This window comes from Austwickia chelonae NBRC 105200 (assembly GCF_000298175.1).
Classification (GTDB): domain Bacteria; phylum Actinomycetota; class Actinomycetes; order Actinomycetales; family Dermatophilaceae; genus Austwickia; species Austwickia chelonae.
Genome location: NZ_BAGZ01000017.1, coordinates 1 through 115,343, shown reverse-complemented (window position 1 = coordinate 115,343; position 115,343 = coordinate 1). Strand labels below are relative to the sequence as shown.

The 115,343-nt window shown below is 66.7% G+C and carries 106 protein-coding genes, 1 pseudogene and 1 riboswitch (1 of these 108 running past the window's edge); of the genes and pseudogenes, 71 read left to right on the top strand and 36 right to left on the bottom strand.

The genetic code is table 11. The annotated features are described in order from the left end of the window. The 7 genes from AUCHE_RS12340 to AUCHE_RS12310 all read left to right on the top strand — a co-directional run. Positions 1-2,155 carry the 3' portion of a Na+/H+ antiporter subunit A gene (locus tag AUCHE_RS12340; protein ID WP_006503654.1) on the top strand. Its footprint begins 740 nt before the window's first position, so 2,155 of the gene's 2,895 nt are visible here — the last part of the coding sequence; its start codon lies off the left edge, out of view; the stop codon is at positions 2,153-2,155. Next, the gene (locus AUCHE_RS12335) at positions 2,152-2,643 is read left to right on the top strand and encodes a Na(+)/H(+) antiporter subunit C (RefSeq protein WP_006503653.1); all 492 of its coding nucleotides are present in this window, start codon (positions 2,152-2,154) and stop codon (positions 2,641-2,643) included. The genes AUCHE_RS12340 and AUCHE_RS12335 overlap by 4 nt, the downstream gene beginning before the upstream one ends. Further along, entirely contained in the window at positions 2,640-4,229 is a 1,590-nt protein-coding gene (locus AUCHE_RS12330; protein WP_006503652.1) for a Na+/H+ antiporter subunit D, read from the top strand. The genes AUCHE_RS12335 and AUCHE_RS12330 overlap by 4 nt, the downstream gene beginning before the upstream one ends. Continuing rightward, positions 4,226-4,840, top strand: coding sequence for a Na+/H+ antiporter subunit E (locus tag AUCHE_RS12325; protein ID WP_006503651.1), 615 nt, complete (start codon positions 4,226-4,228; stop codon positions 4,838-4,840). Before AUCHE_RS12330 ends, AUCHE_RS12325 begins: the two co-directional genes overlap by 4 nt. Next, a complete protein-coding gene (locus tag AUCHE_RS12320) occupies positions 4,837-5,160 on the top strand; it encodes a monovalent cation/H+ antiporter complex subunit F (RefSeq protein ID WP_006503650.1) in 324 nt (107 codons plus the stop codon). The genes AUCHE_RS12325 and AUCHE_RS12320 overlap by 4 nt, the downstream gene beginning before the upstream one ends. Further along, positions 5,160-5,492, top strand: coding sequence for a monovalent cation/H(+) antiporter subunit G (gene mnhG, locus AUCHE_RS12315; protein WP_006503649.1), 333 nt, complete (start codon positions 5,160-5,162; stop codon positions 5,490-5,492). The genes AUCHE_RS12320 and mnhG overlap by 1 nt, the downstream gene beginning before the upstream one ends. A gap of 75 nt (positions 5,493-5,567) precedes the next feature. After that, complete coding sequence (locus AUCHE_RS12310) at positions 5,568-6,653, top strand: ParB/Srx family N-terminal domain-containing protein (RefSeq protein WP_006503648.1); 1,086 nt, start codon at positions 5,568-5,570, stop codon at positions 6,651-6,653. A 358-nt stretch (positions 6,654-7,011) separates the two neighbouring features. On the opposite strand, the gene AUCHE_RS12305 is transcribed toward AUCHE_RS12310, so the two are convergent. The 6 genes from AUCHE_RS12305 to AUCHE_RS12280 all read right to left on the bottom strand — a co-directional run bounded on the left by AUCHE_RS12305 (position 7,012) and on the right by AUCHE_RS12280 (position 11,724). Beyond that, the gene (locus AUCHE_RS12305; protein WP_245706769.1) at positions 7,012-7,761 is read right to left on the bottom strand and encodes an alpha/beta fold hydrolase; all 750 of its coding nucleotides are present in this window, start codon (positions 7,759-7,761) and stop codon (positions 7,012-7,014) included. Positions 7,762-7,817: 56 nt separating this feature from the next. Beyond that, positions 7,818-8,894 (bottom strand): ParB/Srx family N-terminal domain-containing protein, encoded by a 1,077-nt coding sequence (locus tag AUCHE_RS12300; RefSeq protein ID WP_006503646.1) that lies wholly within the window; start codon positions 8,892-8,894, stop codon positions 7,818-7,820. Between the two features lie 146 nt (positions 8,895-9,040). After that, positions 9,041-9,298 carry a hypothetical protein gene (locus AUCHE_RS12295; protein WP_006503645.1) on the bottom strand — a complete coding sequence of 86 codons (258 nt, stop codon included), beginning with the start codon at positions 9,296-9,298 and terminating at the stop codon, positions 9,041-9,043. A gap of 22 nt (positions 9,299-9,320) precedes the next feature. Beyond that, on the bottom strand, positions 9,321-10,310 hold the full coding sequence (locus tag AUCHE_RS12290) for a 5-oxoprolinase subunit C family protein (RefSeq protein ID WP_006503644.1): 990 nt from the start codon (positions 10,308-10,310) through the stop codon (positions 9,321-9,323). Beyond that, a complete protein-coding gene (locus AUCHE_RS12285) occupies positions 10,307-10,972 on the bottom strand; it encodes a 5-oxoprolinase subunit B family protein (protein WP_006503643.1) in 666 nt (221 codons plus the stop codon). Before AUCHE_RS12285 ends, AUCHE_RS12290 begins: the two co-directional genes overlap by 4 nt. Beyond that, positions 10,972-11,724 carry a LamB/YcsF family protein gene (locus AUCHE_RS12280; protein ID WP_246785323.1) on the bottom strand — a complete coding sequence of 251 codons (753 nt, stop codon included), beginning with the start codon at positions 11,722-11,724 and terminating at the stop codon, positions 10,972-10,974. Before AUCHE_RS12280 ends, AUCHE_RS12285 begins: the two co-directional genes overlap by 1 nt. 140 nt (positions 11,725-11,864) lie before the next feature. Between AUCHE_RS12280 and AUCHE_RS12275 the strand changes: the two genes are divergently transcribed. Genes AUCHE_RS12275 through AUCHE_RS12265 form a run of 3 tightly spaced genes read left to right on the top strand, consistent with a single transcriptional unit; the run spans position 11,865 to position 14,654 of the window. Next, positions 11,865-12,608: a DUF969 domain-containing protein gene (locus tag AUCHE_RS12275; protein ID WP_006503641.1), complete on the top strand. Its 744-nt coding sequence runs from the start codon at positions 11,865-11,867 to the stop codon at positions 12,606-12,608. Next, entirely contained in the window at positions 12,605-13,573 is a 969-nt protein-coding gene (locus AUCHE_RS12270) for a DUF979 domain-containing protein (protein WP_006503640.1), read from the top strand. Before AUCHE_RS12275 ends, AUCHE_RS12270 begins: the two co-directional genes overlap by 4 nt. Before the next feature lie 52 nt (positions 13,574-13,625). Then, positions 13,626-14,654, top strand: a complete 1,029-nt coding sequence (locus tag AUCHE_RS12265; protein ID WP_006503639.1) for a DUF2891 family protein — start codon at positions 13,626-13,628, stop codon at positions 14,652-14,654. Here AUCHE_RS12265 and AUCHE_RS12260 read toward each other — a convergent pair. Then, the gene (locus AUCHE_RS12260) at positions 14,590-15,666 is read right to left on the bottom strand and encodes a cation transporter (RefSeq protein WP_006503638.1); all 1,077 of its coding nucleotides are present in this window, start codon (positions 15,664-15,666) and stop codon (positions 14,590-14,592) included. The two genes, AUCHE_RS12265 and AUCHE_RS12260, sit on opposite strands and share 65 nt — an antisense overlap. After that, the gene (locus AUCHE_RS12255; RefSeq protein WP_074788408.1) at positions 15,663-16,175 is read right to left on the bottom strand and encodes a transporter substrate-binding domain-containing protein; all 513 of its coding nucleotides are present in this window, start codon (positions 16,173-16,175) and stop codon (positions 15,663-15,665) included. The genes AUCHE_RS12260 and AUCHE_RS12255 overlap by 4 nt, the downstream gene beginning before the upstream one ends. A 148-nt stretch (positions 16,176-16,323) precedes the next feature. Between AUCHE_RS12255 and AUCHE_RS12250 the strand changes: the two genes are divergently transcribed. Together AUCHE_RS12250 and AUCHE_RS12245 are read left to right on the top strand one after the other, a co-directional pair. Continuing rightward, complete coding sequence (locus AUCHE_RS12250) at positions 16,324-17,691, top strand: GntP family permease (RefSeq protein ID WP_006503636.1); 1,368 nt, start codon at positions 16,324-16,326, stop codon at positions 17,689-17,691. 147 nt (positions 17,692-17,838) lie between these two features. Further along, the gene (locus tag AUCHE_RS12245; protein WP_040322430.1) at positions 17,839-19,329 is read left to right on the top strand and encodes a DUF1846 domain-containing protein; all 1,491 of its coding nucleotides are present in this window, start codon (positions 17,839-17,841) and stop codon (positions 19,327-19,329) included. A gap of 91 nt (positions 19,330-19,420) precedes the next feature. Here AUCHE_RS12245 and AUCHE_RS12240 read toward each other — a convergent pair whose 3' ends face one another. After that, a complete protein-coding gene (locus AUCHE_RS12240; protein ID WP_006503634.1) occupies positions 19,421-20,245 on the bottom strand; it encodes a hypothetical protein in 825 nt (274 codons plus the stop codon). Between the two features lie 383 nt (positions 20,246-20,628). On the opposite strand from AUCHE_RS12240, the gene AUCHE_RS12235 reads away from it, so the two are divergent. Both AUCHE_RS12235 and pta read left to right on the top strand, forming a co-directional pair. After that, positions 20,629-21,837, top strand: a complete 1,209-nt coding sequence (locus AUCHE_RS12235; RefSeq protein ID WP_006503633.1) for an acetate/propionate family kinase — start codon at positions 20,629-20,631, stop codon at positions 21,835-21,837. A 1-nt stretch (position 21,838) separates the two neighbouring features. Beyond that, positions 21,839-23,905, top strand: a complete 2,067-nt coding sequence (pta, locus tag AUCHE_RS12230; RefSeq protein ID WP_006503632.1) for a phosphate acetyltransferase — start codon at positions 21,839-21,841, stop codon at positions 23,903-23,905. 65 nt (positions 23,906-23,970) lie between these two features. Here the strand turns inward: pta and AUCHE_RS17115 are convergent, their stop codons facing one another. Beyond that, positions 23,971-24,129, bottom strand: a complete 159-nt coding sequence (locus tag AUCHE_RS17115) for a hypothetical protein (protein ID WP_006503631.1) — start codon at positions 24,127-24,129, stop codon at positions 23,971-23,973. Between the two features lie 257 nt (positions 24,130-24,386). Here AUCHE_RS17115 and AUCHE_RS15865 point away from each other — a divergent pair, with 257 nt between their 5' ends. The 4 genes from AUCHE_RS15865 to AUCHE_RS12210 all read left to right on the top strand — a co-directional run bounded on the left by AUCHE_RS15865 (position 24,387) and on the right by AUCHE_RS12210 (position 28,710). Then, complete coding sequence (locus AUCHE_RS15865) at positions 24,387-25,250, top strand: glycosyltransferase family 2 protein (protein ID WP_006503630.1); 864 nt, start codon at positions 24,387-24,389, stop codon at positions 25,248-25,250. Positions 25,251-25,520: 270 nt separating this feature from the next. Next, complete coding sequence (locus tag AUCHE_RS12220; protein ID WP_006503629.1) at positions 25,521-26,435, top strand: carbohydrate ABC transporter permease; 915 nt, start codon at positions 25,521-25,523, stop codon at positions 26,433-26,435. After that, positions 26,432-27,301, top strand: coding sequence for a carbohydrate ABC transporter permease (locus tag AUCHE_RS12215; RefSeq protein ID WP_006503628.1), 870 nt, complete (start codon positions 26,432-26,434; stop codon positions 27,299-27,301). Before AUCHE_RS12220 ends, AUCHE_RS12215 begins: the two co-directional genes overlap by 4 nt. Positions 27,302-27,339: 38 nt before the next feature. Further along, positions 27,340-28,710, top strand: coding sequence for an ABC transporter substrate-binding protein (locus AUCHE_RS12210; RefSeq protein ID WP_006503627.1), 1,371 nt, complete (start codon positions 27,340-27,342; stop codon positions 28,708-28,710). 41 nt (positions 28,711-28,751) lie between these two features. Here the strand turns inward: AUCHE_RS12210 and AUCHE_RS12205 are convergent, their stop codons facing one another. Next, positions 28,752-29,741, bottom strand: a complete 990-nt coding sequence (locus tag AUCHE_RS12205) for a M56 family metallopeptidase (protein ID WP_006503626.1) — start codon at positions 29,739-29,741, stop codon at positions 28,752-28,754. Further along, positions 29,738-30,148 (bottom strand): BlaI/MecI/CopY family transcriptional regulator, encoded by a 411-nt coding sequence (locus tag AUCHE_RS12200; protein WP_245706768.1) that lies wholly within the window; start codon positions 30,146-30,148, stop codon positions 29,738-29,740. Before AUCHE_RS12200 ends, AUCHE_RS12205 begins: the two co-directional genes overlap by 4 nt. A gap of 110 nt (positions 30,149-30,258) precedes the next feature. On the opposite strand from AUCHE_RS12200, the gene AUCHE_RS12195 reads away from it, so the two are divergent. Continuing rightward, on the top strand, positions 30,259-31,014 hold the full coding sequence (locus tag AUCHE_RS12195; RefSeq protein ID WP_006503624.1) for a DsbA family protein: 756 nt from the start codon (positions 30,259-30,261) through the stop codon (positions 31,012-31,014). A 3-nt stretch (positions 31,015-31,017) separates the two neighbouring features. Beyond that, positions 31,018-31,833 carry a cytochrome c biogenesis CcdA family protein gene (locus tag AUCHE_RS12190; RefSeq protein WP_006503623.1) on the top strand — a complete coding sequence of 272 codons (816 nt, stop codon included), beginning with the start codon at positions 31,018-31,020 and terminating at the stop codon, positions 31,831-31,833. Between the two features lie 83 nt (positions 31,834-31,916). On the opposite strand, the gene AUCHE_RS17975 is transcribed toward AUCHE_RS12190, so the two are convergent. Together AUCHE_RS17975 and AUCHE_RS12180 are read right to left on the bottom strand one after the other, a co-directional pair. Continuing rightward, positions 31,917-33,011 carry a ribonucleotide-diphosphate reductase subunit beta gene (locus AUCHE_RS17975; protein ID WP_052024912.1) on the bottom strand — a complete coding sequence of 365 codons (1,095 nt, stop codon included), beginning with the start codon at positions 33,009-33,011 and terminating at the stop codon, positions 31,917-31,919. Beyond that, positions 32,993-35,536, bottom strand: a complete 2,544-nt coding sequence (locus tag AUCHE_RS12180; protein WP_006503621.1) for a ribonucleoside-diphosphate reductase subunit alpha — start codon at positions 35,534-35,536, stop codon at positions 32,993-32,995. The genes AUCHE_RS17975 and AUCHE_RS12180 overlap by 19 nt, the downstream gene beginning before the upstream one ends. Positions 35,537-35,648: 112 nt before the next feature. Continuing rightward, positions 35,649-35,859: riboswitch (cobalamin riboswitch) on the bottom strand. A gap of 124 nt (positions 35,860-35,983) precedes the next feature. Between AUCHE_RS12180 and AUCHE_RS12175 the strand changes: the two genes are divergently transcribed. From AUCHE_RS12175 to AUCHE_RS12150, 6 genes are all read left to right on the top strand, one after another. Next, complete coding sequence (locus tag AUCHE_RS12175; protein ID WP_006503620.1) at positions 35,984-36,406, top strand: ArsR/SmtB family transcription factor; 423 nt, start codon at positions 35,984-35,986, stop codon at positions 36,404-36,406. Continuing rightward, a complete protein-coding gene (locus AUCHE_RS12170) occupies positions 36,403-37,326 on the top strand; it encodes a cation diffusion facilitator family transporter (RefSeq protein ID WP_006503619.1) in 924 nt (307 codons plus the stop codon). Before AUCHE_RS12175 ends, AUCHE_RS12170 begins: the two co-directional genes overlap by 4 nt. A gap of 868 nt (positions 37,327-38,194) precedes the next feature. Next, positions 38,195-39,460 carry a lipase family protein gene (locus AUCHE_RS12165; protein WP_006503618.1) on the top strand — a complete coding sequence of 422 codons (1,266 nt, stop codon included), beginning with the start codon at positions 38,195-38,197 and terminating at the stop codon, positions 39,458-39,460. Positions 39,461-39,843: 383 nt separating this feature from the next. Beyond that, complete coding sequence (locus AUCHE_RS12160; protein ID WP_006503617.1) at positions 39,844-41,115, top strand: lipase family protein; 1,272 nt, start codon at positions 39,844-39,846, stop codon at positions 41,113-41,115. Positions 41,116-41,835: 720 nt separating this feature from the next. Further along, on the top strand, positions 41,836-42,228 hold the full coding sequence (locus AUCHE_RS12155; protein ID WP_006503616.1) for a YccF domain-containing protein: 393 nt from the start codon (positions 41,836-41,838) through the stop codon (positions 42,226-42,228). A gap of 422 nt (positions 42,229-42,650) precedes the next feature. Beyond that, complete coding sequence (locus AUCHE_RS12150; protein ID WP_006503615.1) at positions 42,651-44,057, top strand: NupC/NupG family nucleoside CNT transporter; 1,407 nt, start codon at positions 42,651-42,653, stop codon at positions 44,055-44,057. Positions 44,058-44,161: 104 nt separating this feature from the next. On the opposite strand, the gene AUCHE_RS12145 is transcribed toward AUCHE_RS12150, so the two are convergent. Next, positions 44,162-44,590 (bottom strand): glutaredoxin domain-containing protein, encoded by a 429-nt coding sequence (locus AUCHE_RS12145; protein ID WP_006503614.1) that lies wholly within the window; start codon positions 44,588-44,590, stop codon positions 44,162-44,164. A gap of 196 nt (positions 44,591-44,786) precedes the next feature. On the opposite strand from AUCHE_RS12145, the gene AUCHE_RS12140 reads away from it, so the two are divergent. Both AUCHE_RS12140 and AUCHE_RS12135 read left to right on the top strand, forming a co-directional pair. Then, positions 44,787-45,500 (top strand): GntR family transcriptional regulator, encoded by a 714-nt coding sequence (locus AUCHE_RS12140; RefSeq protein WP_006503613.1) that lies wholly within the window; start codon positions 44,787-44,789, stop codon positions 45,498-45,500. Positions 45,501-45,560: 60 nt separating this feature from the next. After that, positions 45,561-46,682 (top strand): 1-aminocyclopropane-1-carboxylate deaminase, encoded by a 1,122-nt coding sequence (locus AUCHE_RS12135; protein ID WP_006503612.1) that lies wholly within the window; start codon positions 45,561-45,563, stop codon positions 46,680-46,682. Here AUCHE_RS12135 and AUCHE_RS12130 read toward each other — a convergent pair. After that, a complete protein-coding gene (locus AUCHE_RS12130) occupies positions 46,599-47,726 on the bottom strand; it encodes a hypothetical protein (protein WP_006503611.1) in 1,128 nt (375 codons plus the stop codon). The two genes, AUCHE_RS12135 and AUCHE_RS12130, sit on opposite strands and share 84 nt — an antisense overlap. Before the next feature lie 310 nt (positions 47,727-48,036). On the opposite strand from AUCHE_RS12130, the gene AUCHE_RS12125 reads away from it, so the two are divergent. The 13 genes from AUCHE_RS12125 (at position 48,037) to AUCHE_RS12075 (ending at position 57,174) form a co-directional block, all read left to right on the top strand. Then, positions 48,037-48,426 carry a VOC family protein gene (locus tag AUCHE_RS12125; protein WP_006503610.1) on the top strand — a complete coding sequence of 130 codons (390 nt, stop codon included), beginning with the start codon at positions 48,037-48,039 and terminating at the stop codon, positions 48,424-48,426. 384 nt (positions 48,427-48,810) lie between these two features. After that, positions 48,811-48,969, top strand: a complete 159-nt coding sequence (locus AUCHE_RS16755) for a hypothetical protein (RefSeq protein WP_006503609.1) — start codon at positions 48,811-48,813, stop codon at positions 48,967-48,969. A 60-nt stretch (positions 48,970-49,029) separates the two neighbouring features. Continuing rightward, positions 49,030-49,221, top strand: coding sequence for a hypothetical protein (locus AUCHE_RS12120; RefSeq protein ID WP_006503608.1), 192 nt, complete (start codon positions 49,030-49,032; stop codon positions 49,219-49,221). A gap of 98 nt (positions 49,222-49,319) precedes the next feature. Beyond that, on the top strand, positions 49,320-49,877 hold the full coding sequence (locus AUCHE_RS12115; protein ID WP_006503607.1) for a hypothetical protein: 558 nt from the start codon (positions 49,320-49,322) through the stop codon (positions 49,875-49,877). Beyond that, positions 49,874-50,026, top strand: a complete 153-nt coding sequence (locus AUCHE_RS16750; RefSeq protein WP_006503606.1) for a hypothetical protein — start codon at positions 49,874-49,876, stop codon at positions 50,024-50,026. The genes AUCHE_RS12115 and AUCHE_RS16750 overlap by 4 nt, the downstream gene beginning before the upstream one ends. Positions 50,027-50,128: 102 nt before the next feature. Next, a complete protein-coding gene (locus tag AUCHE_RS15860; RefSeq protein ID WP_006503605.1) occupies positions 50,129-51,052 on the top strand; it encodes a PrsW family intramembrane metalloprotease in 924 nt (307 codons plus the stop codon). An 83-nt stretch (positions 51,053-51,135) separates the two neighbouring features. Then, positions 51,136-51,681: a hypothetical protein gene (locus AUCHE_RS12105; protein ID WP_006503604.1), complete on the top strand. Its 546-nt coding sequence runs from the start codon at positions 51,136-51,138 to the stop codon at positions 51,679-51,681. Next, complete coding sequence (locus AUCHE_RS12100; protein WP_006503603.1) at positions 51,678-52,859, top strand: PrsW family intramembrane metalloprotease; 1,182 nt, start codon at positions 51,678-51,680, stop codon at positions 52,857-52,859. The genes AUCHE_RS12105 and AUCHE_RS12100 overlap by 4 nt, the downstream gene beginning before the upstream one ends. 49 nt (positions 52,860-52,908) lie before the next feature. Further along, positions 52,909-54,105 (top strand): PrsW family intramembrane metalloprotease, encoded by a 1,197-nt coding sequence (locus AUCHE_RS12095; protein ID WP_006503602.1) that lies wholly within the window; start codon positions 52,909-52,911, stop codon positions 54,103-54,105. Between the two features lie 53 nt (positions 54,106-54,158). Next, a complete protein-coding gene (locus AUCHE_RS12090) occupies positions 54,159-54,557 on the top strand; it encodes a hypothetical protein (protein WP_006503601.1) in 399 nt (132 codons plus the stop codon). A gap of 273 nt (positions 54,558-54,830) precedes the next feature. Beyond that, entirely contained in the window at positions 54,831-55,385 is a 555-nt protein-coding gene (locus AUCHE_RS12085) for a hypothetical protein (RefSeq protein WP_006503600.1), read from the top strand. A gap of 62 nt (positions 55,386-55,447) precedes the next feature. Continuing rightward, positions 55,448-56,002: a hypothetical protein gene (locus AUCHE_RS17005; RefSeq protein WP_006503599.1), complete on the top strand. Its 555-nt coding sequence runs from the start codon at positions 55,448-55,450 to the stop codon at positions 56,000-56,002. Next, entirely contained in the window at positions 55,999-57,174 is a 1,176-nt protein-coding gene (locus AUCHE_RS12075) for a PrsW family intramembrane metalloprotease (RefSeq protein ID WP_006503598.1), read from the top strand. The genes AUCHE_RS17005 and AUCHE_RS12075 overlap by 4 nt, the downstream gene beginning before the upstream one ends. 142 nt (positions 57,175-57,316) lie before the next feature. On the opposite strand, the gene AUCHE_RS12070 is transcribed toward AUCHE_RS12075, so the two are convergent. The 3 genes from AUCHE_RS12070 to AUCHE_RS12060 all read right to left on the bottom strand — a co-directional run bounded on the left by AUCHE_RS12070 (position 57,317) and on the right by AUCHE_RS12060 (position 61,027). After that, positions 57,317-58,648: an aromatic amino acid transport family protein gene (locus AUCHE_RS12070; protein ID WP_006503597.1), complete on the bottom strand. Its 1,332-nt coding sequence runs from the start codon at positions 58,646-58,648 to the stop codon at positions 57,317-57,319. A gap of 366 nt (positions 58,649-59,014) precedes the next feature. Continuing rightward, on the bottom strand, positions 59,015-59,272 hold the full coding sequence (locus tag AUCHE_RS12065; protein WP_245706767.1) for a hypothetical protein: 258 nt from the start codon (positions 59,270-59,272) through the stop codon (positions 59,015-59,017). Positions 59,273-59,278: 6 nt separating this feature from the next. Continuing rightward, the gene (locus AUCHE_RS12060; RefSeq protein WP_006503595.1) at positions 59,279-61,027 is read right to left on the bottom strand and encodes a sodium:solute symporter family protein; all 1,749 of its coding nucleotides are present in this window, start codon (positions 61,025-61,027) and stop codon (positions 59,279-59,281) included. Positions 61,028-61,268: 241 nt separating this feature from the next. Between AUCHE_RS12060 and hydA the strand changes: the two genes are divergently transcribed. Then, complete coding sequence (gene hydA / locus AUCHE_RS12055; RefSeq protein WP_006503594.1) at positions 61,269-62,675, top strand: dihydropyrimidinase; 1,407 nt, start codon at positions 61,269-61,271, stop codon at positions 62,673-62,675. Here hydA and AUCHE_RS12050 read toward each other — a convergent pair. Continuing rightward, a complete protein-coding gene (locus AUCHE_RS12050) occupies positions 62,646-63,785 on the bottom strand; it encodes a DUF418 domain-containing protein (RefSeq protein WP_006503593.1) in 1,140 nt (379 codons plus the stop codon). The two genes, hydA and AUCHE_RS12050, sit on opposite strands and share 30 nt — an antisense overlap. Positions 63,786-63,904: 119 nt before the next feature. Between AUCHE_RS12050 and AUCHE_RS12045 the strand changes: the two genes are divergently transcribed. The 3 genes from AUCHE_RS12045 to metA all read left to right on the top strand — a co-directional run bounded on the left by AUCHE_RS12045 (position 63,905) and on the right by metA (position 67,392). Then, positions 63,905-65,068, top strand: a complete 1,164-nt coding sequence (locus AUCHE_RS12045; RefSeq protein ID WP_006503592.1) for a methyltransferase domain-containing protein — start codon at positions 63,905-63,907, stop codon at positions 65,066-65,068. A 372-nt stretch (positions 65,069-65,440) separates the two neighbouring features. Beyond that, complete coding sequence (locus AUCHE_RS12040) at positions 65,441-66,247, top strand: hypothetical protein (RefSeq protein ID WP_006503591.1); 807 nt, start codon at positions 65,441-65,443, stop codon at positions 66,245-66,247. A gap of 194 nt (positions 66,248-66,441) precedes the next feature. Next, complete coding sequence (metA, locus tag AUCHE_RS12035) at positions 66,442-67,392, top strand: homoserine O-acetyltransferase MetA (RefSeq protein WP_006503590.1); 951 nt, start codon at positions 66,442-66,444, stop codon at positions 67,390-67,392. Positions 67,393-67,416: 24 nt separating this feature from the next. Here metA and AUCHE_RS12030 read toward each other — a convergent pair whose 3' ends face one another. Further along, complete coding sequence (locus AUCHE_RS12030; protein ID WP_006503589.1) at positions 67,417-68,541, bottom strand: CobW family GTP-binding protein; 1,125 nt, start codon at positions 68,539-68,541, stop codon at positions 67,417-67,419. A 122-nt stretch (positions 68,542-68,663) separates the two neighbouring features. On the opposite strand from AUCHE_RS12030, the gene AUCHE_RS12025 reads away from it, so the two are divergent. The 4 genes from AUCHE_RS12025 (at position 68,664) to AUCHE_RS12010 (ending at position 74,272) form a co-directional block, all read left to right on the top strand. Further along, the gene (locus AUCHE_RS12025) at positions 68,664-69,653 is read left to right on the top strand and encodes an alpha/beta hydrolase (protein WP_006503588.1); all 990 of its coding nucleotides are present in this window, start codon (positions 68,664-68,666) and stop codon (positions 69,651-69,653) included. 69 nt (positions 69,654-69,722) lie between these two features. After that, complete coding sequence (locus AUCHE_RS12020; RefSeq protein ID WP_052024910.1) at positions 69,723-71,048, top strand: NAD(P)/FAD-dependent oxidoreductase; 1,326 nt, start codon at positions 69,723-69,725, stop codon at positions 71,046-71,048. Further along, complete coding sequence (locus AUCHE_RS12015) at positions 71,045-72,730, top strand: aspartate:alanine exchanger family transporter (protein WP_245706766.1); 1,686 nt, start codon at positions 71,045-71,047, stop codon at positions 72,728-72,730. Before AUCHE_RS12020 ends, AUCHE_RS12015 begins: the two co-directional genes overlap by 4 nt. 138 nt (positions 72,731-72,868) lie before the next feature. Next, on the top strand, positions 72,869-74,272 hold the full coding sequence (locus AUCHE_RS12010; RefSeq protein ID WP_006503585.1) for an NAD-dependent malic enzyme: 1,404 nt from the start codon (positions 72,869-72,871) through the stop codon (positions 74,270-74,272). 68 nt (positions 74,273-74,340) lie between these two features. Here the strand turns inward: AUCHE_RS12010 and AUCHE_RS15855 are convergent, their stop codons facing one another. The 6 genes from AUCHE_RS15855 to AUCHE_RS11980 form a co-directional block, all read right to left on the bottom strand. Then, a complete protein-coding gene (locus tag AUCHE_RS15855) occupies positions 74,341-75,840 on the bottom strand; it encodes a S8 family peptidase (protein WP_006503584.1) in 1,500 nt (499 codons plus the stop codon). Between the two features lie 276 nt (positions 75,841-76,116). Next, on the bottom strand, positions 76,117-76,800 hold the full coding sequence (locus AUCHE_RS12000) for a response regulator transcription factor (RefSeq protein WP_006503583.1): 684 nt from the start codon (positions 76,798-76,800) through the stop codon (positions 76,117-76,119). Further along, a complete protein-coding gene (locus tag AUCHE_RS11995) occupies positions 76,797-77,933 on the bottom strand; it encodes a sensor histidine kinase (protein WP_006503582.1) in 1,137 nt (378 codons plus the stop codon). The genes AUCHE_RS12000 and AUCHE_RS11995 overlap by 4 nt, the downstream gene beginning before the upstream one ends. Positions 77,934-78,013: 80 nt before the next feature. Then, positions 78,014-78,787, bottom strand: a complete 774-nt coding sequence (locus tag AUCHE_RS11990) for an ABC-2 family transporter permease (RefSeq protein ID WP_006503581.1) — start codon at positions 78,785-78,787, stop codon at positions 78,014-78,016. Then, positions 78,784-79,527 carry an ABC transporter permease gene (locus AUCHE_RS11985; RefSeq protein WP_006503580.1) on the bottom strand — a complete coding sequence of 248 codons (744 nt, stop codon included), beginning with the start codon at positions 79,525-79,527 and terminating at the stop codon, positions 78,784-78,786. The genes AUCHE_RS11990 and AUCHE_RS11985 overlap by 4 nt, the downstream gene beginning before the upstream one ends. Further along, complete coding sequence (locus AUCHE_RS11980) at positions 79,524-80,384, bottom strand: ABC transporter ATP-binding protein (protein WP_217994387.1); 861 nt, start codon at positions 80,382-80,384, stop codon at positions 79,524-79,526. Before AUCHE_RS11980 ends, AUCHE_RS11985 begins: the two co-directional genes overlap by 4 nt. 677 nt (positions 80,385-81,061) lie before the next feature. On the opposite strand from AUCHE_RS11980, the pseudogene AUCHE_RS16325 reads away from it, so the two are divergent. Next, positions 81,062-81,223 (top strand): annotated as a pseudogene (locus tag AUCHE_RS16325) (DivIVA domain-containing protein); the annotation flags it as partial. A gap of 456 nt (positions 81,224-81,679) precedes the next feature. On the opposite strand, the gene AUCHE_RS11975 reads toward AUCHE_RS16325, so the two are convergent. The 3 genes from AUCHE_RS11975 to AUCHE_RS11970 all read right to left on the bottom strand — a co-directional run bounded on the left by AUCHE_RS11975 (position 81,680) and on the right by AUCHE_RS11970 (position 84,009). Continuing rightward, positions 81,680-82,087, bottom strand: coding sequence for a hypothetical protein (locus AUCHE_RS11975; RefSeq protein WP_006503577.1), 408 nt, complete (start codon positions 82,085-82,087; stop codon positions 81,680-81,682). Between the two features lie 45 nt (positions 82,088-82,132). After that, positions 82,133-82,507, bottom strand: coding sequence for a hypothetical protein (locus tag AUCHE_RS16745; protein ID WP_006503576.1), 375 nt, complete (start codon positions 82,505-82,507; stop codon positions 82,133-82,135). 449 nt (positions 82,508-82,956) lie between these two features. Next, on the bottom strand, positions 82,957-84,009 hold the full coding sequence (locus tag AUCHE_RS11970; protein ID WP_006503575.1) for a class I SAM-dependent methyltransferase: 1,053 nt from the start codon (positions 84,007-84,009) through the stop codon (positions 82,957-82,959). Positions 84,010-84,411: 402 nt separating this feature from the next. On the opposite strand from AUCHE_RS11970, the gene AUCHE_RS15850 reads away from it, so the two are divergent. The 9 genes from AUCHE_RS15850 (at position 84,412) to AUCHE_RS11925 (ending at position 93,866) form a co-directional block, all read left to right on the top strand. Continuing rightward, on the top strand, positions 84,412-85,737 hold the full coding sequence (locus tag AUCHE_RS15850; RefSeq protein ID WP_052024908.1) for a sensor histidine kinase: 1,326 nt from the start codon (positions 84,412-84,414) through the stop codon (positions 85,735-85,737). Beyond that, complete coding sequence (locus tag AUCHE_RS11960) at positions 85,734-86,435, top strand: response regulator (RefSeq protein ID WP_006503573.1); 702 nt, start codon at positions 85,734-85,736, stop codon at positions 86,433-86,435. The genes AUCHE_RS15850 and AUCHE_RS11960 overlap by 4 nt, the downstream gene beginning before the upstream one ends. Before the next feature lie 254 nt (positions 86,436-86,689). Then, the gene (gene nrfH, locus AUCHE_RS11955; RefSeq protein WP_006503572.1) at positions 86,690-87,181 is read left to right on the top strand and encodes a cytochrome c nitrite reductase small subunit; all 492 of its coding nucleotides are present in this window, start codon (positions 86,690-86,692) and stop codon (positions 87,179-87,181) included. Between the two features lie 9 nt (positions 87,182-87,190). Then, on the top strand, positions 87,191-88,648 hold the full coding sequence (locus AUCHE_RS11950; RefSeq protein WP_006503571.1) for an ammonia-forming cytochrome c nitrite reductase subunit c552: 1,458 nt from the start codon (positions 87,191-87,193) through the stop codon (positions 88,646-88,648). A gap of 285 nt (positions 88,649-88,933) precedes the next feature. Continuing rightward, on the top strand, positions 88,934-89,983 hold the full coding sequence (locus tag AUCHE_RS11945; RefSeq protein ID WP_006503570.1) for a tetratricopeptide repeat protein: 1,050 nt from the start codon (positions 88,934-88,936) through the stop codon (positions 89,981-89,983). Between the two features lie 41 nt (positions 89,984-90,024). Then, entirely contained in the window at positions 90,025-90,729 is a 705-nt protein-coding gene (locus AUCHE_RS11940; protein ID WP_006503569.1) for a cytochrome c biogenesis CcdA family protein, read from the top strand. A gap of 13 nt (positions 90,730-90,742) precedes the next feature. Then, positions 90,743-92,254, top strand: a complete 1,512-nt coding sequence (locus AUCHE_RS11935; protein ID WP_006503568.1) for a cytochrome c biogenesis protein ResB — start codon at positions 90,743-90,745, stop codon at positions 92,252-92,254. A 66-nt stretch (positions 92,255-92,320) separates the two neighbouring features. Continuing rightward, positions 92,321-93,211, top strand: coding sequence for a c-type cytochrome biogenesis protein CcsB (ccsB, locus tag AUCHE_RS11930; protein WP_006503567.1), 891 nt, complete (start codon positions 92,321-92,323; stop codon positions 93,209-93,211). Beyond that, positions 93,204-93,866 carry a TlpA family protein disulfide reductase gene (locus AUCHE_RS11925; RefSeq protein ID WP_006503566.1) on the top strand — a complete coding sequence of 221 codons (663 nt, stop codon included), beginning with the start codon at positions 93,204-93,206 and terminating at the stop codon, positions 93,864-93,866. Before ccsB ends, AUCHE_RS11925 begins: the two co-directional genes overlap by 8 nt. Positions 93,867-94,066: 200 nt before the next feature. Here the strand turns inward: AUCHE_RS11925 and AUCHE_RS11920 are convergent, their stop codons facing one another. Continuing rightward, positions 94,067-94,489, bottom strand: a complete 423-nt coding sequence (locus tag AUCHE_RS11920; protein WP_006503565.1) for a hypothetical protein — start codon at positions 94,487-94,489, stop codon at positions 94,067-94,069. A gap of 115 nt (positions 94,490-94,604) precedes the next feature. On the opposite strand from AUCHE_RS11920, the gene AUCHE_RS11915 reads away from it, so the two are divergent. Beyond that, the gene (locus AUCHE_RS11915) at positions 94,605-95,507 is read left to right on the top strand and encodes a YwqG family protein (protein WP_006503564.1); all 903 of its coding nucleotides are present in this window, start codon (positions 94,605-94,607) and stop codon (positions 95,505-95,507) included. Between the two features lie 95 nt (positions 95,508-95,602). Here the strand turns inward: AUCHE_RS11915 and AUCHE_RS11910 are convergent, their stop codons facing one another. After that, positions 95,603-97,234, bottom strand: a complete 1,632-nt coding sequence (locus tag AUCHE_RS11910; RefSeq protein WP_006503563.1) for an APC family permease — start codon at positions 97,232-97,234, stop codon at positions 95,603-95,605. Between the two features lie 418 nt (positions 97,235-97,652). Next, on the bottom strand, positions 97,653-98,927 hold the full coding sequence (locus AUCHE_RS11905; protein ID WP_006503562.1) for a polysaccharide deacetylase family protein: 1,275 nt from the start codon (positions 98,925-98,927) through the stop codon (positions 97,653-97,655). A gap of 247 nt (positions 98,928-99,174) precedes the next feature. On the opposite strand from AUCHE_RS11905, the gene AUCHE_RS11900 reads away from it, so the two are divergent. Next, complete coding sequence (locus tag AUCHE_RS11900) at positions 99,175-99,771, top strand: hypothetical protein (RefSeq protein ID WP_162137258.1); 597 nt, start codon at positions 99,175-99,177, stop codon at positions 99,769-99,771. Positions 99,772-99,858: 87 nt separating this feature from the next. Continuing rightward, positions 99,859-101,025 carry a nucleotide sugar dehydrogenase gene (locus AUCHE_RS11895; protein ID WP_006503560.1) on the top strand — a complete coding sequence of 389 codons (1,167 nt, stop codon included), beginning with the start codon at positions 99,859-99,861 and terminating at the stop codon, positions 101,023-101,025. On the opposite strand, the gene AUCHE_RS11890 is transcribed toward AUCHE_RS11895, so the two are convergent. Beyond that, a complete protein-coding gene (locus AUCHE_RS11890) occupies positions 100,995-101,813 on the bottom strand; it encodes a helix-turn-helix transcriptional regulator (RefSeq protein WP_162137257.1) in 819 nt (272 codons plus the stop codon). The two genes, AUCHE_RS11895 and AUCHE_RS11890, sit on opposite strands and share 31 nt — an antisense overlap. Positions 101,814-101,850: 37 nt before the next feature. On the opposite strand from AUCHE_RS11890, the gene AUCHE_RS11885 reads away from it, so the two are divergent. From AUCHE_RS11885 to AUCHE_RS11875, 3 genes are read left to right on the top strand one after another with little or no spacing between them, the layout of a single operon-like run. Continuing rightward, positions 101,851-102,144 (top strand): DUF2249 domain-containing protein, encoded by a 294-nt coding sequence (locus AUCHE_RS11885; protein WP_006503558.1) that lies wholly within the window; start codon positions 101,851-101,853, stop codon positions 102,142-102,144. Between the two features lie 25 nt (positions 102,145-102,169). Further along, complete coding sequence (locus AUCHE_RS11880; protein ID WP_006503557.1) at positions 102,170-103,330, top strand: hypothetical protein; 1,161 nt, start codon at positions 102,170-102,172, stop codon at positions 103,328-103,330. Beyond that, positions 103,327-106,050 (top strand): multicopper oxidase domain-containing protein, encoded by a 2,724-nt coding sequence (locus tag AUCHE_RS11875; protein WP_006503556.1) that lies wholly within the window; start codon positions 103,327-103,329, stop codon positions 106,048-106,050. The genes AUCHE_RS11880 and AUCHE_RS11875 overlap by 4 nt, the downstream gene beginning before the upstream one ends. Before the next feature lie 107 nt (positions 106,051-106,157). Here the strand turns inward: AUCHE_RS11875 and AUCHE_RS11870 are convergent, their stop codons facing one another. Next, a complete protein-coding gene (locus tag AUCHE_RS11870) occupies positions 106,158-108,131 on the bottom strand; it encodes a S9 family peptidase (protein ID WP_006503555.1) in 1,974 nt (657 codons plus the stop codon). A gap of 169 nt (positions 108,132-108,300) precedes the next feature. Between AUCHE_RS11870 and AUCHE_RS11865 the strand changes: the two genes are divergently transcribed. The 4 genes from AUCHE_RS11865 (at position 108,301) to rpiB (ending at position 112,370) form a co-directional block, all read left to right on the top strand. After that, on the top strand, positions 108,301-109,776 hold the full coding sequence (locus AUCHE_RS11865; protein ID WP_006503554.1) for a protein adenylyltransferase SelO: 1,476 nt from the start codon (positions 108,301-108,303) through the stop codon (positions 109,774-109,776). Positions 109,777-109,871: 95 nt separating this feature from the next. Continuing rightward, positions 109,872-110,231, top strand: coding sequence for an ArsC/Spx/MgsR family protein (locus AUCHE_RS11860; RefSeq protein ID WP_006503553.1), 360 nt, complete (start codon positions 109,872-109,874; stop codon positions 110,229-110,231). Between the two features lie 166 nt (positions 110,232-110,397). After that, positions 110,398-111,798, top strand: coding sequence for a class II fumarate hydratase (gene fumC / locus AUCHE_RS11855; RefSeq protein WP_006503552.1), 1,401 nt, complete (start codon positions 110,398-110,400; stop codon positions 111,796-111,798). 140 nt (positions 111,799-111,938) lie between these two features. After that, on the top strand, positions 111,939-112,370 hold the full coding sequence (gene rpiB, locus AUCHE_RS11850) for a ribose 5-phosphate isomerase B (protein ID WP_006503551.1): 432 nt from the start codon (positions 111,939-111,941) through the stop codon (positions 112,368-112,370). A gap of 101 nt (positions 112,371-112,471) precedes the next feature. On the opposite strand, the gene AUCHE_RS11845 is transcribed toward rpiB, so the two are convergent. Further along, on the bottom strand, positions 112,472-112,843 hold the full coding sequence (locus AUCHE_RS11845) for an ArsR/SmtB family transcription factor (RefSeq protein WP_006503550.1): 372 nt from the start codon (positions 112,841-112,843) through the stop codon (positions 112,472-112,474). Positions 112,844-112,943: 100 nt separating this feature from the next. Between AUCHE_RS11845 and arsD the strand changes: the two genes are divergently transcribed. Continuing rightward, positions 112,944-113,384, top strand: coding sequence for an arsenite efflux transporter metallochaperone ArsD (gene arsD / locus AUCHE_RS11840; RefSeq protein WP_006503549.1), 441 nt, complete (start codon positions 112,944-112,946; stop codon positions 113,382-113,384). A 21-nt stretch (positions 113,385-113,405) separates the two neighbouring features. After that, positions 113,406-115,208 carry an arsenical pump-driving ATPase gene (gene arsA / locus AUCHE_RS11835; RefSeq protein ID WP_006503548.1) on the top strand — a complete coding sequence of 601 codons (1,803 nt, stop codon included), beginning with the start codon at positions 113,406-113,408 and terminating at the stop codon, positions 115,206-115,208. The last annotated feature ends 135 nt before the right edge of the window (positions 115,209-115,343 follow it).

The window sequence follows — 115,343 nt, the reverse complement described above, 5'->3', positions numbered from 1 at the left end:
AGCCGGCATCTACCTCGTCGCCCGTTTCGCCCCCTCCTTCGCCGACGTCCCCGGGTGGACGCCCGTCGTCCTCGTCCTCGGCGGAGGAACGATGCTGCTCGGTGCCGTTCAGGCTCTCCGCCAGGACGATCTCAAGCTGCTCCTCGCCTACGGCACGGTCAGCCAGCTCGGTTTCCTCGTCGTGCTCACCGGCAGCGGCACCGTCGATGCGGCACTGGCCGGGACGACGATGTTGCTGGCCCACGCCCTGTTCAAAGCCTCCCTCTTCCTCACCGTCGGCGCCATCGACCACGCCACCGGAACCCGCGACCTGCGTAAACTCTCCGGTCTGCGGAGAGATGTACCGGTCCTGGCCGTCGCCGGGACGCTCTCCGCGGCCTCCATGGCCGGGCTGCCCCCGATGTTCGGTTTCGTCGGGAAGGAAGCCGCCTACACCGCCTACACCACCGGGGCCGCCCCGTACTCGCCCTGGGTGCTGGGTGTCCTCGTCCTGGGCTCGGCCCTGACCCTCGCCTACAGCCTGCGGTTCGTCCGCGGGGCCTTCCGCACCGACGACCAGGTGCCTCCCCTGCAGGTCCACGCCCCCGGAGTGGTCCTCCAGGGAGTGCCGCTCCTCCTGGCCCTCGCCTCCCTGGCCCTGGGCCCGCTCTCGACCCACCTGGAAGAACCGCTCCTCGGCTATGCCGCCACCGTCGGAAAGAGCGCAGGTCAGGCCCATCTGGGTCTGTGGCACGGCGTCAACCTGGCCCTGGTGCTCTCCGTCGCCACCTGGGCGTTGGGTTTCGCCGTCGACGCGGCCCGTCACCGGTTGGCCTCGCTGTGGGGGGAACACACCCCGGTCCCGCTGTCCGAACGGGCCTACCGGGCGACCATGCGGTTGCTCGACCGGGTGTCCCTCGAAGTCACCGGTGCCTTGCAACGGGGATCGCTGCCGCTCTCCCTGGCCCTGATGTTCCTGGTCTTCCTGGTCTTCCCCGGCGGTTCGCTCCTCGTCGGCGGCCACGACTGGGCGTCCCTGCCCGTCCGGGCCTACGACATGCCCGCCCAGGTCGCCGTCGCCGCCGTGACCGCCGCCGTCGCCGTGGCCGCCGTACGATCCCGCCGACGTCTCCGGGCCGTCATCCTCGTCGGAGCCACCGGCTACGGCTGCGCCTACCTCTTCCTCCTGCACGGCGCCCCCGACCTCGCCCTGACCCAGGTGCTCGTCGAAACCGTGTCCATCCTCGTGTTCATCCTCGTGCTGCGGCGGCTCTCCGGACGGTTCAACGACGACGCGAACACCTCCGAACGGGTTCTCCGCGGCGCCCTCGGCATCGGCGTCGGCACCGTGACCGCGCTCTTCGCCCTGGTGATGCCCGGGATGCGCCAGGCCGCGCCCGCCTCCGAAGGGATGGACTCCTGGTCGGTGGACTTCGGCGGCGGCCACAACATCGTCAACGTCATCCTCGTCGACGCCCGCGCCTGGGACACCATGGGCGAACTCTCCGTCGTGCTGGCCGCCGCCACCGGAGTCGCCAGCCTCGTCTTCCTGCAGGAGGACAACGTCGAAGGCGCCCGACGCAAACTCGGCGAGATCCGTGCCCGCCGTCGAACCACCCACGGCACGGCCGGCGCCCAGGCCCGGTGGCTCGCCGAAGGACAAGCGCTCCTGCCCGAACGGCGTTCGGTCATCCTGGAAGTCGTCGCCCGGCTCATCTTCCACGTCGTCATCGTGTGGTCCATCTACCTGCTGCTGTCCGGCCACGACTCCCCCGGCGGCGGTTTCGCAGCCGGCCTCGTCGCCGGGCTGGCCATCGCCGTCCGCTATCTCGCCGGTGGCCGGGACGAGATGCGCGCCGCCGCGCCCGTCATGCCGGGCCTCCTACTCGGCACCGGCCTGTTCCTCTCCGCCGGGAACGGCCTGGCTTCGATGCTGGCCGGCGGAGACGTCCTGCAGACCTGGCACGCCTACGTACGCATCCCCCTGATGGGCGAACTCCACCTGGTCAGCTCGGTGGTCTTCGACATCGGGGTCTACCTCGTCGTCATCGGTCTCCTCCTGGACATCCTGCGCAGCCTGGGAGGCGCCCTCGACCAGCAGATCGAGGACGAACCCGGCCGTTCCCTCGACGACTCCCCCGCCCACAGCGACCACGGCACGACAGGGCCCCGATGACCGCCAACCTGACCCTCGCCGTCCTCACCGGAGTCCTCGTCGGCTGCGGGGTCTCCCTCGTCATGGCCCGCGGCATCGTCCGCTCCTTCCTCGGGATCCTCCTCATGGGCAATGGCGTCAACCTGCTCTTCCTGATCGCCAGCGGGCGCGCCGGACGGGCACCCATCGTCGGCACCACCGGACCGGAGAAGATGAGCGACCCGCTGCCCCAGGCCATGGTGCTCACCGCCATCGTCATCACCCTGGCCCTCACCGGTTTCGTCCTCGCCCTCGCCCACCGCTCCTGGCAGTTGGCGCGCAGCGACGTCATCGTCGACGACACCGAAGACGCCCGGATCCACGCCAAAGCAGCGGAGAACGACATGTCCGACAGCGAATTCGCCGCCGACGAGGAAACCGACCCCGCCGAGGACCCCGACCCGGGAGGGCATCGGCGCCGCGGCGTCGCCACCAGGCCCGAACCACCCCGAGAGGAAGGGCCACGGTGACCGTCTCCCCCGACTCTCTGCTGGTCCCGCTGCCGGTCGTCCTCCCGCTCGTCGGCGCCGGACTGACCCTGGTCTCCTGGCGCCGTGACGTCTGGCAGCGGGCCATCAGCCTCGTCGTCCTCGCCGCCGTACTCATCACCTCGGTCGCCCTCGTGCTGCTCGCCGACCGGGGCGGGCCGCTCGTCGTCGAAGCCGGCGGCTGGCCCGCCCCCATGGGCATCGTGCTGGTCGTCGACCGGCTCTCCTCGCTGATGCTCGTGGTATCCACCACCGTGACCCTGGGCGTCACCCTCTACTCCATCGGACAGGGCCGCTCGGCCGACGACGAACGCGACGGCGAAGCCCCCATGCCGATCTTCTACCCGACGTTGATGGTGCTGCTCGCCGGCGTGTCCACCACCTTCGTCAGCGGCGACCTCTTCCACATCTACGTCGGCTTCGAGATGCTGCTCGTCGCCAGTTTCGTCCTGCTCACCCTCGGTGGATCCGCCGACCGGGTCCGGGCCGGCGTCAACTACGTCTTCGTCAGTCTGCTGTCCTCGATGTTCTTCCTCGCCGCCATCGCCCTCATCTACGCGGCGACCGGCACCGTCAACCTCGCACACCTGTCCGGACGGCTCGACGACCTGCCCTCGGGCACCCAGCTCAGCCTCCAGGTCTTCCTCCTCCTGGGCTTCGCGGTGAAAGCAGCCGTCTTCCCCATGTCGGGGTGGCTCCCCGACTCCTATCCGACCGCTCCGGCCCCGGTGACCGCCGTCTTCGCCGGGCTGCTCACCAAGGTCGGGGTCTACGCGATCATCCGCACACAGACCCTGCTCTTCCCCGCCGGGCGTTTCGACACGGTGCTGCTGTGGGCGGCGATCCTGACGATGCTTTTCGGCATCCTGGGGGCGATCGCCCAGGACGACATCAAACGGCTGCTGTCGTTCACCCTCGTCAGCCACATCGGTTACCTGCTCTTCGGGATCGCCGTGGGCAACAGTGTCGGCCTGTCCGGGGCGATCTTCTACGTCGCCCACCACATCCTCGTCCAGACGACCCTCTTCCTCGTCGCCGGGCTCGTCGAATGGCGCACCGGCACCACGTCGTTGAGCGAACTCGGCGGGCTCGCCCGGACCGCGCCCGCCATCGCCGTCCTCTTCTTCCTGCCCGCGCTCAACCTCGCCGGGATCCCCCCGTTCTCGGGCTTCCTCGGAAAGATCGGGCTCATGCAGGGCGGAGTCCAGGCCGGCACCCCGCTGACGTACGCCCTGGTCGCGACTTCCGCGGTCACCAGCCTGCTCACCCTGTACGCGATCGCCCGGGTCTGGGCGTTGGCCTTCTGGCGACGCCCGGTCACCGAACTCTCCGACGGCCCCGGCGCCGCCCTCGCCGGAAAGGACCCGATGCCGCAGCGAAAACCCGCGGGGAACACCCACCGGGCGGTGCCCCGGGAGATGATCGCCCCGACGACGATGCTCGTCACCCTCGGCATCGGCATCACCTTCATCGCCGGGCCGCTCTACGGGATCACCGACCGTTCCGCGCACGAACTGCAGGAACGCACCCCCTACGTGCAGGCGGTCTTCCCCGGCGGTGTCCGATGAGAAACGCCCTGCGTCGACGGGTCCAACTCGGCCCGCTGTTCCTGCTCGCCCTGGTCTGGGTGCTGTTGTGGGGCCGGTTGACCTGGGCCACCGCGATCGGAGGGCTCCTGGTCGGACTGGTCGTCGTCCTGGCCTTCCCCCTCCCTCCGCTGTCATTGGGTCTGCGGTTCCGTCCCTGGCCGTTCCTCGTGCTCTTCCTGCGGTTCAACGTCGATCTCGTCGTCGCCAGTCTCCAGGTGGCCTGGGCCGCGGTGAACCCGTGGACCCGACCGGACGGGAGGACGGTGCGGGTGCCGCTGCGCTGCGACGACGACCTCTTCGTCGTGATCACCGCGGAGATGACCGCCCTCGTCCCGGGCACCATCGTGATCGACGCCCTTCCGGAACGGCGGGAGCTGCTGCTGCACGTCTTCCACGCCCGCGACGAGGCCGACCTGGACAAGGTGCGGGCCCGGGTACTCGCCCAGGAGGACAGGGTGTTGCGCGCGCTCGCCGCCGATCATCGGGATATCAGGGCCCGTCCGGTGCCTGGTTCCGCTGCCGGTGGGGTGTCCTCGCCGTCGGTGGAGCCGGTGAAGGGGCCGGCCGGTTCGACTCAGGAGGAGATGTGATCGAGACCGTCGTGATCTGGGTCATCGGGGCGATGTTGGTGTCGGCCGCTGTGTTGGCGGTGGTCCGTATCGTGCGGGGGCCGACGGTGATCGACCGGGCCGTGGCCAACGAGGTCCTGGTGGCGATCATGGTGTGCGCGTTGGGGGTCGAGGCGGCCACCACGCGGCATGACACGACTTTGCCGATTCTGATCTCGTTGTCGTTGACCGGTTTTCTCGCGTCGGTGTCGATCGCCCGGTTCGTGGGGCGGGATCGTGATCGTCGTCCGGCCGGGTCGCCGGATTCCGGGGACGAGTCCGGCCCGGGGGTGGTCCGGTGATGTGGTCGGCGGTGGCTGATGCGGCGGGTCTGGTGTGTCTGTTCGTCGGGGCGGCTCTGTGTCTGGCTTCGGCGGTCGGTCTGCTCCGGTTGGATGATCTGTACTCGCGGATGCATGCGGCGACGAAACCGCAGGTTCTGGGGGTTTTGTTGGTGCTCATGGGGATCGGGTTGCGACTGCGTGATCCGTTCGATCTGGGGATGCTCTTCCTGGTGGGGGTTTTCCAGCTGTTCACGATTCCGGCGGCTGCGCAGATGTTGGCGCGGGCTCATCACCGCACGCAGGGCGATGACGTCGGCCGGGCGGGGCTGCCCCAGGCGCGTGGGGAGTGAACTTCCGGGGTCTTCCCGTCGTTCAGCACAGGGCACCGATTCGCGTGGATGTGCCTGTGTTCGAAGGAGAGACGGATGGTCGAACGGAGTCGCAGGTCACGAGGTGCGGTCATCGGTGCTGTCGGTGTGTTCGCTGTGGCCGCCACGGCGACCGCCGTCGTCCTCAATCTGCCGGACGGTTCTGCCGGTGGTTCCTCCGGCGGTTCTGCGGTGTACGCCGACGAGATGGCCGCGCACTGTCGTCAGGCCGACGGCGGGGGTGCGTCCGGGCCGGCGTGTGCCCGGGCCGGGGCGATCGTCGATGTCCGGCTCGCGGATCTGCGGCCGACGCAGCCTGCACTCGGTCATGATGCCGTGTTGTACCGCTTGGGGCGGTACGACCTCGGGAAGGACAAGGTCAACAAGAAGTACGTCGACTGGTGTCAGGCCTCGGGGTTGTCCGGCGCCGTGTCCGCCTCGTCGTCCGCGTCGTTGACCGACCCGAAGAGTTTCACCTGTGAGTTGCGGCCGGGTGAGGAGACCGACGACAGCCGCCGGAAGATGAAGACGGTGGTGATCGGGCCGCAGGGGCGGCCGTATCTGGTCGACGGGCATCACACGATCTCGGCTTTCCGGGAGCTGCCGGACGGTGGGCCCGATCTGAAGGTGCGCTTGCGGGTCGTGGGCAATCTGAGCGGGGTGAGCGAGCAGGACTTCTGGGAGCGGATGCGTTCCCGGAAGTGGGCCTGGTTGACGGATCAGGAGGGGAGGGCGATCGCTCCTGCGCAGCTGCCGGCCGGGCTCTCCTTGGCCGAGTTGAAGGACGACGCCTATCGCAGTCTGGTCTATTTCACCCGTGATGTCGGGTACACCACCAAGGAGGTTCCCTTCCAGGAGTTCTACTGGGGTGCCTGGTTGCGGTCGTCGGGGACGGTCGATCCGCGGCAGTTGACGACGAGGGATCCGGCGACCTATCTGGAGGCGGTGCGGGCTGCGGCCCAGGCCCAGGTGTCCTTGTCGAAGAAGGATGTGGTGCACGACGGGATGACGGCGAAGCAGCTGGGCCGCAGGTCGTCGCTCGGTGAGAAGGCTTTGGACAAGTTGGGTCGCCCGCTCGACGATCCCAAGCCGGGGAAGGTCGCGTATCTGTTCGCCGGGCGTGGCCTGCAGGCGAAACGGTGACCTCTCCTCGCGGTGGCTCGGACGTCTTCCCGTGACATCCGAGCCGCCCCGGGGCCCGTCGGCGGCTGCTCCCCTGGTGCGCGCCGTTCCGGGCCGTCGGTGACCGTCCCCCGGTCTTCTCGTGCCTGTTCCCCGTCCCCTTTCCCCGTCCCCTGTGCATCCCCCGATGCACCCCCGTACCCCGGTCGTACGTCCCCGCCCCCGGTAGGTCCCCGTCCTGCTGACAGGGCCCGCCCCCGCGGTCCCCGGTACGGCGCCTTCCGCTCCCCAGCGGCCCCTGGCCTGCCGTACACCTCTCCCATCGGCGCTCCGATCCCGGGCCGTACCTGCCTCCGGTCAGCACTCGGTCAAGAAATGGTCAAGCGTTCGACGGAGGGTTCTGCGACGGATCTTCCGGCGCCGTGGCGGCGGCCACCGCCTCGCGGAACACCTCGGCGACCTGGGCGCGGTGGGTCACCGGCGCCAGATGGGAGGCCCGGGGGATCACCCGTGTCCGACCGTCCCGGCAGGCCCGCGCATAGGCGGCGAGGTCGATCCGTAATTGGTCGTACTGCCCGGCGACCAGGTAGACCGGGCAGGTCACCGGGGCCAGTTGGTCGGCGCGGGCCTCGGCGACCACGCCCGCCCAGGCCGCCGGGGTCGCCGCATATCCGGTGGCATCGGGGACGTCCTGGGCCTGCGCGCCGAGGCGCCGCATCACCGCATTGGCCACGGTCGCCATCCGGTCTGCGCCGATCAGGGGCAGGAGCCGGGCGAAACCGGTGTACAGGTACACCAGCCGGGGGTGTTTCGACGGGTCGGCGCAGGCGCCGACGAGCACCAGGGCGGCCAACCGGTCGGGGTGGCGGTGGGCGTAGGTCGTGGCGACATAGCCGCCCAGGCTGTGTCCGGCCAGGACGATCGGGCGGTCGGGCCCGGCCGTGCGCACCGCGTCATCGACCACGTCCAGGGCCGCTGCCGAATCCCATGGGTCGCCGGCTCGGGAACCGTGCCCTGGGAGGTCGATCGGGAGGAGTTCCGCGTCGGGGACGAGGGTGTCGTAGCCGCGCCACTGCCGGGCGTCGAAACGGGTGCCGTGGACGAGGATCAGCAGGGGACGGTCGGTCACGCAGGTCACCGTATCCGGCTCGGGCGTCTTCCCGGGGGCGGGGCCGGCGGCCGGGTTCATCGGGTAGCGGCGACCTTGCGTCCTTCGGGGATATAGGCGAGCTTGCCCGGAGATTCGTGGGTCAGGGGTCGGCCCAGCCTGGCCAGTGTCTGTTCGCCGAGTTTGGTGCGACGTCCCAGGTGTCCTGCGGTCAGGCCGTTGTGTACGACGGTCTGGCGGGGCAGGGAGATCTGTGCTTTTCCGGCGTTCTGGACTGCTTTGAGGTAGCTGGCCGGGTCGTCGCTGCGCCATCCGGTCAGGTCGACCTTGCCCGATTCACGGATCCAGGTCGCCCAGTGGTGTTCTTGGAAGAGCATCTTCCTGGGCCGGTGTCCGATGCCGCGGGTGAAGAAGGCCAGGCTGAGGTAGCGGTCGTCGCCGAAGCTCTTCAGGGACAGGTCTCCGGGGAGCCTGGCCGGGTCGATGTTCTTGCCGTCGGCGTCGCGCAGCCATACCCATTTCTCGGTGCGCATCCGTTCCCAGAAGCTGTCCTCGACCAGGCCGCCGAGGTTCGCGACGACCCGGACCCGGACCTTCATGTCCGGTCCGCCGTCGGGCATGGCGTGGAAAGCGGCGAGCGTGTGGTGTCCGCCGGTCAGGTAGGGGCGCCCGCCGCGACCGATGACGACGGTCCTCATCTGGGAGCGGCTTTCCTCGTTCTCCTCCCCGGGGCGCAGTTCGCAGGTGAAGGTGGTGGGGTCGGAGAGTTTCGCGTCCGGTCCGGCAGCGACGACGTCGAGGAGCCCTGAGGATCGACACCAGTCGACGAAACGGCGGTTGATCTGGTCTTTCCCGGAGGTGTATCGCCCCAGCCGGTAGTGGACGGCGTCGTGTCCGAGAGCGGGCTGGGTGGGGCGCAGGTCGCCGAGTCGGACGTCGATGATCTGTCCTTCGCGGGCGCACATGTGCGATGGCGCTCCGCCTTGTCGAGCACCGAGCTTGCACTGGGCCAGTCGCTGCCCCGAAGCCAGTGGTGATCGTCCGGTCGCCAGTTCGGTGGTGGCGACCACGAAGACCGACACCGCCCCCACCACTACGGCGACAGCGCTGGTCACGACGGCGGTACGGCGGGGGTGCCGGACCGGATGGGGCATGCGGTTCTCCTTCGGGGCGCCGATACGCCGGTGCGTACCTCTTCGGCGCCAGCTGAACGACCGACATCCTCGGTGAGTTCGCTGCCGGAACCAGGTGTGTCCAGGTTGTTTCCTGGCATGTCACCTACCCGAGGGTAGGTGATTTGTCAGGGAGCTGAGCGTTCGATCGCCTGTTTGGCTTCGAGCAGTGAGGAGCCGGTGCGTTGCCGGTGGTGTTTGATCGCTTCGATCTTTTTGCCCTGGGCGACCAGCATCCGTTCTTCGGCATCGACCTGGTAGATCGAGACGACGGCGGGTGGCTCTATCCGCAGCTCGGCACACAGTCGTGCGATGACCTCCTGCTGCAACTGCACCTGGCGTTCGAGTCGTTCGATCCTCGCCCGGTTCCCCGCGCCCCCGATCATGGTTTTCTCCTTCTACCCGGGTTCAGGACGACCGTGTCGAGGCTACCCTGCCGTCCGCCCGGGTCCCCTGCAGGACAAGCACATCGGTCGGATATCCGACGGGACGCACTGCGATCTGCACCTGGTCGCCCGGTCGCAGCTGCGCCACCAGGTCGGTCGATGCCGGGTCGAGTACTGCGACCACCGGGTAGCCGCCGGTGGTGGGGTGATCGGCGAGGAAGAGCACCGGCTGCCCGGACGGGGGGATCTGTACGCTCCCTCGGACGACAGGTTCGCTCTGCAACTCGCCGTCGACAGCCCGCTCGAGCCGAGGTCCGGTGCACCGCACACCGACCCGGTCGCTGTCGGGGCCGACCGTCCACCAGGTCTCGGTGAGGATCGTCCGGGCCGGTCCGGTGAACCAGTCGGCACGGGGCCCCCAGGTCGCGGTGAGGACCGGTTCCCGGTGCGCGACCCCGGTCTCCTCGTCCTCCGCCGAGGTGGACGAACCGTCCGTCGGCGCGGCCGGTCCCACGGCGAGCTCCCAGAGCGCACTGTCGACCACGCTGACGGCGTGACTGCCGACAGCGACGAGATCACCGGCGGCCAGAGGTGCGGGACCCAATCCGGCGATCGTGTCCGACGACCTGCTCCCCAAAGTCAGCGGCAGGTCGACCCCTCCGAGCACCGCCACATAGGAACGCAGCCCGCAGGTCGGACGGCCCAATTCGATCTGTTCGCCGGCCGCGGCCCGCACCGGCGCCGAGAACGGGACCGGGCGGCCCCCGACACTCACCGGAAGCGGCGCCCCGGTGACCACGAACACCGTGGACGAGACGGCCTCGACGACGAGCCCGCCGGCCAGGACCTCCAGGGTCGCTGCCGCCTCGGGGTTGCCCACCAACCGATTGGCCAGGCGGTGCGCTCCCCGGTCGGCGGCCCCGGACGGTCCGACTCCCAGTGCGGCCAGGCCGGGACGCCCCAGGTCCTCGACGAGGGTCCGCAGACCCGTCCGGACGATCCGCAGGGTCATCGCAGGTCTTCCGCTGTTCCCGCGGAGTTGTCGTTCGCCCGCTGCCGGGGCTGCCCGGTGATGTCGGCGAAGGTCACCCGGGTGCCGGGAGTGAGCAGCGCCGGCGACGGCCGTCCGACGTCCCACAGGAGGGCCGCGGTCCGACCGATCAGCTGCCAACCGCCGGGGCTGGACGTCGGATAACAGCCCGTGTACCCCCCGGCCAGGGCCACCGACCCGGCGGGGACCCTGGTCCGCGGCGAAGGACGCCGGGGCACCGACCAGCTCTCGTCGTCGCAGGTCATATAGGCGAAACCGGGCGCGAAACCGCAGAAGGCCACCGTCCAGGTCGCGGAGACGTGCCGGGCCACCAGGGCTTCCACGCTCAGCCCCAGGTGGTCGGCGACACCGGTCAGATCCTCGCCGTCGTAGACCGTTTCGATCCGCACCTGCCGGTCCGTCCGGTTCTCGACCTGCTCGGGGGCGACCCGGTCGAGGGCGCGGACGACCTCCGGCATGGACACCGTCCCGTCGGATCGCAGCAGGAGGGTGCGTGCCGCCGGGACGATCTCGGCGATACCGTCGACCGGGTGCGCCCGCAGGCCGGCCAAATAGGCGAGGGTCTCGGAGCCGTCGGCGAATTCGAGGAGGAGTGCGTCGACCCCGCTGGGCAGGACGCGCATCAGGCGGCGCTTCCGGTGAAGGACGCCACCTGGACGCCGGCGTTGTCGAGAGCGGCCCGGACAGCGCGAGCCATGTCGACGGCGCCGGGGCTGTCGCCGTGCACGCACAGGGAGTCCGGGCGCAGGGGGACGGGGGTGCCGTCGATCGCGTCGACGACGCCGTCGGTGACCAGGCGGACCGTCCGCGCGGCGACGACCACGGGATCGTGCAGGACGGCGCCGGGATCCTTCCGGGGTACCAGGGTTCCCTCAGGGGTGTAGGCCCGGTCGCAGAAGGCTTCTACCGCAGTGGGCAGTCCCGCCCGTTCGGCGAGTTCCGAGGCGAGCGAGCCGGGCAGTCCCAGGAGGGTGAGGACGCTCCCGGTGTCGGCGAGACCGCACAGCGCCTCGACGACGGCCCGGGCCTGGCCGGGATGGTGTCCGATCGTGTTGTAGAGCGCGCCGTGCGGTTTGCAGTAGGTGACGGTGGCGCCTTCGGTGGCGGCGACGGCCTGGAGCGCCCCGATCTGGTAGCGGACCTCGGCGGCCAGCTCGGCGGGGTCGACGTCGACGAAGCGACGTCCGAAGCCGGCGAGGTCGCGGTAGGAGACGTGGGCGCCGACGGCGAGGCCGTGTTCGACGGCCAGCCGGACGGTGCGGGTCATCACGAGGGGGTCGCCGGCGTGGAAGCCACAGGCGATGTTCACGCTGGAGAGCACTGGCGCCAGCTCGGCGTCATCACCCAGATCCCACCGCGAAAACGACTCTCCCACATCAGCATTGATGTCAACCCGCATGGGCCCATCCAATCACTGCGGGGAGCGGGGGAAATTTCCGGGCCGCCCTACACGACGACTCGAGCTGCTCTACGGTGGCGGGCGACCCTTCTTCCCTCTCACCTCAGGAGACCACCATGTGGGTCCTGCTCGCCGTCGCCGTCGTGGTCGTCGGTTTCGCCTTGCGGATCAACAGTCTTCTGGTGGTCACGGTGGCCGGTGTCGTCGCCGGCCTTCTCGGCCGGTTGAGTCCGATGCAGATCCTCGACACCTTCGGCCAGGGATTCGCCAGCAGCCGCAGTGTCACCGTCTTCGTGGTCACCCTGCCGGTCATCGGCCTGATCGAGCGTTACGGCCTGCAGTTCCAGGCCCGTGCGCTGATCGGTCAGCTGACGAAACTGTCCGTGGGCCGCCTGCTGATGTTGTACATGCTGATCCGGCAGATCACAGCAGCGATGGGCCTGGTCAGCATCGGTGGGCCCGCGCAGAGCGTGCGCCCACTGCTGTACCCGATGGCCGAGGGCGCCGCCGAACGAGAACATCCCCGGGTGACCGAACGGATGCGCGAGAAGATCAAGGCCTTCTCGGCGAGTTCCGACACGGTCGGCCTGTTCTTCGGGGAGGACATCTTCATCGCCATCGGGTCGCTGCTGCTGATCACCGGTTTCGTCGACTCGACCTACGGCTTGACTCTCGAACCGATCGATCTGGCCCGGTGGGCGGTTCCCACCGGGATCGCGGCTTTCCTGATCCACGGCGGCCGGCTGTTGTGGCTCGACCGGACGTTACGTCGGATGTCCAGCGAGGGCGACGACCCTCCAGTGGTGCCCGCCACGGCTGCCGCGACCGCCCCGACCACCACGTCGGAGGCCACCCGATGATCCAGGTCGAATGGTTGTACTGGCTGGTCGGGGCGTTCTTCGTCGTCCTGGGCGGGCAGGCGGCGAGGGACCGCAGCGTCCCGCGGCGTCATCTTTCCGGGCTCTTCTGGATCCTGTTGGGGGTGGGTTTCTGGTACTCGACCTTCGTGGTGGCCAAGTCCGCTCCGGCGTGGGTGCTCGGGCTGATCGTGCTGACGATGGCGGTGCTCGCCGGAATGGGGCTGCCGCACAAGGGCACCGACAATTCCACCACCGACGAGGAACGTCAGGTCTTCGCGCGCAGGTTCGGCAACAAGCTCTTCGTCCCGGCGTTGACGATCCCGTTCGTCACCGCGATCTTCGCGACCGGGCTGGTCGACCTGGAGGTCGACGGCAGGCTGCTCCTGGAGAAGGGGTCGGCCACCATCATCGGGTTGGCCGTCGCGAGCTTGATCGCCCTGGCCGTGGCCGTGGTGCTCTTGCGCCCGAAGTCGCCTGCGGTGCCCTTGCAGGAGGGACGACGCCTGTTGGGACATATCGGCTGGACGGCGGTTCTCCCCCAGATGTTGGCGACCTTGGGCGTGCTCTTCCAGGTCTCCGGGGTCGGCAAGGCGGTCGGTGAGGTCGCCGGGGGCGTCCTCCCCAAGGGGTCGGTGCTGGCGGCGGTGGCGCTCTACTGCGTGGGTATGGCCGCGTTCACGATGGTGATGGGCAATGCGTTCGCTGCTTTTCCGGTGATGACGGCGGCCATCGGGTGGCCGCTGCTGGTGCAGCATTACGGGGGTGAGCCGACGGTGATCTTCGCGGTGGGCATGCTCGCCGGTTTCTGCGGAACACTCGCGACCCCGATGGCCGCCAATTTCAACCTCGTCCCGGCCGCCCTGCTGGAGATGAAGGATCAGTACGGTCCGATCAAGGCTCAGCTGCCCACGGCCGTCGCCCTGTTGGCCTGCAATGTCGGGATCATCACCGTGTTCGCTTTCTGACCCCCGCCTGCCGACACGTCCTGCCGTGTCCTCCTGGAAGGATGTCCCGCCCATGACGACCGATCTTCTCCGTGCCCAGGCTGCCGCGTGGGCGTCCATCGCCTGTGACGTCCTGGACACCCCTTTCCCCTATGCGGCCGCACATATGGCCCGGGATCGCCAGGATTGCGATGTGACCCCGTGGCGGGTGCACCCGGCTTTCCACGGTTCGTTGGACTGGCACAGTTCTGCGCACATGCAGTGGTCCCTGGTGACCTTGTTGTCGGTCGCGCCGGAATGTCTCGACGAGCGGCTCACCGACCGGGTGGTCAGCCTGCTGGACGGCCGGTTGACCGGTCCGGGGTTGGCCGCGGAGGCGGATTATCTGCTCGACCGGCCCAGCTTTGAACGTCCTTACGGGTGGGCGTGGGCGGCGATGCTCTGCGAGGCCCTGAGCCGTTGTCCCCGTCCGGAGGCTGCGGGGTGGTCGGCTGCGGCGCAGCCGCTGGCCGCGGCGGTGTCCAGGCTGGTTCCGGCGTGGCTCGACCGGCAGGTCTTCCCGGTGCGGCACGGGGTGCACAGCAATACGGCTTTCGCGCTGTCCTTGTTGCATCGGGCGTACACCGGGCTGGGCGAGGAGGACACGGCGGCCGTGGTGGCCCGGGGTATCCGCCGCTGGTACGGCGTGGACGACGAGCTCGACACCCGTTTCGAACCGAGCGGGCAGGATTTCCTCTCCCCGGCGTTGTCCGAGGCGGAGTGTCTGATGCGGGTGCTGCCCGAGGCGCAACGCCCTGACCGGTTGGCCCGTCTGCTGCCGGGACTGGGGGCCGGGCGGCACAGCCACCTGTGGGAGGTGCCCCCGGTGGTGGACGGCACCGACGGGCATCTGGCCCATCTGTACGGGTTGGCCTTGTCCCGCGCCTGGCAGTTACGGGTGCTGTCGTCCTGGCTGCCCGGGGAGGAGTCCGGCAGGGTCCGCGAGGGGGCCCGCCGTCAGGTGGAGGCGGTGTTGCCGGTCATCACCGGGGGGCATTTCATGGCGACCCACTGGTTGGTGTCCTTCGCCCTGTTGGGCGAAGTGGCCGACGACCGCGGGTGAGCGTGCGTCGGCCTCCCTTCGGGGGCTCCTCCCGGGGGTCGGGCAGGTCGTCGAGGGAGGCGACCGGCATGACGACGACGTCGTCGAGTTTCCAGTCCAGCTCCCGGATCGCGGCGGCGGCGTCCTCCACGTCACGGACCTGCACTTCGGGGTGGCGGGGTACGACGAACGATTCGACGTGGAGCACGTGGCCCATGTCGCGGATCCGGCTGCGGGAGTCGGCCACCCAGCCGAGGCCGCGGAGGGCCGGGTCGATCCGGTCGACCAGGGGGTGGGTGTCCGTCGAGTCGTAGGTCCGGGCTCGGCCGTCCATGAGATTGCGAGCGGCGTACCGCAGGTTCGACGTGCCGTCCTTGATCACGGACAGGGCGATGGCGCTGGCCACGAGGGCGTCGGCCCACCACCAGCCGATGCCGATGCCGATGATGCCGGCCATGGAACCGGCGGCGGTCATCCAGTCAGCTTTCTGCATGTCGGCGTCGGCGTGGAGGATCCGGTCGTGGAGTTCTTCAGACAGGGGCATCTTGAGATGGCCGAGGACGACCGGGCCGACCATGGTGTAGGTCAGGGCGGCGATCATCACCCAGCCGGCCCAGATCGTGTGGTCGAACAGCCGGAGGGTGCCGATGGAGGGATGTTCGGCGGCGAGCAGCCCGGTCAGTGAGTCCCCCAGCAGCAGCACGCCGACGAGGAGGAGGGCCACGGATGCGGCGAGATGCCCGCTGGCGACGGCGCGATGCCGTCCGTAGGGATATTCCGGTGAGGGTGGTCTGCGGGCCTGGCGTCCGGCGATGAGGAAGGCCAGGGGTGGGACGAAACCCAGGAGGTCTTCGATCCAGGCGGCTTTCATCGCCTGGGAGGAACCCATGGCCAGGTAGACCACGACGACGCAGGTCGCCATGTAGACGAGGGTGACCCATTCCAGTCGGGTCGCTGTGCGCAGGGCGTTCTCCTGCAGGGGCGGCAGGACGGTGACACCGAACCGGGTCCGGCTGTCCTCCGGGCGGTTCACCGGTTCTCCTGGACGGCCTGGTCGAGCCATCGTTCGAGGTCGGACAGGAGGGCGTTCTCTCCGGCGGGGACGGCCATGACATATCGGCGGGTCGTCCCGTCGGGGGTCTGTTCCTGCTGGTAGGCGCGGGTCATGCCGATTTCGGTGGCCCATGGGCTGGTCGTGTCGAGTCCGGCGGCGACGAGGTCGATCCGTCCGTGGTGCAGGCCTTCGACGAGGGCTGCCTCGGTGTCGACCGTCCAGGTGATGCGGGCGCCGAGGTGGTCGGCATATCGGTGGACGAGGTCGATCTCGGGCCCGGTGGGCGGTGCGGGTGGTGTGGCCGTGATCCGGGGTGGGTGGTGGGAGATCCCGACACGCAGTGTCTGCCGGGCGCGGATCAGGTCGAGGGTGCCCTCGGGGTCGGTGGGGATCCGCAGACCGCAGCCGGTGAGGGTCGCCGCCAGGAGGACAGACGCCACCACCCGGGCGGATTCGCCTTTCCGCGAAGGAGATCGGTGACCTCTCATGATTCGACCCTAGGTGTTTCCGGTGGGATACGCGCTCGACCGCCCTCGGCGAGTTATCCGGACGGACGCCCGTCCTCGGCCACACAATGACGGCAGATCTCGTCAGAGGCGTCGACGTCGCGATGCCGGCCACAGCGAAGGAGCTGTCATGGTCGCTCTCCACACCACGGTCGCCATCGTGGCGATCGTCCTGTTGATCATCCGGGCCAAGGTCGACCCGATCATCGCGTTGGTCCTGGGGTGTCTTTATCTGGGGTTGGCCGGCGGGGTCGGTTTCGAGGGCACGGTCAAGGCGATCACCGGTGGTTTCGGCGACATCATGGCCAAGATCGGTCTGTTGATCGGTTTCGGGGTGCTCATCGGGTCGCTGTTGCACACCACGGACACCTTCGGTCGGTTGGTGCAGGCTCTGTTGCGATATTTCGGGCCGGCGCGGATGCCGTACGGGCTCACGGTGGCCTTGTCGACGGTCTTCCCGTCGATCTATGTGGACGTGCAGGTCGTCCTGGCCGCGCCGGTGGCCCGGCAGGCTGCGCCGTACATCGGGCGGAACGGATTGGCTCTGATGTCGGGGGCTTTGGGGACCGGCATCTTCTGCGGTTATGTCTTCGTGGTGCCGGGTTTGTCCGCGGTGTCGATCGCCGGGTTGTTGGGGATCCCGTTGGGAACCTACCTGTTGTACGGGATCGTCCTGGGCCCGGTGACCGCCGTCGTGACGACTTTCCTGTTCGGTGTGCTGTTGCACCGCGGCTGGTGGGCGGCGGGCAAGGACGAGCTCGGCGATGAGTTCTCGGCCGGCGGCGCGAACCCCGCGGAGCATCCGGACGTCCCGGAGGGTCCGGTCCGGGATCACCGGCTGCCGGCGTTATGGGTGACCCTGCTGCCGATCGTGGTGCCTCTGGTGTTGATCGCCGCGGGGGCCTTCGCCGAGTTGGCCGGGGTGGAGCATCCGTTCGTCGCTTTTCTGGGCGATGCGAATGTCGCGCTCTTCCTGGGGCTGGTGGGCGCCTATGTCCTGGCTCGGCGGGCAAGCGGTACGGAGTCCACGGCGCGGGCGTTCACCCACGGTCTGCACACGGCCGGGGAGATCCTGCTGGTGACGGGGATCGGTGGGTCCTTGGGTGCGGTGATCAAGGCCACCGGCCTGGCGAAGCTGTTGGGCGACCTGTTCAGCGCCGATGCGGGTGCGCCGGTCGTGGTCGCGGTTCTCCTGTCGTGGTTCATCGCGGCGGTCCTGCATCTGGCGATCGGGTCGGTGTCGGTGGCGGCGATCACGGCGGCGGGGATCATCGCCCCGATCCTGCCCACGATCGGGGTGGCGCCGATCGCGGTCGGGCTGGCGGTGGCTTCCGGTTCGTTGTTCGCCTTGCAGGTGAACAGCAATTTCTTCTGGATGTTCACGTCCTTGCTCGGGTTGTCCACCCAGGGCGGGTTGAAGACGATGACGACGGTGACCTCGATCGCGTCGGTGATCTCGTTGCCCGTGGTGGCGGTCCTGGCCGTGGTGGTGAGTTGATCGGCCGGCCCGGCGGCCGGGTCGTCTCGTCGGGTGGGGTGGTCGAGGGGTGGTTGCCGGGGGGTGAACATCTGAGACGCCTGGGAGCCGTGTCCAGCCAGTCGGCGTATCGTCCAGGGGGTCGGTTGAAAGGGAGTATCAGTGACCATGCGCAAGACCGGGTTCGACCGGGAGAAGTATCTGGAGCTGCAGTCGGGCCACATCAAGGCCCGCCGTGAGCAACTGGGTGGGAAGCTCTACCTGGAGTTCGGGGGCAAGCTCTTCGACGACATGCATGCTTCCCGGGTGTTGCCCGGGTTCACCCCGGACAACAAGGTCGTCATGTTGGAGACCTTGAAGGATGACGTCGAGATCGTCATCGTCGTCAGCGCGAAGGACCTGACCCGTAACAAGATCCGCGCCGATCTCGGGATCACGTACGAGCAGGACGTCCTGCGGATGATCGACACCTTCCGGTCGTACGGTCTGCTCGTCGGCAGCGTCGTCATCTCCCGGATGACTCCGGACAACCAGCCTGCGGCGGCTTTCCGTCGGCGGTTGAAACGTCTGGGGGTGAAGGTCTACCGCCACTACCCGATCGCGGGTTATCCCAGTGATATCGCCCAGGTCGTCAGCGACGAGGGTTACGGCCGTAACGAGTACGTCGAGACGACCCGCGACCTGGTCGTGGTGACCGCGCCGGGGCCGGGTAGCGGCAAGATGGCCACCTGCCTGTCGCAGATGTACCACGACCATCAGCGTGGGGTCCGTTCCGGGTACGCGAAGTTCGAGACCTTCCCGATCTGGGACCTCCCGTTGGACCACCCGGTCAACATGGCCTACGAGGCGGCTACCGCCGATCTCGACGACGTCAACATGATCGACCCCTTCCATCTGGCGGCCTACGGCGAACAGACCGTCAACTACAACCGTGACGTCGAGGTCTTCCCCGTCCTGAACGTCCTCTTCGAGAGGCTGCTCGGGCATTCCCCGTACCGTTCCCCCACCGACATGGGCGTCAACATGGTGGGGCGGTGCATCAGTGACGACGAGGTCTGCCGGGAGGCTTCCCGCCAGGAGGTCATCCGCCGTTACTACCAGGCGCTGGTCCACGAGCACCGGGACGGCCTGGAGCCGGTGTCCTCCGAGCGGATCGCCTTGGTGTTGAGCCGGCTCGGTATCGAACGGACCGATCGACCCGTGGTCACTCCCACCTTGGAGATGGCGGCACGGACGAAGGCTCCGTCGGCGTCGGTGCAATTGCACGACGGGCGGGTCATCACGGGCAAGACCTCCGCCTTGTTGGGAGCCTGTTCGGCGATGCTCCTGGACGCGTTGAAGGCCTTGGCCGGTATCGACGAGGACGTGCATCTGCTCTCGAAGGAGACCATCGCACCGATCCAGAGTCTGAAGACCGGCCACCTGGGCAGTCGCAATCCGCGGTTGCACACCGACGAGGTGTTGATCGCGTTGGCGGTCAGCGCCAATACCGATCCGCTGGCCAAGCGGGCGATGGCCGAATTGCAGCATCTGCGGGGATGCGATGTGCACACCAGTGTCATCCTCGGCCCGGTCGACGAGAACATCTTCCGTCAGTTGGGTGTGCACGTGACCAGCGAGCCGGTCTACCAGACGGAGAAGCTCTACCGGAAGCGGTGAGCGGGTAGGTCGCCGGGGTCGCCCGGCTTTCCGGTGCGGGGGCGGTGCCATGTCGTGCGGTGCCGCCCCCGCACCGTGTCGTAGCCGTCGTTCAGTTCCGCGTCAGGCCGATCAGGTGATCGAGCTCGACGCGCAGGCCGGTGAGATCCCGGACCGGGCTACGGAAGGCGGCGTAGACGACGTCGGTGGTGCGTTCGCCGATGTGCATCAGGGTCACGCCGCCTGCGTCGGTGTCGACGCAGAAGGTCTTGCCGCGTATGTGTCTGCAGGGTTGGTGGTGCGGCCGTTCGGAGAGTTGTCGTCCGACGACGTGTCCGTCCTTGACGGCTGTGCACAGGTCCGCGAGGGCTGTTGCGGGGTGGGCGGCGACGATCTCGTGGGCGGCGAGTGCGTCGCCGCGGTGGGGGAAGGTCTCCGTTGCGGGGTCGTCGAGGAGTCCGTCGAGGGGCAGCGGTACTGCGCCGGAGGAGTCGTGGACGATCAGGCGGTCGATCTGCAGGGTGCCGATCATGATGTCGGGGATTTCGGCGACGGTCGTGATCGTCTCGGGGAGGGCCTTTTCGTGCAGTTGGGTGGTTCTGGCTGTTTCGGTGAGCCATTCGACGGTGCCGAGGAGGTGCACGGTGGCGGCGGTGATGCGTACCCGTGGTTCGGCGGCTTCGCGGCGGATGTCGCAGCGTGCCCTGGTCGGTCTCGTTGCCGGGTGTGCGGGGTGGGGGCGGGCAAGGGCCATCAGGAAGTCGCCGCGGTCGGTGAGTCCGTGGGCGATGACGTCGTGTCCGTGGCCGGGTTCGGTGTCGAGGGCGGTGAAGGTGGCGGCGCCGGCTCCGGTGAGGGCGCGGCGGGCGGCGGTGCGGGTGCGAGAGGCCAGGGCCTGCTCGATCTGGAGAGTGGCCGGGCCGGGGGGCGGCGTCATGGGCAGGACCTTTCGCCAGTGAGTCAGGTGAGCCTTACCTTACCGTCTCGCTTTTTTTCCGGGCGCAGGCCCGGGCCCGTCCCTGCCCAACCTCCACCCGGCAGCCCGCCACCGCAGGTGCCACTCGAAAGAGCACCGAACCCGGATGCAGGAGCGCAGAACCCAGGCTTCGACCTCGAGGCCGAACGAAGCCTGACAGCGGGTACGTATACTGATCAGACTCCCGGCCAGGCCGAGTCCGAAGCACGATCGACTCCGACCACCTGGTACGCGGCACGAAAGAGACCCGAGCCTCCGGTGATGGTCCGACCAAAGGCGGATGGCGATCGGGAGCGTGTGGCGTCCGGCCGGTCATGACACCAACTCTGGAAGGTTCACACGACGTGTCCACAGCGGTACTCGTCCTCAACTGCGGCAGCTCATCTGTCAAGTTCGCCCTCATCGACCCGATCACGGGGGTCCGCCATCTCAGCGGTCTCTCCGAGCGGGTCGGCACCCCCGAGGTCACGATCACGGCGAAGATCGGCGCCGAGAAGACTGCCCTCGACGGCATGACCAGCACCGACCACCAGGGAGTCGTCGGCCGGATCCTCTCCTGGGTGACCGAGTGGGCCCAGGCCCACGGCGTCGAGATCAGCTCGGTCGGCCACCGGATGGTCCACGGCGGCGCATCCTTCGCGGAGTCCGTCCTGCTCGACGAGGCCGCCATGGCCGAGGTCAGCCGGTGCATCCCGCTGGCCCCGTTGCACAATCCCGCCAATATCGCCGGGGTCGAGGCCGTCACCGCGACCTACCCGGACGTGCCCCAGGTCGGTGTCTTCGACACCGCCTTCCACCAGACGATGCCCGCCGTGGCCTACCGCTACGCCGTCCCGCAGGAGTGGTACACCGAGTACGGCGTCCGCCGCTACGGTTTCCACGGCACCAGCCACCTGTACATCTCCGCGCAGGCCGCCGAGATGGTCGGTCGCCCCCTGTCCGAGATGCGCGTCGTGACCGCCCACCTGGGCAACGGTTGCTCGCTCACCGCCATCAAGGACGGCGTCAGCGTCGACACCTCCATGGGGCTGACCCCCCTCGAGGGCGTCATGATGGGCACCCGCTCCGGCGACCTCGACCCGGGCATCCTCGCCTATATCGCCGGACGCACCGGCGCCGACGTCGACCAGGTCACCGACGCCCTCAACAAGCGCAGCGGCATGCTCGCCCTCTCCGGCGTCAGCAACGACCTGCGCGAGGTCTGGGCCGCAGCCGCCTCCGGTGACGCCGACGCCCTGCTCGCCCTGGACGTCTTCTGCTACCGCATCGCCAAGTACGTCGCCTCGCTGGCCGTCCCGCTGGGCGGCCTCGACCTGCTCGTCTTCTCCGGCGGCATCGGCGAGAACGACGAAGGCGTGCGCGCCCGCGTCATCGCCCACCTCGGTTTCCTCGGGCTGACCCTCGACGCCGAGGCGAACAACGCCTGCATCCGCGGCGCCGCCGGCACCATCACCCAGCCGGGCGCGGCGACCGCGGTCGTCGTCCCCACCGACGAGGAGCTGGTCATCGCCCGCGACGCCCAGCGGATCACCGCCTCAGGTCAGGAAGGCTGAGATGGGCCGCCGTATCCTCGTCGTCCCGGCCAATCACGGCGCCGACTGCACCGCTACCGCACTGGGTCTGATGCAGGCCCTGGACGAGCGGGGTGTCGACGTGGGCTACCTCAAGCCCTTCGCCCAGGCCCTGCACGGACGACCCGACCATGCCGTCGACCTGGTCCGCCTGGTCACTCCGCTGAACCCGCCCGACCCCATCGGTGTCGCCGCTCTCGAAGCAGGCCTGTCCAAGGGGCAGGACGACGACCTCATGGAAGAGGTCGTCGCACTCGCCGACGAGACCCTCGCCGCACATGACGTGGTCGTCATCGAGGGCCTGGTCCCCTCCGGTGAGAATGTCTACTCCCAGCGGGTCAACCACATGCTCGCCAAGGCGCTCGACGCCGAGGTCGTGGTCGTCGGAGCCATCAAGGACCACGACCCGCAGGCCATCGCCGCCATCACCACGGGCAGCGCGTCCAGCTACCGGGTGGGCGAGGCCAGCCGTGTGCTCGGCATCGTCCTGCGTCGGGGCGCACCGGGCACCGAGGCCGCCTACCGGGCAGCCTTCGAGAACACGGGCGAACGGGTCGTCGGTTTCGTGGAGACCTCCGAGTCCACCGGGTGGCCCCGAGTCCGTGACCTCGCCGAAGAGCTGGGTCTGACGAATCTGAACGAGTCCGGTGACGAGACCCGCCGCATCAAGTCGACGGCCGTCCTGGCCCAGTCGATGCCGGGCTTCCTCCCCGCTCTGCGGGACGGCCAGCTGGTCGTCGTCCCCGCGGACCGGCATGACGTGCTGGTGTCCGCGGCACTGGCCACGATGAACGGTGTCCGCCTGGCCGGGATCCTGCTCACCGCAGGTATCCGTGCCGACGAGCGGGTGTTGGAGTTGTGCCAGCCGGCGTTGAAGACCGGGTTGCCGATCTACGCCACCGAGGACCACACCATCGATGCGGTCAACCGGGTGCTCTCGCACGGCCCGGAGATCGCCCCCGACGACGACGCCCGCACCCGCCTGGTGATGGAGTCGACCGCCGAGGTCCTCGACGAGGAGTGGGTGGAGTCCCTCACCGACGACCACGCCAAGCGTCGTCTCAGCCCGGCAGCCTTCCGTCGTTATCTCACGACGCGGGCCCGGCAGGCGGGCAAGCGGATCGTGCTCCCGGAGGGTTCGGAGCCGCGGACCGTGGCTGCCGCGATCTCCTGCGAGAACAAGGGCATCGCGCACTGTGTGCTCCTGGCCCCGCGTGACGAGGTGGAGACCACGGCCAGCCGTCTGGGGCTGGCCCTGCCGGAGTCCATCGAGATCATCGATCCGACGGACATCCCGCAGAAGTATGTCGACGCCCTGGTCGAACGCCGCAAGCACAAGGGCATGACCGAGGCTGCCGCCCGGGAACAGTTGTGCGACTCCGTCGTCTACGGCACCGTGATGGTCCACCTGGGCGAGGTCGACGGTCTGGTCAGCGGCGCGGTGCACACCACGGCGAATACGGTGCGTCCGGCGCTGCAGATCCTGGGCACCAAGCCTGGGGCGAAGCTCGTCAGTTCGGTGTTCTTCATGGGATTGCCCGACGAGGTCGTCGTCTACGGCGACTGCGCGATCAACCCCGACCCGAATGCCGACGAGCTGGCCGATATCGCGATCCAGTCCGCCGATTCGGCGGCCGCCTTCGGGTTGGACCCGCGGGTCGCGATGATCTCCTTCTCCACCGGCACCTCCGGTTCCGGGGCCGATGTGGAGAAGGTCGCGGCGGCGACCACCCTGGTCAAGGAGCTGCGCCCGGACATCGCAGTGGACGGCCCCTTGCAGTACGACGCCGCGACCACTGCGTCGGTGGCCCGTTCGAAGGCGCCGGACTCCCCGGTGGCCGGTAAGGCGACGGTCTTCGTGTTCCCCGACCTCAACACGGGGAACACCACGTACAAGGCCGTGCAGCGTTCCGCATCGGTCATCTCGGTCGGCCCGATGCTGCAGGGCATCGCCGCTCCGGTGAACGACCTGTCGCGCGGCGCCCTCGTCGAGGACATCGAGTACACGATCGCGTTGACCGCCATCCAGGCTGCGGCGCCCTCGGCCTGATCCAAGCGCACGGCGAACGGCGTCGGCGCTCCCTGGAGGGGAGCGCCGACGCCGTTCTGTTGTCGTCAGGCGGCTTCCGGGTCGGGCTGGTGAAGGCCGAAGACGTTGTTCTCGGTGTCGTGGTAGTACCCCTGCCAGGCCATTCCCGGTAGGGCGAACTTCTCCAGGGCGACGGCTCGGGGGACGTCAACGGCATGGATCTCGAAATGGATGACTCGCGACATATATCCATTTTCCCGATACGGGACCGACATGCCACCGATCCGTTCGGACCTCCCGCTACAGTGCGATATGTCGGAACCGACCGATTTTCTTCCAGGAGAAAGTGTCCGGAGAGGTCCGGAGCTTTCCTCCCCTTGCGCAGAAGGTCATCCGGTCGAAGTCCCCGCCCGGATTCCGGCCGTGCGGCACAGGAAGGGTCGCACCCGGCAAGGGCATCGACCAGACACCCCTCCCTCGTCCGCCCTCGATCGGAGAAGAGATGCCCAGACTGACGATCATGATGGCTGCCCACAATGCGGAGGGAACGATCGCGACGGCGATCTCCTCAGCTCTCCGGTCCGCCCCCGACGACAGCGAACTCGTGGTCTGCGATGACGGGAGCACCGATCGGACCGCCGAAGTGGTCGACGCCCTGACGGACCGGCGCATCCGGATCCTGCAACATTCGACATCCCGGGGCAGTGGAGCGGCACGACAGACCGTCCTGGACTCTACCGACAGCGAATTCATCGCGAATATGGACGCCGACGACATCTCCCTGCCGTGGCGTTTCCCTCGGATGCTCCCGGCCGCAGAGGGGCATGACGCCGTCTTCACCGGCGCGCTGGTCTTCGGCAACGGGCACTGGGCCAAGCCGAGCCTGACCTTCCCGTTGTCGGCCCAGGAGTTGCCGGCGATCCTGACGATCCACAATCCGTTGTTCCACTCCAGCATGCTGGCCCGCCGATCCGCCGTGGAGTCGGTCGGCGGGTACCGGTCCCTTCGACGGGCCCAGGATTATGATCTGTGGCTGCGGATGGCCGCGGGCGGGGCCCGACTGCGCAGGCTGGCCACCCCTGCGGTGGCCTACCGTCTCTCCCGCACCCAGATCTCCGGGGGCGCCGACTATCTCACGCTGCTGGGTGCACAACCCGAGTTGCGGAGCTCCTACTGGAAGAATCTGGATCTGGTGCTCGGCAGACAGTCGGCGGCGCACAGCTCATCCCAGGGTGCGCCGGCGACGATCCGCCAATCCGTACACGGATTGGTCCGCGGATTCCGACCGACGACCCGGGCTTACTACCGCAGGGTGTTGTGCCGGACATCGGTGCCGGTTTTCCCTCATCCCGACAGTCGGCAGTGAGCTTCGGCTGCCCGATCGGGCGCGCTGCCGCCTCGGGTTGAGTCGGACGAGAGCACCTGCTTTCCCTCCTCCTGGAGATATGCCGGCGCTTTTCTGGGTCACGTCCACGTCCCCGAGAAGCTGGACAAATGTCCAGTTATTTCGCGTTATTCACGGCTAATTTAACAGCACTCACGATGGCGCCCCCACCAAGGGTGGCGCCATCAATACATATCTGCCTCAATACAATTCACGGCAAAAGCTGATGTCCGGACAGCAAAGGAGCTTCCGGTGTCCTTGCCGACCCCCTCTCCCCGCACCCGTCGCAAGAAAAGCCCCGCCGGCGACGCACGAACCGCGGCCTACTTCCTGCTCCCGGCCTCGATCGGATTCCTCGCCTTCTCCCTGGCACCCACGCTGCGCGGCATCTGGTTCAGCTTCACCGACAGCACCACCCTGGCCCCCGGCCGATTCGTCGGCCTGGAGAACTACCGTCGGCTCAGCGAGGACCCACTCTTCTGGGACGGACTACTCGTCACCTCCCACTACGTCGCGGTCAATATCGCCAGCCAGACCGCTGTCGCCCTCCTACTCGCCCTGATCCTCGACCGGTTCGCCCGACAACCGTTCTGGCGTACCCTGTTCCTCCTGCCCTGGCTCATCCCCGGAGTCACCGTCACCCTGTTGTGGATGTGGCTGCTCGACCCGACCCTGGGCGCGGTCAACGGCGTCACGGACGCACTCGGACTGGGCCGCCACGGGTACTTCAACCATCCGGATTCCGCGATCACGACCGTCGCCCTGGTCAACACCTGGCGATACACCGGCTACCAGACGCTTCTGCTCCTGGCCGGCATGCAACGAATCGACCCCAGCCTCTACGAAGCCGCAGCCGTCGACGGTTCCGGCACGGCACGCACGTTCTGGCACCTCACCCTGCCGCTGCTCAAGCCGGTCCTCACCCTCGTCCTGGTCATCTCGACGATCGGCAGCTTCCAGATCTTCGACACCGTCGCGGTCGCCACCCAAGGAGGGCCGTCCAATGCCACGAATGTCGTCTTCTACTACATCTACACCAAGGCCTTCACGACCTTCGATCTCGGATACGCCAGCGCAATCGCCGTCGTCATGCTCGTGCTGCTCGCCGGGCTGACCGCCCTCCAGTTCGCGTTGACCAGCACCGACGAAGAGAGGAAAACGTCATGACGTCACGGGCACGCCCCCGCCGACCCACCGCCTTCGGCGTGTTCGGCATCGCCTTCCTCACCCTGTGGGTACTCCTCGAGATCCTTCCTCTGCTGTGGGTGCTCCGCACCTCGTTGGCTCCCCGGGACACACTTTTCAGCTCCCCGTTCGCCGCAGCCCAAGGCGCATGGACCCTGGACAATTACGCCCGAGTGCTGGGCGTAGGCCCCGACAGCGACAGCGAACTCCAGTTCCTCGCCTACCTGAGCAACTCTGTGGTCTACACCACCATCGTCGTGACCGGTCAGGTGACCTTCTCCACCATGGCCGGATACGCCTTCGCCCGATTGACCTTCCCAGGTCGCGAGTTCCTCTTCGGGATCTTCCTCTCCGGACTGATGGTCCCACCGATCTTCACCGCTCTGCCCAACTTCGTACTGATGAAGAATCTCGACCTCCTCGACACCTTCGCCGCCCTGGCCGCCCCGACCTTCTTCGTCACCCCCTTCGCCGTCTTCTTCATGCGTCAGTTCTTCCTCGGTGTGCCCCGCGAACTGGAAGAGGCCGCGATGCTCGACGGCTGCAACCGGTGGCAGATATTCACCCGGGTCGTCGCCCCCTGCGTCAGCGGGCCGATCATCACCCTGGCCATCGTCACCGCGGTCACCACCTGGAACGACTATCTATGGCCCCTGCTGGTCGGGACCGAGACCACCAAAGTGCTCAACGTCGGGCTCTCGAGCTTCCTCGCCCAGAGCCGAAGCCAACAGCCCGACTGGGCCGGGCTCATGGCCGGCAGTGTGCTCTCCGTCCTGCCCGTCCTGGTGATCCTCTCGGTCTTCGGACGCCGGCTCGTCGCATCCCTGAATTTCACCGGCGTCAAGTGACTCCTGTGCTCGCCCACGCCTCTCGTGAAGGACAACCGATGACACACACCCGAACCGTTCTCACTGTGGTCCTCACCGGATCCTTGCTCGTCGGGCTCTCCGCCTGCGGCGGCGCCGCGAAGAGCAAGGGTTCCGGGGGCACCGACGGAAAGACCGAACTGACCTACGCCCTGTGGGACAAGGCCCAACAAGGCGCCTACACCGCGTGCATCGCAGCATTCCAGAAGGAGAATCCGAAGATCTCGGTCAAGATCGACCAGACCGGTTGGGACGAGTACTGGACGTCACTGAGCACCAAGATGGCTGCGGGCAAGGCTCCGGACGTCTTCACCAACCATGTCGCCCGCTATCCCCAGCTGCAGAGCGGCAGACAACTCCTGGAACTGGACCAGGCCGTCACCGAGCACCGGGTCGACCTGGAGAAGTTCCGTCCGGGGCTCGCCGAGATGTGGATACGGGACGGAAAGCGCTACGGCATCCCCAAGGACTTCGACACCATCGGCCTGTTCGTCAACACCGAGCTGCTCAACGGCACGGGAACCACCCTGGAACAGGCCGGTCAGCTCACCTGGAATCCCACCGACGGGGGTACCTTCGAGACCTTCATCGCCGCCCTCAGCGTCGACTCCGCCGGCCGTCGAGGGACCGACCCCGGCTTCGACGCCTCATCGGTGAAGACCTACGGTCTGTACGCCTACGACCCCGCAGACGGATACGGCCAGACATGGTGGGCCAACTTCGCGTTGTCCAACGGTTGGTCCTATGCCGACACCCATCCCTTCCCCCGTTCCCTCAACTACGGCGACCCGAAGCTCGCCCAGACCTTCGCCTGGTTCCAGCGCATGGTGAAAAAGGGGTACATCCCCTCCCCCGACAAGGTCGGCAAGCTGGGTCGTTCAGCCCTCCTGGACGGCGGGACCGTGGCCATGGTCGCCGACGGTTCCTGGGGCATGGGCACCTATGCGGCAGGGAAAACCGATGTCACCGTGCTGCCCTTGCCCATCGGGCCGGTCGGTCGACGCACCGTCCTGAACGGACTCGCCGACTCGGTGTCAGCCGGAACCAAGTATCCGCAGGAGGCCGTCAAACTGGTCGCTTTCCTGGGGTCGAAAGCCTGCCAGGACATCGTCGCCGACGCAGGAGTGGTTCTCCCTGCCGTCACCAGTAGCGCGGGCAAAGCCGTCGAGACGATGACGACGAAGTTCGCACACCGCAAAGGGTTGGATCCCAAGGTCTTCCTCGATGCAGCCGAGGATCGGAAGAACACCGCCCCCTATCCGATCGTCGACAGAGGCATCGACATCAACAAACTCGGCGGCGACGTCGCGGATCGGATCATGACCGGCCGAGGAGAACCGGACCAGGAACTCGAGGCCGTCAACGCCCGCATCAACGCCTTGATCACATGACCGCGCATCCTTGACGGCATCGTGGTGAAGCGGCGACCCGGTCAGGCACAACCCAGGACGGCCATCCCGACGTAGGGCATCGGCGCCGCTGCTCCGGCGAAGGCCAGGGCGATCACCCCGGCCGTGAGGAGAACCGCCGGGCGGGCCGCCGGAACAGGGTCGTCCGGGCACACCAGATGCCGGATCCGTTGAGGTCCGGCGGCGTGCAGGGCATGCACCTCACCGACCTCCGGCACGGGGAGGGCGACGGGTTCACCCAGCCGCAGCAGTGCAGCTGCGAGAGCTGGCGTGCCGACACTCGCCTTGGCCTCGTCGTCGGCGGCGATCTCCAGGTAGTGCGGAATGGCGTCTGCCGCCGCAGCGATGAGCGGCACCGCTCGTAGCGGGCGGGCCAACAGCGCCGCGAATCCGCCGATCAGGTGGTGCCATTGCGTGAGGTGAGCGGCTTCGTGGGCGAGAACGGCAGCGAGTTCCCGCTGGTCGAGGACACCACGGGCTCCTGTGGAAAGGACGATGCCGCCGTGTCTGCCGGGCAGGGCCACCGCGAAGGGACGCTGGTCGTCGACCATGACGACATCGTGTCCGTGCAGCCTGATGGCCGTTCCTCGGGCGCGCAGCCGGGCTGAGGTTCGCCTGGTGGCCCGGGACCGTCGCCGCCCTGCCCTGGCCATGGACAGGACGAGCGCACTCCCGGCGAGCGCCGATCCGACGAGGAGAGCGATTGCTGCGGTGGGAGTTTCAGTGACGAAGGGTCCGTCGACGGGGCCGGTTGAGCATCGACCGCAGCTCTCCGGGGTGTGCCCCAGCAGGCGAGGTCCGGCCAGTGCCCAGGCGTAGAGGGGGCCGAGGACGATCGTGGCCAGTGTCCACAGGGTCATTCCTGCGGTGAGCAGATGCGCGGCGGTGCGGGGTCGGTGCATCAGCGCGGGTGCGGCCCGGCGGAGCAGGAGGGGTGCGCCGACCGCTGAGATCAGGAGTCCGAGCGTGATCGTCGTCGCGAGGGCCAGTGCGGGGCCGGAGTCGACGGTCACCGTTCGCCCTGGGCGTGTTGGGTGGCGAGGTAGGCGCGGAGCAGTGCTCGGTCGTCCTCGGGGATGGTCTCGACGAAGTGCAGGATCGAGGCGGCGCGGTCGTGGCTGGCGTCGAGGGCGTGGCTCATGAGGGAGGCCGTGTGGGCTTCGCGGCTGGTGCGGGCGGCGTAGCGCACCGATCGTCCGTCCTTGTGTGTCTCGACGAGTCCTTTGCCGACGAGGTGGCCGAGGACGGTGGCGATGGTGGTGTAGGCGGGTCGCCCGTCGAGGGTGGTGATGACCTCGCGGATGGAGGACGGCCCCCGGTCCCAGAGGATGTCCAGGACGTGGGCTTCGAGGGGGCCGAGGCGCGGGTGGTCGGTGGGGCGTGGTGCGCGCATATCACCGGTGGTTTTTCCTCGCGTCATGGGCCCGAGTCTCCCAGACGGTCGACGACGATGCATAGTCGACTATGTGTCATAGTCAAAAGCTCCGGCACAGCACCCGGCGACATCATCCGCACGACGAGGAGAAGCCCATGCCCGAACGACCCACCCCGGTACGATGGCGGTCCTGGGCGGTGCCGATCACGGTCGTCATCGTCGCGGCGTCCCTGTTGCTGCTCACCTATCTCGCGCAGCAGAACAACGGACCTCAGCAGCCGGGCAGTCCTGCGGCGGCCACGAAGTCCGCTCCCGAGGGGAAGGAGCAGAGCCCTGCCCCGGCGAGCATCGAGGAGGCGCTCAAGAAGGTGCAGCGCCGCGATGCCAAGGATCTGCTCAGCGCTGGACCTGTCGATGCCCCGGTCGTGTTGATCGTCTTCTCCGACTACCAGTGCTCCTTCTGCGCCCGGTGGACCCATGCCACTCTCCCGGAGATGAAGAAACGCGCGGAGGCCGGTCAGCTGCGCATCGAGTGGCGTGATGTCAACATGTACGGCGAGAACTCGAAGCGGGCGTCGCTGGCCTCCTACGCCGCTGCCCGTCAGGGACGTTTCTGGGACTACCACGACAAGCTCTTCCCCGAAGGGAAGACACGTCCCAAGCCTCAGCTGACCGCTGACGCACTGATCGCCACCGCCACCGAGATGGGTCTGGACGCGAAGAAGTTCAAGGAGGACATGGAGAGCACCGAAGCTCTTGGAGAGATCGCTCGGAACGAGAAGCTGGCCGCCGAACTCGGTGCCGCTGCCACTCCGGCCTTCCTCATGGGCGCGAAACCGATCTCCGGGGCGCAGCCGACGGAGGTCTTCGTGCAAGCCTTCGAGCAGGCTCTCGCGGCGAGCAAGCGCTGATCGATGGACGTCGGACTACTCGCTGCTTTCCTCGGTGGCACGCTCGCGCTGCTGAGCCCATGCGGGGCTCTCCTGCTCCCGGCTTTCTTCGCGGCGACGGTGGGCACCGGTCCTCGGCTGTTCCTGCACGGGGCGCTGTTCTACGCCGGGCTGTTGACGGTTCTGGTCCCCTTGGGGTTGGGTGTCGGCGCGCTGGGGTCGGTCGTGGCCACCCAGCGCGAGACAATCGTGCTGGTCACGGCGATTGTGCTGGTGATCCTCGGGCTGGCGCAGATGGCCGGTCTCGGTTTCGACGCCGCTAGCGCGCTACCGGGGATTCGTGGCCTCCAGGAAAGCACGACCCGCCGCACCGGCGCGCTCAAGACGGTCCTGCTGGGCGCGGCCGGTGGAGTCACCGGTTTCTGTGTCGGGCCGATCCTGGGCGCGGTCCTCACTCTCGCGGCGACGCGCGGTAACACGGTTGCGGCCGGCGGGCTGCTCGCCGTGTACGGCGCCGGGATGGTCGTTCCGCTGCTGTTGATCGCGGCGGCCTGGCACCGGATGAGCGATCGTTCCCGGGCCGCGCTGCGAGGACGCCCGGTGCGGGTCCTCGGGCGGGAGCTGCATTCGACGTCGCTGCTCACCGGGGCATTGATCGTAGCCCTGGGCGTGCTCTTCTGGGCCACCGACGGGCTGTTGACGATGCCGGAGCTGGTCCCGGTGAGCACTCAGGACTGGTTGCAGCAGCAGGTAGCAGCCCTGGCCCGCAGCTCCTACGACGTCATCGCTATCCTGGCCGTCGCCACTCTGGTCCTGGTGGTCTGGGCCCGCAGGCGATAAGACCGCCGCAGCTCTGGACATAGAAGGCCCGCCCTCACACCCGACGCGTAGGGGTGAGGGCGGGCCCGTCCGACGACCTGCGGTCAGTCCCAGGAGAGGGAGCCGCCGGTCTGGTACTCGGTGACCCGGGTCTCGAAGAAATTCTTCTCCTTGACCAGGTCCATGGATTCGGACATCCACGGGAAGGGGTTCTCGTCCTCGCCGTAGAGGGCTGTCAGGCCCAACTGTCCGCACCTGCGGTCGGTGATGAAATGCATGTACTGCTCGACGTGGGCCACGGTCATGCCGAGCATCCCCCGGGGCATGATGTCGCGAGCGTAGGCGATCTCCAGGTCACAGGCCTCCCGCAGCATGGTCCGCACCTCGTCCTGGAAGTCGGCCGTCCACAGGTGCGGGTTCTCCAACTTGATCTGGTTGATGCAGTCGATGCCGAAGTTCAGGTGGATCGATTCGTCCCGCAGGATGTACTGGTACTGCTCGGCGATGCCGACCATCTTCCCCCGCCGCCCCAGGGAGAGGATCTGCGCGAATCCCGTGTAGAACCACATCCCCTCGAAGACGACGTAGAAGGCCACGAGATCCCGCAGGAAGGCCTGGTCCGCTTCGACGGTGCCGGTGGCGAAGGTGTCCGATTCCAGGTTCTGGGTGTATTTCAACGCCCAGGCGTCCTTGTCGGTGATCGAGGGCACCTCGCGGTACATGTTGAACAGTTCGCCCTCGTCGAGGCCCAGGCTCGTACAGATGTACTGGAAGGTGTGCGTGTGCACGGCCTCCTCGAAGGCCTGCCGCAGCAGATATTGCCGGCACTCCGGGTTGGTGATGTGCCGGTAGACGGCCAGGACGATGTTGTTCGCGACGAGGGATTCCGCAGTGGCGAAGAACCCGAGATTGCGTTTGAGCATGAGTCGTTCGTCGTCGGTGAGGGCGTCGGCCGAACGCCACTGGGCGATATCGGCCTGCATGGCGACCTCGGTGGGCATCCAATGGTTGCTGCACCCGGCAATGTACTTCTCCCAGGCCCACCCGTACTTCATCGGGAGGAGCTGGTTGACGTCGGACCGGGCGTTGATCATCGCCTTGTCGTCGACGTGGACCCGCCCCACGTCCTGGGTGTGCAGGCTGTCGAACGAGGAACTGTCCTGGAGATGTTCGCGGGTGGTCACTGGCAGGCCTCGCATTCGGGGTCGGTGAGGGAGCAGGCGGCGGGGGCCACGGCGGGCCCTGCGGAGAGGTCGACCGGGCCGGCTGCGGGCACAGCCGCAGGCCCTCCTGCCGGGGAGACCGCGTTGAGTCGCCCGTCGGTACCCCGAAGGGTGGATTTCTCGACCTGGGTGGCGGCGCGGGCCCGCAGGTAGTACGTGGTCTTCAGCCCGGACCGCCAGGCGGAACGGTACAGCTCGTCCAGGGCCCGCCCGCTGGGTTCGGCGACGTACAGGTTCAGGGACTGGGCCTGGTCGATCCATTTCTGGCGACGCGAGGCCGCCGCGATCAACCAGCGGGGGTCGATGTCGAAGGCGGTCGCGTAGATGCGCCGCAGGTCTTCGGGGATGCGGTCGATCCGGGCCAGGGCGCCGTCGTGATATTTGAGGTCGGCGATCATCTCCTCGTCCCACAGCCCGTATTTCTTCAGGTCGGCGACGAGATGCCCGTTGACGACGGTGAAGTCACCGGACATGTTGGCCTTGACGAAGAGGTTCTGGAACTGGGGTTCGATGGAGGCGGCGACACCGCAGATATTGCTGATCGTCGCGGTGGGTGCGATCGCCATCACATTGGAGTTGCGCATCCCGTTCGCCTGCACGTGGTCGCGCAGTCGGTCCCAGTCGAGGGTGCTGCTGGTGTCGATGTCGAGTTCACCGTCGTGGCGGGCCTGGGCCAGCAGGCGCAGGGAGTCGATCGGCAGGATGCCCCGGCTCCACAGGGAACCCTCGTAGCTCTGGTAGGTGCCCCGGTCGGCGGCGAGATCGGCGCTGGCTTCGATGGCGAAGTAGCTGAGGGTCTCGGTGGAACGGTCGGCGAAGTCGACGGCGTCGTCGCTGGCGTAGGGGATGCCGAGGGTGAACAGGGCGTCCTGGTGTCCCATGAGTCCGAGCCCGACCGGGCGATGGCGCAGGTTGGAGCGGCGGGTCTCCGGGATCGTGTAGTGGTTGATGTCGATGACGTTGTCGAGCATCCGGACGGCGGTGCGCACGGTGCGTCGTAATTTGTCGACGTCCAACCCGGACGGGGTGACATGTCGGGCGAGGTTGACCGAGGCCAGGTTGCACACCGCCACTTCGTCGGAGGTGGTGTTGAGGGTGATCTCGGTGCACAGGTTGGAGGAGTGGACGACGCCGGCGTGTTGCTGCGGCGAGCGCAGGTTGCAGGGGTCTTTGAAGGTGATCCAGGGGTGTCCGGTTTCGAAGAGCATGGTGAGCATGCGTCGCCACAGGTCCTTGGCGGGGATCCGTCGGTGCAGGCGGATCTCTCCGCGGTCGGCGGCGGCTTCGTACTCGGCGTATCTGCGGCTGAAGTCCTCGCCGTACAGGTCGTGCAGGTCGGGGGTCTCGTCGGGGGAGAACAGGGTCCAGGAGCTGTCGGATTCGAGGCGACGCATGAACTCGTCGGGGATCCAGTGGGCGGTGTTCATGTCGTGGGTGCGGCGTCGGTCGTCGCCGGTGTTCTTCCGCAGGTCGAGGAATTCCTCGATGTCGATGTGCCAGGTCTCCAGGTAGGCGCAGGCTGCGCCTTTGCGTTTGCCGCCTTGGTTGACGGCGACGGTGGTGTCATTGGCGATCTTCAGGAAGGGGACGACGCCCTGGCTGCGTCCGTTGGTGCCGTGGATGTGGGCGCCGAGTCCGCGGACGGGGGTCCAGTCGTTGCCCAGGCCGCCGGAGTATTTCGCGAGGAGTGCGTTGTTCCGGTAGGAGGAGAAGATCCTGTCGAGGTCGTCGTCGACGGTGGTGAGGAAGCAGCTGGAGAGTTGGGGGCGGGTGGTGCCGGCGTTGAACAGGGTGGGGGTGGAGGTCATCAGGTCGAAGCCGGAGAGCATCCGGTAGAACTCGATGGCCCGGGTTTCCCGGTCGTCCTCGCGGAGGGCCAGGCCCATGGCGACGCGCATGAAGAAGGCTTGGGGTAGTTCGAAGCGGGTGCCGTCTTCGTGGAGGACGTAGCGGTCGTAGACGGTTTGCAGTCCGAGGAGGCCGAAGTCGAGGTCGGCGGTGCCGTCGAGGGCGGCGCCGATGCGGTCGAGGTCGTAGGTGAGCAGTTCGGGGTCGACGCGTCCGATGTCGACGGCTCTGCGGAGGTAGGTGGGGAAGTAGCGGGCGTATTCGTCGTTCATCTCCTCGGCGGTGAGCTGTCGTGGCGTTCCGGCGAGGTGGGTGAGGGCTTCGGTGCGCATCCGGTCGAGGAGGAGTCGTGCGGCGACCTGGGAGTAGCGGGGTTCGCGTTCGACGAGGGTGCGGGCGGCGAGGACGAGCGCGGTGGCCAGTTCGTCCTGGGTGATGCCGTCGTAGACGGTGCGGCGTAGTTCGTGCAGGACTGGTTCGGCGGTGACATCGGGGATGCCGTGGGTGGCTTGGGCGAGGAGCCGGTGGATGCGTGTCCGGTCGAGCGCCGTGGTGGTGCCGTCGGCGGCGGTGACGGTGACGGTGGGCAGGTCACCGGTGGGGTCCTCGCGGTGGGCGCGCGTTGGTGCAGGCGGGGATGTGGTGCTGGTCATCGTCTGTCTCCTCGCAGGTCGGGGCCGCGGGGTGGGGACGACGGGCGCGCGATGGCATGGCTGCGCGGGGTGTCGCCCGGCCCTCCCTCGAGGCCGTGGACGCATAGGGCTGTCGCCGTACGCACCGGAGGCAGGTCTTCGGACTCATGGGCGTGGCTGGGGCTGTGCCTGTTGCCGCCTACTGCCCGTCGCTTCCCAGGTGTGTACCCAGTGCTTTTGACGGGTTTCGTTCCCATTCACCGCTGCGGGGCAGTCCCGGATTCTCACCGGGTTCCCTCTTTCCCCGCGCTTGTCGAGCGCGGACCACCAGCGACACAGACCCTACATGTTGTGGTGCTGAAGAAAAAAACCCGAAGATATTGGCGTGTCGGGGCGCTCCCCACTCCTACGACATGATGGCCTATCATCTGTGCAGTTATTCAGATATAGCGTTCATCGGAGGTAGTCATGTCGGAGACCGTTCGGGGGCTCGACGGCTGCGCGACCGGTTCGGTCAACCCGGACAAGGTCCGCCTCGTCGCGGCACAGATCCCCGCCGAGGAAGAGATCACCCGGGTCAGCGCCCTGTTCAAGCTGCTCGGCGACGCCACCCGCGCCCGCATCCTGTACGCCCTGCTCGAAGGCGGCGAGCTGTGCGTCTGCGATCTGGCCGCCGCGACCGGGACCACCGAGACCACCGTCTCCCAAGCACTCCGGCTGCTCCGCGCCTCCGGCGTGGTCGCCGGCCGTCGCGAAGGCCGCAATGTCTTCTACCGACTCTTCGACGCCCACGTACGGATGCTGCTCGACGTCACCCGCGAACACACCCTGCACGAACACTCGGTCGAGACCCGCGCAACGCACACCGACCAGTTGAGGGACGCCCGGTGAGCGGCCACGGGCACGGCCACGGACATGGGCACGGGCACGTCAGCGCTTCGGCCACCGGACGACACCAGTGGCGACTGGCCGTCTCCTTCGCGCTGATCGCCGCCTTCTTCGTCGTCGAACTGGTCGCCGGTCTCTCCGCCGGTTCCCTCGCCCTGATCAGCGACGCCGGGCACATGGCAGCAGACGTGGTCACCCTGGGCGCCGCCCTCGTGGCCTCCCGGATCGCCACCCGCCCCGACACCACCGGGCGCCGGACCTTCGGCTCCTACCGGGCCGAGGTCTTCGCCTCCGGGCTGGCCGTGTTGATCATGCTCGGGGTGTCGGTCTACATCGCCGTCGAAGCCGTCGCCCGCCTGGGTGCCCATCACGAACCGGCCTCGACGACCATGCTGGCGGTCGGCACGCTCGGCCTCGTGGTCAACGTGATCGGATTGGCCCTGCTGCACAGCGGCGCCGGGGAGAGCCTGAATGTCAAAGGGGCCTACCTGGAGGTGCTGGCCGACACCCTCGGGTCGGTGGGCGTGATCGTGGCCGCCGCCCTCGTCCATCTCACCGGATCTCCTTGGTGGGACACCGGGGTGGCCTTGGCCATCGCGCTCTTCGTCGCCGTGCGTGCCGCCACCCTGGGCAAGGAGGTACTGGCCGTGCTGGGACAGCACGCTCCCGCCGGCATCGAGCCCCTTCAGGTACAGAAGGCCCTGGAGGAGGTTCCCGAGGTCACCGAGGTCCACGACCTGCACCTGTGGCAGTTGACCTCCGGGATGAACGTGGCCACGGCACACCTGGTCACCACGGCCGAGCACAAAACCGACATCCTCGCGCCGGCGAGCGCCATGTTGCGGGAGAAGTTCGACATCGCCCACGCCACTCTCCAGGTGGAGACGACGGCGCGCGCTCAGTGCCTGGGCGCCGACTGGTAGAAGCCGGGTGGCCCCCAGTCTTCTCGTTGTCCGGTCGAGGCGTCTGGGGGTCCGGCCGGGCGTTGCGCTGAACGGGGGCCCGCGCGTCGAGCGGTGGGGCTGGTCCGCAACGCGCGGGCGCCCCGGAGCGACCGAAGTCAAAAGATTTTCATTTTCATTTAATGAGGACCGGGTCGACCCACTTCTTCGCGCCGAGCTCGATTAGGTACTGCCGGGCGATGGCCGCATCTCGCGACAAGGTGCGCCGCCCGTCACCGAAACCCCCGCAATGGATGTCATCAATCGGAGCGATAGGCATTGCCCATCAGAAAGTCGCGACCCCCGGCACCCTCCGAAGAATGGTGCACTCGCAGGTCACCAGCCCGACACATTAACCAAAAGCGTTGGACCACAAGGCAACTCGGCGAACGGGCAGGATTCGACCACCCTGGGCGACATTCCCCCAGGCCTCCCCACAGAACATCGCACTCGGCCCGACAACAGCACCCGCCCGGCTGTCATCTCGAGACCTCAAGAAATTCACCCATCAATGATCCGGAAACAACTTCACCAATAAGAGGTAAGAGCCCTCAAGAAGTTGCACCCGTATATTCATCTCGAAAAATGCGTGAACTTTCCCGAAATTGACTGAAGGGTCAGCGAACCTGCTGGTCAGGAGCGGTGCTACGATGCCCGCGCAGTGCACCTATGCGCTATATGAAGGATCATGATGAACGCCATTTAGTGCAAAAGGTGCATCTGTGCGCCACCTCACCACGCCCGTCCACGGCGAAGGCCGTGGGTTTCTGTCACACGCCCTCACTGCGACCGAAACACAGAACAGCCCACCCGGCAGACACGGGCGAAGAACGGAAAAAGGAAACGCCATATGCGCATCGCACGAGGTCTCGCCTGCCTTGTCGTCTCCGCGACAGCCCTCGCGGGCATCACGCCCGTCGCCTCCGCAGCCGAAATCCGCAAGCCCCCCGGCACCTCAGGGTCCAGGACGGCAAGCGGCAAGGTCGAGGAAGCCCGCCCGGCCTTCTACCAACCGCCGAAAACGATCCCCGCCAAACCCGGCACCATCATCCGCACCGAGGCCGCCCGGCGAGGGATCGACCCGGCCAATGTGGCGTCCATCTCCTACCACTCCACCCGCATGCTCTATTCCTCGACCGACCGCAGCGGGGCCCCCGTCGCCGTCTCCAGCCTGGTCGTCGTGCCGACCGAGCCGTGGACGGGTGCAGGCCCCCGCCCCGTCATCGCCTATGCCCCGGTCACCCAGGGGATGGCCGACCGCTGCGCCCCCTCCCGTCGCTCGGCCCGCTTCCTCGCCTACGAGGAACTCTTCTACTGGAACCTCCTGCGTGAGGGTTACGCGGTGGCGATGACCGACTACCAGGGTTTGGGCACCCCGGGCACCCACACCTACATGAACCGGATCTCCCAGGGCCGGGCCGTGCTGGACGCCGCCCGGGCAGCGCTGAAGCTCCCGAACGCCAGGCTGTCCCCCGACTCGCCCATCGGGATCGTCGGTTACTCCCAGGGTGGCGGCGCAGCTGCCGCAGCCGCCGAACTCGCCTCCAGCTGGGCCCCCGAACTCAACATCGTCGAGGCCTCGATCGGAGCGCCTCCGGCCGATCTGTCCCAGCTGACCAAGGTCGTCGACGGCAAGGAGTCGTCGATGTTCATGTTGTACGCCCTGGCCGGGCTCATGGGCGGGTACGGGATAGACCCGAACAAGCATCTCAACAACATGGGCAAGTACTACCTCGGCCGTGCGGAGGACAGCTGCATGGGCGACAAGAAGAGCCTGGCCAATGTCCACTCCAGCAAGTTGATGAAGAACGGGAAGCCGCTGTCCGAGCAGTTCGCCCTCGAACCCTTCAGGTCGATCCTGGCGGAGAACAAGATCGGCAATCTCAAGCCGAGCATGCCCGTCCTGATCAACCACTCCACCCGGGACGAGACCATCCCCTTCTCCTCGGGCAAGCAGCTCCAGCAGCAGTGGTGCAAGGCCGGTGCCGTGGTGCACCTGGCTGCGAACCAGGCCAAGTCCCACGCCTGGGGGATCAAACCGCACATCGGGAAGACCCGGACCTTCTTCAACCAGGTCTTCGCGGGATGGTCAGTCAGGGGCAACTGCGGCAAGTAGGCCCGAACCCGAGGGAAGGCCAACCGGACCCAGCTTTCCCCTCCCCGTCGTCCGGGGCGTTGCCCTGCGTCCCGGACGACTCTCTGCAGCGACCGGCGTGAGGCGCAGCCGGGTGCCTGCCCGAAAGGCCGGCAAGGAGCTGAATCTCCTTGTCGGCCTTTCAGTTTGCCGACTTGTGATGGTGCTACCATTCCGTCGCCGCTCCCCTATGTGCTATAGGAAACATCTCGCTGATCGGTGTCCAGCACATGCCGGGCCGCGGCACGCCAGGTATCCACCCACGCCACGCCCCCACCGTGGTGCCTGCCCTCCGCCCCGGAAGAGCAGGAGCACGAGAGATGTCGCACCGCAACAGTGGTGACAACAGAAAAGGGAAGCACCCTATGCGCCTTGCCCGAGAGCTCGCCTGCCTCGCCGTCTCCGCGATCACCCTGGCCGGAACGATCCCCCCGACCTCAGCCGCCGAGATCCCCCCTGCACCGGGCACCGCCGGAGCGAAAACAGTCACCGGGACCACCGAGCAGAAACGCCCCGCCTTCTACGAGCCGCCGAAGGACGTCCCCCGCACCCCCGGCCGCGTCATCCGATCGGAATACGCCTCCCGACAGATCGACCCGCTGCGCGTCGGTGCGCTCTCCTCCAAGGCCAACCGGGTCCTCTACTCCTCGGTCGACCGCACCGGAGCCCCCGTCGCCGTCTCCGGACTGGTCGTCGTCCCCACATCCGCCTGGAAAGGTCCCGGCCCCCGCCCGATCGTCACCTATGCCCCGGTGACCCAAGGCATGGCCGACCGTTGCGCCCCCTCCCGCCGAGCAGCCCGTTTCATGGCTTTCGAGGAACTCTTCTACTGGAACCTCCTCCGGGACGGCTACGCGGTGGCGATGACCGACTACCAGGGCCTGGGCACCCCGGGCACCCACACCTACATGAACCGGATCTCCCAGGGCCGGGCCGTGCTCGACATCGCCCGCGCCGCGATCAGCCTGCCCGGGTCCGGGCTGTCCCCGGACTCACCGGTGGGCATCGTCGGATACTCCCAGGGCGGCGGCGCCGCTGCCGCAGCTGCCGAACTCGCCTCCAGCTGGGCCCCTGAGCTCAAGGTCAAGGGCGCCTCGGTGGGCGCACCCCCGGCCGACCTGGGCCAGCTCGCCAATGTCGTCGACAGCAAGCAGGATTCGATGTTCATGATGTATGCCCTCACCGGCCTGATGAGTGGCTACCGGATCGACCCGAAGAAACACCTCAGCGAGGCCGGGGAGAAGATGCTCGGCCGGGTGGAGAACAGTTGTCTGGGCGACAAGTACTCTTTCGCCAAGGTTTCTTCGCGCACCCTGTTGAAGAACGGGAAGCCTCTGGCCGAGCACTTCGACCGTGAGCCCTTCGCCTCCATCCTGGCGGAGAACAGGATCGGCAAACGAGCGCCTGCCATGCCCGTCCAGATCAACCACTCCAGGAAGGACGAGACCATCCCCTTCTCCTCCGGTAAGACCCTCCACCGGCAGTGGTGCCAGGCCGGGGCCAAGGTCGCCCTGAATCCCAACGGGGGACTGTCCCATGCGCTGGGACTGGCCCCACACACCACACAGACCAGATCCTTCTTCACCCAGATGTTCGCCGGAGCTGCATTCACCGACAACTGCGGAAAGAAGTTCTGATTCTTCCCGCCGCGCACACGAATCCGTCCGACCTGCTCGACGGCCCCTTTTCTCCGACGCCTCGGCAGATCGGAGCGGCGCGGGGAGAGGACTCGGGGAAGTGCTCGTCCGACGCCGGACGGAAAAAGAGGGCGAAAAGGATGATCTGCACATCTGGCCGCCCCAGTTTCTTACGGGACGGGAGAGACCTGCGTGAAAGAATTACCCCAACCACTTCTCCTCCACCTCGACCCCATGGCGCGGATTCCACCATGCACCCCCGGAGAAGAAGCTTCTTGCCCTCGATCGAAGAGGCTTCAACCAAGACGATTCTCCCGTTGGATCAACCCTCTCTTTCCCCAGCCTTCGAGAACAGCCGATGAGGCCCGGAAAGAACCCTCTCCAGACGTCACGACCTGGCGAAAGAAACACTCTCTCTCAGATTGTTCCACTACATTTCTCCACGCCAGGACCGATCGACTTCTCAGATCATCACGAATCCGAACACAGCAGGGCGACACTCCCCTGACCGATCCTTTTCCGCAGCTCTCGCGATATCTGCGAAACTGCCCTGAAGAGGGACTCAGGATCAACCCCCACACCAGGCCCAAGGTCCTGAAATTCATGAATTTCGCGAAAGTTCTAGGGAACTCGTCAATTCAGGGACTCCGCGACAACCGTCTGACAGCGGAGGAATATACTCACCTCATTCCTTTCCGCACTTCACACCAAGGGCCGCCCGTGCGCACACTTCTCAACCTTGTCTGGCTCGTCCTCTCCGGGTTCTGGCTTTCTTTGGGCTATGCACTCGCCGGAATCATCTGCTGCATATTCATTATCACGATCCCCTTCGGTATCGCCTCCTTCAGAATGGCGAACTATGCGCTGTGGCCCTTCGGCCGGGAAGTCATTCCTCGGCATGATGCCGGCGCAGGGTCAGCCATCGGCAATGTCCTCTGGTTCATTCTCTGCGGATGGTGGCTGGCGCTGGCCCACATCAGCACCGCCATACTCCTGGCGATCACCATCGTCGGCATTCCACTGGCTGTCGCGAATGTCAAGATGATCCCGCTGACGTGCTTCCCCTTCGGCAAGGTCATCGTCGACAGCGACGATCTGGCCTACCGCGGGTAAGGACCTACCCACCGCTCCCCCGACCACCGGACAACTCGACGTCAAGGCGGTCGGGGGAATCTTTATCAAAAGGTCATTCAGTACGACATCCCGAGCATCGAATCCTCGAAAAGATCACACCATTACCTACGAATAGGTATCTCCATACCGAGAAACAGCGGCTTCCTCAGCGGCCGGGAATGCACTCCGGGAGCACTCACAGACCGGCCTCTCCGCACCCCGAAACTGCTCGTCTTCTCGAATCCTCTACCCTCAGGAAAATTCTCGGTAGGACCCTGAGATACTTACCGCTGGCTGCGACCGACCCTCTTTGTGACAGGGATTGTCTTCACGAGGGGTGAAGTGCGCTGCCCAACAGCCAAACCCAGGAAATGCGGCGCGGCTGACCACCGTGGAGACTCCAAGAACGAGGAGAGAGACTCGTGCACATCCTGTGGGGCCTGGCAGGGATGCTAGGGCTGCTACTCATCGCCTATGCCGCCTCGACCAATCGGCAAGCCATCAAACCCCGGACCGTTCTCGCCGCCCTCGGCCTGCAGATCGGCTTCGGCGTACTCGTCCTCTATGTACCGGCCGGAAAGACCGCACTCTCGAAAGCCTCCGAAGTCGTTCAGGCCGTGATCGACTCCTCGAAGGCCGGCATCGGGTTCCTGTTCGGCCCGATCCTTCCGGAGAAGGGCATCATCTTCGCCTTCCAGGTGCTTCCGGTCATCATCTTCGTGGCCTCACTCACCTCGATGCTCTACTACCTGGGATGGCTGCAGAAGCTCGTCACCGTCCTCGGCGGCGGCCTGTCGAAACTCCTGGGCACCGAACGCGCCGAGTCGGTCAACGCCGCAGCCAACATCTTCCTGGGACAGACCGAAGCACCGCTGCTCATCCGCCCCTACCTGAAGGACATGACCCGGTCGGGGCTGTTCGCCGTCATGGTCGGTGGGCTCAGCACCGTCGCCGGTTCCGTTCTGGTCGGCTACTCCCTGCTGGGTGCGAACCTGGACTACCTGATCGCCGCCAGCTTCATGGCGGCCCCCGGCGCACTGCTGATGGCCAAGATCGTCGTCCCCGAGGACGGCGTCATCGACAGCGGCAAGCCTGCCGTGGCCGTCGCTGCCACTGGTGCCACAGCCTCGGCCTCGGCTACCGCGTCCACCTCGGAGAAGACCACCGAGTCCGGTTCTGCCTCCACGGAGAAGACCGAGACGAAGTCAGCGGTCGCCGTCAAGGAGAAGACCGAGGAAAAGGTCGAGGAGAAGCCCGCCGAGACGAAGTCCCCCGAGGAGAAGAAGGACTCCGGCCACGACGAGGAAGAGCCCCAGCACCGCAACCTCATCGATGCCGCCGCCTCGGGTGCCGCCGACGGTCTCCAGCTGGCGTTGAACGTCGGCGCCATGCTGCTGGCCTTCATCGCGCTGATCGCCCTGGTGAACCTGATGCTGGGCATGATCGGTGGGCTCTTCGGTTACGGCGACCTGAAGTTCGAGACCATTCTCGGCTACGTCTTCTCCCCGGTGATGGCCATGATCGGTGTCCCCCTGGACGAGGCCATCAAGGCCGGTAGCTTCGTCGGCCAGAAGATCGTGGTCAACGAGTTCGTGGCCTTCTCCGCCTTCGGCCCGGAGGCCGCGACCGTCAGCGCCAAGACCGGCGCCATCATCACCTTCGCCCTGACCGGCTTCGCGAACCTCAGCTCGATCGGCATCCTGCTGGGCGGCCTGGGCACCATGGCTCCGAACCGACGCGGTGAGATCGCCCACCTGGGCATGCGCGCCGTCCTGGCGGCCACTCTCGCCAACCTGATGAGTGCGGCCATCGCCGGCATGCTCCTCTGAGTTCCACCCGTACAGCTCCGAAGGGGCCCGCATCACTCGATGCGGGCCCCTTCGTGCATTTCCCGGGGTTGTCCGCCCCTCCCGCAGCTCCGACCGGGCAGTCGTCATCCTCGGAGGGCCTGGACGACGGTGGCCGGCGGTGGGTTGACCACGGGGACACCGTCGATGACCACGGTGGGTACCGTCTCGTCGCCACCGGTGACCGAGCGGACGAAAGCTGCCGCCTGCGGATCGGCCCAGATATCCACCCAGACGGCCGCTGCCCGCAGGTCCGCTCCGAGGCTGCGTTGAAGACGCAGACAGTAGGGGCATCCGGCCCGGTGGTAGATGACGACCTTCCCTTGTTCGACAGCATGTCGCGCCCCGTCCTGATCGACCTGCACAGGTAGGCGGGCCGGGGCGAGCAGGACGGCGAGCGCGAGGAGCAGTGCCGCCGGCACGAGGGAAAGCAGGTGCCCGCCGCGCAAGGCGCTCACCACCTGGATCAGCCCGAGCAGTGCGCAGAAACCGGGCAGCAGCCATCGAGTACGCATATCCGTCAGATTAATGAAGTGCGCCGGGTGATTATCCGGCTCGCCGTCGGGTAGTACGGCGTGGGAGCGGTCCGGGAGCTCCGGAATCGACTATTGATGGACGCGGGATCTTTTCCCTTCGCGCATAAGGTTTTTGCCGAAAATTAACGCGGCGAGTCCCTTGACGCGGCAGGCATATTCACATGCAATATATCGTATGCCTGTTCCTCAAGAAACGACTCCTCTCCGCCGCGGACTTCTGCGCGAAGACGTCTACTCCCGCCTCCGCGACGCCATCGTGGACGGAACCCTGGCACCCGGAGAAGTCGTTCGGGACAGCGAACTCGCCCAATGGTTGGGCGTCAGCCGGACCCCGGTCCGGGAAGCCCTCCTCCGACTGACCGCAGCCGGACTCATCCATGCCCGCCCCGGGAAGTCCACCGTCGTCGCCGATATCGACGCCACCGCCATCCGCGACGCCCAGGCCGTGGTGTCCACCATGCACCGCCTCGCCGTCGCCGAAGCCGTCGCCGACCTCAGTCGGAGCGACCTGGAACAGATGCGACAGGCCAACCGCCGCTTCGCGGACGCGATGGCCCGCGGCGACGCCGACGCCGCCCTCGCCGCGGACGACGACTTCCACGCAGTCCCCGTCCATGTCTGTGGCAATGCCGCCCTCGCCGCAGTACTCGACCAGTTCACCCCGGTGATCCGACGAGTCGAGAAACTCCGTTTCTCCTCGATCCTCGGCCACGACTCGGTGGAACTGCACGCCCAACTCGTCGACCTGTGCGAGATCGGCGATGTCGAGGGGGCCGCGGAGATCTCCTTCCAGACCTGGCAGACCCTGGCCCCCCTGGTCGACTCCCTCGCCCCTCCGAATCCCTACGAGACCCCGGGCATGTCGGTCGCCCAACCGTTCAACCTCTGAACCGGCCGAGACCCGGAAGCACGCTCAGCCCGCAGCACCAGGAGAAAGGACGAAGACGTCATGAAACTCCACGACTTCCCTCGCTACTCGATGACTTTCGGGCCGAGCCCGATCCATCGGTTGGAACGGCTGAGCAGACACCTGGGCGGAGCACGGATCTGGGCCAAACGCGAAGATGTCAGCAGCGGACTCGCCTATGGCGGCAACAAGATCCGCAAGATGGAATATCTCGTTCCCGACATCCTGGCCTGCGGCGCCGACACCCTGGTCTCGATCGGCGGGCACCAGTCGAATCACACCCGCCAGGTCGCCGCCGTCGCCGCCCACCTCGGACTGCGTTGTCGGCTCGTCCAGGAGGACTGGGTGCCCTGGCAGGACCCGGTCAACGACAAGGTGGGGAACATCCTGCTCTCCCGGATGATGGGCGCCGACACCAGACTGGACCCGGCGGGCTTCGACATCGGTATCCGTGACTCGTGGCGACAGGCCCTGCGTGAGGTCGAGGAGGCCGGCGGCCGGCCCTATCCGATCCCCGCCGGAGCCAGCGAGCACCCCCTCGGCGGTCTCGGCTTCGCCAACTGGGCCTTCGAACTGGCCGAGCAGGAGAAGGACCTCGGAGTCTTCTTCGACACCGTCGTCGTCTGTACGGTCACCGGCTCCACCCAGGCGGGGATGATCGCCGGCTTCGCAGCGCTCGAGGAGGAGACCGGGACACGACGCCGGGTCATCGGCATCGACGCCTCGGCCACCCTGGAACAGACCCGCTCCCAGGTCGACCGGATCGCCCGCCACACCGCCGACCTGATCGAGCTGGGCCGGGACCTGAGGCCGGAGGAGATCACCGTCCTGGACGGTTGGGCCGGAGAACATTACGGGCTGCCCACGGATTCTACGATGGAGGCCATCGCCCTGGGCGCCCAGCTCGAAGCGATGATCACCGACCCCGTCTACGAAGGAAAATCCCTCGCCGGACTCGTCGACCTGGTCCGTTCCCGGGAGATCCCGGCCGATTCGACCGTGCTCTACGCCCACCTGGGTGGCCAACAGGCGGTGAATGCGTACCACCGACTGTGGCCCACGCTGACGGGTCCGGTCGACTCAACGCACGATGGTGTTCGCCACCAGACGGGAGAGCCATTCCAGGGGTCCCTTCCCCAGGCGGCCGGGCAGCAGGTGCCATAGCCACAGGAAGACGAACAGGATGGCGACCTGGGAACCGAAATTGGCCCACCCGGTCGGCACCTCGGCCCCGTTGGGAAGCTGGCCCGCAGCCGTCCACAGTGCGATCCGCCCTTCCAGGAGCACGTGGAGGAAGTAGGCGCTCAGGGTCATTCCCCCGATGATCGCCAGCGGCTTCAGCGCCAGGGCGACCGGCCGTGCCAGGCACAGGAGGCTCACCGCCGCCATGGCGATCAGCACGATCCCGGAGCTGAACACCAGGCTGGGGGTCGAGGGCAGATATGCCCCGACTCCCAGCAGCCAACGCCAGTCCTGGGTGAGGGTGGCGAAGTCACCGACGGCCAGGGTTTTCAGGTCCGAGCCTGCCGGCGCACCCCAGCGCCCCCAGGCGAAGACGGAGAAGGCGTAGGCGCCTCCGCTGAGCAGAGCACCCAGGGCTGCGACGATGCCCAGATCTCGGACCCGGGAGAGGTCGAAACGGCGGACGACCCATAGACCGATCACTGCGACGCCCAACCACAGCAGCGCCGGGTGGTAAGGAGCCCAGAGCATCCGCATCCAGGCGCCGGGGTCGGTGGCCGAGGACCATCCGACGGCTTTGCTGAACAGCTCGGGATGGAGGGTCTGCAGGTGCCAGGCCAGCTGGGGGGTGGTGGCCAGGAGCAGCGCCGCCACCCAGGGCAGGAGGCCGGTGCGGGCCAGGGCGATGACGGCCACCAGCGCTGTGATCACGGCGAGCCGGACCAGGATGACGGCGACGCCCCCGTTGGGAACGCTCTCCAGGAAGAATCCGGCAGCGACCAGGACCGAGGCCCGCAGCCAGGCCCGGGCGACCGGCTTGGCCCGGTCAGCTCCCGAGGCGGGGACGGCGAAGGCCGCGCCGGCGCCGATGAGCAGGGCGAAGCCGATGGCGTGGGTGTCCCACCAGACCAGGGAGGCCATCTCGGCGCCGAAGATATGGTTCATCATGATGCCGATCAGGGCCACGGCGCGAAGGGCGTCGACGGCGACATTGCGGTAACCTGCGCGGGCAGCTCGCGGTATCACGTGTTCTTCCCCTGAGGGTCGACGGAGGTGGGCTCCGGGCGGAACGAGACGTCGCGCGTTCGGATCTCCGCGGAGCACAGGACCCCCTGATCGTCCCATCACCGGACCGCCGGAGGTGAGCGGATACCCCGTTCGGTCGAAGAAGCGCTGTCGCGCAGATCACAGGTGCCATTCGACACCGTCAGGAGACCGCTCGCGCAATCGGCGCCGCCGTTCGCAGCACATCGCCTCCGGACGTCGTCCCGACATCCCGGAGGCGGGGTGATCATGTGATCGTCACCAGTCCTGTGAGGACAAGGAGTGCACCGCCATGCCCCGCATCAATCTCACCTCGATCTATGTCGACGATCAGGAGCGGGCACTGCACTTCTACACGGAGGTCCTGGGGTTCCGGAAGAAAGCGGATCTCCCGCTGGGCGGCCACCGGTGGTTGACCCTGGTGAGCCCGCAGGATCCGGACGGGGTGGAGCTGGTCCTCGAACCCGATGCCCATCCGGCGGCTCGGTCGTTCAAGGAGGCGTTACTGGCCGACGGCATCCCGTTCACCTCGTTCGCCGTGGACGACGCCCACCGCATTCATGCTGAATTAGCCGCCAGGGGAGTTCATTTCATCGCTCCTCCTTTGGAGATGGGGCGTTTCACCGCCATCGTGCTCGATGACACCTGCGGAAATCTCATCCAACTCGTATCGGACGGCTGACCGGCCCTCCACCAGCGAAGTGGAACGTTTTCATTTTGTTCCCAGATGAAACTCACAGGAATCTCAAGAACTTCCTAGGTTTCGGCCAGGCTTCCCGGAAAAGGCGGATTTTTCCGGCGCGAATACTGACTTGATCGCCCGGGGCTTACCGACGAGCTGTCGCCAAAATCGAGCGCTTCCCCCGTCGATCCTCGAAGTCCGCAGGTCAAACGCGTGACGTCGAGATATGGGCGTTCTTTGACGAATCACTCAGGTTTGTTCCTGCACGGTCGGCAAGGGCGATGGCGTCGCCCCGGACAGGGCCCCTCCCCCCGACTTCACGGATCAAGCCGAATGTATGGTTGATCGCACTTCCCATTGGGATCGATCCTATAGGAGTTGTTCGTGTACAACCTTGTCCAGGGAACCGCCGGCACCAGCCGGAACACCCTCGACATCCCCACCCCCGACACCACCGGGACAACCCACCCCCCGCGCCACCCCACACCTACGGCCGGGACCCACCTCCACCACCGTCCCGGACACCCCACCATCCACGGCTGACCCCACCGACCCGCACGACCCCCAGCTCCGAAGTCCCACTTCTCACCCCAAGGATGTGACGTGAGCAAGCCGCGCCGCACAGCGATCTCCGGCGAAGCACTGTTCGAGAACACCCCGAACAGCCACGGACACGAACTCCCCCACCCGGCCCCGGCCACCCAGGCCCACCAGCACCCGGCGTGTTCACCCCACCAGGTCCGCGCCACCCCCGGCGCCCGTGCCACCGGACGAGCCGCCACCGGAAGCCCCTGAGCATCCCCACTCTCTCCCCCCCGATAGACCACATCACGGTCGTCCTCCGCAAAGCCTTCAATTCCTGCCTCACCAGGGCACTCATCGAGGAGAACTCTGTGCGCCACCACCCCAAGAGACGACTCAACGACGTCGGAACAGCAACCCTCGCCCTGGGGATGCTCTTCCTGCCCTGGGCGGTGCCCCACACCGTGACCAGCCTCGCCGGTGTTCCGACGTCCACCGTCAGCCGCGGACAGACCGAAAGCCTCCCCGCAGAACAAGGCAAAAAAATCACCCTGGACGCGCCCGCCGGCTGGCAACGCAGCCCCCGCACCACGAAGAACACGGTCACCTACACCGAAGGCCAACGCACCCTCACCGTCACCGTCCTCACCGGAGCCAAGGACCAACGAACCGCCTTCGACCGTCACGTACGCGCCAGCTCACTGAAAGGCACGCTCTTCCAACTGGAAGGGCAGAAATTCACCACCAAGAACGGCTTCGACGGAATCCACTGCTCCGTATCGACCAGAGGCACCAACCAGCGCGGCAACTGCGCCATGAGCACCAAAGGTGAAGCCCTGGTCGTCGTCTCCTCCCTCAGCGAGCGAGGAAGCGAACCGTTCGACATCAACCCCCTGCTCGTCTCACTCGCCGTCAAGGACCCGAAGTGAACCCCCGACGTGACAGCTCCCCGGCCGAAGGCTTCACCCACGAGTTCTTCCGCCCCACCTCGGCCCTGTGGTGGCTCTACCTGGCAACCTGCCTGTACTCCTTCACCGCCCTCGTCGTCCACTTCGGCGCGACCATCGCCCAGGTGTAGGACTCCCTCCTGGCCTTCCTGCCCTTCCACGCCGTCACCGGGCTGTTCTTCCTCTGGCTCATCCTGCTGTGCGACCCCTACCGGTCCCGCCGCCACTGGGTCATGTTCGCCGCCTTCATCGGCGGAGCCACCACCGCCGTCTACCCCGCGTTGAAAGGCAACGACCTGTACGGTGCCTTCCTGCTCAACTTCATGAGCGAGGAGAACGCACTCGGCTGGAAGGCCGCCCTCTCCGGACCGACCACCGAAGAGTGGACCAAGATGACCTGCACCTTGGTCATCATGCTCATCGCCAAGGACACCATGACCCGGCCCATGCACGGGCTCGTCGTCGGGGCCTCCACCGGCCTCGGATTCCAGATCATGGAGAACATCAGCTACGGGGTCCAGGGCTCGATCAACCACCTGCAAGGCGATCTCACCCAACCGTTGACGACCGGCATCACCCGTTTCCTCACCGGATTCAGCTCACACAATCTCTACAGCGCGATCTCCGGAGTCGGCGTCGCCATCCTCCTCGGCCGCACCCTCGGCGGGCCCTGGTCCCGCAGCCGCCGCATCACCGGCTTCGTCGGGCTCTGCGTCCTCCCCTGGTTCCTCCACTTCTCCTGGAACGCGATCGGCGCATTCACCCCACCGCTCTCGCTGATCATCGCCGTAGTCAGCACCATCGTGTCCTTCATCGTCTTCGCCCTCGTCCTGCGGTGGGTCTGGCGCCAAGAACGCCTCTACCTCACCGAAGCCGCAACCCAGGTCACCGGCAACAAACTCACCGAACTCCACCAAGCCGCCATCGGCACCCGAAAAACCCGCAAAACCTACCTCAAACAACTCAAAAAAACCCACGGCAAAACCGCCGCCAAAACCGCCCACACCGACATGCACACCTACCTCGAACACCTCCAAGCCTGGGCACGCCGCCACACCGGCATCGACGAACACACCTACCCCACACCCACACCCACCACCCCCAACCCCCTCGACGACGACACCCTCTACCTGACACCGGTGGGATCTCGCTCCTGAACGACGACAACTCCGCACCACCACCGAACAGCAGACACAGACAGATCCGCTGCCCTCGCCGACGCACCAAGGAGTAGCACCCCGTGAAGGGTCTCACCGACGCCAAACCCGCCGCGCTTCTGCTAGCGCTCATGCTCGTCACCGGATTGTCCCCGGCACGGCTCGCCTCAGCCATCGGCGACCCGACCAGCACCGTCCCCCAGAACCACCGTGAGTCCTTCGCCATCGGGAAAAAAGGCGACCGGGTCGAATTCCTCGCCCCGGCAGGTTGGGAACGCACCGCCATGTCGAATTCGAACACCTTGACCTACACCAAGGACAAGAACGTCATGAAGATCATCCTGCTCCCGAATGTCGCGGACCGAGAGATCGGCGTACGACGACACATCCAGACCTCCGCGCAGAACGGGGAGCTCATCCAGATCGAGGACGAGAAGACCCGCACCCCCAACGGTTTCGAAGGCCACAGCTGCATCGTCTCCAACCGGGACAACAGCCGACGCGGCAGTTGCGCCATCGTCGGACGGGGCGACTTCCTGATCAAGGTCGTCTCCACCACCGAGCGAGGCTCCGACCCGCTCCCCCTCGAAGCCGTCGTCACCTCACTCACCTTCAAGGAGGCGAAGTGAACTCCCGCGCCGCGCGGAGACCCCCCGCCCGCACCGAGCAGTACGGCCACGAATTCTTCCGACCGACCTCCTACCTGTGGTGGCTCTACCTGACGGCCTGCGCGGTCTGCGGCACCGCCGTGGCCGTCGACCTGGCGCCCAGCCTGGCCGCCACCGTGAGCACCCTGCCGGTCTTCGTCCTGATCTTCGTGGCGACCACCGTCGTCTTCATCGCCGTGATGCTGGTCGCCGACCCGTATCGCACCCGCCGACCCTGGGTCATGCTCCTCGCCTTCGGCGGAGGGTTCACCATCTCCTCCTATCTCTCGCTCATCACCAACACCCCGGCGCCGACCTTCCTGCTGCACCTCTTCGGTGAAGAGATCACCCTCAAGTACAACGCCCCGCTCACCGGGCCGACCACCGAAGAGTGGTTCAAGATGCTCGTGATCGTGCTGGTCATGATGCTGGCGAAGCCGACCATGACCCGGCTCTCCCACGGCGCGATGGTCGGGGCCTTCGTCGGCCTGGGCTTCCAGATCTGCGAGAACATCGCCTACAGCCTCAACTCCTCGGACAGCACCACCCGCGAGGACATCATCGAACCGCTGTTCGTCAACTTCTTCCGCTTCCTCGGCGGTTTCAGCGGACACAACATGTTCAGCGCCTTCTCCGGAGTCGGTATCGCCATCCTGCTCGGATGCGCGGTCAGCAAGGAATGGACCGGGATGCAGCGGATCAGGGCCGCCGTCGGGTTCTACGCCCTCGCCTGGAGCATCCACTTCACCTGGAATCTCCCGTCACCGAACGGATTGGCCTTCCCGCTGATCCTCGTCAAGGCCGCCGTCGGTATCGGTTTCGCCCTGCTGCTCCTGCGCTGGGTCTGGTCCGAGGAACGCCTCTTCCTCCGGGAAGCAGCGCAGGCCGTGACCGGCGACCAGCTCACCGACCTCCACGAAGCGGCCATCGGTGACCGCAAAACCCGCAAGGCCTTCTTCGCCCGGATCAAGCAGGAGAGCGGACGCGGTGGTGTCCGCACAGCGCGGGCCGAGATGCATCGCTACCTCGACCGGCTCCAGGCCTGGGGACGCCGTGGCACCGGTGTCGACGAACACCCCGACGACACCGTCGCACCCCCGGTCCCTGGGCGGGCCGACGAGGACACCCTCTACCTGGAACCCGTCGCCCACCATCGCTGATCCCCGCGACACCCCCCTTTCACCAGGACATCTCACCGAGGAGAAAACCATGTCCACCCCGAACTCGGATCTACTCGGAGACAGACCCGCCCGATACGGCCATGAGTTCTTCCGCCCCGCCTCAGCTCTCTGGTGGCTCTACCTGACCGGCTGCGTGGTCTGCGGAGTCTGCCTCGTCGTCTACTTCGGGCCGTCCCTGTCCGAGGCCAAATTCTCCGTGCTGATACTGCTGCCCGTCCACGTCATCGCCTCGTTGACCCTCACGTGGATCATGCTGCGGTGCGATCCCTACCGGGCCCGCCGACCCTGGATCATGCTCGCCGCCTTCGCCTGTGGGGCCACGTTCACCACCTACTCGGCGCTGGCAGCCAACAAGATCTTCAACAATTTCCTGATCCACATCTTCGACGAATCGACCATCCGGGTCTGGCATGCGGCGATGGTCGGTCCGACCACCGAGGAATGGACCAAGATGACCGGCACCCTGGTCATCATGCTCGTCGCCAAGGACACCCTGACCCGGCCGATCCACGGGCTCATGGTGGGCGCCTTCGTCGGCCTCGGATTCCAGATCTGCGAGAACATCGCCTATGGGGTGAACAATGCGATCAGCGGGCTCGAAGGGGATCTCTCCCAGGCAGCGCTGGTCACCTTCTCCCGATCCCTCACCGGGCTCAACTCGCACAATCTCTACGGCGCGATCACCGGAGTCGGTGTCGCCGTCCTGCTCGGCCGGATCGTCGGCAAGCCGTGGTCCCGCAGCCGCCGCATCGCCGGTTTCGCCGGCTTCTACGCCCTCGCCTGGTCCCTGCACTTCTCCTGGAACTCCTCAGGTGGGGCGCCCCAGGCCTTCCTGCTCGTGGTCCCGGTGGTCACCGGGACGGTCGCATTCACCGCCTTGGCCTTCATCCTGCGGTGGGTCTGGCGCCAAGAACGCCTCTACCTCACCGAAGCCGCAACCCAGGTCACCGGCAACAAACTCACCGAACTCCACCAAGCCGCCATCGGCACCCGAAAAACCCGCAAAACCTACCTCAAACAACTCAAAAAAACCCACGGCAAAACCGCCGCCAAAACCGCCCACACCGACATGCACACCTACCTCGAACACCTCCAAGCCTGGGCACGCCGCCACACCGGCATCGACGAACACACCTACCCCACACCCACACCCACCACACCCACCACCCCCAACCCCCTCGACGACGACACCCTCTACCTGACAGCGGTCCCCCAGCTCCGCTGACCCAGCGCGTTCCGCCCCACTTCGCCAGAACGCCTCACCAAGGAGAACAACCCGTGTCCAACTCGAGCTCGGACCTCCCTGAGGACAGACCCTCCGGGAACATCCATGAGTTCTTCCGCCCCACGTCAGCGGCGTGGCGGCTCTCCCTGACCGCCTGCGTGATCTGCTGGATCGCCTTGCTCGTCGCGTTCGGTCCGCTCATCACCCAGGCCAAGGTCTCGCTGTTGTCCTTCCTGCCCTTCCACGTCGCCACCGGGCTCTTCTTCTGGGCCGTGCTGCAGTGCGATCCGTACCGGGCCCGGACGCCGCGTCTCATCAGACCGCCCCACCTCGACAACTGGAAGCAGGTGTCGCCCAGCACCACCACTGATGTCCCCACCCGGACAGCACCGGACCGGCAAACGCGCCACAGCCGATCCGCACCCCCCTCTCACCCCAAGGACGTGATGTGAGCACCCAGTGGAACACCACCGTCGGACTCCCTCCGACCACGACCTCCCTCCGTGACCGCCTCAGGCGACACAACTGCCGGGCCGCTCTGGCGCCAGCCCGGTCCTACCTGCTGATGTGACCGCCCCGGGCGCCCTCACCAGACGCCCGGACCCTCCTCCGCGACACATCCAGAGGGCATCTCCCGATGCCCCGCAGACCTTCCCGTAGGCCCATCCGGCCGCCCCATCGACCGATCCTGCCCATTTTCAGGACCGGAGACCCAGGAGAACCCTGTGCACCGCACCGTCAAAGGACTCACCGGCGTCGGCCCCGCCGTCCTCTTCCTCGCTTTCCTTTCCGTCGCCTGGGGTGACACCCAACCCGTCACCGAGACCATCAGCGTCCCGGCCACCTACCTGACCCAGGACCAGCACGAAAAGTTCGCCCTGGACGCACACCACGAGGTCGAATACGTCGCCCCCGCCGGTTGGCAACGTGCCGCGCAGTCGAAGAAGGACGAGGTCATGTACCGCGACGGGAAACACGTCATCGCGGTCTCACTCGTCAAAGGCATCGACGACATGTCCTCCGCCATCGACCACCGGATCCGGTCGGCCGCATTGAAGGGCGAGCTCATCCACCTGAAGAACCAGAAGATCACCACGCCGAACGGTTTCATCGGCTCACGTTGCCGGGTCACCTCCCGCAGCGACGGACAGCACGGCGACTGCGCCCTGCTCGGCCGGAAGAACTTCATGATCGCGATCACCTCCGTGAGCGAGGAAGGCGGCGACCCCGTCGACGTCGACCAGCTCATCAGCTCCCTCTCGCTCAAAGAAGAAGGGTGACATCGCACTGACCCCTCCCTTCCTCACCTGTCCTGTCAAGATCCATCCCAGAGGAGAACCTCGTGCACATCCCGTTCAAGGGGATCACCGACATCGGCCAAGCCGGCCTGGTCGTCGTGGCACTGGCCGCGACCTGGGCGGTACCGGCCACGCTGGCAGCCGTGCTCAGCCCCCCGACGTCCACCGTCGCCAAGAACCAACGCGACGGCTTCGACGGGGACAAGGGGCGGATCGAATACCAGCCGCCACCCGGATGGATCTATATCGGCCAGGGCAGCAGTGACCACGCCGTGTACCAGAGCGGCGGCCGGGTGCTGCAGATCTCCCATGTCGCCAAGGCCACCGACATCCCGAAAGCCATCAACCGGCAGATCCGGAGCCGGAGCCTGCGGGGCGCCCTGATCACCCTCGACGACCGGAAGGTGAAGACCTCCACGAATTTCACCGGCAGATACTGCCGCGCCGGTTCGCCCATGGGCGACCACCAGGGAACATGCGCCATGTTCGGGCAGAAGGACTCACTGGTGATCGTGATGTCGCTCGCCCCCGACGGCACCCGCCCCCACGAGATCGAACCGATCGTCGATTCCTTCACGTTCAAGGAGAACGCGAAATGAGCAGGCGCGAACGCACCGCCCCCTTCGACAACCCGCTGTTCACGCCCAGTCCGCTCCTGTACGGGCACGAGTTCTTCCGTCCGGACTCCGCCCTGTGGTGGCTCTTCGTCTTCCTGACCACGAGCTGCGGGATCCTCCTGATCACCACGATCGGTGCGACCTTCATCGCGGTCCAGGCCGCGATGGCGACGATGCTGCTCTTCTTCATCCCCTCTGTCGCGCTGTGCGTCTGGGCGATGATGTCCTGTGACATCTACCAGATCCGACGCACCTGGGTGATACTGACTTCTTTCGCCGGCGGGGCGACCATCGCCACCTATCTGTCGACGATGGGGAATTCGTACAGCGGCACGGTCGCGCCGGGGCTCCTCGGGGAAGATCTCGCCCGGTTGTGGTCGGCGGCGATCTTCGGACCCAGTACCGAGGAATGGTCGAAAGCGGTCTGTATCGCGCTGATCCTGTTGATCGCCAAGGGCACTTTGACCCGGCCCGCTCACGGTCTGATGGTCGGTGCCTTCGTCGGCCTGGGATTCCAGGTGACGGAGAACGTCATCTACAGCATCCAGAGTGCGATCAACAGCCCGCAGGGCGACCTCAACGATGCGGCGACGACTGCCGCCTTGCGGTTCCTGGGTGACTTCAGCGGGCACAACCTGTTCAGTGCGCTGGCCGGCGTCGGAGTGGCCTATCTGCTCGGAAGGACGGGGAACGCCAGGGTCGGCGGCTACCAGCGGTTGAAGATCTTCGCCGGATTCTACTGTCTGGCGTGGACGCTGCACTTCATGGGCAATGCCCACTACCCGGGGCCGATGGTCTTGGTGATGGTGTTCGCGAAGGTCCCGATCAGCCTGGCCGTCCTGTACTTCGTGTTGCAGTGGCTGTGGCGTTCCGAGCGGGCCTATCTGATGGAGGCGGCCATCTCGGTCAGCGGTGCCGAGCCCGGCGACGACAGTCGACTCACCGAGGTGGAGAGGATCGCCATCGGCGCGGGTGGAGAGCGTCGCCGTTATCTGAGTCGCCTCCGTAAGAGGGAGGGGAAGCAGGCTGCGCGTAAGGCGAGGCGCCAGATGAACCTGTACCTGATCCGGTTGCAGGCCTGGGGTCGTTACGGGACGGGGGTCGACGAGCATCTGGGTAACCAGTACGCCGTCATGCGCGCAGCCCAGGGGTGATCTGTCCGGTGTTCCAGACAGGACATCCGGAGCACCGAGACCCCGGGGACGGCCGTGGGTGTGCATTCCGTCCGAGGAATGCACACCCACGAGGTGTATCGGTGCCCTTCCCGGGCCGCGCCCGGGGAGTTCGGCAGGTGGATCAGCCGAAGCTCTTGGCCAGGACCTGAATCACGTCGGTGAGGATGCCACCGACCGCGACCAGTCCGGCCACGATGACGAAGATGTTCGACAGCCGACCGCGGTAAGGGGCCAGCGCCTCGACCTTGTACACCGCGTACATCGGCATCAGGTAGAGCACGACGGCGATGACCGGGCCGGACAGCGTGTCGATCAGGCTGAGGATGCTCGGGTTGACGACGGCGACGGCCCAGGTGGTCAGGAAGATGAAGACCGCGATGGCGGTGTTCAGCGGGCGTTCGGCGATCCGCTCGCCCTTGGGGTCGAAGAAGCGGACGATGCCGACGGCGCCCTCGGCGGCGCCCAGGTAGTGTCCGAAGAAGGACGAGGCGATCGCCGCGATCGCCACGGCCGGGCCCAGGTAGCTGATGAACGGGCTGTCGTGGACATTCGCCAGGTAGGAGAGGACCGGAAGGTTGGCCTTCTTCGCCTCGGCCAGGCCGGAGGAGCCCAGGGCGAGGACGCAGGACCAGACGAAGCCCATCGCGAAGACCACCAGCAGGACGGTGGTGCGGCTCAGCACCTGCGAGGCCTTGTCGGCGGCTTTCCCGCCGTACTGCTGTTTCATCGCCAGGGAGAACTGGGAGATCGCCGGCGAGTGGTTGAAGGCGAAGACCAGGATCGGGATGGTCACCCAGATCGACAGGGCGAAGTCACCGGGGGTGGGGACGGAGAGCAGGTCGCCCAGGTTCCAGCTCGGGACCAGGTAGATCGTCACGGCGAAGAGGATCGCGATCAGCGGGTAGACCAGCCATTCGGTCACCATGATCATGATGCGCTGTCCGGCGATCATCACCGCCATCATCAGGGCGATCAGTACGCCGGAGAGGAGGACCCGCGGCACGGACGGCAGGTGGAGCTGGTTCACCATGAGGCTGTCCACCGTGTTGGTGATCCCGACGCCGTAGATCAGCACGATGGGGTAGATCGCCAGGAAGTACAGGACCGTCATGGCCCGGCCGAACTTCTCCCCGAAGAAGTCCTGGGCGACGGCGGTGATGTCGTCACCGGGGCGGTTGGACGCACAGACGAATCGGGAGAGCCCGCGGTGGGACAGGTAGGTCATCGGGCCGATCAGTAAGGTCACCACCAGCAGCGGCCACAGGCCGCCGGCGCCGGCCTTGATCGGGAGGAAGAGGATTCCGGCGCCGATCGCGGTGCCGAAGAGGCTGATCATCCAGCCGGTGTCATAGCGCGTCCATTTCATGGTGGGCGCGGCTTCCGCGGAGTCCCCCGGGCCTTCCGTGGCCGGTGTCGACGCCGCGTCTGCGGTGGTGTCGTGAGATGACGACATTGTCTCGATCCTTCTGGATGTGTATTTACTCCGACATGCCCAGATCGAGATACCGAAGAGGTGATTGTCTCTGGGCCGACCAGACCGGGCAGAACATGCGCAAGAAAAGGTGCCGACACGTTGCCCCGTCGGCACCTTCACCCACATACAGCGCGCCTCTTCCGGAGCCGGAACGGACGTCCGACCACGAAGTGCGACTGCGGCTTCATCATAGGATCGGCACAGAGCGGGCGTCTATCCTAAAAAGACGAATCAGCTGTTCGGTTCCACAAAAATGTGACCATCGTCCCAATGGCCCTCTTCGTGTCCGCGCGGAGCCCGCTGAGCAGCGCGAACTTCGGAAAAATCCGCTCTCTGAGCTAACCGCTATGTGTCCGTTGGCTTCTCGATCATGACCACCGGCCGCTTCCACGCCCAGAGCGCGAAAATCGCCCCGACAATCAACAGGCACAACCCGGCGTACAGATTCGCATTCACCCCGCCGGTCTTGGCCAGAGCCGGATCACCGAAGAGTCCCATCGCGGTCAGGATGACGCCGTAGAGCGCCATCAACAGGCCGATGACATTACGAATATCGAAAGCAGCCGCCCTCGCCGTCGACTTCTCCTCACCGCGAGACATCATCACCTCTCAGAACATCGCATTGAGTACGACAACCATCCCCATGGCCAGACCGGCCATCGGCAGCGTCCTGCGATACCACGGCAACTGCGCCTCCTCCGGATCCACCACGTCCTCCTTCGGAGTCAAGGAATAGGTGAGCCCACGCAATTCCTCGTCCGGACGGGGCCTGGTCACCAAGGAGACCAGCACGCTCACAGCCAGATCGACGACGAAAGCCGTCGACGCACACAGGAAGGCCAGCCCCTGACCGGGCAGGACGAACAACCCACCGCTCTTCGACGCCGCGAACAGCCCGATCGCCGAAGCCGTCCCGGCCACCAGACCCACCCATCCGGCGGTCGGTGTCATCCGCTTCCAGAACAGGCCCAGGATGAACGTGGCGAACAAGGGCGCGTTGAAGAAGCCGAAGAGCGTCTGCAGGTAATCCATCAGATTGCTGAACCGCCCGGCGATACCCGCCGTCGCCACGGAGATCGCCGTGGCCCCCACCGTGGCGGCCCGCCCCACCTTCAGGTAGAAGCCGTCGTCACGATCCTTCACCAGGTAGGTCTGCACGATGTCGTAGGAGAAGACCGTGTTGAAGGCCGACACATTCGCCGCCATTCCCGCCATGAAAGCCGCCAACAGGCCGGTGATCGCCAATCCCAACAAACCGTTGGGCAGGATGTCGCGCATCAACAACAGCAAGGAGTCGTTGTAGGTCACGAATTCCCCGGACGCCCCTCCCGGCACCTTCTCCCCCCGTTTCGTCCGCGCGATCTCGCCGACCAGCACCGCCGCGATCATCCCGGGGAGGATCGTCAGGAAGGGGATGAACATCTTCGGGAAGGCTCCGATGATCGGGGTCCGCCGGGCCGCCGAGATCGAATCGCTCGCCATCGCCCGCTGCACCTCGACGAAGTTCGTCGTCCAATACCCGAAGGACAGGACGAACCCCAGACCGAAGACCAGCCCGACCACCGAGAGCACCGGATGGTCGAAACCGGAGATCGCCTGGCCCGGCCACGAATGCAACTGCTGCTCGGCCGACGGGACCCCAGCCGATGCCGGAGCCGCAGCCGCCGCCTGGGCGATCTTCTCCTGCAAGCCGCCCCACCCGCCGACACGGTGCAGACCCAGCAGGGTCAGCGGAAGCAGCGAAGCCACGATGACGAAGAACTGCAACACCTCGTTGTAGATCGCCGCGGCCAGACCGCCCAGGGTGATGTACGACAGCACGACCAAGGCCGCGACCAGCAGCGCCACCGGCAAGGGCCACCCCAGCAGGGCGTGCACGATCGTCCCCAGCAGGTAGAGGTTGATCCCACCGATCAGCAGCTGGGCGACCGCGAAGACCACCGAGTTCACCAGGTGCGCACCCGTCCCGAACCTGCGCAGCATGAACTCCGGGACCGACCTCGCCCGGGAACCGTAGTAGAAGGGCATCATCACGACACCCAGGAAGACCATCGCCGGGATCGCACCGATCCAGAAGTAGTGGACCGTGGGCATCCCCAGCTGGGCCCCGGTGGCCGACATCCCCAGGATCTCCACTGCGCCCAGATTCGCCGAGATGAACGCCAACCCGGTCACCCAGGCAGGCAGGGAACGACCGGACAAGAAGAAATCGATCGACCCCGACACCTGACGGCGTGCCAGGACCCCGATCCCCAGCACGAAGGCGAAATAGACGAACAGGATCCCGTAATCGACCGCGCCGACGTCGATGATCGCGCCGCTCACCGGCGGCGTCGACGACAACAACCGTGGTGACATCGTTGTCCCTTCCGTGGCAGGGCACTGCCTTCGAATTCCCTGTGGGAACCGTCCCCCGACAGGACGCTCCCCATGGTGGACCTCTTCGGACGAAAGGGAAGGACTTTCCTCCCGTACGTGACCAAGACCACTGTCCAATAAGGCGATTCCTCGGTGGGCCGGAGCACGATGGGCCACAATCAGGCGCGTAGCCGCCCCAGGACCGTTCCCGGACCGCCCACCACACCAGGGAGAGCCCCGCATGCGCACCCTCATCAGCAACGGAATGCTCTGCACCGAAGGGGGCACCATCCGGGCCGACCTGTCCTGCCGCGACGAACACATCGAGATGATCGCCGTCGACCTCGACCCCGACGGATACGACACCGTCATCGACGCCACCGGCATGTACGTCCTCCCCGGCGGGATCGACGCCCACACCCACATGGACCTCCAACAGACACCGACCTACCGGTCGTGCGACGACTTCTACACCGGCGGGGTCGCCGCAGCCTGCGGAGGCACCACCACCGTCATCGACCACATGGCCTTCGGCGCGCCCGGATGCACCCTCGCTTCCCGCTTCGACGAATACCGCGAACTGGCCCGACGCAGCCCGATCGACTACAGCTTCCACGGCGTCCTGCAACACATCGACCAGGACGTCCTCGAAGAACTCACCGGGCTGGCCGCCGACGGTTTCCCCAGCGTGAAGGCGTACACCACCTACGGGTACCCCGTCCACGACCGCGAACTGTTGACCGTCCTGGAGACCCTGGCCGGCAGCGGGGGACTGCTCACCACCCATGCGGAGAACGACGCCATCTGCACGGCCCTGCAGGACCGCTACGCCGCACAGGGATGCGACGACCCCTTCCTCCAGGCGGTGACCCGCCCGGCCGAGGCCGAAGCCGAAGCGGTGACCCGACTGGCCGCCCTGGCCCGGGTAGCCGGGGACGCGCCGCTGTACATCGTGCACCTGTCGGCCGGGCAGAGCCTGGCGGCCGTCCGCGCCGCACGGGCCACCGGACAGCGCAATCTCCACGTGGAGACCTGCACCCAATACCTCACGCTGACCCAGGACAGGTTCCGGGAAGGCGGCCCCCAGGAGGGCATCCTCTACCTGATGGCGCCCCCGCTACGCACCGCCGCCGACAATGCCGCCCTGTGGCAGGGGTTGGCCGACGGCGAGATCCAGGTCGTCGCCACCGACCACTGCCCGTTCACCCCCGAACAGAAACGGGAGAATGTCCACGACTACCGGTCCTGCCCCGGCGGGATCCCCGGCGTGGAGGAACGGATGCCCGTGCTCTTCTCCGAAGGGGTCGTCGCCGGTCGGATCAGCCTGGAACGTTTCGTCCAGGTCACCGCCGCCAACCCGGCCCGGATCTTCGGCATGTACCCCCGCAAAGGGGTCCTCGCCCCCGGGAGCGACGCCGATGTCACCGTGATCGACCCGCGTCGCAGCCGGGTACTGTCCGCCACCGATCTGCACTCCCGGGCCGGTTATTCGCCCTATGCGGGTCTGCGGGTGAACTGCACCGTCGAGGCGGTGCTCTCCCGCGGCCGGGTGGTGGCCCGACGTCACGAGTTCTGCGGTGAGCGCGGAGCCGGCCGGCTGGTCCCCCGGGAAGCCCGGTCAACGCGCGACGGAGGCCGCCGTCCGTGAGAGCCATTCGAGGGGTCCGCGTCCCAGACGGCCGGGGAGTCGCTGCCAGCTGAGAAGCAGCACGGCCAGCAGAGCCACCTGGACGCCGTAGGAGAGCCAACCGGTGGGCGGCTGCAGGCCGGTGCCGGCGAGTGCGGCGGCCAGCGGGTTGTCGCTCTGCCCGGTGGTCGTGGCCTGTGCCCACTGCTGGAGCAGTCCTTCGAGGAGGACGTGCACGGTGTAGCCGGTGAGGGTCATGGCGCCGATGGTGGCGACCGGGGTGAGCACGGCGCGGAGGGAGGGTGCGAGGCACAGCCAGGAGCACAGGGCCAGCGCGAGCAGCACCACTCCTGAGCTGAGGAGCAGGCTGGGGGTGGTCGGCAGATAGGCGCCGATGCCGAGGAGCCAGCGCCAGTCGTGGGTGAAGGTGGGGAATTCCCCATCGGCGAGGAGACGCAGGTCGACGCCGGCGGGCATGCCGATGGTGTGCCAGGCGACCCAGGTGAAGGCGAGGGAGGTGAGGGTGAGGAGCAGTCCGGCGCCCGCGAGGCTGCGCAGGCTGCCGGGCCGGTCGAGGCGGAAGGTGCGGATCGCCCACAGGCCGATGACGGCGACGCCGGTCCAGGCCAGGGCCGGGTAGTAGGGCAGGAGCAGCATCCGCATCCAGGTCTCCTGGTGGAGGGCCGAGGGCCAGCCGGTGGCGGCGCCGAAGGCGGAGGGGTCGTGGATCTGCCACAGCCATCCGGTCAGGGGTGCTGCGAGGAGGAGGATCCCGGCGGCCCAGGGGGTGATTCGGCGGGGCGCTCCGGCGATCAGGGTGACCAGGGCGGTGACGATCGCGAAGCGGACGAGGATGATGTGGATGCCGGCGTTGGGCAGCATCTCGAGGGTGAACCCGATGGCGGCGAGGACGGCGGCTCGGATCAAGGCTCGGATCATGGGTATTCGGCGCGCGCCGCGGGTGGGGACGGCCAGTCCGGCTCCGACGCCGATGAGCAGGGCGAATCCGATGGCGTGGAAGTCCCACCAGATCCGGGATTCGGGGGTCGCCCCGAAGACGTGGTTCATCATGATGCCGAGGAGTGCGACTCCGCGGAGCAGGTCGACCGGGATGGTTCGTCGACGCAACATTTTCTCCTCTGCCGGGTGTTTTCGGACGTTCGCCCGCTTCTCTGTCGCTATCAGATGAACCTGGGGTGGAGCTGGTCCGGGTCGTGGGTGGGGTGGTGGTGATCGGGGACAATCGGTCGGTGGACTGTGAGTATTTCGACGCCGGGGCCTGTCGCTCGTGTTCTCGGATGGGTCAGGAGTATGCCGTCCAGTTGGCGGCGAAGCAGGCGTTCGTGGAGAAGACGGTGGGTTCTTTCCCGGGGTTGTGCTGGGAGGAGCCTTTCGGGTCGCCGCTGCGGCATTTTCGGTCGAAGGCGAAGATGGTCGTGGGTGGGACGCCGTCGGAGCCGACGTTGGGGATCCTGGGGCCGGAGGGTCGGGGGGTCGATCTGCGGGGGTGTGCCCTGTTGGGTCCGTCGTCGACGGTGGCTTTGCCGGTGTTGGCCGATTTCGTCCGGGAGCTGCGCTTGCGTCCGTACGATGTGGCGGCCCGGTCGGGCGAGTTGAAGCAGGTCCATCTGGTGGAGTCGCCGGACGGCGCGTTGATGATCCGTTTCGTCTTGCGTTCGGAGGGGCAGCTGGGCAAGATCCGGCGGTCGGTGCCGATGTTGCAGCAGGCGTTGCGTCGGGCGGGTCTGGGCGGTCCGGGGGTGGATCCTGCTCCGGTGGTGACGGTGAACCTGTTGCGGGAGCATCGGGCGGCCGCGGAGGGCGAGGAGGAGGTCGTGCTGACTTCTGCGCGGAGCCTGTCGATGCGGGTGGGCGAGGCGGATCTCCAGGTGGATCCGGGGGCTTTCCTGCAGACGAATTCGGTGGTGGCGGCAGGTCTTTACCGGGAGGCGGCACGGTGGGTGGCGGCTGAGTCGCCGGGGTCGGTGTTGGATCTGTTCTGCGGCGCGGGTGGTTTCGCCTTGCATGTGGCGGCGGCAGGGGTGTCGGTGACCGGGGTCGAGGTGAGCGCGGCGGCGGTGGCGGGGGCGCGTCGGAGTGCGGAGTCTGCGGGTCTTCCGGTGTCTTTCGAGGTCGGGGATGTGTCGACGCTGGTGCGGGCGGGCATGTTGTCCGGTGGGGGTGTGCCGGATGTGGTGATCGTGAATCCGCCGCGCAGGGGGGTCGGGGCGCGTACGGCGGAGGCGTTGGAGTGTTCGGGGGTGCGCACGGTGGTCTATTCGAGTTGCCGTCCGGAGTCGTTGGCCTCGGATCTGGCGGCGATGCCGTCTTTGCGTCCGGTGCGGGCGAGGTTGTTCGACATGTTCCCGCACACCGATCACGCGGAGGTGTTGGTGTTGTTGCGTCGGGGGTGATCTGCGGGGTGGTCCTGGCCGTGCCGGGGTGGGTTTTTCAGGGCGGAGCGGTTCGCCCGGACAAGGACGAGCCGCTCCGCCATGGTGGATCGGGTCGGGCCAGCCCCGCCCGGCCGGGCCCGTTCCACCGTGCCCGGGCTTGCCGGCCCGGGCGGCCGTGACTACGACGTGCCGCCACACGTCTGATCACGGACTTCTTGGAAGTGCCGGTGACCTTGCCGACACGGAATACTGTGGAACACCAGTGGTTCCGCGTCGGTAGGTGCACCGTCACAGGACTTGATATTAGGTTAGCCTAACCTAACTATCAACATGTGGGTCGGACACACCTTCATTTCCCGCCCACAGCACGCACCGACGGGAGACCCTTCGATGACGCACCACCCCGATCCGGCACAGGTGAGCACGGCCACCCCGGAAGGGGAAGCGCTTCCCTCCATGGCCCGCAGACTGCTCAGCGGCGCCGGCACCGCGACCCTGCGGCTCGCCCGCGTCCCCACCTGCTCCGCCAATGTCCCCGTCCTCCACGGCCAGGAACACGACGGCACCACCTGGGTCGTCACCGACCCCGACCGCCTCCACGGCTGGACCACCGAAGACCTCGACGGCACCCCCTCCGTCGTCATCTCCATCACCGAACAAGCACCCTTCGCCGACCACGCCCTCACCACCGCAGCAGTCCTCGTCCGAGGAAAAGCCACCCTGCTGCCCGTCGGATCCCTCCCCGACACCAGCGACACCGAATGCCTCATGCTCGCCCAGACCCTCACCGACTGGCCCGACGCCCGCATCCTGCGCATCCACATCGACGGCGTCTGGGCCCGCGACCTCTTCGACTCCGCAGACCTCGACCCAGAAGACGTCCAACGCGCCGCCGTCGACCGACTCGCCGCCGACAGCGCCACCCTCGTCCGACTGCTCTCCGCCACCCACGCCGACGAACTCGCCCTCATCGCCGACCTCTGCCTCGGCCGCGACGGCCTCACCGAAGCCATCCTCCCCGTCAGCGCCGACACCTGCGGGATCACCACCCTGTGCCCCCGCGCCGTCCCCCCGCGCATCGTCCGCATCCCCTTCAACACCCCCGTCGACTCCCCGCCCGAAGCCCTCGCCTGCGTCGACCACCTCGCCTGGTGCGCACGCGGCGCCCAAGGAGGCTGCCCCCACCGCCGCGACTGACCCACCCGGCCGGGGTGCCGCGACCACCTGCAGCGGCACCCCGCCGACACACCCCCACCCCGCCATGAATGCCCGGCACCGAACGCGGATCCCGACGAAGACCACTGCGCCATCGGCTCGCCCGGCCACAGCTCCGAGGCTTACGCTCGACCACGGCCGATCACATCGCGCACGGCAGCCCCGAGGAGCCGACCATGCCCGTCACCATCCCCCGCGACCTGCCCGCCCGGGCGACACTCGAAGCCGAGAACGTCTTCACCATGTCGACCGACCGGGCCGACCACCAGGACATCCGGCCACTGCACATCGCCATGGTCAACCTGATGCCCACCAAGGTCGACACCGAGACCCAGGTACTGCGACTCCTCGCCAACTCCCCGCTGCAGATCCACTTCACCCTGCTGCGGATGAGATCCCACGAATCGAAGAACACCCCCGTCGAACACCTCGAAACCTTCTACACGACCTTCGACCAGGTCCGCGGCCGCAAATTCGACGGACTCATCATCACCGGCGCCCCCGTCGAACTGATGGCCTTCGAAGAGGTCAGTTACTGGGACGAACTCGTCGACATCATGGAATGGTCCCGGGACAACGTCTTCTCCACCCTGCACACCTGCTGGGGCGCCCAGGCCGGTCTCTACCACCACTTCGGAGTCCCCAAACACGAACTGACCGCGAAGATCTTCGGCATCTTCGACCACCAGGTACTCCGACGGCACGCCCCCATCGTCCGCGGCTTCGACGAGATCTTCCCCGCACCACACTCCCGCCACACCGGCATCGCCCGCGAAGACGTCCTCGCCCACGACGGCCTCGATCTCGTCGCCGAATCCGACGAAGCCGGCGTCTACCTGGTGACCAGCCGCGACCAACGCCAGCTCTTCGTCACCGGACACCCCGAATACGACCGGCGCACCCTCGCCGCCGAATACGAACGCGACGTCGCCCGAGGCCTGCCCATCGACGTCCCCGCCCACTACTTCCCCGGCGACGACCCGCAGGCCACCCCCATGGTCACCTGGCGCAGCCACGCCTACCTGCTCTACTCGAACTGGCTGAACTTCTACGTCTACCAGCGCACCCCCTACGACCTGACCAGCCTGACCCCGGTGCCCCCCGCCGACGGAGAAACCGTCGACTGACCGACGGCCCCACCCGTCTGCCACTCACCTGGCGACGAACCGGTCCAACTCGAAGAGCCCCACCCGGTCCAACGGGCCGTCCTCGCTCAGACAGGCACCCATCCGCGCCGCCACCTCGTCCCGGTCCACCTCCGTCCCGATCGCCACCAACTGGGTACGACGCTCACCCGCCCGCCGAGGCGACTCCCGCTCGAAGGAGAACCACCCGCCGACCGCCTGCACCACATACCGGCCACCCCGCCCCGGCGCGTCCACCCAGAAAGCCCCCTTGACCCGGTACAGACCCGGCGGCCGCTCCTCCAGGAAAGCGACCAGCCTGCGCGGATCCACCGGGCGGGGATCGTCGAGCGAGACCGCCACATGACGGTCGTGGTCGTGCCGGTCATGATCGTGCCCCGGCAGGCAGTCCGACCCCGACTGGTCGAGGCAGGCACCACCCGACCGCATGTCCTCCTGGGCCGCCTGTTCGGCCAACTGCTCCGCCAGCAGATCGGTGATGCTCAACTGGCCCACCGGCTCAGGGCGCTCCTGCGCGTCGAACACCAGATCCGGGTCGATCCGACCGAAAGAGGTCCGCACCAGCGGAGTCCCCGGAGCATGCTCACGCACGGCCCGCAACAACCCGGCCAGGGGGTCCGCACCCGGCTCCCCCGCGGGCACCCGGTCCACCTTGTTCACCACCAGCAAGGAGGCCACCCGCAGATGATCGGCCGCCACCGGAGACACCCCCTGCGCCAGACAAGCCAGTCCCGCGACCGCGTCGACGACCTCCACCACACCCCCGAAGCGCACCCCGGGCACCTCGGTGGCCACCACCATCCGGGCCACCGCACGCGGCTCGGCGAGCCCACTGGCCTCCACCACGATCACGTCCAGATCGGACGACGGGCCGGACAGCCGCGCCAGGGCCGCGTCCAACTGGCTCGGATCGGCCAGACAGCACAGACAACCCCCGGCGATGGTCGTCGTCGCATCCACGTGGCCACGCACCAGGAAAGCATCCACGTTGATATCGCCGAAGTCGTTGATGATCACCCCGATCCGCCCCGACCCTCGGGCCAGGAGATGGTTCAGCACCGTCGTCTTCCCGCTACCGAGCCCCCCGGCGAGCACGACCACCGGGATACGTCGACGAGTCGTCCGAGCCATGAGGATGTCCACCTTCCGTGGTGTCTGGATCGCGTCACCTGCGGGATGTCCGCCGGACACAGGCTGTCGTCGAGGAGCAATCACAGGTGCGGCAGACTGTCACCGCCGCACAAGGAGGCCTCATGTCATTGTCGATGACACTCACCCGGACCGTAGGTCGCTTCGTCTACCGCACCCCTACCCGACCGACCTCTCGCCGCCCCATCCACTCCCTCGACCCCTACCGTTGCGCCGCACCCCCGCCCATGTCCCTACGGCGACGTTGCTTCATCAGCCGGATCCACACCGGCGGGCGGCCCGCACTGCGCCTGGACCCCGTCCAGAACAGCACCGACATCGAAGTCGTCTACCTGCACGGCGGCGGCTACCTGCACCCGCTCTCCCGCTGGCACTGGGACACCATCGCCCGGGTCATCGCCCGCACCGGCGCCGCCGTGACCGTGCCCAGCTACGGACTCGCCCCCCAACACACCGTCGACCAGGCCATTCCCGTCCTCGACAGCGTCTACCGGCAGGTCGTCGACGCCGCCGACGGTCGACGACTCGTCCTGATGGGCGACTCCTCCGGCGGGGCACTGGCCGTCGCCCAGGCCATCCGGGCCCGTGACGAAGGCCTCCGGGCTGCCGACCGGATCGTCCTGCTCTCCCCCTGGGTGGACGCCTCGTTGACCAATCCGACGGCCAAGGCCCTGGAGCGGCGCGACATCAAGCTGCGCTGCGACACCCTCGTGGAAGCCGCGCGACACTGGGCCGGGGAGCGGGAGACCACCGACCCGATGATCAGCCCGATCAACGACACCCTCGCCGATCTGCCTGCGATGACGATCTACCAGGGCGGACACGACATCCTGCGCCCCGACGTCCGCCTGTTCGCCGCGAAGGCGCGGGCGGCCGGGACCAGAGTCGACATGCGTGAGGCCCCCGACGGTTTCCACGTCTACACCTCGGCCTTCTGGACCCCGGAAGGACGCGCCGCCTGGGAAGGTATCCGCGACGCCGTGCGGGGAACCACGGCCGACGGCCTGCCCTGTCACACCTTCCGGGACATCCCCGACTCCGTGCCCACCCTGCTCCCGGTGACTCTGCCCCGCCCGGAGCCTCCGACGGAGTGATCCCGCGCAGGCGCCCCTCTGTCACGCAAACCGCTGCAGGAAAGGGACATTCCTCGTAAATTGGATGAGGTGACGTCCAGGCCCCATCCTCCGTCCACCACCGGATCCCCGACCGTCGTCATCGGCGCAGGCGCGGTCGGGGCCACCATCGCCTACGAACTCGCCCGACGAGGGGTGACCGTCACCCTGATCGACGAGGGCGACGACGTCGGACACGGCTGCTCCTACGCCAACGCCGGGCTGCTGGCCCCGGCCCACGTGGAGACCTTGGCCACCCCGGCCACGATCCAGGAGGGGCTACGCCATGTCGGCGAACCCACCAGCCCCCTCAAGGTGACCCCGCGCCCGACACTCCTGCCCTGGCTGGCCCGGCTGGCCTGGTCCGCCGCCCCGGCCCGCAGCCGGGCGGTCTCCGCCCGCCTACGGGAACTGGCCCGGGCGAGCCTGGCCCTGCACCTGGCCTATGCCGCCCAGGGCGTCGACACCGGGGTACGACGCAGCGGGTCCCTCGACCTCTTCCTGACCCGTCAGGGCTGGCAGGTCAAGACCGGCGGCCGGACCGCCGGCGTCTACTTCGGTGACCGGGCGCGCGCCCTCGAACCGTCGGTGACCCGAGCCTATGCGGCGGTCCCCCACGAGGAGGACGCCCACTGCGACAGCCGGGTGTACACCCAGGCGATGGTCGAGGCGGCCTGCCGGGAAGGCGCCCAGGTGCGCTGGGGGTGCCGGGTGCGGCATCTGTCGCAGGACGGCGACCGGATCACCCGGGTCGTCACGGCCGACCGTCAGGGCAGGACGGAAGAGCACACGGTGTCCGGTGTGATGTTGGCCGCGGGGATGGGCAGCCCCCGGTTGGGTGCCGATGTCGGGCTGTATCTGCCCTTGCGTGGCGCCCGGGGTTATGTGGTCGATCTGGAGCCGGTGCCGGGTCTGGAGTTGTCCCGGCCGGTGACCCTGAAGGAGCGCAGGGTGGTGGCCACTCCGTACCAGGACCGGTTGCGGCTGTGCGGCACCTTGGAGCTCGGGGCCGACGACCGTCCGCTGGATCGGAGGCGGCTCCAGGCGATCCGCGCGGCCGGTGTCGAGGCGCTGGGCCGGGCAGCGTCCGGTCGGGTGTTGCAGGTGTGGGCGGGGCTGCGGCCGACCACCTGCGACGGGGCCCCGATCATCGGGCGTTCGGGCGCGCTGGCCAATCTGTACGTGGCGACCGGGCACGGCATGTGGGGTCTGGTGTTGGCGCCGGTGACGGCTCGGATGTTGGCTGAGGGCATCGTGGAGGGTCGGCCGACATTGCACGAGGCGACTTTCTCCCCGGATCGTTTCGCGCCCTTCCGGGGTGGGGCGGTCCGCGGCGGTGTGCTTCCGCGGCGGAGGGTCGGGCACCCGGTGGGGTGAGTTCTTCCCGGCTGGTTCGCGTCGCCGCTGGTGGGTGGCTGGCTGTTCCGGGTGGCGCGGTGGGACGCGGCGGTGGTCGGGAGATGTCGTTCCTGGCAGGAGAATGGTCGGCGATGATCGAATTCTTCGCCGCCCAGCCTGTCCTGACCGTGATGCTCGTCCTGGCCCTGGGCGCTTTGCTCGGGCAGGTCCCTTTCGGCCCGGTGCGGCTGGGCGCTGCCGGTGCTCTCTTCGTGGGTCTGTTGGTGGGTGCCCTCGATCCCCGGCTGGGTCAGGGCCTGGACACGGTGAAGACCTTGGGGGTGCTGCTCTTCTGTTACACGGTCGGGTTGACGGCGGGCGGCACCTTCCGCAGTGATCTGCGCCGCCAGTGGCCGTTGATGGCCAGCGGGGTGGTGGGTCTGCTCGTGGTGGCGGGGGCCGGGGCGTTGCTGGGTCCGTCGTTGGGCCTGGCTCCGGCGCATGTGGCGGGTTTGTACGCGGGGGTGTTGACCTCTCCGGCGATCGATGCGGCGTTGAGTGCGACCGGTGGGAGCGGGGACACCTTGGTCGGTTATGCCCTGGCCTATCCGGTGGGGGTCGTGGTGGGGTTGGTGGTGGTGGCTCTCGTCGTGGGGCGGCGGTGGCCGGAGCATCGGGATACTCCGTCCTTGGCGGAGGCGGGGTTGACGGCGACGACGGCTCGGGTCGAGGCGGATATCGCGGTGGGTGAGATCCCGGGGTGGTCCGAGCAGGCGGTGCGTTTGTCCTATCTGGAGCGGGACGGTGCGATGCATGTGGTCATCGCGACCGACCGGCTGTTGAGCGGTGACCGGGTGCTGGTGGTCGGCAATCCGGACGATGTGGCCAGGGCGGTGGCGGTCGTCGGGCATGAGAGTTCGGAGGGTGATCTGACCCATCATCGTCGGGATGTGGACTTCCGGCGTTTTCTGGTGACGAATCCGGAGCTGGTGGGGCGGACCTTGGGGCAGCTCAATGTGGAGGGGCGGTTGCGGGGGATCGTGACCCGGGTGCGTCGTCGGGATCTGGACATGTTGGCCCATGACGATCTGGTCCTGGAGCCGGGGGATCGGGTGTTGGCGGTGGTGCCGGCGTCGTCGATGGACGATGCCGTCGATTTCTTCGGTGATTCCGAACGGCATGCCTCTCATGTGGATGCGCTCTCCTTGGGTTTGGGGATCACCGCCGGGTTGTTGGTGGGTGCGGTGACGATTCCTTTTCCGGGGCCGGTTCCGTTGCGGTTGGGTGCGGCCTGCGGGACGCTCGTGGTCGGGATGGTGTTGGGGTCGCGGCATCGGACGGGGCCGGTGCAGTGGGATCTGCCTCATTCGGTGAATGCGGCCTTGCGTCAGTTCGGGTTGATGGTCTTCTTGGCGTGTGTGGGTCTGGCGTCGGGTCCGGCGATGCTTGCGCAGGCGTTCACGATGACGGCGGTGGCTGTGCTCGCGGTGGCGGTGTTGTCGCTGGTTGCGGGTGCGGTGGTGGTGTTGGTCCTGGCCCGGTGGTGGGGGCTGTCGGCGTCGCGGTCGACGGGCGGGTGGGCTGGTTTCGTGGGTCAGCCGGCGATCTTGTCCTTCGCGTCGGCGCTGCGTAATGACGAGCGGATCGAGTCGGCCTACGGGGCGCTTTTCGCGGTGGGCACGGTGGTGAAGATCGTGGTGGTGCCTTTTTTGGCGGCGTGAGAGCGTGGTTCGGCTGGGGGTGGGATGTTCCGGGGATTCGCGGGTCTGCGGTGCCGTTCGTCGTCGGAGACGACCTTTGCCGGGAATCTCACGATACGAGTCACTACTGTCCGGTAACTGGTGGTTAGCGTCCTTGTCATGGCAGCCAAGACGCCCAGCCCCGCATATTCCGTCCGCGCCCGGGTCCGCCTGGCCGATCGCCCGGGCACTCTCGGCCGTCTGGCCGTCGCCATCGGCGAGGTCGGCGGGAATATCAACGCCTTGGAAGGTTTCGAGGTGAAGACGGCCTACCTGGAGGAGGACGTCATCATCTACTGCTCCGGCGTGGAGCACCAGGAGCAGGTGCGTCACGCCATCGACGCCCTGGGCGGGGTGGAGATCATCGAGTGGGAGGACCGCACCTTCGCCCTGCACGAGCGCGGCAAGATCCACGTCGACTCCTCCGTGGAGATCCAGGGCATGGACGACCTGGCGATGGCGTACTCCCCCGGTGTCGCCCGGGTGTGCACCGCCATCGCCGACGCACCGGCGCTGTCCCATCGCTACACGATCCGGAAGAACACCGTGGCCGTGGTCTCCGACGGGACGGCTGTCCTCGGCCTGGGAGACATCGGCCCGCACGCGGCGATGCCGGTGATGGAGGGCAAGGCGCAACTGTTCAAACGGTTCGGTGGGGTCGATGCTTTCCCGATCTGCCTGGACACCAACGATCCGGACGAGATCGTCGCCGTGGTCACTGCCTTGGCACCGACCTTCGGGGGGATCAACCTGGAGGACATCGCCGCGCCGGGCGCTTTCGACGTCGAGGCCCGCCTCGTGGAGGCCTTGGACATCCCGGTCTTCCACGACGACCAGCACGGTACCGCCATCGTCACCGTGGCCGGTCTGGAGAACGCCCTGCGGATCGTCGACAAGAAGCACGAGGATCTGAAGGTCGTCGTGGCCGGGGTGGGCGCGGCCGGGGTAGCGGTGTCGAAGATGTTGATGGCGGCCGGGGTGCAGAACATCATCGGGGTGGACCGTCAGGGTGCGGTGCATACCGGTCGGGACGGGTTGAACGCCAGCAAACAGTGGTTCGCCCAGAACACCAATCCGGAGCGCCTGGCCGGCACGATCAGCGATGTCATCGTCGGTGCCGACGCCTTCATCGGCCTGTCCGGGCCTGATCTGTTGACGGTGGAGGACGTGCAGTCGATGGAGGACGACCCGATCGTCTTCGCGATGGCCAATCCCGACCCGGAGATCCGCCCTGAGCTGATTCAGGGTTCGGCGGCGGTGATCGCCACGGGGCGGAGCGATTTCCCCAACCAGATCAACAATGTGCTGGCCTTTCCCGGGATCTTCCGGGGCGCGCTGGATGCGGGGGCCATGACGATCACCGAGGGGATGAAGTTGGCCGCGGCCCGGGCGATCGCCGATGTCGTGGGCGAGGAGTTGCACCCGCGGTTCATCGTGCCCAATGCCTTCGACCACCGGGTGGCCCCTGCTGTCGCCGAGGCTGTACGAGCTGCCGCGATCGCCGACGGCGTGTGCCGTCGGTAACCGTCGCGAACGGGCCCGAAGGGGTGACCCCGCCCGGTGGCCAAGCTCTTGTCAACCAGCGAGAGAGGTCACATGCGTCGACGCCAGATGATCACGCCGGCCACGACCACCGTGAGGAATACCCACCCCCCGATCACCGGAATCACCCACCGGAAACCATCCGGAATCCTGAACGAGTCCTGCGATTTCCCCGAACCCCCAGGGCTGATACCAGGCCGATACGACCTATCCCATTCCCCCATCGACTCGGTATGAAGTGCCTGCCACTTATCCGACCAAGCACCTCTCTTCAAAGCACCCAAAGGATTCGTTCGATCACCAGCAGGCACATCAGCCGACACAGCCTGATACGCATCAACGATTCCCCACCCACATTCCGCGTCCGGCACCGGATCTTTCCCTAACGGCTTAGCCGTCGCCAACACCCGACGAATCACCTGGCCCGCCGACAACTCCGGATACTTCGACCACACCGCAGCCACCACCCCTGACACCACCGCAGTCGCCGTCGATGTCCCATTCGATTTGCTATAACCCCCACCCGGCGCCGCACCCCAGATCGCCACACTCGAACTCACCGAAAACGGACCACACACCCCATTCCCCTGCGCTTTGATTAAACCGCTGTGACCCCTGCGGATTCCTCGGTCCGATTTCGGATGCATCTGCCGATCAGCCATCACCCCACCCACCTGCAACACCCCAAAGGCACCCGACCAAGCCCCTCCTTTGAGGTCCCCGAAATTGCCTGCGGCGGCGACGATCAGCACGCCTTTCTCCTGCGCCTCGATCAAAGCATCCAACTGTCCTGGCCCCTGGGTCCCCCCCGACTGAGATATGTTGATCACTTTCGCGCCCTGCGCCACGCAATACCTGATCCCCGCCGTCATCGCAGCGGACTCGGTATAACCCTTGTTCACCGAAACGGACATGATCGTCGCCTCTGGCGCCGCACCCAAAATCCCTTGCGAACGCCCCGGCCCTGCCCCCCGACCCGCGATATACGCCGCCATCCCCGTCCCATGACTGTTCGCCGCTTTCAACCCATCAGGCCCCCCCTCACCTGAGAAGTCTTTCCCGCCCTCGAAACGAACTCCGACCAGGTCAGGATGCTTCGCATCGACCCCCGAGTCCACCAGACACACCTTCACCCCGGCACCCTTGGAAACCTCCAACGAACGATCAATCCCCAGCTCTGAGAGCCACCACTGACGCTGACGAGCCTGCCCCGGATCTGCATAGTTATCACGAACAGCCCTACTCAACCCACGATCCGGCACCGCCACCGCGGGAGTCATCCCCACCAAAGCAGCCACCAACCCGGTCACCACCACACCCACAACCCGACGACGCATCACACCCACACCCAACACAACCCTCAAACCCTGCCCGTCTGCCCTTACGACCCAGGATGTTCTGTGATAAACGCCTGCTGCGCGGTCTGGGTGAGCCTTCTTCGGGTCGATACCGATTGGACCGCGGACTCCCATGTCCAGGGGAAAAGATGTGCTCACCCCGTTGTCCTGCAGGAAAGACTCGAATCCCTCACGGGTCATCGTCGCAGACACTGAATACTCCCCGATCGTTCATGTGCTGCGTCACCGTCGAACACCATCAACGATCTACGCTCGCCTCAACTCAATGGAGCACATCCTATGTAACTGCCGTTCAGTTTTCGGTTCTCTTCACCCCTGATCCACCAGCGGCGGTCGTGTGTGAGCGTGGCGTAGAAAGAGAATCCCCTCCTGCACAGGGAGGGGATGGAGCTGGACGCCGCCCGGGCGATCGCCGACGGAGTGCGCCGTCGGTAACCGTTGCGGAGGGAAAGCGCACTCGGCGGTCGCCTATCCGTGCAGCAGTCCCGATTCGTAGGCGAGGATGACCAGTCCCACACGATCACGTTGATCGCATTTGGCGAGCAACCGGGTCACATAGGTCTTGACGGTGGCTGGGGACAGAACGAAGGCCGTGGCGATCTCCTGATTGGTGAGGCCGCGCCCGATGGCGGTCAGGATTTCCTCCTCCCGCGCGGTCAGCCGCTTCACGATGGAGCGGGCGTGACCTGGATGATCGCCTCGCGCGTCGTGGACATCGGTCAGGTCCGCACGCTGGATCACCTCCCCTGTGATCCGAGGGGACAGACATGCATCCCCGGCAGCCACTGCTTGGATGCCTGCGATCAGTTCACTGGCAGGGGCGTCTTTGAGCAGAAATCCGGAGGCGCCGGCACGCAGCGATCCGAAAGCGTAGTCGTCCTGGTCGAATGTGGTCAGAACCAAGACGCGGATGAACGGCCATTTGCGGGTGATGCGCCGAGTGGCCTCAACACCGTTGAGGCGTGGCATGCGCACGTCCATCAACACCACGTCGGGGATGCGTCCGCCAGAAACCAACTCATCGATCTGGCCCACGGCATCCAGCCCGTCGACGGCGGTGCCGATCACCGTGATCCCGGGCTGACGTTTGAGTTGGAGTGACAGTCCAAGCCGGGTGGCTTCCTGGTCGTCGACGATCACCACGGCGGTCATGACGTCTCCGACCACGGCAAGGTGGCCCGCAGTTGCCAGCCACGTGGTTGATGCGGACCCGCCTGAAAACTGCCGCCCAGCTGCGTAACCCGCTGATTCAGCCCGGACAGTCCATGTTGCTGGCTGCTGTTTGCCCTGGCCGACGACTCCCCGTCATCACACACGCTGACGCTGGACTGCTGATCGCCATGGACGATGTGGACGCTGACGTATTCCGCTCCTCGGGCGTGCCGCAGCACGTTGGTAAGCCCTTCTTGGACCAAGTGAAAGCAAATATCGCCGATCTCATGGGAGTCCGGTTCCACTCCGAATCGGCGGTAGTCCACACTCAGCCCGGCCGCGCGGGCCGTCTCCACGAGCTGGTCGATGTCGGTGACCGAGCGCGTCTCACCTGGCCGTTCGGGTCGGTGGAGCCGATCGACGACATCCCGGGTGCGGGTAAGACATCCGCGCGCAGTGCGCTCGATGAACTCCAACGCTTCGGCAGCTTCTTCGGGGTGGTCGGGCAGACTGCGGGCTCCGCCACCGGCGAGCGCGATCACTGCGGTCAAGCTGTGTCCGACCGAGTCGTGTAGATCATTGGCGAGCACCATCCGTTCGCGTAGGTAGCGTTGCTCGGTTTGCTCCTGGAGTTTCAGCATGGCTGCGCGCAGGGCAGCGTCTTTACGGGCCAGTCCTTCGCGCTTCGCGCGGACAGCGACGGCGAGGACCACGCTTGCCATGATCCAGAACCAGCCGGACAGCAGGTAGTTGATGAGGGGAAATTGGCTATTAAGTGGCCGCCACATCAGTTCGGCGGCGCTGGCCGTCATCGACGCCGCCACGCTGGCCGCCGCCGCCGACAGAGGCAGGCTGGCGACGACCGAATACAGCGCGATGCAGGCAGGGAGTTGGGAAGGCCCACCTACCCCTCCGATACCGCCCAGGACCTGCGCCACCGTGGTGGTTGCAAAGACCAGCAGTGGTGCGCGCGAGCGAAACAGCAGTACTGCCGAGGTGACGAGTGCGAAGGCGGTCATGAGGCCGACGGCCGCGGGGGTGTTGCCCATGCTCGCTTCGCGGCCGACGACAGTGGCTAGTCCGAACAGGTTCAGCCCTGCCCAGATCGCATCGACTCGGCGGGGATGATGCATCCACCGTTGCAGTATCCGCTCAGACCACGATCTGGGGATCCGTACCGGGTCGCTGGGCGCAGCCGAGCCCGGGTCGCGGCTCACCATTCTTTGCGCTGAAGCTGCCATTGCGTCCCCCACTTACAGAGAACAATCCACGCCGCCGCGACGACGAGTGTCGTCACGATGTCACCAGGCTCCAACAGCGAACGGGTAGCACGTGCCCCCATACCTGCCGTGATCAGCGAGAACGGAATGAACTGGTCAAACGTCAGCCCGGCCACGGTCATTGCCAAGCCGGCGATTGTGCCCGCCACGCCGACCAATGTCATGAGTGGGAAGCTGGTGAACAGCACTCCGATGAACATCATCACAGCCCCGATCGACCAGGCGCCCACCACGGCCACCAGAGCGCGCGCCACGATCGGGCCTAGTCCGTCGGTGGACAATCCCACCGCGAAGCCGGTGATCACCGTTTCGGTGAGGTAGATGCCCATGCCAGTTGCCGAGAGTTCTAGGGCATAGAGAAGTTTTCCGGTGATCGCCGTCGAGATGCTGTCGGTTGACACGATCCGCAGCCAGCCTCGGTATTCGAACTCGGAGGATGCCACGGCTGCCTGGGTGATCACGTACACGATCGGCAAGAACGTGGTGGTGACCAGGATGCTGCCCTGGACCCAGATCGCGATCCAGCCGAGGTGGTCGGAGGCGAAGTATTCGTCGCGGTATTTCAGGTAGTTCCACATGCCGAGGGCTTGCCCCATGAGACCGACGAGGACAGCTGCGAGCAGGAACCAGCCTGTACGGCCTTTTGCCCGTTCCATCTTCCAGGCGGTCCACGGGTTCGGCTTGTGTCGGTTGAAGGAGCCGGTCATCGCTGTTGCTCCTTTCGCGCTACGAGTGCGATCGCGACGAGCGTCCAGATGATCGCCATCGCTGCGGCTCCTGCCAGGGCTGGGCCGGCTTGATCGATGAGCTGGATCTCCGGATTGGCCCGGTTCTCCATGGTCAACGGTATGATCGGATTCGCTGCCGCCAACAGCCCCCAGGGCGCCAGCCAGCCGACCCATGCGGCGTTGATGTACGGCAACGCCATCGACACTGATCCGGCGATGACGCCGGTCACCACGCTGGTGGACGGGTGTCCGAGGTTCTGCGCCAGAGCTAGCTGGAGCGGTGTCACTGCCAGGCAGCCACATATCGTCACAAGAACTATCAGCCTCGCTGAACGGGCCGCCAACTGGCTGGATTCCAGGCCCAAAGGGCCTGCCACTGCTAAGACCAGCCCGATCAATGCCAGGTGGTAGGCGACCACGATCGCGTCGGTCAGCATGATCTTGTCCATGAACCGGCGCAGCGGTGACTGGCCGCGTGCACTCAGCCACTGTCCCATTCGATCTTGACGATCCACGTCGACGATCTGCACCGCGATCAGCCCGGCCACCAGGCCCATCAGCATGACGAACATGTCCACTGATTGAGCGAGCGCATAGGTCAGTTTCGACCGCCCGATCATCGTGAACACTATCCACAGTCCCTCGAAGGCAGCCATGCCGATCACCAGCCACAGCACCCGTTTGTGGTGCAATTTACGCACTTCCAGAGCCACACTCATGCGAGGGCTCCCGCGGAATTCGATTCGGTGATCGCCAAAAAGGCTTCCTCCAACGACCGATGGCGCCGCTCGACCCGGTACACGTCGGGTCCACGACCTACCAAATCACGAATCAGCTCCGCCATGATCTGGTCGCTGACCAGCGGAAAAAGCACCTCAGCTCCTTTGATCTGACTGGAGAGCCCCCGCACGTGCAAGAGTTCCTCAACCAGCGGCACGTCAGAGCAGCGAATCACGGTCGAGCCGGGGCCACGCAGCCCTTCCAACGGGCCTTGGAATCGCAACGTACCGGCACATATGATCCCTACGGTGTCGGCCATCTGTTCGATCTCGGACAAGTTGTGGGAAGACACGATGACCGTGAGGCCCCGCTCGCGAGCCAAGGTCATGATCAACTGCCTCATCTCGACCACTCCGGCTGGATCCAAACCATTGGTGGGCTCGTCAAGCATGAGCAGAAATGGGTCACCCAACAGCGCCATCGCGATGCCCAACCGCTGTTTCATACCCATCGAATAGTGGCCGGCCTTCTTGTCGCCGTGGCGCTCCAACTCGACCGTGCGCAGCCCCTGCTCAACCTGAAGGCGGGGTGCTCCGAGCGAGTCGGCCGCCAGCCGCAGATTCTCTCGCCCGGTCAGATGCGGATAGTACGACGTCCCTTCGATCAACGACCCGATGGAGGGAAGCACCGTAGAACGGCATTGGGCGAAGTCCTGTCCCAGATACTCGATCGAACCCATGTCCGGACGGATCAAGCCCAACAGCATCTTCATCGTGGTCGACTTGCCGGCACCATTCGGCCCCAGAAAACCGTAGATGCCGTCCTTGGGCACCTCGAGCGACACCTGATCGACCACGGTCGTGGCCCCGTAACGTCTCGTCAACCCTGCGGTTCGCACGAGCGGTCCCGAGACGCACTGGGAGGCTGGGTGGGTATTCATCGAAGGCTCTCCTGTGGTTGGCTTCGCCACCACGAAATCAATATGAGCCCTCGACTACAGTCCCCCACGGTTGACACTTGTGCTCGTTCAAGCCCGGACAGTCCATGTTGCTGGCTGTTGCCTGCCCTGGCCGACGACTCCCCGTCATCACACACGCTGACGCTGGACTGCTGGTCACCATGGACGATGTGGACGCTGACGTATTCCGCTTCCACGAGCTGGTCGAGGTCGGTGGCCGAGGGCTTCTCCGCTGGTTGGTCCCCGACTTAGGTCATATTGGTCCTGGATGTCTTCCTGCTGCTCTTGGCCAGAGCTGGCACGCAAGGTCGTTCCGCCGTTGAATCTCGGGGGAGTCGCTCTTGAACCTATCTTTTATCCTCGCCATCTGGCTTCTGCATGTGCTCGTGCTTCGATGAAGTGCCCTCGGCTGTGATGATTTTAGGATGAACGATCGCCCAGGTCAGAGACCTAAAGCGCAGTTGTCGACACGGCGAGTCGCACCAGTGTTTGCCCGAGCGACGTTACGCACTTGGGACGTTACGCACTTGGGTAGGCTGACGCCTGTCCACTACAGGTCCGGTCGAGGGAACGACATGGCTCTTACGCCCGAAAAGAACTTCACTGCTACCCGCTTCCGAAGTGGGTACGACAAACAGGAAGTCGACGACTTCCTCGACGAAGTGATTGTTGAACTGCGCCGATTGCTTGGTGAGAACGCCGAGTCGCGACCTGACCTAGGACGTACTGCTAAAAGCTGAGCTCGGCTCCCAGCTGGCTGCCGGGGCATGGTTGAGGGTGTGAGTGCCTCGCTTCGCCCGTGGAACAGTGGCGATGCGTCGGCGCTGAGCGAGGCATCTCAGAGCACTTCGGATCTGGCGGCTCAGTTCGGCGGCACTGACCTGTCGACTCGGGCAGCTGCTGAGACGTTCCATCAACCAGTCCTTGCGCTTCATCGCGGCGAGGTCTGACAGGCCGCATTGATCCGAAGCTGCGCCTACAGTGCGACATTTTGATAGGCCGCGCCCACGGCCGCACCGAACCAGATGATGCCGAGAGCGAGCCGCGACGATTCGGATCGAGAGGATGTCTTCCGAGAAGAGCTGATCTCGGCACTCCCGGCTAAGGCCATGAAGGACGTTGACAAGGCTGACCCGGAAGATAACCGTGAGCACCCTCAGTGCCACCGCGGCGAGAAGCCATCGGACTCATGCTCAATACGGAGACACAATGCATTTCTTTTCATAGGAGTTCCCGTCACCTTTATTGACGACAAAGCCATGGAAACCCACCGACGGAATGCCGATTAACAGCAACACGAAGAACACCCTCGGCATCAGACTCGTGCGCACGATGAATATATAAATTAAAAGCGCACCGAGGTTGACGGCCCATAAAATTGCGGCCACATTGAATGTCCAGCGCCAGAAGAAAAGCCACTCAGGCCGGGGATCAGTGAAGCACGTCGATAACACGTCCGGTTGCGCTGTGAGCAACACGCTCTCATAGACGAATGCCAACGAGATCACCAGGACAAATGAGGTCACGCTCCCTATAACCCAGATCAGCTCCTGCCGTGTCGCCTGGCTTCTGACCACTTTCCGCTTACGCGCCGACATCATGCCACCGCCATGACAAGGAAGCTCCCGCTATTTCCGCGCAAGACATCACCATTTTTCACGACACGGCTGCCCGGGAAGATATTTTTCCGCTCCTAAATAAACGTAGATCAATTCCATTCCGACATAAAGATGTACACACCACAATAAAATCACCATCCCCAGCAAGACTCCCCCTCCCCTATGCAAAACATAGATGGTCAAGCCAATCAGGTTGCCCAGAGTGACCAATCCGACACACGTCCAGGCGATCCTTACCCCATCTATATTTTCAGGACGGTCAGGCCAGAAGCAAGATCTTCCGCCATAGTATTTCGGATTGACCTTACCAATTTCCATATACCACAGACTCAGCAGAACCATGACTATCGTGAGCACTATCGTCAGGGCCGCCCAGCCAAAAAGTAAATATTTATCCTTCACACCCTCACCTCCGTCGTGTATCGCACCCCCTAAAGTCAGGAGATATGCGCCACCCCTCACTAGAACCCGAGATGCCCCCCCTATATTTTTATCCCCATCGAAGAATGCGGTCCATTAAAATAACACAACCATGCTGATCAAGAATCACTTCACATTGAGCCCGGACTCAGGCCTGGGATCCTCGACACCCCTTCCCCTTCCTGAAATCTGCGAGAGAGGAGTTTTAGCACGACGTATGGCCGCTCACGACTCTCCACCTATCTCCCTATTTACTCGAGAGCAGATTCGTTTAATTTAGCTGATGCATTTTGCATATCTTCAAAATTCTCATCCGCCCCGCCCTGGAGATTCTCAATAAATTGAGTTGTCTTGACGCCGACTCGAATCCTTTATGAGCGGCAGGCTCTGTTGAGATATGCAATTTGGAAAATCTCGATAGTCCGAAATGATCAAGCCTGCTCTGGAGTTCTGGCCGCAACCACAGCGTTCGGGTCGACATCGGCGTCCGTCACCGTATGCACCTCTAGGAAACCGGTGTCCTCGAGCAGCTCGAGGAGACGCTCCTGGGTGAGGGTCCGTCGCCCTCCCGGCCGGAGCATATGTTTCAGTGCGGAGGTCGCGCCGCGTAATTGGTCGGTCCAGTTGCCCCGGATCAGAAGCCAACCACCCGGGACGAGCGCCGCCTGGACCTGGCGGAGCACAGCGGCAGCCTCTGCCGGGGGTTTGCCGCCGAGCACCATGAACAGGAAGGCGATGTCGAAGCCTTCTTCATCAGGACGGCGCAGGGCGTCGGATTCGAGGTCTGCCTCGCGTAGTTCGACCCGGTTGCCCATCGCATACCGCTCGATGTTGTCACCGGCTGCGGTCAACGGCCCCGGGCGGTCCGCGACGACAGCTGTCCAGCCGGGCATGTCCCGTAACACGGTGATGGAGTCCATCCCGTGTCCGCCGCCGGCGTCGAGGATACGACCGGATTCGGCCGGGCACAGCCTGCGGATGATCCGGGCGGTCTGTGTGCCGCGGGCCCGGGCGACCTCGGCGAGACCCTGCATCTGCGCGGCAGGCGGACCGTGGCGTCGTCGTGCCGCCCTGACCGGATCGTCCCGAGCCGGCGGTTCCGCCCGGAGAGCCTCGGCCAGTCCGGCGAAGTTCACATACTTCTCGTGTTCGCTGACCACCCAGTGACGTAGCGAATAAGGTGCGTCGATCGTGAGGTGGGCGGCCGCCAACGGGGTTGCCGAGCATCCGGTGGCCGTGCGCGTCAACAGGCCCATCCCGGTAAGGGCCTCGGCGAGGACGTCCGCTGCTTCGACGCTGATCCGACAGTGCGCGGCGATCTCGGTGAGAGGGGTTTGTGCATCCTCGGGCCCGAGGAGATCGAAGAAGCCCAGACGGACGGAGGTCATCAACGCCTGCGATTCCCGGTAGGCATGCAGGATGCGGTCGATGGCGGGACCGTCAGGGGCCGGCTGAGGCAGATCCGGTTCACAACGTGCAGACACGCGCTCAGGCTAGTCGGCGGCTACGGCGCGTCTTGTCGGGCCTGCAGGCAGGGGTAGACCCGAGGCCGGATCGAAGGGCATACCACGGTCTGTACCTCGCGGCTGATCGACAGCGCCCGCGGAAGGGAAGAGACTTCCTTCCCCGAGCTTCCCGGCCCCATCCACAGCTAATATACAGGAGTCGGAGCTGTCCGATCGTGCAGAACGAACGCAAGGAGGCCGGGGGTGACGACAGAGCACCTACGAAAGAGCGCAGGTGACGACCTCGCACACCACGTTGCCTTTTCATCTCGTTCCATCGAGTCGTCCGACACGGACGAAGCCTGGCTACGGAGACTCACCGTCACGGCCGTTGCCCTGCCTATCCTCTTTATTGCGACGATGGTCCTACTTCGTCCCAGAATGTGGGAGTACCTCTGGCCCGGACACGGACATGTACTGGTCGACACCCTGCTCCTCGTCGCCTCCGCAGTCTTCGGGATATCGATGGTCACGGCGATCCGTCGCGGACACCGCCTGCTCACCGAACGCCATCAGGAACTGGACGCCGCCCACCGTCGCCTCGCCCAGGCCCTCGCCGAACGCGACCACAGCCATCGATGCACCGAAGCGGTCTGTGACATCCTCCTGCGCATCACCCGACGCGAACCCCTCTCCACGACGTTAAGTTCCATCGCCGCACACGCCCGCGTCCTGGTCGATGCCGACGACGCAGGGCTCTGCCTGCAGAGCGAACCCGCAGCCGACCGTCGAGTATGCATCCGCGGCCAGGGCGGACACTGCTGCCACGACCGGACCGAGGGATGCCCGGCCAAAGAATCCGCGCATCCGAACCTCCTCACCCTGCCCACCCCCGACACACCCGACGACCCCTGCCTCGCCGTGTCCACACCGCCCGTCGACGGTGCCATCACCGCCTACCCGGTACGGGACACCCGCGACCTGGCCGGCTCCCTCTGGGTCGACAAGGCAGAGATCACCCCCGGCGACGACGCCTTCCTGAAAACCCTCGCCGACCTGGCCTCGATCGCCATCGACCAGGCCAACCTCCTCCAAGCCACCTCCCACGCCGCGACCCTCGCCGAACGCGACCGGATCGCCCGGGAGATGCACGACAGCCTCGCCCAGGTGCTCGGCGTCACCCACCTGCGTCTCCAAGTGCTGCTCACCAGGGAAGACATCCACGAGATCCGGCCGGTCAGCGAAGAACTCCACCATCTGGCCGACCTGTGCCATGACGCCTACCGAGACGTCCGAGAATCGATCCTCGGGCTGCGCGAATCCCCCCGCGCCGACCAGGGGCTGCTCGACAGCCTGCGCACCTATGTCACCAAGTACTCCCGACAGTCGTGCATCGACACCCGACTGGAGAACCACGTACCCGCCGACCCGCGCTTGTCCCCACACTGCGAGGTACAGGTCATCCGCGTGGTCCAAGAGGCCCTCACCAACGTCCGCAAACATTCCGGCGCCGCCACCGCCGTCGTCCGCATCACCGAGACCCCGGAGAACGTCATGTTCGAGATAGAAGATGACGGACGGGGTTTCGACCCACGTCACGTCATGTCCGACGCCGAGTCCTTCGGATTGCGTTCGATGCGGGAACGTTCCGAATCAGCCGGTGGACGGCTCACCATCGAAGCCACCCCCGGCCAGGGCACCCGCGTCGCGCTCGCCGTTCCCCGCGCCACCGGCCACGACCTGCTCCACGACGTGGTCGGCGCATGATCACCACACCGATGCCCCGAGCCGAAGGCGAACCCGTCCGGGTCCTCCTCGTCGACGACCAGGCCCTCTTCCGCGGAGCCATCGCGACCCTCGTCGACCAGCTCGACGACTTCAGCGTCGTCGGAGAAGCCGGCAACGGACTCGACGGCATCGAGAAAGCCCGCGCGCTACGCCCCGACCTGATCGTGATGGACGTGGAGATGCCGGTCATGGACGGCGTCGAAGCCGCCCGCATCCTGCGCGAACAGATGCCCAGCATCAAGGTCATCATGCTGACCGTCTGCGAAGAGGACGAAAAACTACTGACCGCGGTACGTCTGGGCGCACACGGCTACCTGCTGAAAGACCTGCGACCCGAGCAACTGTTCGACATGCTGCGGTCGGTGATGCGCGACGAGACCCCCGTCTCCCCCGCCCTGGTCGGCCGGCTCCTCGCCGAACTCCGCGGCGACGGACGGTCACCGCACACCCCCGCCCCCCAACCCAGCGACCCGGGGCTGTCCCAACGCGAACTGGAGATCATGCGGTTGGTCGCCGACGGACTCACTAACAAGGAGATCGGCGCCCGACTGTCCATCACCGAGGGCACCGTGAAGAACCATGTGCACAACGCCCTGCACAAACTCGACATGAGCAACCGCATCCAGGCCGCCGCCTACATCGTGCGCCAAGGGTTGGGGCTGCCCTCCCGGGCCTGAAGCAGGCAGCTCGCCGCCCTGCACGGGCGCATCGCGCCGGAGCACGACCAGGAACCCGACCGGCATAGCGGCAGATACTGGACCGGGCAACCCCATATACCGGATTTCTACCTGCGGAGGGATGGTGAACGCCCTTCCCCCGCACCATCATGAGTCATGATGGGCGACCCGACTGGAGGCCGCTCTCCCCACCGGTGCCTACCGGCGGGGCCGACACAGCTGGCCTACGAGGACGGCGTGACGAGGGTCGGACAATGGTGAAAGAGATTCTCGCCGAACTACGGAGCGTCTTCTCCCGCCCGTCGGGATGGTTGTACGCGGCCGCGGTCTTCGTGGTGGGTTCCCTGATCGGAGTGGGTTTCTTCACGTTCGGTTATGCCAACGGAGCGTCCTACCTGAGCAACGACCCGAAGGCCTGCGTCAACTGTCACGTGATGCGCGACCAGTACGACGGATGGATGAAATCCAGCCACGGAAAAGTCGCCGTCTGCAACGACTGCCACGCACCACACGACATCGTGGGCAAGTACGCCACGAAGGCGATCAACGGATGGAACCACGGGTTCGCCTTCACCACCGGAAACTTCCCGCAGAACATCCAGATCACGCAGCGGAACCGCGAGATCACCGAGCAGGCCTGCCTCAGCTGCCACGCCGACATCACGTCCGGCATCAGAGCATCCCGTCCGGAACATTCCCCCCAGGTCTCGTGCATCTCCTGCCATCGCAACGTCGGGCATATGTAGGTGGACACCATGGAAACCAGCGAGAACCCTCGCCGACGCAAAGTCTTATGGCTACTCGTCGGCGCCATAGCGATCACAGCCGTGGTCACGATGGGACTGACGGCCCTGCTCGTCAACATCCTCGAACGTAAGGAAGAGGCGCTCGCGCCCTTCACCAAGGTCGTGGAGATCGACGACAAGACCGTCGACCCCGCGGTGTGGGGACGGAACTTCCCCATCCAGTACGACATGTACAAGAAGACCGCCGACCAGGAGCGCACCAAGTTCGGCGGCTCCGAGGCTCTTCCGAAGGACCCGAAGAAGCCGGCGAGCGGCACCGTCTCCCAGAGCAAGATCACCGAGGACCCGCGGCTGCAGAAGATGTGGGCCGGCTACGCCTTCGCCACGGACTTCCGTGAGGAACGCGGTCACGCCCACATGCTGCAGGACCAGATGGACACCCGCCGGGTGACCGACTTCAAACAGCCTGGAACCTGCCTGAACTGCCACGCCTCCACCTATGTCGCCCAGAAGTACGAACTGGGCAACGGGGACCTCAAGGCCGGCTTCGACAAGATGAACAAGATGACCTACGCCGAGGCCACCTCCAAGGTGCAGCACCCGGTCGCGTGCATCGACTGCCATGACCCGAAGACGATGCAGCTGCGCATCACCAAGCCGGCGTTCATGGAAGGCATCAAGAAGATCAAGGCCCAGCAGGGCGTCAAGGACTTCGACGTCAACAAGGACGCCACCGCTCAGGAGATGCGTTCCTTCGTGTGCGGCCAGTGCCACGTCGAGTACTACTTCAAGGGCGAGGAGAAGAAGCTCACCTTCCCCTGGGACAAGGGCACCAAGGCCACCGACGCTCTCGCCTACTACGACGAGATCGGCTTCAAGGACTGGGAGCACAAGATCACCGGCGCCCCGGCGCTGAAGGCCCAGCACCCGGAGTTCGAGACCTGGCAGCAGGGCGTTCACTACCGCGCCGGCGTCTCCTGCGCCGACTGCCACATGCCGTACACCCGGGTGGGTTCGGCGAAGGTCAGCGACCACCAGGTGCGCAGCCCCATGTTGAATGTCAACCGGGCCTGCCAGGGCTGCCACAACGCCTCGGAGAACGAGATCAAGGACCGGGTCGAGCAGATCCAGTTGCGCTTCATCTCCTCGCGTGACGTGGCCTTCAACGCGTTGACCGAGTTCATCGACGACATCGCAGCGGCCCAGAAGAACGGGGCCGCCGAGGACAGGCTGGTCAAGGCGCGTGACTTCCAGCGCAAGGCACAGTTCCTGATCGACTACGTCGAAGCGGAGAACTCGGCCGGATTCCACGCTCCCGGGGCCACGCTGGACACCATCAACCGGGCTACCGACTACATCCGTCAAGGGCAGCTGGCGCTGCTCGGGAAGGAGAAGTCACCGGAGGCTCCGCTGCCGGCGACGCCGACCGCTCCGGTCGCTCCGGTGCCCACCACGCGCAACAGCTGATCGGAGGAACCCGGACAGGCCCGACGCCTGCTTCTCTCCCGGACGGGGGATGCCACCGCTGGTGGCATCCCCCGTCCGTCGTCCTGCCACCCGGTGTGCGGCTCCGCCTCCCGACAGGCATAGGCGCGCCTATATCCATCGGCGCATCAGCTATATCCATGGCACGCCCGATCTACCCGAAACGTGCCGGGCGGCGGATGGCATCACCGGCGAACTCCCGGGGAGGATGAGAAGGAATAAAGAGGAAGTGGCGACCAGGCCACCGGAGCAGCAGCAGGAGTCCCGATGAGTGGGCGTCGAGTCAACCCCGTCGACCCGACGGGAGCACACCCGCAGGGCACTTTGGCACACCATCTCGGGCTGCCCGAGGACGCCGACGAAGCCACGGTGAAACGCACCCACCAGCATTTGAAGGACTTTCTCGCCAGCGCTCCCCCGGAGCTCGACGGCTGGGCCGAGAGCCAACGCCGACTCGTCGAGGAAGCCCGTCGCACCCCGGACGCAACCACCTCACCGGACGCCTCCACCGCCACGTCGAAGGTGGCCGAGAAGTCACTCTCCGACCATTTCGATGATCTCGACTTCCTCGAGGAGGAGCCGCCCCCGGCCGCTGCACCCCCTCGGGCGCCGGCCGCGACCCACACCGGCCGTCGACGGGCCGTGGTCACCCCCGAGGCAGCAGCCGCCGCCCAGGACCGCCCCCGTCAACGGGCCTCCGTGCTCGTCCCCGTACTCGTACTGATGCTCATCGTCGGAGTCGTCTACGGCGTCTACCAGGCCGGCCGCCCGGTCAGCAACACGGCCTCCCCGGCAAAGCCCACCAGTTCGGTACGCCCCGTGGACGAGTCGAAGGTCAAGGAACTCACCGAGAAGACGAAGGCCGACCCGAAAGATGTCACCGCACTCCGCGGCCTGACCGACCAGTACTACGGCGCAGGAGAATTCGCCAAGGCCGCCGAATGGCAGCAGAAAGTCGTCGACATCCAGCCCGCCGACATCAGCTCCCGGCTCGTCCTGGCCGCCTGCCTGGCCAACTCCGGCGACGCCACCCGCGCAGAAACCGAATGGACGAAGGTCATCGAACTCGACCCCACACAGGTCGAGGCCTACTACAACCTCGGCGTGCTGCACTTCTCCGCCAACCCGCCGGACGTCGAGAAGGCCCGGGCCGAATGGGCCAAGGTCGTCGAACTCGACCCGAACTCACCCCTGGCCAAGAACGTCTCCAGCCACATGAACCGGATGGGTGGACACGGGGCCAAAACCCCCGGCGGCGCCGCCTCCGGGGCCCCCACCTCGGCCGCGCCCACCACCCAGGCACCCGCCGCCAAATGACCCCGGCCCCCGGCTGACACACACAGAGAGAGGAGAACACCATGACCGGAGTGACCCTGCCCCTGGCAGTTCTCGCCGGCATCGTCTCCTTCGTCTCACCGTGCTTCCTGCCGATCGTGCCGGTCTACGTGGGCTACATGGTCGGCGGACAGGACGGGCAACCGACCTCCCGACGTGCCACCCTCCTCCAGGCCTGCGCCTTCGTCGGCGGATTCAGCGCGGTGTTCATCACCCTGTGGGCCTCGATCGGGCTCGTCGGATACGCCCTGAGCGACTACCGCGACCTGCTGCGCATCGCCGGCGGAGCCGTACTCATCGTGATGGGCCTGCACGTGGCCGGACTCATCGAACTCTCGGTGCTCTACCGCACCACCCGACCGATCGGAGCCCCCGGCGCCGGAGGCCGGCCGACCCTGCGCCGCTCCGGGCTGCTCGGACTCGCCTTCGGCGCCGGATGGACACCGTGCATCGGGCCGATCCTCGGCGGAGTCATCGGCCTGGCCTCGGTGAGCTCGACCGTCGGCGAAGGCGCACTGCTCCTCGTCGCCTACTGCCTCGGCCTCGGACTGCCCTTCGTCCTGGTCGCGATGGGTGCAGATGCCCTCCACCGACGGATGACCGCCCTGCGCCGCCACACCACCGCGATCGCGTTGACCTCCGGGGCCTTCCTGATCGTCACCGGTTTCCTGATGGTCACCAACCTCTTCAGCCGTATGAGCGGCTCCGTCCCCACCTTCGGCCTGTGAACGAGGACCTCTCATGACCCAAGACGTGCGCCCCCGCGATATCGCCGACGAGAAACCCCCGTCCGGGCCGGCGGCCCCCACCGCCACCCAGGGGGACATCCCGCTGCGAGAGGTCTTCCACAAGGTCAACGCCTTCTTCTACAACAAGACCACCGGCCTGGGCCTGATCCTCGCGATGGCCTTCCTCACCCTGATGGGCACCCTGCTGGAACAGGCCCCCGACGGGCTGCGCGACGACCCCTCCGGATGGAACTCCTGGGTGGAATCGGTACGCCCCCGCTACGGCGGATGGACCCAGGTGCTGGCCTTCACCGGAGCCTTCAACATCTTCAGCTCCATCTGGTTCCGAGTGGTCACCGTGATGCTGGCGCTCAGCATCATCGCGTGCACCTGCCACCGCGTCCCGCAGCTGTGGCGCCGTTCGGCCCACCCGCACATCCACGTCAGCGACGGTTTCTTCCAGCACGCCGGGCTGAGCGAACGCGTCGCCCTGGACACCGCACCCGCCGAGACCTTCACGACCGTCCGCACCGCGTTGAGCTCCCAGGGGTACCGGATCATCGACGACGAACGCGGCCCGGGCCTGAACCTGTACGCCGACCGCTTCCGGTGGGCTCCCTTCGGCACCGCGATCGCCCACGCCAGTTTCGTGATCATCCTGCTGGGGGTCTTCGTCACCACCACCTTCGGGTTCAAGAACCCGAGCCTCCCGGTGGGCGTGGGCACCACGGCCGAGATCGGCCATGACACCGGACTGTCCGTCGAGGCCAAGTCCTTCACCGACAAGTACACCCAGCAGGGCCGTCCGCTCGACTACTACTCCGACCTGGTCCTGTACAAGGACGGCCGTCAGGTCGCCGAGCAGACCGTCCGGGTCAACACCCCGCTGCGGCACGACGGTGTCTCCATCCACCAGGCCTCGTACGGCATCGCCGCCGCCATGAAGGTCACCGACGCCAACGGCGCCCAGGTCTACGCCGGTGGGATCCCCCTGGCCTGGAAGTCCGAGGACAAACGCCGCGTCATCGGCAAGGTGAAACTGGAGGGCAAGGACCTCACCCTCTACGTCATCGCGGCGGCGTCCGGGGTCGTCGACCGCCAGCTCGGCGCGGGGCAGGTGCTCCTGGAGATCTACCGGGACGCGGAGAAGAGCCCGTTGGCTTCCAAGGTCGTCTCCCAAGGAGAAGAGACCCAGGTCGCGGGGCTGTCCTACACCTTCGAACGAGAACGCCAGTACACCGGTTTGATGATCGTGCGCGACCCCGGAGCCATCTGGGTGTGGATCGGCTCCTCACTGATGGTGCTCGGCCTGATCCTGACGATGTTCCTGCACCACCGCCGCATCTGGGTCCGGGTCGTCCCCGGCCCCGACGGGAAGGGGAGTGACCTGCGCATCGCCTCGGCGGAACGGCAGGACACCCCCTACGAACGGTGGTTCCGTCGTTTCGTGCAGCGACTGGCCGACCCCAGGTCGGTCGGTGACGGGAACAGCCTGGACGACTACGACCGCCGACGGAAACACTGAGATGACGACCGCACCGCTGACCGCAGAGAACACCTCCATCCGCCCATCTGTCACGAGGACACGACGATGATCAATCTCTCCCAGTACTTCCTCGTCGCTGCCACCCTGCTCGTCACCCTGGCGGTGGCGGCCGACGTGATCTCCGTCGCCATGCGACGTCAGAATGCCCCCGAGGAGGAGCGAATTCCCGCCGTCGTGGGGGCCTCCTCCGGCGGCGGGTCGACGGCCGAGGTCGTCGTCCCGAAGACGCGGGGGATCAGCTGGTTCGGCAGCGCCCTGACCTATGCCGCCCTGGCGGTGCTGACCGGCGCGCTGGCGACCCGGGCGATGGCCACCGGCCACGGCCCCTTCGCGAACCAGCACGAGTTCGCCGTCTCCTTCGCCTGGGGCATCCTCGCCGCCTACGTCTACTTCGAATGGCGTTATCGCATCCGCGCACTGGCCCTGCTGGTGCTGCCGGTGACCATCACCATGTTGATGTACGCGCAGGCGACCGACTCCGATGTGCAACCGCTCGTCCCCGCTCTGCAGCACCACTTCCTGCTCACCGTGCACGTGGCCACCGCGGTGCTGTCCTACGGCGCGGCCGCGGTCGCTTTCTGCGCAGCAGTGCTCTACCTGATGCCCGCGCGGTTCCACTTCAAGGGGATGCCCAAGCCTGCGGTGCTCGACGAGCTGGGGTACCGGGCCGCGGTGATCTCCTACCCGCTGATGACCATCATGATCATCCTGGGTGCGGTGTGGGCGAATATCGCGTGGGGCGCGTACTGGAGCTGGGACCCCAAGGAGACCTCGGCCTTGGTGACCTGGCTCATCTACGGCGCTTATCTGCACGCCCGGGTGGTCCGCGACTGGCGTGGCCGGCGGGCTGCCTGGCTGCTCGTCCTGGGCTTCGCCGCAGTGCTCTTCACCTACTTCGGCAACCTCTTCTTCGGCGGACTGCACTCCTATGCCTGAGCGAACCACCGCTGCGGTGCGCCGCCCGGAGGCCGGGCCCGAGCAGGGAGATTGGCGGGCACGCCTGCGGTCCAGCCGTTTCGGAACCATCGGCGTGCTCCTGGTCACCTTGGTCCTGGTGATGGGCGGCGCCTATCTGGTGAACCGACCGGCCGGCGACACGAGCACTCCCACTGCACAGGGCACCGAGAAACTCTCGCCGGTGCAGCTCAAGGGCGGCGCATCGGGGCCCGCGCCCAAGGTGGGGGAGCCCGCTCCGGAGTTCTCCTCGGCCACCGCCGACGGCCAGGAGATCTCCTTGTCGCAGTATGCCGGACGTCCCGTCTGGCTGACCTTCGGAGCCTCCTGGTGTTCGGCCTGCCGGGCGGAGTTCCCCGACGTCCAGGCCACTCATGCCGCGGCGAAACCGGACGGTCTGGCCGTGATCGGGATCTATCTCTCCGAAGAGGCCTCCTCGGTGAAGGAGTTCACCCAACGGTTGAAGCTCGACTTCACTCATGTCCCCGACCCGCAGACACGGATCGCCTCGGCGTACCGGGTCATGGGGGTCCCTGCACACGTGTTCATCGACAAGGAGGGTGTGGTGCGTTCCATCGACTCCGGCATCCTCAGCCACGACCAGATCAAGGAACGTCTGGCCAAGATCGGCGCCTGACCTCTCTCTCAGCCGGCACCGCTTCCGTCCCCTCGACGGTGCCGTCAGGTCGGGTGCGCTGCGGCACGGGTCATGCCGCGGCAGCGTGACACCCCAGCCCTGGGGGTGACATGCAGCGCCCGCACCGCCGGACGGCGGTGCGGGCGCTCCCGTGCGCGCAGGGGGTCGGCCGGTTTCGAGGCGCGGCGCGACCGCTAAGGTCAGCCGATGACGAAGGCTTCACCTTCCTCGATGCGGACGGGCAGTCGTGCCTCGCCCCGGATCGCGGACACCACGTCGTCCGTCGCGGCGGTCACCGTCAGGAAGATCTCACCGGTGCGTACGTCCACCCCGAAGGTGTTGATGAAGGTGGGCTTCGAGCTGTCTCCGAAGACCGAGGCGAGCCGTTCGGATTCGGCGGCGAGCTCGGCCTCCGAGTGGACGACCCTGCGGAATTCGAAACGGGCGGTGTAATTCTGCGGGGGATTATCCTCTCCGACGGGGGCCAGGCCCTTCACCCCGACGACGAAGAGGTCGCCCTCCTGCCAGACGCCACCGGCGGCCTCCGGGCCGAGGGCTCGCTGCAGCAGGGCCAACAGCTGCTGGTCGCCGACGACGGGCTCGGGTGTGCTGCTGGGCATCATGGATCGGTCAGCTCCTCGTGAGGGGTGGGTCGGACGGCGTCAGTCTAGGGAGATCGGTCGCCCGACGGTCGCGGAGTCGCCCCCCGATGTCGGAGGCTCCTGCCAGACTGTGGCAATGTCGTTCGATTCCAGTTTTTCTCCCGAATCCCTCGCCGATATCTGCCCTGATTTCGAGACGGCGAAGCAGGTGGCCCACGATCATCTCCCCGAGGAGGTCGCCGACGCGTGGTTGCGGATGTGCCGCCCGGCGGTGTCCTTGTCCCCGGCGGCACCGGGCGACACCGTGGTGGCCCGCTTCGGTGGTCTGCCCCGGATGTCCGAGGAGATCGCCTGGCCGGAATGGGAAGGGCACGGCCCGTTGTCCTTCATCGCCGAGATCGACCTGTCCGCGTTGACCGAGCACGGACTGCGCACCGGCCTCGACCTGCCCGAGCAGGGCCGTCTGCTCTTCTTCTACCACGTCGACCCGGAGGACTCGGAAGCACTGGTCTTCTACGAGGACCACGAGAGCCTCCGCGGGGCCCGGGTGATCTATGTCGCCGAGTCCGCGGCCGACAGCCCGAACCGGGTTCTCACCGACAGCTCAGTCACGGTCTACGCCGAGGTGTCCTTGACCGGGACGATGACTCCGACCTTCCCCGAGACGGAGAACCCGCGGCTCTACCAGGAGTTCGCGGACCGGGAGATCGACGGCGACTCCTGGCTGGATCTGGTCAACGACGACGACTTCCGCGAGGCGTTGGAGGAGCTGGAGCCCGAGACCGACCACCGGTTCGGGGGGTGGCCGCTGTCCTTGCAGGGGCCGGTCGAATTGGAGGCGGCGGCGTCGGTGCTCGACGCCTCGCTCTACGACTCCCCCGAGTACGAGGAGGAGTCCCGCGCCTGGCATCTGCTGCTGCAGGTGAGCAGCTCCGACGAGATGACCTGGGGGGACTCGGGGATGCTCTACTGGTTCCTCCGTGAGGGCCCGGCCGACGGCCCCCTGCCGGCCACCACCTTCACCTGGCAGTGCCTGTGATCCGGCCCAGGTCGTACCGCTGTCGTCGTTGACGGGGTGAAGCCGTCGTGGGGTGGCTCCGGGTGGGGTCCCCGGCTCCACCCCACGGGCGAGGGTCAGCCGGCCGGAGGCCGGTACCGTCCCAGGTCGGACGAGTCCGTCGGTCGGCGGCGTGTGGGATAGCCCGCCGGGGTCTGTTCGGCGTACCCAGGTGTGTTCTCCGTCGAGGCATAGCCGGTCGCCGTCGCGGCATAATCCGGTTCGGTCGTCGGGAAGTCCCCGGCGATCAGCTGTTGGCTACCGGTCTCCTCCTCCAGCGGCAGGAAGGCATCGGTGTTCGGAGGCATACCCGCGTCCTCCTGACGCGGACCCCGCACCAGGGCCAGGGCCCCGCCGACGACCAGCCAGCCGGCGCCGACCATCAGGGCGAGGCTGCTGGTGTGGGCGAGGACGACCAGCAGGATCAGCGCGCCGATTCCCGGCACCGCCCCGTGCCGGAGCGGGCAGGCCTTCTCGTCCTTGCGTTTCGTCCAGAAGTATCCGATCACCGACAGGTGCACCAGCACGAAGGCCGCCAGTGCGCCTACGGCCACGATCGATACGAGGGCTTCGAGTCCGTTCGCCTGCATGGACGCCCAGAAGGCGATGCCCAGGTTGATCACGGCGACCGATGCGGTGGCGCTGACCGGGACCCCGGCTCGGGGGGAGACCATCGTGAAGAATTTGGGCAGGGCCTGTTCACGTCCCATGTCGAGCAGGATCCGTGAGGCCGCGGCTTGTCCCACCATCGCGGAGAAGGCCGCGCTGGCCCCTGTCGTCAGGGCCAGGAGGGTCTTCAGCCAGGGCGCGATCTGGGTGCCGACCATCTCGTAGAAGGCGACGCCGTGCCGGTCCGGTGCCGTGGTGGCGCTGGCCGCTGCCGGCGGGGAGAGCAGCGATCCCACGTAGGTCTGCACGAAGAAGAGGATCCCGGCGAGGATCAGGCAGGTCACGGTGGCTCGGGCCACTGCTTTACGTCCGCCGATGGATTCTTCGACGAAGGTGGTCAGGGCGTCGAAGCCCAGGAAGCTGAGTGCGGCGACGGAGACCGCGCCGATCACGGCGGTGGCCGGGGCGGAGCCGACGCCGGTCAACGGGCTGGTCCAGGGGCGTTGCGGGCCGCTGGTGATCAGGACCAGGAGGCTCCCGAAGAGCACGAAGGCCAGGACGACGGTGGAGATGACCACCATGACCAGTGCGGCTTGTGCGGCGACGCGGACTCCGATGAGGTTCAGCGAGGTGGTGACGGCCACGACCACGACGATCCAGGCCCAGATCGGTATCGACGGGATGATCGAGTTCAGGGCGAATCCGGAGAAGAGGTAGGCGACTGCCGGGATCAGCAGGTAGTCGAGCATGATCATCCAGCCGGCCAGGAATCCGCTTCGTGGGCCGATTCCGGCGTTCGCGTAGGCGAAGACCGATCCGGCGCGGGGGACCTGGCGGGACATCATGACGTAGGACGCCGCGGTGAAGGACATCGCGATGGTGGCGATCAGGTAGGCGACAGGTGCCATCCCGCCCGACTTGGAGTCGAGCACGCCGAAGGCACCGATCGCCGCCGATGGGCCGATGAAGGCGAGCCCGTATCCGATGAGCTGTGGAAAGGTGAGCCTGCGTCGCAGGGTAGGCGTGATCTGCCGATGCCTTCCGCCACCGGCTGTCATATCGGATCGGCCCCCTCGCTGGGGCCTCAGTGTCTGGGCCATGGTGCGCCTCCTCGAGCGCGTGGTCGCCCTCTCCCGACCACGCGAACTCCGTTAATTGGTGCCGACTGTAACGACCTTGGACGAGTAAAGGCGATGAATTGAGGGCTTTGTTTGGACGGTCGACCAGACAGCATGCGACCGTCTCGGCAGTATCGGGACCGATGAGGTGACAGCTGGGCAGGTCACAGGACCTCAGACGTCTGATGTGTCCCTCCCAGCAGGCATGATCCGGGAAAATTTTATTTTTTGATAACACCGCTTGCTGTCCAATCGATGAGATGGACTGGGCCCTCGAGAAGCAGTGCGGCGCACCGGAGAACACATGGGACAACCCAGGAAGGATATTTCCCGACGCTCTCTTTCCTACTGAAAAAACAGCCGCTTCCGGACCCTCCTCGACGAAAATTCGCCGCCCTGATCAGCGAATCCCGTTCTGCCCCTTCAATGCACCCCATCCGCCCTCTGGCGCCCGCCCGACAGGTAGAGCTTGTAACGCCGACAACACCCCGGGATCCTGAACTTCCATCCAATCGACGAGCTGACGGAAGGACACGAAACGCACCTCAGGATGACGAGCCATCTCCCGCATCGCCGTCTCCACCGCATCCATGTAGATGCCGCCGTTCCACTGCTCGAAGTGGTTACCGATGATCAACGGAGCCCGGTGCCCCCGATAGGCCCGGTCGAAACCCGCCAACAAGGCCTCGATGACGATCTTCTTCCACTCCTGGCGCTCGGCAGCACTTCCCGCATTCACATTGTCCTTGGCGAACTGGTACATGAAGTTGTAATCCATGGCGATGACCTCGCGCCCGCCCTTGAAGGGCACCCCGCCCATCGAGATGTCCCACAACCCGTAGCGGTCGCGCGTCGGCCACTTCTGAGAACGGGTACCGCTGGAGTCGTACCGCCAGCCACGTCTCTTCGCGACCGGCAACAGCTTCTCCCGACCCTCCAGGCAAGGGGTACGCCCGCCGATCAGCTCGGTGCGATAGTCGAAGGGCAAGGACGGGAGATCCCGGTAGCCGGTGATGGTCCGCCAGTTCTGCACCAGACGGTAGGCCTCGTCGATCTCCTGTTCCCAGTCCGCCTCGGAGAAGGCCGCCACCCCTTTGGGCCCGCAGAAATGGCCGTTGAAATGGGTGCCGATCTCATGCCCCTCCTTCCAGGCCTCCCCGATCCCGATGATCGTGCGACGCACACTCCGCTCGGTGAGGAAGGAGATGTCCGAGGCACCTGGCCGGCGACGCGGCGGCGCATACTCCTTGGCCTTGGCCTCCGGGATCACGTAGATCCCCGTCAGGAAAAGAGTCATCGCCCCGCCGACCTCCTGGGAGACCTTGCGGAAGCGGGTCAGCAGCCCCGAAGGCAGTTCGGCCGCACCGTCCCAGGAGATCACCACGAACTGGGGCGGCGGCTGTCCCGGCGCCCACCTCTCCGCCTTCGGCTGATGCGGCTGCGGACCGGTCTGCGAGGTCGACCCGTCGCCGATCGGTTTCACCGAGCCGGTCGAGCCGTCCGACGAGCCACCGCCCGACGGCGCACCCGACCCCCCGGGCGAGGAACCAGGTGAGGGCTCGGACGACCCGGCGCATCCGGAGATCGCCGACGCCGCGGCGATCGCCGCGCCCAGCCCTCCCCATTGCAGCACCGTCCGGCGAGAGGCGGAGAACGGTGCCGACGAAGAACTCATGTCCTGTTCCCTCCACCGCTCTCAGGAAAGACACCGGTGCGGAATACGGCGGGCACGCAGCGATTTATCGGCGCCCCTCAAAGGGAAGGGTAACAGCGGATCCGTGTTTTCCCTGGACGGCAGTCCTACCGACGGAAGATGAACAACACTCGACGCCAGGGGAAATCACTTCAGGAATTCAACCCGCCGACCGATAGGAGGATCAGGGTGGTCTCCACCCCGGAATTCTTCTGAAAACTTCTGAAACTTGCCACCCAGGATGCTCGACGAGGAGAAGACCTGCATGGACGCCAGCCGACCCATCCTTTTCGGACGTGCCAGACAACATCCCACCGTCACCCCGGTGAATGCCTCCACCGGCACTGGTGTACATCTCGACCACGGCAACCGTCGAGGACGTTCCGGCTTCGCCGAGCATCCCGGACAACGCGACGACACCCCCTTCGGCAGGTTCGCCGGCCGCATCCAGGCCTTCACCCTGCACCTGACGGACGACGACCGGGCCGCCCTGGGAGCCCTCTATCTCGTGGCCGAGAACAGATACGGCAGCGACAGCAGTCAGATGAGGAAAGTCGACGACCTGGCCCGAAAACTGTCCCGTCAACGTCAGGCGGAACTCCCCCCGGCCCCGGAGGAGGACGCCGAGGAACCCGCCCCGGTCGGGACCGGGCCGACGACCCCCGAACCGGACTCGGAGATCACCCACCCGCCGGCCATCCCGGCGATGGCCGCTGCCGCAGGTATCACCACCTGGCAACTCCTCATGCAGGACGACACCTCCCGGGAGAGCGCGCGTCTCTTGGAGAAGCAACTGGGCATCCGGCTCGTCGACCGTCAGGCCTGATGACACCCCGCTGACGGCCCGGTGTCGGACGCGACACCGGGCCGTCGGTGCGGACCCCTGCCGCATCGTCGGAATATGCTGAAAAACATGAAGATCGCCGTGGCAGGGTTGGGCTATGTCGGCCTGGCCAATGCCGTCATCCTGGCCCAGCACCACGATGTCGTCGCCGTCGACATCGATCCGGGACGGGTCGACCAGGTACGACGTCGGCTCGCGCCCATCGCCGACCCCGAGCTGGAGGAATATCTGGCCGGGCGTGACCTGCGCCTGGACGCCACCACCGATCCCGCCGAGGGTTATGCCGAGGCGACCTTCGTGATCGTGGCCACCCCCACCAATTACGACGAGCAGCTCAACTTCTTCGACACCAGCAGCGTCGACGCCGTGATCGCCCAGGTCACCGCGATCAACCCCCAGGCCACCGTCGTCATCAAGTCGACCGTGCCCGTCGGGTACACCGAACGGGCCCGCGCCGCCCACCCCGGGCAGAAGATCCTCTTCTCACCGGAGTTCCTCCGCGAGGGCAAGGCCCTCTACGACAACCTGCACCCCAGTCGGATCGTGATCGGGGGGAGCGGCCCCGAGGCCGAACAGCTCGCAGGTCTGTTCCGCGCAGGCTCCCTCGACCCGGACACCCCGGTCCTGTTCACCGGACCCACCGAGGCCGAGGCGATCAAACTCTTCGCCAACACCTACCTGGCGATGCGGGTCTCCTATTTCAACGAACTCGACACCTACGCGGCGACCCACGGGCTGGACCCCCGCCAGATCATCGACGGTGTCGGTCTCGACCCGCGGATCGGCGGCCATTACAACAACCCCAGTTTCGGCTACGGCGGATACTGCCTGCCCAAGGACGCCAAACAACTCCTGGCCAACTACGACCGGGTTCCGCAGACCCTCATCCGGGCGATCGTCGACTCGAACACCACCCGCAAGGACTTCATCGCCTTCGACATCCTGGCCCGGCAGCCGAAAGTGGTCGGGGTGTATCGACTCACCATGAAGTCCGGGTCGGACAACTACCGTTCGTCCTCGGTGCAGGGGATCATGAAGCGGATCAAGGCCAAGGGCGTGCCGGTCATCGTGTACGAGCCGACCTTCGACGGCGACCACTTCTTCCACTCCCAGGTGGTCCGTGACCTGGCGGAGTTCAAGGAACGCGCCGACGTCATCATCGCCAACCGGCACAGCGACGAGCTGGCCGACGTGGCCGACAAGGTCTACACCCGGGATCTCTTCGGCTCCGACTGAGCCGGACGCCGGTCCTGGCCCGATGGCGTGCCCGCGCCCGGTCGGTCCGGCCCCGGACAGCTCTCCGGGGCGTCCGTACCGGGCAGTCGTAACAGGCAGGCTCCCGGTTCGGCGAAGGGCTGCAGGTCACCGCCTTCTCCCGGCCCGCCGTAGGCCGCCGAGGCCCCCCGGACGAGCCCGAGGTGCACCTGGCAGAGCACCTCGGGGTACTCCTGCGCGGTGGTCAGCAGGGGGCAGGTGTGCAGTTCGATCTCGGACGGGCCGCGCCGCCGCGGGGAGAAGCCGAGGTCGTCGAGCAGGTCGATCAGTCGGCTCTCGACGTCGCCCCGGGAGCGCGGTGCCTGCCGGGCGAGGGTGGAACCCCAGTGGCGACCGATGAGGTCGGCCTCGCGTTCTGGGAGTTCCGCTTTGGTGGACACGTAGTGGGCGAAGGATCCGGCCATGGCGAGATAGGCGGCGCTGACCGGGGCCTGTGCCCCGGCGAGCGCGGCGTCTCCCTGGGTGGTGAGGGTGTACCCCAGGGAGGGGCGGCCTCGGCGGCCGGTGTCCAGGGGGCTCGCGGCGACGAGTCCTTCCTCGACGAGGGTGTCGAGGTGGCGTCGGACGCCGTTGGTGTGGAGTCCGAGGATCCGGGCGAGATGGGCTGCGGTGGCGGGCGTGGGGTGCGGGTGGTCGTCCGTGGCCGGTCGTCCCTGGTGCGTGCGGAGTGCGCGGAGCACCCGGAGGCGGGCGTTTCCCAGGGGGGCGTGGGGAGTTGACGCAGGTCCGAGACCGGGCGTACTTTTCACATACAAAGTGTACTAAATAGACTCCAGGACGGAAACCATGAGCGAGCCGACGTCACTCCCCGTCACCGACACCTCCTCCGGATGCGGCTGCGGTCACGACCACGACGTACCCGAACTCGACGCACGCACCATCCCGCACGCCATCCGACACGGCGCGGTCATCGGCGCCCTCGGCCAGGTCCGCCCCGGAGCCGCGATGATCCTCGTCGCCCCGCACAACCCCCTCCCCCTGATCGCCCAGATCCACGACCTCGAAGGCGAGAAGGTCCGCCACTCCTACGTCCAAAGCGGACCCGACGCCTGGAAGATCCTGTTCGAGCGCCTCCGCTGAGCCCGCCGCACACGCCCCGACGCCGATGCCCCACGACACCGTCCGCCACCGGTATCTCCTCCTCGCCACCGGCGGCATCAGCCTGCTCGCCGGGCTCGACGCCGCACTCCTCCGCCTGGGCGTCTGGGCCCCGGTGGGTGGTGAACTCGCCGCCCACCTGCCCGGACGCCACGGCATCCTCATGGTGCTCGGCTTCCTCGGCACCCTGATCGCCCTCGAACGCGCCGTCGCCCTCCGTACACCCTGGGGTTATGCCGCCCCCGCCTGTACCGGAGCAGGCGGCGTCACCCTCGCCCTGGGCGTCCCCGTCCCCTTCGGGGCCGTCTTCCTCGTCGACGGCGCCGTCCTGTTGCTCCTCGTCTACGCCGCCCTCTACCGGCGGCGGAAGGACACCACCGTCGCCGTCGAAGCGCTCGGCGCCCTCGCCGCGCTCGTCGCCGCGCTGCTGTGGATGCGGATCGACGTCCCCCACCTTCTGCCCTGGCTGGCGACCTTCGTCATCGCCACCATCGCAGCGGAACGCGTCGAGCTGGCCCGCATCCACCTGCCCGCCCACAGCGCCGACATCATGCTCTTCCTCGTGCTGGGCCTCGTCGCCACCAGTACCGCCACCCTGCTGATCGGCGACCCCGGCGCGCGCGCCTTCGGCCTGGTCCAACTGGTCGTCGTGGGTTGGCTCGGCCACCACGACATCGCCCGACGGACCGTGCACGGCAACGGTCTACCCCGGTTCAGCGCTGCCGCGATGCTCCTGGGGTACGGGTGGCTCGCCGTCGCCGGAGCCATCTGGCTGGTCGCCGGGCGCCCTGCGGACAACACCACCTACGACATCGCCGTCCACGCCACGTTCATCGGGTTCGCCATGTCGATGGTGTTCGCGCACGCCCCGGTCATCCTGCCCGGCGTCGTACGTCGCCCGTTGCCCTACCATCCCGCGATGTGGTCGCTGCTGGCCGTCCTGCACCTGGGGCTCGCGGTGCGGGTCGTGGGCGCGCTGACCACGAACACTCCGGTGTGGACATCCGGTTCGGTGGTCACGGTGCTGGCCCTGGCGGTCTTCCCGCCGAGCATGATCCTGCTGTCCGTCCTCGGTGGACGGCCCCGCGCCGCCACCGCCGCCGGACGGGCCGCCCGTCCGGAGTCACCGTCCCGCCCGTCCGCATCCCCGGAAAGCACCCGCCGATGACCGCCCTGCACGACCGCCGCCACTGGCCGTTGCGTGACCGTCCCGCCCTGGCCTGGCTGGTCTTCGCCGCCGTCCTGGCCTTCGCCCACCGTTGGGTGCCCGACGCCCGCTGGCTGATGGTGCACGCCGTGACCATCGGCGCACTCAGCCACGCCATCATGGTGTGGAGTGTCCATTTCACGCAGGCACTGTTGAAGACGCCGGACGGCATCGATCCCCGTCGTCGCCAGTCGGCCCGTCTGGTCCTGTTGCTCGTCGGCACCGTCGGAGTGATCGCCGGGCTGCCGCACCAGCTGTGGTGGCTCGTGCTGGCCGGGGCCGTGCTGATCTCCTCGGCGGTGATCTGGCACGGGTACGCCCTGGTCTCCCGGTTGCGTGCCGCCCTACCCGGACGTTTCCGGGTCACCGTCCACTACTATCTGGCCGCGGCGGTCTGCATGCCGGTGGGTGCCGGGCTGGGCGTCTGGCTGGCCCGCGGGGTGACCGAGGAATGGCGGGGTCGGATCCTGCTGGCCCACACCGCGATCATGGTGCTCGGCTGGGTCGGGTTCACCGTCACCGGAACCTTGTTGACCCTCTGGCCGACGATGCTGCGCACCCGGATCGACGCCCGCGCCGAGCGGTGGGCCCGCCAGGCCCTGCCCGCCCTGGTGACCGCACTGGCCGTGATCGCCACCGGCGCGCTGACCGGGCGACGATGGGTGGCTTTCGCCGGTGTCCTCGCCTATCTGCTCGCCTGGTGCTGGACGGGGCGGGCCCTGCTACGCCCGGCCCGCCAGGCACCGCCGCGGCATTTCGCGACCTGGTCGGCCACCGCCGCGATCTGCTGGTTCGTCGGCACGCTCGTGGTCATCGCGGCCACGCTGGCCTCGTCCGCCGAATGGTCGCGGCTGCCCGGCAAGTACACGCTGATCACCCCGGCCTTGGTCGTCGGTTTCGGGGTGCAGCTGTTGACCGGGGCGCTCGCCCACCTGGTGCCGGTCGTCATCGGCGGCGGGGCCCGGGCCGTCCGCGCCGCGCAGGCAGAGTTCGACCGTTTCGCCGCGGCCAGGGTGCTCGTCGTGAACTCCGGTCTGCTGTTGTGTCTGCTTCCGGTGCCCAGTTGGGTGCGGGTCGCCTGTTCGGTGCTCGTGCTGCTCGCACTGTTGTTCTTCCTGCCCGCGGCTTTCCGGGCCTTCCGTTCCGGCCGGCAGGTGAAGGAGGACCCGGGCCCGGCGCTGCGCGCTCCGCTGCCGCCGCTGCCGGGCATCTACTCCCCGGCGCAGGTGGTCGCCGCGGCCTGCGCGATCGTCCTGGCCGTCACCGTCGGGGTCGTCGTCGACCCGACCGCTGCCGGGATCACGGCGTCCGGGCTGACCGGCGGTGCCACCGCGACCGGGCAGACCACTCGGGTCCGGGTCGAGACGAAGGACATGAAGTTCGTCCCAGCCACGGTCGACGTCCCCCGCGGCAACCGGTTGGAGATCGAGCTGGTCAACCTCGACCAGGGGATGACCCACGACCTGGTGCTCGACAACGGCGCCCACAGCCGTCGGCTCGACCCCGGTGACACACAGGTCCTCGACGCCGGGGTGATCGCCAAGGATGCCGAAGGCTGGTGCAGCATCGTCGGCCACCGTCAGATGGGCATGGTGTTCTCCGTCCGGGCGACCGGGTTCGCCCCCGACCAGGTCGCGGCGCGCGCCGGTATCGGTCGCGGCGGGCCGTCGGCGGCGGCGTCCCCGGCGGCGCAGGCTCCCGGCGGGCACGGTCACGGTGGGACGCCGGGCGGTCCGCGTCTGGGGCAGAAGGCTCCGGACGACTTCCGCGCGGTGAATGCCGAGTTGTCCCCGTTGACCGACGAGAAGGTCCGTCGGCACACGTTCACCGTGGAGGAGGTCGAGTTGGAGGTCTCCCCGGGGGTGAAGCAGAAGCGGTGGACCTTCAACGGTGCCGTGCCGGGACCGACCTTGCACGGTCGGCTCGGGGACGTCTTCGAGATCACCTTGGTCAACAAGGGCTCGATGGGCCATTCGATCGACTTCCATGCCGGGGACATCGCTCCGGACCGGCCGATGCGCACCATCGCTCCCGGGGAGAGCCTGCTCTACCGGTTCACCGCGAACCGGGCGGGGATCTGGATGTACCACTGTTCGACGATGCCGATGTCCACTCATATCGCGGCCGGCATGCACGGGGCCGTCGTCATCGAACCGGAGGGTCTGCCGCAGGTCGACCGCAGCTATGTCCTCGTGCAGTCGGAGGTCTTCGTGGACGGTGACGGGAGCACCGCGAAGGAGATCGACGCCGGGGCCGTCGCGGTGGAGAAGCCGTCGGCGGTGGTTTTCAACGGTGTCGCCAACCAGTACGACGCCCGGCCGCTGCCGGCGAAGGTCGGTGACCGGGTTCGGTTCTGGGTGTTGGATGTCGGACCGAACCGGCCGTCCAGTTTCCATGTCGTCGGTGGTCAGTTCGACACCGTCTACTTCGAGGGTGCCTACCAGTTGCGGAACGGTCATGGGCCGGGCACTCCTGGTTTCGCGGCGGCGTCCGCTGCGCCGGGCGGTGACTCGCGGGAGGGTGCGCCGGGTCCTGGTGGTTCACAGGCGTTGGGTCTGCAGGCCGCGCAGGGTGGTTTCGTGGAGATGACTCCCAAGGAGGCGGGGAATTACACCTTCGTCTCACACATCATGGTCGATGCCGAGCGTGGCGCCCACGGCGTGTTGAAGGTCGGTCCGTGACGGTGGCTTTCTCTCCGGCGGGGCGTCGGCGGCCGGTGGTGTGCCGGTGGTGTGCCGGTGCCGACGCCCCACCGTGGGTGATCGTTGCGGCGGGTCCGCGGCCGCGGTCAGGGGACGGCCTGGGTGAGGTTCTCGATCATGACCGGTTCGATGTCCTCCGCGGGGGTGTATCCCCAGACTTGGGCGAGGAAGCTGGTCTCGGCCTCCTGGGCGCGCACCACGTGGGCGGGCTCGCGGAATCCGTGCCCTTCGCCTTCGAATTCGATGAGGGCCACCGGGAGTCCTTTGGCTCGGACGGCGTCGGCCATCAGCCGGGCCTGCGCGGGCGGGACGACTTTGTCCTCGGTGCCCTGCAGGAGCAGCAGGGGGCAGGACAGTCCGTCCAGGTGGTGGATCGGGGAGCGTTCGACGTAGGTGGCTTCGGCCTCGGGCCACGGCCCGACCAGGCGGTAGGTGTACCTGGATTCGAACTTGTGGGTGTCGGCGGCCAGGCTGGCCAGGTCGGAGACGCCGAAGAAGGACACTCCGGCGGTGAACACGTCGTGGAAGGTCAATGCGGACAGGGTGCAGTAGCCGCCGGCCGATCCTCCTCTGATGGCGAGTCGTCGCCCGTCGACCACGGCGGTGTCGGCCAGGTGGCGGGCACCTTCGACGCAGTCGACGACGTCGACGACGCCCCATCGGCCGGTGAGCCGTTCCCGGTAGGCCCGGCCGTATCCGGTCGATCCGCCGTAGTTCACGTCGAGGACGGCGATCCCTCGTGAGGTCAGGTAGGCCTTCGCGACGTCGAGCCCACCGATGGCCGACGAGGTGGGTCCGCCGTGGGAGATGACCATCAGGGGTGGTTTCTCCTCGTCGGGTCCGCGGACCTCGGGGTGGGTGGGCAGGTAGAGGAAGCCGTGGGCGGTCTCCCCGTCGTGTCCGGCCCAGTGCACCGGTCGGGGTCGGGGGGCGTATCCGTCGGGGACGTCCTGTCCGTAGGTCCACAGGGTTTCGGTCCGGCCGGTGTCGGGGTCGAGGGCGATGACTTCGCCGGGACGGTCGGGGTGGACGGCGCGCATGACGACCCGGCCGTCGCCGACGCTGAGGTGGTCGGCGAGGGCGAGGCGGGGCCCGAGGTCGGCGGCGGTGAGCTCGGCGGGGTCGAGGAGGGTCGGTTGGGCGAATCCGTCGATCCAGCGGACGGCGACGAGGCGCCCGTCGGGGAGGGCGGTCATGGCTTTTTCACGCAGGACCCAGGCCTGTAGGCCGTATTCCTCGGCGACGGGGTGGAGGGGGAGGTCGTGGCCGGTGGTGATGTCGATCAGGTAGGGGTTGGTCCAGCCGGTGCGTTCGTCGAGGACGGCGAGGTGGGTGTCGTCGGTCCAGACGGGTTCGGTGGCGGCGGCGTTTTCTTGTCCGGCGACGGGGCGGGCGTCGACGAGGTCACCGTCGTCGTCGATCCGGGCGACCCATACTTGTGCGGCGTCCCAGGGCATGTGTGGGTGGGTCCACTGCACCCAGGCCAGGTGGGTGCCGTCGGGGGAGAGTGTCGGGTCGATGACGAAGTCGGGGGCGGTGGAGCTGTCGTGTCCGGGTCGGCAGGTGAGGGTGGGGACGGTGCCGTGGCCGGGGTTCTGTCCGTCGAGTCGGAGGCGGATCAGGGTGTTGACCGGTTCGCCGTCGCCCCGGTGGTCTTCTCGGACGGCCCAGGCGATCTGCCGGTCGGGGTCGATCTCCATCGCGGCGTAGCGGACGCGGGCTTCCTTGTCCTGGGGTGCGAGGGGGTAGGGGTGGTTGTCGAGTCGCCAGAGCCGCTGGGTGGTGCGCTCCACTGCGAGGACGATGCCGTCGCGGACGGCGTATTCTCCGCCGCCGTATTCGTGGACGCGGGAGATCACGCTGAAGCCGTCGGGGCTGATGTCTTCGGTGGTATTTCCTCGCAGACGGGTGAGGTGGACGATGGATCCGGTGTCGGGACTGGTGCGTAGGACGTAGCAGTCGCCGCCGTCGGTTCGGGGCACCGGCGCGCAGGAAGCCCTGGTCAGGGTTTCAGCAGTGATCGGCGACGGCCATTCACCATGGGGCAGAACCTTTTTCATGCTGTGAGATGTGGATGCCGTCATAGCAGGCATGCTGCCATGTGTGGAGCGTCCGGGCCGGGAGTCACACGGTGTTCACCGAAGCTCTTCCGGGTGGTGATCGGAGCTTCGGGGCGGGAGGAATGGGTCAGACTGGACAGGTCGATGTCCTCCGTCCCCCGGGAAATTCATGACCGCCACCGTGTTGCCTGTGCGTCTCGACCATTCTTTTGCGCGTGATGTGCCGTCGTTGTCGGTGCGCTGGCGGGCCCGTCCGGTGGATCTGTCCGGGGCGCGTCCGCTCGTGGTGAACGATCCGTTGGCGCAGGAGTTGGGCATCGACCCGGAGTGGTTGCGCGGTGAGGCGGGTCTGGCGTTCCTGACCGGCCAGTTGCCGGAGGATGCCCCGACCTATGCCCAGGCCTATGCGGGGCACCAGTTCGGCGGCTATTCGCCGCAGTTGGGGGACGGCCGGGCGTTATTGCTCGGTGAGGTGACCGGTGCGCGCGGGCGCAGGCAGGATCTGCATCTGAAGGGTTCGGGGGCGACGCCTTTCGCCCGGCGTGGTGACGGGCGGGCCGTGGTGGGGCCGATGTTGCGGGAGTACCTGGTCGGGGAGGCCATGCACGCCTTGGGTGTTCCGACGACCCGGGCGCTGGCGGTCGTGTCGACCGGTGATCTGGTGGTCCGGGAGAGCAGGCAGCCGGGGGCGGTGCTCTGCCGGGTGGCGGCCTCCCATCTGCGGGTGGGGACCTTCCAGTACGCGGCGGCCGCGGGTGATGTTGGGGCTTTGCGGGCGTTGGCCGATCATGCGATCGCCCGTCATCATCGGGCTGCGGCCGAGGAGGACGAGCCGTATCTGGCGTTCTATGCGGCGGTCGCCCGGGCGCAGGCCTCGTTGGTGGCGGCGTGGATGGGTGTCGGTTTCATACACGGCGTGTTGAATACGGACAATGTGGCGGTCTCCGGGGAGGGCCTCGACTACGGGCCGTGCGCCTTCATGGACATCTGTGATCCGGCGACGGTGTTCAGTTCGATCGACCGGGGCGGGCGGTATGCCTACGGGAATCAGCCGGGGGTCACCCAGTGGAATCTGGCCCGCTTCGGGGAGGCGCTGCTGCCGCTGATCGACGACCGTCCCGAGGCTGCGGTGGAGTCGGCTTCGGAGGTATTGCAGGCGTTCCCCGGCTTCTACCGGGAGGCTTTCACCGGGGTGATGGCGGCGAAGCTGGGGGTGTCCCCGGAAGCCTTGGCCGGGTCCACGTCCGGAGGTGGCGGGTTCGTCGAGGACACGATCTCCTTGTTGACGACGCACCGGGTGGATTTCACGTCCTTCTTCCGCGCCCTGTGCACGGGCGCCGCGCGGGAGCTCTTCGACGATCCCGGCCCGTACGACCGGTGGGCCGCCCGGCGGGATGTGTTGCGGCCCGGCGGGGTCGACGACGAGCAGATGCGGGTGTCGATGTTGGCGGCGAATCCGGTGTACATCCCCCGCCATCACCGGGTGGAGGAGGCTTTGGCGGCGGCGGTCGAGGGCGACATGGCTCCTTTCGAGCGGTTGGCGGCGGCGGTGTCCTACCCGTTCGAGGAGCGGCCCGATCTGGCTGATCTGGCCGGTCCGGCGCCTGCGGGCGGGCCGCCTCCGGTAACTTTCTGCGGCACCTGAGCCGCGGTGTCGTCTTCATCTGCCGGTGGCAGGGGGTGCGGTGTCCTTTGGTTCCAGCCGGTGCGAGTGTCGGTGGCGGCCGTCAGAATGGCGTCATGACCGAGATGCGCATGTTTCACAACACCCATTGCAGCAAGTCGCGGGCAGCTTTGGAGACCTTGCAGGACAAGGGGGTAGACGCCCAGATCGTCGATTACACGAAGGTCCCGTTGACGCGGGTGCAGTTGATCGACCTGTTGGGCAAGTTGGAGGATCCGCCGTCGGCACTGGTGCGCCGCGACGAGGCGTTCACGAAGGCGGGCTTGACCGATGCCGATGTGCAGACCGTCGATCAGGTGGCCACGGTGTTGGCGGATCATCCTGGGTTGATGGAACGCCCGGTCCTGGTGCGGGGCGACCGGGCCATCATCGGCCGTCCGGCGGAGCGGGTGTCGGCTTTCCTGGCCGAGGAGTGATCTTGCGGCGGGGGCGCTGTCGACCGGTGCCGCTCGTGGGCGGAGACTGGGGGCAGCCGCTTCCGCGGTGAACACGATGCAGTGAGAACGCTGTCGCACGGTCGGCGGAACGGACGCCGCCACGACCCCAGCCCGGCCGCAGAGACGCCCGACCCGAGGAGTTGACGTGAGCACGACACGGATCGAAACGGATTCGATGGGGCAGATCGAGGTCCCCGCAGACCGGCACTGGGGTGCGCAGACTCAACGCAGTCTCGGCAATTTCGACATCGGCCGGGACACCTTCGTGTGGGGGCGGCCGATCATCCGCGCTTTGGGTCTGTTGAAGAAGTCCGCGGCTCAGGCCAATGCGGAGTTGGGCGAGTTGTCGCTCACCGAGGCGCAGGTGGCTGCGGTCGTCCAGGCTGCCGACGAGGTCGTCCGGGGGGAGTTGGACGCGGACTTCCCGCTGGTCGTCTTCCAGACGGGCAGCGGCACCCAGTCGAACATGAACGCCAACGAGGTGATCGCCAACCGGGCGATCGAGATCCTCGGCGGGCAGATGGGCAGCAAGTCCCCGGTGCATCCCAATGACCATGTCAACCGGGGCCAGTCCAGCAATGACACCTTTCCTACGGCGATGTATGTCGCGGTGGCCCTGGAACTGCGGGAACGGTTGTACGCACCGGTGTCGGACCTGCGGGACACCTTGGCGGACAAGGCCGAGGAGTTCGCGGACGTGGTGAAGGTGGGGCGTACCCATTTGCAGGACGCCACTCCGGTCACGCTCGGGCAGGAGATCGGCGGCTGGGTGCGTCAGTTGGACTTCGCCTTGGAGCAGGTGTGCCATGCCGAGACCGGGGTGCATGCCTTGGCGATCGGGGGTACTGCCGTGGGCACGGGGTTGAACGCTCATCCCGGGTTCGGCGCGTTGACTGCGGAGAAGTTGTCCGAGCACACCGGGGTTCCGTTCGTCCGCTCGGAGAATTCTTTCGCGTCCTTGGCCGCTCATGACGAGTTGGTGGCGGTGTCGGCGTCGCTGCGCACGTTGGCGATGGCGTTGATGAAGATCGCGAACGATGTGCGTTGGTTGGCTTCCGGGCCGCGTAACAGCATCGGTGAGATCACCATCCCGGAGAACGAGCCGGGGTCGAGCATCATGCCGGGGAAGGTCAATCCGACCCAGTGCGAGGCGTTGACGATGGTCGCCACCCGCGTGTTCGGCAATGACGCGACGGTGGGTTTCGCCGGCAGCCAGGGCAATTTCGAGTTGAATGTGTACAAGCCGGTGATGGCGCACGCCGTGTTGGAGTCGATCCGTCTGTTGGCGGACGCCTGTGCTTCGTTCCGTGAGCATTGTGCTGTCGGGATCGCGCCGCACCGGGAGCGGATCGCCGAGAACTTGTCGTCGAACCTGATGTTGGTGACGGCGTTGAACCGGCACATCGGTTACGACAAGGCGGCGGCCATCGCGAAGAAGGCCCACAAGGAGGGGACGTCTCTGCGGGAGGCTGCCGTGGCTTCCGGGCATGTCACCGAGGCGGAGTTCGATGCCTGGGTGGTGCCGATGGAGATGACGCACAGCTGATGTTTTCCGGTGTCCCCGCTGGGGTGTCGTCCCGGCGGGGCGCCGGTTGCGGCTCTTCGGAGCTCGAGGTTGAGCCGGTACGTCGGGTGAGTGTGGCGTGGGGAGCGGCCGGGGGCCGCGGTGGCTCCTAGGCTTGGGGCATGAAGATCGGTATCGGTAACGACCATGGCGCCTACCAGTTGCGTCTCGCGGTGAAGGCCCATCTCGAGGAGCTCGGCCATGAGGTCGTCGACTTCGGCTCGGATTCTGCCGAGCGGGTCGATTATCCCGACTATGGGCATGCGGTGGGTAAGGCTGTCGTCGCCGGCGAGATCGACCTGGGGATCGTGATGTGCGGCACCGGGATCGGCATCGGCCTGGCGGCGAACAAGGTGTCGGGGGTGCGGTGTGCGATCGTGTCCGAGCCGTATTCGGCGCGGCTGGCCCGTCAGCACAATGACGCGAACATGTTGGCTTTGGGGGGCCGGGTCGTCGCGCCGGAGTACGCCACGATGATCGTCGACGAGTTCCTCACCGCGCAGTTCGAGGGTGGGCGGCATGCGCAGCGGGTGGCGTTGATCGAGCGGTTCTGACCTGTTGGTTCGCCGACCGTTCTCGGCCTGGGCGCTGTGGGTGGCGTCCGGGCCGAGCGCCTCTGGGTGCGGGGCGGGGTGGTGCGGCAGGGGGTCGATGGTCAGGTGGGCCGGCTGTCGTCGGGGGATGTGTTCAGGGATTCGCCGAGGTAGGTGCGGGCGAGGTCGAGTCGTTCGGGGACGACGGCGTAGTGGGCCCATCGTCCGCGTTGTTCGCGGGTGATGATCCCGGCGTCGACGAGTTTCTTGAGGTGGTGGCTGAGGGTGGGTTGGCTGATGCCGAGTTCTCCGGGGAGATGGCAGGCGCAGACGGTGCCGCCTCGGGCGGAGGCCAGGTAGCTGAGCAGTCGCACCCGGCTGGGGTCGGCGAGGGCTTTGAACAGTGCGGCCAGGGTCGAGGCGCGGTCGCCGGGCATGAGCTCGGTGTTGCGGGGTGCGCAGCAGTCGGTCCGCGGGGGTGGCCTGTCGGTCATTTTCCCGACTGTAGAGCAACGTATTGACAATCATCAATCACCACGGCAGGGTTCATATCGATATGTATCGATGAGTTTGGATCGTTCGAGGAGCACGCCCGTGAGCGCCACCGCACATCCCACACCTGCCGGTCCCGTCATCCACGTCTTCGAACCCGCGCTGTGCTGCAACACCGGCGTCTGCGGCCCCGACGTCGACCCGGCTCTGGTGCGCTTCACCGCTGACCTCGACCACCTGCGCTCACTCGGCGTCGACATCACCCGGCACAATCTCGCCCATGATCCCGCAGTCTTCGCTGCAGAGCCGACCGTCGCCGCTTTCCTGCGCACCGCCGGTTCCGCGCATCTCCCCCTGACCCTCGTCGACGGCGTCACCGTCACCACCGACCGTTATCCCTCCAGGGATGAACTCCTCGGCTACGCCGGCCTGGCCACCGACGCTCCCGGCGACGACACCTCCGGCGGACGCACCGATCTGGGGCTCACCGCGGAGGGCACCGGCTGCTGCGGTGGAAAGTCCTCCACCAGCGGTTGCTGCTGAGCACGTCAGGAGCCCCCCGAGATGACCGACAGTCCACTTTTCCTGGACGATCCGCCCCGGTTCGTCTTCTTCACCGGCAAGGGCGGGGTCGGCAAGACGTCCCTGGCCTGTGCCACCGCAGCCCGCCTCGCCGACACCGGACGACGCACTCTGCTGGTCTCCACCGATCCGGCGTCCAATGTCGGTCAAGTCTTCGGCCAGACGATCGGGAATACTCTCACCGCCGTCGGATCGGTTTCCGGTTTGGACGCTGTCGAGATCGACCCCCACGAAGCCGCCGAGGCCTATCGGGAGAAGATCGTCGGACCGGTGCGTGGGCTCCTGCCCCAGGCCGAGATCGATTCGATCACCGAGCAGCTCTCCGGCTCCTGCACCACCGAGGTCGCCTCGTTCAACGAGTTCACCGCCTTCCTCGCCGATGACACCGCTATCGCGGGATATGACCATGTCGTCTTCGACACCGCCCCCACCGGGCATACCATCCGGCTGTTGCAGCTCCCCGGCGAATGGACCTCTTTCCTCGACGCAGGTAAGGGTGACGCCTCGTGTCTGGGCCCGATGGCCGGGCTCGACCGTGCCAGGGGCATCTACGCCGAAGCCGTACGCAGACTCACCGATCCGGCCACTGCGCGACTCGTCCTGGTCACCCGGGCCAATCGCTCCTGTCTCGACGAAGCAGCTCGCAGCGCTGTAGAACTCGCCGACATCGGCATCACCGGGCAGCATCTCGTGGTCAACGCTCTCCTTCCGCAGGAAGCTGTCGGCGACGACCCGCTGGCCCGCGCCGTCCACCAGCGGGAGGTCTCCGCTCTCCAGCGGATGCCGTCGGCATTGGCGCTCCTGCCCCGCACCGACGTCGCGCTCCGTGCACATGACGTGATCGGTGCCGACGCCGTACGAACGCTGTTGGCGCCGGTGCCGGTCGAGACGGATGCTTCTGCCGGGAGCGTGCAGGCCTCTCCTGCACGGCACGAGCTGGGGTCGACGCCGCAGGGCCTGTCGGATCTGGTCGGCGAACTCGCTGCCGATGACCACGGCCTGATCATGTGTGTCGGCAAGGGTGGGGTCGGCAAGACCACCATCGCTGCGGCTCTTGCCGTGGCTCTGGCCGAGCACGGCCACGACGTGCATCTGACGACGACCGACCCGGCGGCTCATCTCGAGGCGGTTCTGTCCGGTGACGAGGTCGGCCGGCTGACTGTGTCCCGGATCGACCCGCAGGAAGCCACCCGCACCTACCGGGAGCAGGTCATGGCGAGCAGAGGCCGTGGTCTGGATGATGCCGGGCGGGCCCGGCTCGCCGAGGATCTCCTTTCCCCGTGTACCGAGGAGGTCGCCGTCTTCGGGCAGTTCTCCCGGTTGGTGGAGCGTTCTCGGCGGCAGTTCGTGGTCATGGACACTGCTCCTACCGGGCACACCTTGCTGTTGATGGATGCCACCGGTTCCTATCACCGGGATATCGTCCGCAGCATGGGCGGGTCCCGGGGTTATACGACGCCGCTCATGCGCTTGCAGGATCCGGGGCTGACCAAGGTGGTCATGGTGACCTTGCCGGAGTCCACGCCGGTGTTGGAGGCCGAGCAGCTCCAGTCCGATCTGGGCCGTGCGGGGATCCGACCGTGGGCGTGGGTGGTGAATGCTTCTTTGGCTGCGGCTCGTCCGGGTTCAGCGCTGTTGGCGGACCGGGGCCGCGCGGAGGACGCTCACCATCGACGGGTGGCCGAGCTGGCTGCCCGTACGGCGGTTGTCCCGCTGTCGGCGGAGGAGCCGCGTGGTGTGGGGGCTCTGCGTCAGCTCGCCGGGGTGACGGCAGTTCGCAGCTGAGCCCTGGCCGGGGCGGTCAGCGGGCAGTATTTCGGCGACGCCGCCACCAGAACACCCCACCAAGCACACCAGCCACCGCCACCACAGCTACGCCAGCCATCTTCAACTGCTCGCGTCTTTTCAAAGACTCCGCCC

Coding starts and splice junctions, on each gene's coding strand:
- AUCHE_RS12335 (WP_006503653.1), top strand. CDS start 2,152: ATGACCGCCAACCTGACCCTCGCCGTCCTCACCGGAGTCCTCGTCGGC.
- AUCHE_RS12325 (WP_006503651.1), top strand. CDS start 4,226: ATGAGAAACGCCCTGCGTCGACGGGTCCAACTCGGCCCGCTGTTCCTG.
- mnhG (WP_006503649.1), top strand. CDS start 5,160: ATGTGGTCGGCGGTGGCTGATGCGGCGGGTCTGGTGTGTCTGTTCGTC.
- AUCHE_RS12310 (WP_006503648.1), top strand. CDS start 5,568: ATGGTCGAACGGAGTCGCAGGTCACGAGGTGCGGTCATCGGTGCTGTC.
- AUCHE_RS12300 (WP_006503646.1), bottom strand. CDS start 8,894: ATGCCCCATCCGGTCCGGCACCCCCGCCGTACCGCCGTCGTGACCAGC.
- AUCHE_RS12295 (WP_006503645.1), bottom strand. CDS start 9,298: ATGATCGGGGGCGCGGGGAACCGGGCGAGGATCGAACGACTCGAACGC.
- AUCHE_RS12290 (WP_006503644.1), bottom strand. CDS start 10,310: ATGACCCTGCGGATCGTCCGGACGGGTCTGCGGACCCTCGTCGAGGAC.
- AUCHE_RS12285 (WP_006503643.1), bottom strand. CDS start 10,972: ATGCGCGTCCTGCCCAGCGGGGTCGACGCACTCCTCCTCGAATTCGCC.
- AUCHE_RS12275 (WP_006503641.1), top strand. CDS start 11,865: ATGTGGGTCCTGCTCGCCGTCGCCGTCGTGGTCGTCGGTTTCGCCTTG.
- AUCHE_RS12270 (WP_006503640.1), top strand. CDS start 12,605: ATGATCCAGGTCGAATGGTTGTACTGGCTGGTCGGGGCGTTCTTCGTC.
- AUCHE_RS12265 (WP_006503639.1), top strand. CDS start 13,626: ATGACGACCGATCTTCTCCGTGCCCAGGCTGCCGCGTGGGCGTCCATC.
- AUCHE_RS12255 (WP_074788408.1), bottom strand. CDS start 16,175: ATGAGAGGTCACCGATCTCCTTCGCGGAAAGGCGAATCCGCCCGGGTG.
- AUCHE_RS12250 (WP_006503636.1), top strand. CDS start 16,324: ATGGTCGCTCTCCACACCACGGTCGCCATCGTGGCGATCGTCCTGTTG.
- AUCHE_RS12245 (WP_040322430.1), top strand. CDS start 17,839: ATGCGCAAGACCGGGTTCGACCGGGAGAAGTATCTGGAGCTGCAGTCG.
- AUCHE_RS12240 (WP_006503634.1), bottom strand. CDS start 20,245: ATGACGCCGCCCCCCGGCCCGGCCACTCTCCAGATCGAGCAGGCCCTG.
- pta (WP_006503632.1), top strand. CDS start 21,839: ATGGGCCGCCGTATCCTCGTCGTCCCGGCCAATCACGGCGCCGACTGC.
- AUCHE_RS17115 (WP_006503631.1), bottom strand. CDS start 24,129: ATGTCGCGAGTCATCCATTTCGAGATCCATGCCGTTGACGTCCCCCGA.
- AUCHE_RS15865 (WP_006503630.1), top strand. CDS start 24,387: ATGCCCAGACTGACGATCATGATGGCTGCCCACAATGCGGAGGGAACG.
- AUCHE_RS12215 (WP_006503628.1), top strand. CDS start 26,432: ATGACGTCACGGGCACGCCCCCGCCGACCCACCGCCTTCGGCGTGTTC.
- AUCHE_RS12210 (WP_006503627.1), top strand. CDS start 27,340: ATGACACACACCCGAACCGTTCTCACTGTGGTCCTCACCGGATCCTTG.
- AUCHE_RS12200 (WP_245706768.1), bottom strand. CDS start 30,148: ATGACGCGAGGAAAAACCACCGGTGATATGCGCGCACCACGCCCCACC.
- AUCHE_RS12195 (WP_006503624.1), top strand. CDS start 30,259: ATGCCCGAACGACCCACCCCGGTACGATGGCGGTCCTGGGCGGTGCCG.
- AUCHE_RS12190 (WP_006503623.1), top strand. CDS start 31,018: ATGGACGTCGGACTACTCGCTGCTTTCCTCGGTGGCACGCTCGCGCTG.
- AUCHE_RS17975 (WP_052024912.1), bottom strand. CDS start 33,011: ATGCGAGGCCTGCCAGTGACCACCCGCGAACATCTCCAGGACAGTTCC.
- AUCHE_RS12180 (WP_006503621.1), bottom strand. CDS start 35,536: ATGACCAGCACCACATCCCCGCCTGCACCAACGCGCGCCCACCGCGAG.
- AUCHE_RS12175 (WP_006503620.1), top strand. CDS start 35,984: ATGTCGGAGACCGTTCGGGGGCTCGACGGCTGCGCGACCGGTTCGGTC.
- AUCHE_RS12165 (WP_006503618.1), top strand. CDS start 38,195: ATGCGCATCGCACGAGGTCTCGCCTGCCTTGTCGTCTCCGCGACAGCC.
- AUCHE_RS12160 (WP_006503617.1), top strand. CDS start 39,844: ATGCGCCTTGCCCGAGAGCTCGCCTGCCTCGCCGTCTCCGCGATCACC.
- AUCHE_RS12145 (WP_006503614.1), bottom strand. CDS start 44,590: ATGCGTACTCGATGGCTGCTGCCCGGTTTCTGCGCACTGCTCGGGCTG.
- AUCHE_RS12140 (WP_006503613.1), top strand. CDS start 44,787: ATGCCTGTTCCTCAAGAAACGACTCCTCTCCGCCGCGGACTTCTGCGC.
- AUCHE_RS12135 (WP_006503612.1), top strand. CDS start 45,561: ATGAAACTCCACGACTTCCCTCGCTACTCGATGACTTTCGGGCCGAGC.
- AUCHE_RS12125 (WP_006503610.1), top strand. CDS start 48,037: ATGCCCCGCATCAATCTCACCTCGATCTATGTCGACGATCAGGAGCGG.
- AUCHE_RS15860 (WP_006503605.1), top strand. CDS start 50,129: ATGTTCGCCGCCTTCATCGGCGGAGCCACCACCGCCGTCTACCCCGCG.
- AUCHE_RS12095 (WP_006503602.1), top strand. CDS start 52,909: ATGTCCACCCCGAACTCGGATCTACTCGGAGACAGACCCGCCCGATAC.
- AUCHE_RS12075 (WP_006503598.1), top strand. CDS start 55,999: ATGAGCAGGCGCGAACGCACCGCCCCCTTCGACAACCCGCTGTTCACG.
- AUCHE_RS12070 (WP_006503597.1), bottom strand. CDS start 58,648: ATGTCGTCATCTCACGACACCACCGCAGACGCGGCGTCGACACCGGCC.
- AUCHE_RS12065 (WP_245706767.1), bottom strand. CDS start 59,272: ATGATGTCTCGCGGTGAGGAGAAGTCGACGGCGAGGGCGGCTGCTTTC.
- AUCHE_RS12060 (WP_006503595.1), bottom strand. CDS start 61,027: ATGTCACCACGGTTGTTGTCGTCGACGCCGCCGGTGAGCGGCGCGATC.
- hydA (WP_006503594.1), top strand. CDS start 61,269: ATGCGCACCCTCATCAGCAACGGAATGCTCTGCACCGAAGGGGGCACC.
- AUCHE_RS12050 (WP_006503593.1), bottom strand. CDS start 63,785: ATGTTGCGTCGACGAACCATCCCGGTCGACCTGCTCCGCGGAGTCGCA.
- AUCHE_RS12040 (WP_006503591.1), top strand. CDS start 65,441: ATGACGCACCACCCCGATCCGGCACAGGTGAGCACGGCCACCCCGGAA.
- metA (WP_006503590.1), top strand. CDS start 66,442: ATGCCCGTCACCATCCCCCGCGACCTGCCCGCCCGGGCGACACTCGAA.
- AUCHE_RS12030 (WP_006503589.1), bottom strand. CDS start 68,541: ATGGCTCGGACGACTCGTCGACGTATCCCGGTGGTCGTGCTCGCCGGG.
- AUCHE_RS12025 (WP_006503588.1), top strand. CDS start 68,664: ATGTCATTGTCGATGACACTCACCCGGACCGTAGGTCGCTTCGTCTAC.
- AUCHE_RS12010 (WP_006503585.1), top strand. CDS start 72,869: ATGGCAGCCAAGACGCCCAGCCCCGCATATTCCGTCCGCGCCCGGGTC.
- AUCHE_RS12000 (WP_006503583.1), bottom strand. CDS start 76,800: ATGACCGCCGTGGTGATCGTCGACGACCAGGAAGCCACCCGGCTTGGA.
- AUCHE_RS11995 (WP_006503582.1), bottom strand. CDS start 77,933: ATGCATCATCCCCGCCGAGTCGATGCGATCTGGGCAGGGCTGAACCTG.
- AUCHE_RS11990 (WP_006503581.1), bottom strand. CDS start 78,787: ATGACCGGCTCCTTCAACCGACACAAGCCGAACCCGTGGACCGCCTGG.
- AUCHE_RS11985 (WP_006503580.1), bottom strand. CDS start 79,527: ATGAGTGTGGCTCTGGAAGTGCGTAAATTGCACCACAAACGGGTGCTG.
- AUCHE_RS11975 (WP_006503577.1), bottom strand. CDS start 82,087: ATGATGTCGGCGCGTAAGCGGAAAGTGGTCAGAAGCCAGGCGACACGG.
- AUCHE_RS15850 (WP_052024908.1), top strand. CDS start 84,412: ATGTGGGAGTACCTCTGGCCCGGACACGGACATGTACTGGTCGACACC.
- AUCHE_RS11960 (WP_006503573.1), top strand. CDS start 85,734: ATGATCACCACACCGATGCCCCGAGCCGAAGGCGAACCCGTCCGGGTC.
- nrfH (WP_006503572.1), top strand. CDS start 86,690: ATGGTGAAAGAGATTCTCGCCGAACTACGGAGCGTCTTCTCCCGCCCG.
- AUCHE_RS11950 (WP_006503571.1), top strand. CDS start 87,191: ATGGAAACCAGCGAGAACCCTCGCCGACGCAAAGTCTTATGGCTACTC.
- AUCHE_RS11945 (WP_006503570.1), top strand. CDS start 88,934: ATGAGTGGGCGTCGAGTCAACCCCGTCGACCCGACGGGAGCACACCCG.
- AUCHE_RS11940 (WP_006503569.1), top strand. CDS start 90,025: ATGACCGGAGTGACCCTGCCCCTGGCAGTTCTCGCCGGCATCGTCTCC.
- AUCHE_RS11935 (WP_006503568.1), top strand. CDS start 90,743: ATGACCCAAGACGTGCGCCCCCGCGATATCGCCGACGAGAAACCCCCG.
- ccsB (WP_006503567.1), top strand. CDS start 92,321: ATGATCAATCTCTCCCAGTACTTCCTCGTCGCTGCCACCCTGCTCGTC.
- AUCHE_RS11925 (WP_006503566.1), top strand. CDS start 93,204: ATGCCTGAGCGAACCACCGCTGCGGTGCGCCGCCCGGAGGCCGGGCCC.
- AUCHE_RS11920 (WP_006503565.1), bottom strand. CDS start 94,489: ATGATGCCCAGCAGCACACCCGAGCCCGTCGTCGGCGACCAGCAGCTG.
- AUCHE_RS11915 (WP_006503564.1), top strand. CDS start 94,605: ATGTCGTTCGATTCCAGTTTTTCTCCCGAATCCCTCGCCGATATCTGC.
- AUCHE_RS11910 (WP_006503563.1), bottom strand. CDS start 97,234: ATGGCCCAGACACTGAGGCCCCAGCGAGGGGGCCGATCCGATATGACA.
- AUCHE_RS11905 (WP_006503562.1), bottom strand. CDS start 98,927: ATGAGTTCTTCGTCGGCACCGTTCTCCGCCTCTCGCCGGACGGTGCTG.
- AUCHE_RS11895 (WP_006503560.1), top strand. CDS start 99,859: ATGAAGATCGCCGTGGCAGGGTTGGGCTATGTCGGCCTGGCCAATGCC.
- AUCHE_RS11885 (WP_006503558.1), top strand. CDS start 101,851: ATGAGCGAGCCGACGTCACTCCCCGTCACCGACACCTCCTCCGGATGC.
- AUCHE_RS11880 (WP_006503557.1), top strand. CDS start 102,170: ATGCCCCACGACACCGTCCGCCACCGGTATCTCCTCCTCGCCACCGGC.
- AUCHE_RS11875 (WP_006503556.1), top strand. CDS start 103,327: ATGACCGCCCTGCACGACCGCCGCCACTGGCCGTTGCGTGACCGTCCC.
- AUCHE_RS11870 (WP_006503555.1), bottom strand. CDS start 108,131: ATGAAAAAGGTTCTGCCCCATGGTGAATGGCCGTCGCCGATCACTGCT.
- AUCHE_RS11865 (WP_006503554.1), top strand. CDS start 108,301: ATGACCGCCACCGTGTTGCCTGTGCGTCTCGACCATTCTTTTGCGCGT.
- AUCHE_RS11860 (WP_006503553.1), top strand. CDS start 109,872: ATGACCGAGATGCGCATGTTTCACAACACCCATTGCAGCAAGTCGCGG.
- rpiB (WP_006503551.1), top strand. CDS start 111,939: ATGAAGATCGGTATCGGTAACGACCATGGCGCCTACCAGTTGCGTCTC.
- AUCHE_RS11845 (WP_006503550.1), bottom strand. CDS start 112,843: ATGACCGACAGGCCACCCCCGCGGACCGACTGCTGCGCACCCCGCAAC.
- arsA (WP_006503548.1), top strand. CDS start 113,406: ATGACCGACAGTCCACTTTTCCTGGACGATCCGCCCCGGTTCGTCTTC.